Here is a 115343-nt window from a genome sequence, read left to right as displayed (position 1 = left end):
GAGGTGTGGTCGAACGTCATCGACACCATGGGCAAGCCCGGATCCATCTGGCACCTGGGCATGGAGATGATGGTCATCGGGGACAAGATGCCCGCGGCGCGCGACTTCGTGGCGACGGCCCAGCGGGAGGGCGGGCGCGGGGTGATCCCCATGTTCCTGGGCGGCGAGGAGCCGCCCGCGGACGACCCGAGCGTGGACACGCTCGGCAAGCTCTACATGACCCTCATGGCCGGCGTCATCGCACAGCACATGCTCGACCCGGAGACCGCGCCGACCGCCGACGAACTCACCTCGGGCATGCGGCAGTTGATCGAAGCGGCCCGGGCTTCACAGGCGTGACGCCTTCAGCCCCATGTGCAGCAGCAGCCGGTCCTCGCCCTCGTCCAGGTCGAGGCCGGTGAGCTGCTCCACGCGGGACAGGCGGTAGTAGAGGGTCTGGCGGTGGATGCCGAGGGCCGCCGCCGTGCGGCCCGCCTGGCCCGCGCAGTCGAGGAACACCTCGGCGGTGTGCGCCAGCTGGCGGTGGGCGGGGGAGAGCAGCGCGGTCAGCGTCGGGTCGTGCGCGGAGTCGGCGGGCAGCGCCGTCAGCAGGCGGTACGGGCCGATCGCCGACCACTGGGCGTCGGGGCCGAGCCGCGGGTTGGCCAGCGCGGTGCGGGCGGCGGCCCGCGCCTCGTGCCAGGACGTGGCGAGCTCGGCCAGGTCGGTGCGCGGGGCGCCGATGCCGGCCGCGACGGGTCCCGCACCCGCGCGGGCCCGCAGCTTCTCCGCCGCCGTGAGCGCCGGTGTCAGCACCTCCGAGGAGCGCAGCCGCACCAGCAGCGCCAGGCACTGGCCCGTCGCACCCCAGGGGACGGTGCACAGCGCGTCCGCCGCCGGAAGGGTGCGGACCGACGGCGCGTCGTCCGGGTCGGCCGAGGGCCAGGGCGCCACGCACACCACCGCGTGCAGCCCGTCCGCCCGGGTGCCGAGGGCCGTCCGCAGCGCGGCCACCGCCATGTCCCGCTGCCAGCCGCGCTCGGCGGTCAGCACCGAGTGGAACTCGCGGGTCAGGTCGGCGCCCGCCTGCGCCTCGTCCGCCAGCAGGGCGCCGATCCGGCCCGCGACCTCCATCGCCGCGTCCAGCTGCTCCTGGGCGGGCCCCGGCTCGTCGTCCAGGAGCCACACGTAGCCGAGCACGAATCCGCGGTGGCGCACCGGCAGACAGATGCGGCCGCGGTAGACGCCCGCCTCGGGGGTGGCCGGGATGCGCACCGGCTCGGTGGCGCGGGCGATGCCGAACCCCTCGAACCAGGCGCGGACCGCGGAGGTCGAACTGCGCGTGAGGATCGAGCGGGTGCGCACCGGGTCGAGGGCCGCCTCGTCGTACTCGTCGGCGCTCACCTGCTGGCCGAACGCGATCAGCCGGAAATCGCGGTTCTCCAGCGTCGCCGGGGCGCCGAGCAGCGCCGAGATCTCGTCGACCAGTTCCTGGTAGTCACCCTTCACCCCACCATTCTCACCCACCTCAGGCGTCCCTTCATACAGATGTCTGAGGTGGCGGCCACAGATGCGTGACAGCTGTCAATGGCACAGGATCGGAGGGATCCTTAGATTTCACGGTGGTTCCACGTGCCGTTCCCGCAATGCCTGCTATCCGTGCTTTACGCGGGTTCGGCCTATCCGCAACTCATGCTCCATGGAGGTGCCCCGTGCTGGCTCCCCTGATCCTCGCCGCGTCGCGCAGCGACAAGATGCGCGCCTTCGTGTCGGCTGCGCCGGGCACCAAGCAGGTCGTCGACCGCTTCATCGCGGGCGAGACCGTCGACGACGTGATCCCGGTCGTTCAGGATGCCGCCGCGAAGGGCCTGGAGGTCACCCTCGACGTCGTCGGTGAGGACATCACCACCGTCGAGCAGTCGCACGCCGCCCGCGACGCCTATCTGGAGCTGATCGAGCACCTCGAGGACCTCGGCCTCGGCGCCAGGGCCGAGATGTCCGTGAAGCTCTCCATGTTCGGCCAGGCGCTGGAGAACGGCCACGAGCTGGCCCTCGCCAACGTCCGCCCGGTCGTCGAGGCCGCCGCCGCCATCGGCACCACGGTCACGCTCGACGCCGAGGACCACACCACCCTCGACTCGATGTTCGCCATCCACGAGGAGCTGCGGAAGGACTTCCCGCAGACCGGCTGCGTCATCCAGTCCTACCTCTTCCGCACCGAGGACGACGCCCGCCGCCTGGCCGCCGCCGGCAGCCGCGTGCGCATCGTGAAGGGCGCCTACAAGGAGCCCGCCGAGGTCGCGTACCAGGACAAGGCCGAGATCGACAAGGCGTACGTCCGGATCATGCGCATCCTCATGGAGGGCGACGGGTACCCGATGATCGGCTCCCACGACCCGCGCCTGATCTCCATCGCGCAGGAGCTGGGCCGCCAGGCCGGGCGCAAGCTGGACGAGTACGAGTTCCAGATGCTCTACGGCATTCGCAGCGAGGAGCACCTGCGGCTCGCCGCCGAGGGCCACCGGATGCGTGTCTACACCGCGTACGGCACCGACTGGTACGGGTACTTCATGCGCCGCCTCGCGGAGAAGCCGGCCAACCTGCTGTTCTTCGGCCGCTCGATCCTCACCAAGGGCTGAGCCCCACCGCTTCCGTAAGACAGAACCCGACTCCCCCGACCCCCCGAAGGAGATACGGACCCATGACGCTGGACGCCGTGACCCAGGTCCCCGCCCCGGTCAACGAGCCGGTGCACGGCTACGCCCCCGGTTCCCCGGAGCGCGCCCGCCTGGAGGCCAAGCTCAAGGAGCTGGCCGAGAACCCGATCGAGCTGCCCTGCACCATCGGCGGCGAGAAGCGGATGGGTGGCGGCGAGCGCTTCGACGTCGTGCAGCCGCACCACCACAAGGCCGTCATCGGCACGTACGCCAACGCCACCACCCAGGACGCCCAGGACGCGATCGACGCCGCCCTGGCCGCCGCCCCGGCCTGGCGCGCGATGGCCTTCGACGACCGCGCCGCGATCATCCTGCGCGCCGCCGAGCTGCTCTCCACGACGTGGCGCGAGACCCTGGCCGCCTCGACCATGCTCGGCCAGTCGAAGACCGCCCAGCAGGCCGAGATCGACACCCCCTGCGAGCTCGTCGACTTCTGGCGCTTCAACGTCCACTACGCCCGCCAGATCCTCGCCGAGCAGCCCCCGGCGAACTCCACCGGCGTGTGGAACCGCATGGACCACCGCCCGCTGGAGGGCTTCGTCTACGCGATCACGCCGTTCAACTTCACGGCCATCGCGGGCAACCTCCCCACCGCCCCCGCCCTCATGGGCAACGTGGTGGTCTGGAAGCCGTCCCCGACGCAGACGCACGCCGCCGTCCTGCTGCTCCAGCTCCTGGAGGAGGCCGGCCTGCCCAAGGGCGTCATCAACCTTGTGACCGGCGACGGCATCGCCGTCTCCGACGTGGCCCTGAACCACCGCGACCTCGCGGGCATCCACTTCACCGGTTCGACCAAGACCTTCCAGCACCTGTGGAAGACGGTCGGCACCAACATCGAGAAGTACCGCACCTACCCGCGCCTCGTCGGCGAGACCGGCGGCAAGGACTTCGTCGTCGCCCACCCGAGCGCCGACCGCGCCGTCCTCAAGACGGCCCTGACCCGCGGCTCGTTCGAGTACCAGGGCCAGAAGTGCTCCGCGTCCTCGCGCGCCTACATCCCGGCCTCCATCTGGAACGACGGGTTCAAGGAGGAGTTCGCGGCCGAGGTCGACGGCATCACCATGGGTGACGTCACCGACCTGTCGCACTTCATCGGCGCCGTCATCGACGACCGCTCGTTCGCCAAGAACAAGGCCGCGATCGACCGTGCCAAGGCCGACGACTCCTGCACGATCGTCGCCGGTGGCACCTACGACGACTCCGTCGGCTACTTCGTGCGCCCGACCGTCATCGAGTGCACCGACCCGGCCAACGAGGTCTTCACGACCGAGTACTTCGGCCCGATCCTCGCCGTGCACGTCTACGAGGACGACCAGTACGACGCCGTCCTGGAGCAGATGGAGTCGGTCTCCGACTACGCGCTCACCGGTTCGGTCATCGCCAACGACCGTGCCGCGGCCGCGTACACGATGGAGAAGCTGCGCTACGCCGCCGGCAACTTCTACATCAACGACAAGTCGACCGGTGCCGTCGTCGGCCAGCAGCCCTTCGGTGGCGGTCGTGCCTCCGGTACGAACGACAAGGCCGGTGCGCCCCAGAACCTGATGCGCTGGACGCTGACCCGCGCCATCAAGGAGACCCTGGTCCCGCCGACCGACTACACGTACCCGCACATGGGCTGACACCCTCCGCAGGTCCCCGCCCCCTGGCCAGATCCCCCCTCCGGCCGGGGGGCGGTGTTTTTTGCCGTTCGGCCGCAGCCCCCACCGGGCCGCGCTCAGCCGACCCCTTCCACCAGCGTCAGCACGACCTTGCCCTGGGTGCGGCCGGTTTCATTGAGTTCGTGGGCCTCGCCCGCCCCCTCCAGCGGCAACCGGGCCGAGACGTGCGACCGGATCCGGCCGGCGGCCATCAGCGCCGCCACCTTCCCCAGCGTCACCCCCGACGGCCGCACCGACACCGGTACGAACGTGACCCCGCGGGCCTGCGCGTCCTGCGCCGTCACCCCCGGGTCGGACAGCACCACCGAGGCGAGCAGACCGCCGGGCCGCACGGTCGCCAGGGTGCGCGGCCCGTACGCGCCGCCGACGAGATCGAGGGCCACGTCGACGTCGCGGACCGTACGGGCGAAGTCCGTCGTCGTGTAGTCGAGGGGCTCGTCCACCCCGAGCCCGCGCAGGAACTCGTGCTTGTCGGCGCGGGCGGTCCCGATCACGTACGCGCCCTCGGCCTTGGCGATCTGCACGGCGATGTGCCCGACCCCGCCCGCCGCCGCGTGCACCAGCACCCGCCGTCCCGGCGCCATGTGGCCGGTGTCGACCAGGGCCTGCCAGGCGGTGAGCGCGGCGGCCGGAACCGCGGCGGCGTGCACATGGTCGACCGTCGCCGGTTTCGGGGCGAGGTGGTCGGCGCGGGCGACGACACAGTCGGCGTAGGCCCCGCCCGGGACCATGCCGAACACCTCGTCGCCGGGCCGCAGCCCGGTCACGTCCGGGCCGACCTCCTCCACCACCCCGGACAGGTCCCGGCCGAGTGTGAACGGCGGGTCGCCGAAGAGCGGTGCCTCCCCGCTGCGGGCCATCCGGTCCACCGGGTTCACCCCGGCCGCGTGCACCCGGACCCGTACCTCTCCCGTGCCCGGCACGGGCCGTTCCACCTCGACCAACTCCAGTACGTCGGGTCCGCCGAGCCGCCGCTGAGTGATCACACGCATGGTGGGACTCCTCCCCAGGAGTCCGGCCGGGCCACCGCGGCCCGGCCGGTTGTGGGGTCCATCGTGGGGGGCGGCCGCGCGCCGCGCCATGGGCCCGGTTCGGCCGTCGGCCGGTGTGCCGTCCGTCTCAGATAGTAGGAAGTCCGAGTAATTGTGGAGACAGAAGCAGAGACCTGCCCTAGCTTTGTAGGAGCCGAACGACTCGCCCGATCCGGCGAATGGCGGCCGTGAGCCGAGCACGTGGCAGGCAACCCCTGCAGCTCGGGTTCCCCGCCCCTTCCGGCGCCTCGAAATCCCCGTGGGTCAGTGCTTCCCGCGCGACCTCATGCGATCTCAAGGAGTCGATCTCCATGGCCACTGCGACGCCCTCCCGCCGCCGAGTCCGCCACGTCTCTCCCTCCACCGAAGCCGACCGCAGGGCGGCGAAGAGCGCCGCCGCCGCCCTCCAGCGCTCCTTCGACCGCAGGGACAACGGCGGAGAGACCGGTCACTGAGACCGCTCAGGCTCCCCGTTTCACCTCGAAGTGATCGATGCGCCTGCCGTCATGGGCCAGCGCCGACACTTTCAGGCGCGGGTGCGCCCCGGACTCCGCCTCGACCTTGAGCAGCGAGAATCCGCGATAGCGCACCCGTGACCAGTCCACGGTCTCGTTCCTGGCCTGCCCCGACCGCGTAGCCCAGACGAAGCTGTCGACGGGCCGGTGCGCCCGCTCGTGCCCCTCGTAGGTCTCCTTGCTGCCGGGCCGGAAGCCGTACAGATCACGGCCGCCGCCGCCCGCGGTGACGTACACGATGCCGTCGCGCACGGGGTCGGCCGTGCCGCCGATCGGGACGGCCCGGCCGACGGCCCCGCCGCGCAGCGCGTCGGTGCGCTCGTAGACGTGGTTGTGCCCGTTGATCACCAGGTCCACCCGGTGGTCGTCGAACAGCGGCAGCCACTCCTTGCGCACCCCGCCGTCGGAGGCGTGCGCCGAGGTCGAGTAGGCGCAGTGGTGGAAGAAGACCACGACGAAGTCGATGTGGTCCGTGGCCCGCAGCTTCTTCAGCGTGCGCTCCAGCCAGGCCGTCTGGCGTCCGCCGCTGTGCCCCAGATTCGCCGTGATCTCGTAGCTGACGTCGTTGGCGTCCAGCGCCACCACGCCCACGTTGCCGTACGTGAACGTGTACGCGCCCGGCGTCGACTTCGCGTCGAAGCCGCTGTCCGGCAGGGACCAGCGGGCCAGTTGGCCGCCGTAGCCCTCGGGGGAGTACCAGGCCTCCATGTCGTGGTTGCCGGTCGTCACCATCCAGGGGACGGTGCGGGCCACGGGGTCGTTCTGCTTGAGGAACAGGTCCCAGAACCCGGGGTCGTAGCCGTCCGTCTTCTTGCCGTGCCCGGTGCCGTCCGCGTAGCAGAGGTCGCCGGCGTGCAGATGGAAGGCCGGATCCTGCCGCAGCATCAGATGGTCGCTGGACGCCGCCGTCTCGCCGACGCCCTGGTCGCCGAAGGCGGTGAAGGTGAACACCGAGGACGCCGAGGGCGCCGCGGGGGCCGTGCGGAAGTGCGCGATCGTCGAGCGGTGCGCGGCGGCGGCCGGGTCGTGGCCGTCGTGGCCGACGCCGTAGTAGTACGTCGTGCCCGGCGTCAGCCGGTCCAGCGCCGCGTGCACGTAGAACTGGTCGAGGGCGAGCCGGACCCCGCTCACCCCGGGGGTGTGCAGCGCGCGCACCTCGGCCGCGATCTTCCGGCCCAGGTCGTCGGGGCGCAGACCGATCCGCACGTACGGCCCGCGGACCGCGGCCGGCACCTGCCAGGAGATCCGCATCTGGGTGCGCGGGTCCGCGCCGAACGCGAGGTGGCGGCCGAAGGGCGGCAGTGCCGAGCCCCGCGTCGCGGACGCCGAGGGCGAGGCCTTCGTCGTCCCGGCCGCCGGGCCGTCGCCCGCGCAGCCGCCGGTGAGCAGCCCGCTCGCGACCGCGCCCGCCGTCACCAGCGCGCGCCGCCTGCCGAACCGCGTCCGCAGGTACTCGTACTGCTCCGGCATGCTCATCCGCCGCGCGAGCCGCGGCGGGATGCCGACGTCGGGGGTCTCCATGGGGGTCAACTTCCCAGCGGTCCCCAACTCCCGTCACACCAGGGGGTGAACAGTCGGCGACCGCACGACGGCATGTCCGAATGATGGACAGCGAATGTCATCCCATGGGACAGCGAGTACCGTGGCGGCCATGTCGGCAAGCTCTCGCATCCTGAATCTCGCAGTGATCCCCGGTGACGGTATCGGCCAGGAGGTCGTGGCCCAGGGTCTCAAGGTCCTCTCCGCCGTCCTTCCGCAGGATGTGAAGCTGGAGACCGAGGAGTACGACTTCGGCGCCAAGCGCTACCACGCGACCGGTGAGACCCTCACCGACGCCGACCTCGACTCCCTCAAGAAGCACGACGCCATCCTGCTCGGCGCCATCGGCGACCCGTCGGTGCCGTCCGGCGTCCTGGAGCGCGGCTTCCTGCTCAAGCTCCGCTTCGCCTTCGACCACCACGTGAACCTGCGCCCGTCGAAGCTGCTGCCCGGCGTCTCCACCCCGCTCGCCGGCCAGCCCGAGATCGACTTCGTCGTCGTCCGCGAGGGCACCGAGGGCCCCTACACCGGCAACGGCGGAGTGATCCGCAAGGGCACCGAGCACGAGGTCGCCACCGAGGTCTCCGTCAACACCGCGTTCGGTGTGGAGCGTGTGGTGCGGGACGCCTTCGCCCGCGCGCAGGCCCGTCCGCGCAAGAAGCTCACGCTGGTCCACAAGAACAACGTGCTGACCTTCGCCGGTCACCTGTGGACGAACATCTTCAACAAGGTGGCCCAGGAGTTCCCCGAGGTCACCACCGACTACATCCACGTCGATGCCGCGACGATCTACCTGGTCACCGACCCGGCCCGGTTCGACGTGATCGTCACCGACAACCTGTTCGGCGACATCATCACCGACCTCGCCGCGGCCGTCTCCGGCGGCATCGGCGTCGCGGCGTCCGGGAACATCAACCCGGGCCGCGAGTTCCCGTCGATGTTCGAGCCCGTCCACGGCTCGGCCCCGGACATCGCCGGCCAGGGCAAGGCCGACCCGACCGCCACGGTCCTCTCGGTCGCCCTCCTCCTGCGCCACCTCGGCTACGAGCCGCAGGCCGAGCGCATCGAGACCGCCGTCTCCGCCGACCTCGGCGAGCGCGACTCCCTCAATGGGGCAGTCCGCTCGACCGACGAGATCGGTGACGCGCTCGTCGCCCGAGTAGTAGCCGGCTGACCCGGCGCGCATTCAGCAACAGAAGCCGCCGGGTCGCCCACGCGCACCCGGCGGCTTCTCCTGTGCGGTCCCGGGTGCCACCATCGACCCCGGGCCGCATCACCTTCCGCACTCGTCCGGCAGGCACGTTTCGAGCACACCCCTACGCGCGCGATAATCGAACGCGGGGCCGCGATGCACGCGAAAGCTCGGACGTCCTAGTACAAGGAGTGCAGACGTGAGCGCGGTCCGTCACAACCAACGGTGAAGGACACGCAACCATGACGACGCCCACGATCGAGCTCAAGCCCTCTTCGACCCCGCTGTCCGCCGCGGAGCGCGAGGCGATCCTGGAGAGCCCCGGATTCGGCCGCCACTTCACCGACCACATGGTGACGATCCGGTGGACCGAGGGCCGCGGCTGGCACGACGGACAGCTCGTGCCGTACGGGCCGCTCTCCCTCGACCCGGCGACGAACGTCCTGCACTACGCGCAGGAGATCTTCGAGGGCCTCAAGGCCTACCGCCAGCCCGACGGCACCGTCGCCACGTTCCGCCCCGACATGAACGCCAAGCGCTTCCAGCACTCCGCCTGGCGCCTGGGCATGCCCGAGCTGCCCGTCGAGACCTTCGTCGAAGCCTGTGACCTGCTCGTCCAGCAGGACAAGGACTGGGTCCCGGCGCACGGCGGCGAGGAGTCCCTCTACCTGCGCCCGTTCATGATCGCGACCGAGGTCGGTCTCGGGGTGAAGCCGGCGTCCGAGTACCTGTTCATCGTCATCGCCTCGCCGGCCGGCGCGTACTTCTCCGGCGGTGTGAAGCCCGTCTCCATCTGGCTCTCCGAGGACCGCGTGCGCGCCGTCCCCGGCGGCGTCGGCGACGCCAAGACCGGCGGCAACTACGCCGCGTCCCTGCTCGCGCAGGCCGAGGCCGCCGCCAAGGGCTGCGACCAGGTCGCCTACCTCGACGCCGTCGAGCACAAGTGGGTCGAGGAACTGGGCGGCATGAACCTGTACTTCGTGTACGGGGACCGGATCGTCACGCCGACCCTGACCGGCTCGCTGCTCGCGGGCGTCACCCGTGACTCGCTCCTCCAGGTCGCCCGCGACCTCGGCTACTCGGCGCACGAGGACCGCGTCTCCATCGAGCAGTGGCAGGCCGACGCCGCGTCCGGCGAGCTGACCGAGGTCTTCGCCTGCGGCACCGCGGCCGTCATCACACCCGTCGGCACCGTCAAGCGCGCGGGCGCCGAGTGGCAGCAGTCCGGCGGCGAGGCCGGCGAGGTCACGATGAAGCTGCGCGAGGCGCTCCTGGACATCCAGCGCGGCAAGAAGCAGGACGAGCACGGCTGGATGCACCGGCTGGGCTGAGCACACCACGCCGAACGGCCCCCGTACCGCGCACGCGGTACGGGGGCCGTTCGCCGCTCTCAGGCCTGCTCGGGGCCGAATCCCGCGAACAGGTCGAGCAAACGCCGCTGGGCGTCCGGGCCGAACATCATCGTGAGGTTGGCCGCCGACTCGGCCGCCGTCTCCGCGCTGCGCGGGAAGAGCTCCTTCTCGTACGCGGCCAGCGCGGCCTCCGCGTCGCCCGGGTGCTCGACGATCGCGCGGGCCAGCTCGGCGCCGTCGAACATGGCGAGGTTCGCGCCCTCGCCGGCGAACGGCGACATCAGGTGCGCCGCGTCGCCGAGCAGCGTGACGCCGGGCACGCGCTCCCAGGAGAGGCCGACCGGCAGGGCGTGGATCGGGCGCGGCACCAGAGCCCCGTCGGCCTCCGCGACCAGGGCGCGCAGCCGCTCGTCCCAGCCGTCGAACCGGGCGAGCACCGCGGCGCGCGCGGCCTCGGTGTCCGCGAAGTCGATCGAGCCGAGCCAGTCCTCGGGCGCCTTCACCGCGACGTAGGTGTGCACGCGGCCGTCGCTCTCGCGGTGGGTGAGCAGGGCGCGCTCGTCACCGAGGACGAAGGCGCTGCCGCCGCCGTTGAACGCGGCGATCTCCGCGTGCCGAGGATTGCCCGGCAGCACATCGGCCTCCACGAACGAGATGCCGGTGTACGCGGGCCGGGCGTCGGTCAGCAGCGGGCGGATCCGGGACCAGGCTCCGTCGGCGCCGATCAGCAGGTCCGTGGTGAGGCGGCGGCCGTCGGTGAGGGTGACCAGATGGCGGCCCGGGACGCCGGCGGGCCCGGCGCCGGTGACCTTGGCGCCCCACTGGACGGTGCCGTCGGGCAGTGAGTCCAGCAGGAGGCGGCGCAGCTCGGCGCGGTTGACCTCCGGGCGGCCACCGTGGCCGGTGTCCGGTTCGTGCTGGATCAGGGTGCCGTCCGGGGCGATGACCCGGGTCTCCTCGCCGCCGGACAGGACGATCGCGCGGAACGCGTCGAACAGCCCGGCCGCGCGCAGGGCCGCCTGCGCGGTCTCCTCGTGCAGGTCGAGCATGCCGCCCTGGGTGCGGGCGTCGGCCGATGCGTCCAGGTCGAGGACGGTGCAGGCGATGCCGTTCACGTGCAGGACGCGGGCGAGCACGAGGCCGCCGAGTCCCGCGCCGACGACGGCGACCGGGTGGTGCGGGATGGTGGTCGTGGCGTTCATGGTGGCCTCCTCGGGTGCCGCAGCGGGTGGTCCGGTGCTTCCCTTCCACAGTAACGAACATGTTCGTAACGAACAAGTTCGTTGTGGGGCATACGGCAGCCGGAGGGCGGCGGAGCGCCGGTTACAGGGGCGGTTCGGGGGCGGCCTCGATACCGGCGATCAGCGCGGCGATGCCCCAGTCGAGGCGCCCCGGGGCGCCCGCGACGAGCACCCCGGCGAGCCGGACGATCTCCGGGTGCCGGGCGGCGGACGCCTCGTTGATCGCGGTGAACGTGGCGTCCATCGTGTCCGGGCCGTCGTCGCCCGCGTGCTCGGCGGCCGTCGCGGTCGCGTACTGCAGCAGCAGGTCCACGCCCCAGGCGGCGCGGGCGTCCGGCACCCCGCCCTCGCGCAGCAGGACGAGCACGGCCTCGACCAGGTCCAGGTAGTGCTCGCCCGAGGGGTGCACGGTCAGCGCGGAGCGGGCCAGTGACGGGTGGCGGAACAGCATGTCGCGGTACGAGACGAGCAGCCGGGTCAGCCGTGCGCGCCAGTCGCCCGCGGTGTCCCGGGCGGGTCCGAGGTCCACCTCGGCGAGCAGCGCGTCGAGCACGGCCGCGTGCAGCTCGTCGGTGTTGCGGACGTAGACGTACAGCGAGGCGGGCCCGGTGTCGAGTTCGGCGGCGAGGCGCCGCATCGTCACCTTGCCGAGCCCCTCGGCGCGCAGGACGCGCACGGCGGCGGCGACGATGCCGCTCCTGCTCAGGGCGGGCTTGGCGGGCCGCTCGCGGCGGCTGCGCGGAGTGCTGGTCCGGTCGGTGCCGGTCCGGTCGCTGCTGGTCACGGGCCCACGGTAGTCGCCCCGCCGGGAAGCTCCACGATTTAGACCGCCGCTCAATATGCTGAATGCCCTGCCCGCCATATCAGGGTTCCCCTCCGCCGGGACAGCATTTAGAGTGGCATTCAAATCTTGAGGAGGTACGACGGCGTGCGACTCACCCCCACCGAGCGCGACCGGCTGCTGCTGTTCGGTGCCGCGGAGCTGGCCCGCTCCCGCAAGGCCCGCGGGCTGCGGCTCAATGTGCCCGAGGCGACCGCGCTGATCGCGGACACCGTCTGCGAGGCGGCCCGCGACGGCAAGCGGCTCGCCGAGGCGATCGAGGCGGCCCGGTCCGTGCTCGGGCCCGGCGACGTACTGCCGGGCGTCGCCGACGTCGTCACCGAGGTGCACGTCGAGGCCGTCTTCGACGACGGATCGCGGCTCGCGATCGTGAGCGGCCCGATCGCGGGGGACGGGCTCGGCGACGAGGCCCCAGGCGCCCTGCTGCCCGGCCCCGACCACGCCGACCCGGAGCCCGAGGTGACGCTGACCGTCACCAACACGGCGTCCGTCCCGGTCTCGGTGACGTCCCACTTCCACTTCTTCGAGGCGAACCCGCGCCTGGACTTCGCGCGGGCGCGGGCCTACGGCATGCGGCTCGCGGTGCCCGCGGGCTCGTCCGTGCGGTTCGGGCCCGGCGAGTCCGCCGACGTGCCCCTCGTGCCGATCGGCGGCGCGCGCGTCGCCATCGGTTTCGCGGGTCTCGTGGACGGGCCGCTCGACGCGCCCGGCGCCCGCGAGGAGGCGCTGCGCCGCGCGGCCGCCTGCGGATATCTCGGAGTCGACACAGAGGAGGCGGGCCGATGAGCCGCCCCGGAGGCCACCCCGCCGAAGCCCGCCGGCTGACCCCGCACGAGTACGCGGCCACGCACGGCCCGCGCGCCGGTGACCGGATCCGCCTCGGCGACTCCGGGCTGACGATCAAGGTCGAGTCGGACTCGCAGGCGTACGGCGACGAGTTCCTGGCCGGATTCGGCAAGACCGCCCGCGACGGACTGCACTTGAAGGCCGCCGCCGTCCGCGAGACCTGCGACGTCGTCATCTCGAACGTCGTCGTGATCGACGCCGCGCTCGGGATCCGCAAGGTCTCCATCGGCATCCGCGAGGGCCGCATCCACGCCATCGGCCGGGCCGGCAACCCGGACACCCTCGACGGCGTCGACGTCGTCGTCGGCACGGGGACCTCGATCGTGTCGGGGGAGGGGCTGATCGCCACCGCCGGAGCCGTCGACACCCACGTCCACCTGCTCTCCCCGCGCATCATGGAGGCCTCCCTCGCCTCCGGCGTGACCACGATCATCGGGCAGGAGTTCGGCCCGGTCTGGGGCGTCGGCGTCAACTCGCCGTGGGCGCTCAAGCACGCCTTCTCCGCCTTCGACGCCTGGCCCGTCAACATCGGCTTCCTGGGCCGCGGTTCGTCCTCGCACGACGCCCCGCTGGTGGAGGCGCTCGCGGAGGGCGGCGCCTGCGGGTTCAAGGTGCACGAGGACATGGGCGCACACACCCGCGCGCTCGACACCGCGCTGCGCGTCGCCGAGGAGCACGACGTCCAGGTCGCCCTGCACAGCGACGGACTGAACGAGTGCCTGTCGGTCGAGGACACCCTGAAGGTGCTCGAGGGCCGGACCATCCACGCCTTCCACATCGAGGGCTGCGGCGGCGGCCACGTACCGAACGTGCTGAAGATGGCGGGCGTCCCGAACGTCATCGGGTCCTCCACCAACCCGACCCTGCCCTTCGGCCGGGACGCCGTCGCCGAGCACTACGGCATGATCGTCTCCGTCCACGACCTCAAGCCCGACCTGCCCGGCGACGCCGCCATGGCCCGCGACCGGATCCGCGCCGGGACCATGGGCGCCGAGGACGTGCTGCACGACCTGGGCGCCATCGGCATCACCTCGTCCGACGCACAGGGCATGGGCCGGGCGGGCGAGACCGTCCGCCGTACGTTCGCCATGGCGGGCAAGATGAAGGGCGAGCTGGGCGACCCCGGCGTCGGCCACGACAACGACCGCGTCCTGCGCTACATGGCGAAGCTGACCATCAACCCCGCCATCGCCCACGGCCTTTCCCACGAGATCGGGTCCATCGAGCCCGGCAAGATGGCCGACATCGTGCTGTGGCGCCCCGAGTACTTCGGCGCGAAGCCGCAGCTGGTCCTGAAGTCCGGCTTCCCGGCCTTCGGCGTCGTCGGCGACCCGAACGCGGCCACCGACACCTGCGAACCCCTGGTCCTCGGGCCGCAGTTCGGCGCGCACGGCGCGACCGCCGCAGAGCTGTCCGTCGCCTTCGTCGCCCAGGCCGCCGTCGACGACGGGCACGACACCATGCCCACCCGTAGGCGCCGGGTCGCCGTGCGCGGCACCCGTGGCATCGGCCCCGCCGACCTGCGGTTCAACTCCCGCACCGGCGCGGTCGACGTCGACCAGCGCACCGGACTCGTCACTCTCGACGGCGAACCGCTGCGCTCCGAGCCGGCCGACTCCGTCTCCCTCAACCGTCTCTACTTCCTCTGAGGTTCCCGTCATGACCTATGTGATGCCGCCCGAGTGGGCCCCGCACGAGCGCACCTGGATGGCGTGGCCGAGCCCCAACCCGACCTTCGCCGACGACCGGGAGCTGGCCGAGGCGCGGACCGCGTGGGCGTCGGTCGCCAACGCCGTGCGCGCGTACGAGCCGGTGACGATGGTCGTCGGGCCGGGCCAGCACGCGTCCGCCCGCGAACTCCTCGACCCGGCGGTCGAGTTGGTCGAGCGCGACCTGGACGACGCCTGGATGCGCGACATCGGTCCTACGTTCGTGAAGCACGCGGAGTCCGGTGAACTCGCGGCCGTGGACTGGACGTTCAACGGCTGGGGCGCCCAGGACTGGGCCCGCTGGGAGCACGACGCGAAGATCGCCCGGCACGTCGCCGACCTCACCGGCGTCCCCGTCCACTCCTCGGTCCTCGTCAACGAGGGGGGCGGCATCCACGTCGACGGCGAGGGCACCGTGCTCCTCACCGAGACCGTCCAGCTCGACCCGGACCGCAACAACGGCTGGACCAAGGAGCGCGTCGAGGCCGAGATCCACGCCCGGCTCGGCACGACGAAGGCCATCTGGCTGCCGCGCGGACTCACCGGGGACTACGGCCAGTTCGGCACGCGCGGCCACGTCGACATCGTCGCCGCCTTCGCCGCTCCGGGCGTCGTCCTCGTCCACTCCCAGCAGGACCCGGCCCACCCGGACTTCGAGGTGAGCCGCGAGATCATCGGCGTACTGGCCGGGCAGACGGACGCCCAGGGCCGCCCGCTGCGGATCGTCGAGGTCCCCGCCCCCACCGTCCTCACCGACGACGACGGCTGGGTCGACTACTCGTACATCAACCACTACCTCTGCAACGGCGGCGTGGTCCTGTGCGGCTTCGACGACCCGAACGACGAGAAGGCCGCGGCGATCTTCCGCGAGCTGTTCCCGTCCCGCACGGTCACGCTCGTCGACGCCCGGACCGTCTTCGCGGCCGGGGGCGGCATCCACTGCATCACCCAGCAGCAGCCCGCGACATGACCCGTCGTCACCAGCCGGCACCGCCCCGCGAGGACGTGCTCGCCGCGACCATGGTGATGATCGCCGAGAGCGGCCTGGAGAAGCTGACGATGGCCGCGCTCGGCCGTGAGGTCGGCATGAGCAGCGGGCATCTCGCGTACCACTTCGGGTCCAAGGACGAGCTGCTGCTGCGCACGCTGGAGTGGAGCGAGGGGCGGCTCGGCGCGCAGCGGCGGGAGCTGCTGGTGGGTGACGGCAGTGCCCGGGAGCGCGTCGACGGCTACGTCGACCTGTACGTGCCCGGCGGCTACCGCGACCCGCACTGGTCGCTGTGGCTGGAGGTGTGGAACCGCTCGAAGCGGGCCGCCGCCGACACCTCCGCCCGTGCCCGGCAGGCCGCCATCGAGGGTGCCTGGCACCGCGACCTGGTGGCGCTGCTCGCCGAGGGGATCTCGCGGGGCGAGTTCCGGGCCGTGGACCCCGACCGGTTCGCGGCCCGCCTGCGGGCACTGCTCGACGGGTTCTCGATCCAGGTCGTGGTCGGCCTGCGCGGCGCCGACCGCGGCGAAGTCCTCGCCCACGTCCGGGAGTTCGTGGACGACGGGCTCGCGCTCAGCGGCCCGGTGTGAACCGGACCGGGATCCCCGGCGCCGCCTGCGCCGCGGCGGCCAGGGCCTCCGGCGCCACCACGGCGATCACCGGATAGCCGCCGGTCGTCGGATGGTCGTGCAGGAACACCACCGGGCGGCCGTCCGGCGGCACCTGCACCGCGCCCAGGAGCATGCCCTCGCTGGGCAGTTCGCCCTCCGCCACCCGCTCGACGGCCGGGCCCTCGGTGCGCAGGCCGATGCGGTTGCTGCGCGCCGACACGGTGAACGCGGCCGTCAGGAACGTCCGCACGCCCGCCGGGTTGAACCAGTCGGCGCGCGGACCGAGCCGCACCGGCAGCACCAGCTCGGCGGGCGGCGCGGGCCAGGGCGCCGCCGCGGGAAGCGGCGGGGCGGGCTGCGCCCGGCCCACGGGCAGCACCGCGCCCTCGGTGAGCGGGTCGGGGCCCAGGCCCGACAGCAGGTCGGTCGCGCGGCTGCCGAGCACCGGGTCGACGGCGATGCCGCCGGACACGGCGAGGTAGGAGCGCAGGCCGCCGGTGGCCGGGCCCGCGTCGAGGACGGCCCCGGCGGGGACCCGCACCGGGGCGCCCCACGGCGCCGGGCGGCCGTCGACGGTGACCGGACAGGGGGCGCCGCCGACCACGATCGTGACCGGCCGGTCGGGGCGCACGGCGCAGCCGGTCAGGGTCGTCTCCAGGACGGCGGTGCCCTCCGGGTTGCCGGCCAGCCTGTTGGCCAGGCGCATCGCGGGGGCGTCCAGGGCGCCGCTGCGGGGGACTCCCAGGTGGGCATGGCCGGTGCGGCCGGCGTCCTGAATCGTGGTGAGGGCGCCGGGGCGGGTCACTGTCAGCTTGGTGGTCATCGCTTCTCGCCGTCGCTGCTTCTTCCGGACGGGGCGCCTGCCGGTCCGTGCTTTTCAGGCCCCTCCGGCGATTGAGGAGCGGAGTCCCGTGACAGGGGCACATAGTGCACCCGCGTCCCGGGCGACAGCAGCGCCGCCCGCTCCTGCGACGGGTCCCACAGCGGAGTCGGATCCGGCATGGTGCCGATGATCTGCCAGCCTCCCGGAGTCGCCCTCGGATACACCGCCGAGTACGGCCCGGCGAGGGCCACCGCACCGGCCGGCACCCGCGTGCGCGGCGTCGCGCGGCGCGGCACGTGCAACTCCTCGGGCAGACCGGTGAGATAGCCGAAGCCCGGCGCGAAACCGCAGAACGCGACGCGGTACGTGAACGAGGAGTGCAGCGCGCCCACCTCGTCCTCGGCGACACCCCACAGCGCGGCCACGTCGGCCAGGTCCGGCCCGTCGTAGACCACGGGGACCGTGACGACGTCGCCGTCCGCCGGGGGTGCCGACGGCACCTGCCACTCGGCGAGCCGGCGGGCCAGCCCTTCGGGGTCCGGCACACCGTCGAGGAGGACCGTGCGCGCGCCGGGCACGATCTCGGCGACCGGCGGCAGCGAGCCGGCCGCACGGCGGCTCAGCAGTTCGGCGTGCAGGGCGCCGGTGCGCTCGGCGTCCGGCAGCTCGACGAGCAGGGCGTGCCGCCCGGCGGGGCGCACCACCAGGCCGCCGCTCACGCGAACGCACCCACCGTGACCCCGGCCTCCTCCAGAGCCGTCCGCACCCTGGCCGCGATCCGGGCCGCGCCCGGGGTGTCGCCGTGCACGCACAGCGAACGGGCGGCGACCGCGACCCGGCTGCCGTCCGTCGTCTCGACCCCGCCGTCCACGGCGAACCCGACGGAGCGGCGCACCACGGCGTCCGCGTCCTCGACCACGGCGCCGGGCTCGCGGCGCGGGACGAGGGTGGCCTCCGGTGTGTAGGCGCGGTCGGCGAAGGCCTCGCGGACCGGGGCGAGTCCCGCCTCCTCGGCGGCGGCCAGGAGCCGCGACCCGGGCAGGCCGAGGACGGGCAGCCCGCCGCCGGCCAGCAGCACGCCCGCGACGACCGCGCGGGCCTGCTCGGCGTCGCGCACCGTCCGGTTGTACAGCGCGCCGTGCGGCTTCACGTACGCGACCGTGGACCCGGCCGCCTCCGCGAAGACCCGCAACGCACCGATCTGGTACGCCACTTCGGCCGCCAGCTCGTCCGCGGGTACGTCCATCGCGCGGCGCCCGAACCCGGCGAGGTCGCGGTAGGACACCTGGGCGCCGATCCGCACCCCGCGCTCGGCCGCGAGCGCGCAGACCCGCCGCATCACGCTGGGATCGCCCGCATGGAACCCACAGGCGACGTTGGCACTGGTGACGACGGAGAGCAGGGCCTCGTCGTCGGTGAGGGTCCAGCGGCCGAAGCCTTCGCCGAGGTCTGCGTTGAGGTCCATCACGTCCTGGATCACCTGCTCAACGTTAGGGATTGTTGAACGATTCGACAAGAGCGCGACAAGCCGCGCCGGCCGGTCCCGTGAACACAATGAACACAAGTAGGCGGGATCGTTGCCCGGTGCACCCTTGTCAGGGGCCGACAAGATCACCCATGGTGGCCGGTCATGGGACGAGAGCAATGGAAGAAGATCCTGGTCGGATCGGCCGGGAACATGGTCGAGTGGTTCGACTGGTTCGTGTACGCGAGCTTCGCCACCTACTTCGCGGGAGCCTTCTTCCCCGACGGCAACCCGACCGCCCAGCTGATGAACACGGCCGGCATCTTCGCGGTCGGCTTCTTCATGCGCCCGGTGGGCGGCTGGCTGCTCGGCCGGGTCGGCGACCGCAAGGGCCGCAAGGCGGCCCTGACGCTCACGGTCACCCTCATGTCCGCGTCGGCGGTGCTCATCGCGATCGCGCCGACCTACGCCGTCGCCGGATACGGCGGCGCCGTCGTCCTGCTCGTCGCGCGCCTGCTCCAGGGACTCTCGGTCGGCGGTGAGTACGCGGCCAGCGCCACCTATCTCACCGAGGCCTCCGACCCGAAGCGGCGCGGCTTCGCCTCCAGCTTCCAGTACGTGTCGATGACGGCCGGACAGATCGTCGGGCTCGGACTCCTGATCGTCCTCCAGCGCACCCTGAGCGACGACGCGCTGCACGGCTGGGGCTGGCGCATCCCGTTCGTCATCGGCGCGCTCGGTGCGGCGATCATCTTCTACCTGCGGCGCAACATGCTGGAGACCGAGGTCTACGAGGAGTCGGCCGACGCCGACGCCACCGTGGGCGGCGACGACAAGGGCACGATGAAGGCCCTGTGGGCGCACAGGCGCGAGGCGTTCCTCGTCGTCGCGCTCACCATGGGCGGCACCGTGGCGTACTACACGTACACCACCTACCTCACCAAGTACCTGTCCAACTCGGCCGGCCTGAGCAAGGAGACCGCCACCCTCGTCTCCTTCTGCGCGCTCGTCGTCTTCGCCTGCATCCAGCCGCTCGCGGGCGCGCTCTCCGACCGCATCGGGCGCCGCCCCCTCCTGATCACCTTCGCCGTCGGCTCCACCTTCCTGACGGTCCCGATCATGACGCTGCTCCAGCACGCGGGCTCCTTCTGGCCGGCCCTCGGCCTCTCCCTGCTGGCGCTGGTCGTCGTCACCGGCTACACGTCGATCAACGCGTGCGTGAAGGCCGAGCTGTTCCCGACCGGCATCCGCGCCCTCGGCGTCGCCCTCCCGTACGCCCTGGCCAACGCGCTGTTCGGCGGCACCGCCGAATACGTCGCCCTGTGGTTCAAGGACGGCGGCATCGAATCGGGCTTCTACTGGTACGTCGCAGGCTGCGCGGCCGTGTCGCTGATCGTCTACCTGACCATGCGCGAGACCCGCGACATCGACCTGGGCCGGGTCCAGCGGGCCGGGGCCGCACAGGAACAGCCCGCCTGACCGCATCGTGAGACCACAGTCCGGGACGGGCCCGGGCTGTGGCAGACTGCGGCCGTGCTCTCGTTCGCCATGATTATTGGCAGCAGGCGCGCCGGTCCGCAGTGACCGCCTCGTACGACCCGGTACGGGCGGACACCGTCGTCCTCGACCCGCGCGCACACCTCTCGCACCCGCGAGGGGTTTTTCTGTTTCTCGGCCCACCCGAAGCCGGGAGGAGAGCGCGGGGGATCATAGATGGACGGTGGAGCCGGTCATTCCGGTACGACGACCGAGATTCCCAACAGGAGCCAGATCAGCATGAGCAGCAGCCCGAGCGAACACACCGGCAGTACCACCGGCGAACTCGACGATTCCTTTCACGTCTTCGACACCACGCTGCGCGACGGAGCGCAGCGCGAGGGCATCAACCTCACCGTCGCGGACAAGCTGACCATCGCCCGGCACCTGGACGACTTCGGCGTGGGCTTCATCGAGGGCGGCTGGCCCGGTGCCAACCCCCGCGACACCGAGTTCTTCGCCCGCGCGCAGGACGAGATCGAGTTCAAGAACGCCCAGTTGGTCGCCTTCGGCGCCACCCGCAGGGCCGGCGCGAAGGCCAGTGAGGACCCGCAGGTCAAGGCACTGCTCGACTCGGGTGCCCCGGTGATCACGCTGGTCGCCAAGTCCCACGACCGGCACGTCGAGCTGGCACTGCGCACCACCCTCGACGAGAACCTGGAGATGGTCCGCGACACCGTCTCCCACCTGGTCGCCCAGGGCCGCCGCGTCTTCGTCGACTGCGAGCACTTCTTCGACGGCTACCGCGCCAACCCCGCGTACGCCAAGGCCGTCGTCCGCGCCGCGCACGAAGCCGGAGCCTCGGTCGTCGTGCTCTGCGACACCAACGGCGGGATGCTCCCCGCGCAGGTCCAGGCGATCACGCACACCGTCCTGGACGACACCGGCGCCCGGCTCGGCATCCACGCCCAGGACGACACCGGCTGCGCCGTGGCCAACACCCTCGCTGCCGTCGACGCGGGCGCCACCCACGTCCAGTGCACGGCCAACGGCTACGGCGAGCGCGTCGGCAACTCCAACCTGTTCCCGGTCGTCGCCGCCCTGGAGCTGAAGTACGGCAAGAAGGTGCTGCCCGAGGGCGCGCTGCGGGAGATGACCCGCATCTCGCACGCCATCGCCGAGGTCGTGAACCTCACCCCGTCCACGCACCAGCCCTACGTCGGCGTCTCGGCGTTCGCCCACAAGGCGGGCCTGCACGCCTCCGCCATCAAGGTCGACCCGGACCTCTACCAGCACATCGACCCCGAGCTGGTCGGCAACCGCATCCGGATGCTGGTCTCCGACATGGCGGGCCGCGCCTCCATCGAGCTCAAGGGCAAGGAGCTCGGCGTCGACCTCGGCGGCGACCGCGAGCTCGTCGGCCGGGTCGTGGAGCGGGTCAAGGAACGCGAGCTGAAGGGCTACACGTACGAGGCCGCCGACGCCTCCTTCGAGCTGCTGCTCCGGGAGGAGGCCGAGGGCCGGGCCCGGCGCTACTTCCGCGTCGAGTCCTGGCGGGCCATCGTCGAGGACCGCCCCGACGGCACCCACGCCAACGAGGCCACCGTGAAGCTCTGGGCCAAGGGCGAGCGCATCGTCGCGACGGCGGAGGGCAACGGCCCGGTCAACGCCCTGGACCGCGCCCTGCGCGTCGGCCTGGAGCGGATCTACCCGCAGCTCGCCAACCTGGAACTGGTCGACTACAAGGTCCGCATCCTGGAGGGCAAGCACGGTACGTCCTCCACGACCCGGGTCCTGATCTCGACGAGCGACGGCTCGGGCGAGGAGTGGTCGACGGTCGGGGTCGCGGAGAACGTCATCGCGGCGTCGTGGGGCGCCCTGGAGGACGCCTACACGTACGGTCTGCTGCGCGCCGGGGTGGAGCCGGTCGAGTAGGGCAGCCCTTCAATCGCCGGAGAGGGACGACCAAGCCCCTCCGGCGATTGAGGAGCGGGGCCCGGGGCGGAGCCCCGTGACCTGGGCTACGACAGGGCCCACTTCTGATTACCGGCCCCCGTGCACGACCAGATCTGCGTGCCGACTCCGTCCGCCGACGAATTCCCGGTCACATCAAGGCACTTGTCCGCCGCCGCGTTCACCAGGTCGCCGGACGATTCGAGCCGCCACTGCTGCGCACCCGAGCCGTTGCAGTCGTAGAGCTGCACCTTCGCGCCGTTCGCCGTCGAACCCGACGCCACGTCCAGGCACTTGCCGAGCGCGCGTACCGTGCCGTCGGCCTTGAGGGTCCACGTCTGGTTCTGCGAACCGGTGTAGCAGGTCCAGATCTGGGCGGCCGTCCCGTTGGCCGTGGAGCCGTCCTTCACGTCGAGGCACTTGCCGCCGAGGCCGTGCAGCGCGCCGGTGCGGTCGGCGGCGCCGGACTGCGTGCCGCTCCAGGTGAACGTCGCCGACGTCTTGCCCGGCAGCGAGTAAGTGACGTGCTGGCCGCCCCAGTTGATCGTGACGTCCTTCGCGGTGGAGGCGTCGTTGTAGGCGATCAGCGCCTTCGAGCCGTCGGTGTTGCGCCAGGCGACGTTCGGCACCGTGGACGACGCCGTCGAGGCGATCCGTGAGGCTCCCGGGCGGACGAACTTCGTCAGGTGGCCCATCGTGTAGTACTCGATGTTGTAGTCGACCTTGCCGCTGCTCGCGTCGCCGTTGTGGACGGTGATCAGCCCGTCGCAGGTGCCGCAGCCGCCGTTGTGCGGGCCGCGGTTCTGGTCCACGGCCAGCGACCACTTCGTCACCGACTTCGCCCAGTTGCGGGTGTAGTCGATGATGTTCAGCATGTCCTCGCGCTGCTGGTTCGCGATCCAGGTGCCGCCGGAGTGCTCGGTCTGGAAGGCGTCCAGGGACGGGTACTTGTTGTGGATCTCGGTCTGCTTGGCGACGTCACCGCCGTAGCCGTGCCAGGCGATGCCGCCGAAGTTCGGGTGGCTGCGCACCGCCGCGTCGTCGACGGTCGGGGCGGCGTAGGAGTCGTACGTGTCCCAGTTCCAGTCGTGCGCGAGCACCTTGGTCTTCACGCCCGCGCCCGCCAGCTTCGGCAGCAGCTCGCTCTTGGTGAAGTAGGCGAGTCCGGAGCCGTTCCAGCTCATCGACGGATAGCCCGAGCAGCAGGTCGGCTCGTTCTGCACGGTGACGTAGTCGATCGGCACCCCGGCCGCCTGGTAGCCCTGGATGTACTTCACGAAGTACGAGGCGTACGTGCCGTAGTTCTCGGCCTTCAGCCAGCCGCCGTTGAGCTGCCCGCTGTCCTTCATCCAGGCCGGGGCGGTCCACGGCGACGCCATCACGGTCGCGGCCGGATTGAGCTGCTTGGCCTGCTTGGTCAGCGGCAGCACGTCGGCCTGGTCGTGCGCGAGGGAGAACTTCGCCAGCGAGGGGTCCGTCTGCCCGGCGGCGACGTCGTCGTACGTGTAGCCGAAGCGGGCCAGGTCCGAGCCGCCCATGGGGTTGCGGATGAACGAGAGCCCGATGCCGTCGGTCGGCGAGAACAGCTTCTTCATCGTCGCGTCCCGGGTGGCCTGGGGCAGGGCGCCGCTGCTGTTCATCAGCCAGGCCGCGGTGTCGGTGAAGGACGCGCCGCCGCCGGTGAACGTCTGGTAGCGGGTGTTCTCGTCGACGGTGATCGTCGTGCCGGCCGAGCCCGTGCCCGACTGGAACGCCGTCGGGGTCTGCTGCGCCAGGCCGCGCGTGACGTGCCGGCCGCCGCTGTCGTCGGTGGTGGTCAGCCAGACGGCGACCGGTTCGCCTGCGGCCCGGGCCGTACCGGCCGACGCTCCGAGGAGCCCGGCTGCGGTGAGGATCCCGGCCAGTAGTACCCGGGCCGACCGGCCCGCTCGTGCCGATCTGAGTGATCGCGTGGGGGTGTGCACGATGCCTCCTGTGTCCCGTGAAGCTCAACAGTCCACTTTCATGGCTTAGTTCAAGACGTGAGTTAAAGGGCGTTCCATGTGCGCGTCAAGACTTCACGTCACGAATGCTCCGACCCGCCATTCACACCCCGACTGGGTTAGCGTCGGAGTATGAGGCCCACTCTTGCGGCCCTCGCCGCGACCCTCCTCGCGTTCGGCGCCCCGGTGGCCATGGCGCCCGGCGCCGCCGCCGCGACGGACGTCTCCACGGTCGCGGACGCCCTGGAGAAGAACCCCGTCTATGTCGATCCGGCCGCCCGTACCGCGCTGACCTCGGCCGACGTCGACTCCCTGACCAAGACGATCAAGGATGCGGACAAGCCGGTGATGGTCGCGGTCCTGCCCGCGGACTTCCCCAAGAACGACCTCTTCACCGACCTGCGGACCAAGACCGGGATCGTCGGCGTCTACGGCGTCCGGCTCGGCGACGCCTTCGACGCGCGCGCCGACAGCGCCGTGATGTCCACCGCGGCCGTTCACAACCTGACCACGAGCGTGCGCGGCGAACCGGCCGCGCGGCAGCTCGACGACTTCGTCGCCACCGCCGTACGGACCGCCAGGGGCTCGGCGCCGTCCTCCTGGGGCGCGGGCGGCGACTCCGGCGGGGGCCCCGTCGGCGCGCTCGCGGGCCTCGGCGCCGTCGTGGTCGTCGGCGGCGCGGGCGCCTACTACCTCGTCCGGCGCGGCCGGCGCAGGCGCGAGGAGGAGCAGCGGGCCGCCCTCGACCGGCTCCGGGTCGTCGTCGACGAGGACATCACGGCCTTCGGCGAGGAGCTGGACCGGCTCGACTTCCACCCGGCCGAGGCGGGCGCCGACGACGCGATGCGGGCGGACTACGAGCGCGCGCTGGACGCCTACGAGAAGGCCAAGCAGTTCATGGCGGCCGCGCGGCGGCCCGAGGACGTGCGCGGGGTGACCGAGGCGATCGAGGACGGCCGTTTCTCGCTCGCCCTGCTGGCCGCCCGCCGCGAGGGCCGCCCGCTGCCCGAGCGCCGCGCCCCCTGCTTCTTCGACCCGCGGCACGGCCCTTCCGTCGAGGACGCCGAGTGGGCGCCGCCCGGGGGCGCGCCGCGCGAGGTCCCGGTGTGCGCGGCGGACGCGGCACGGCTGCGCGACGGTGCCGAGCCGCTGGTGCGGACGGTCGACACGGGTGCGGGGGAGCGGCGCCCGTACTACGACGCGGGCCCGGCCTACGGGCCCTGGGCCGGAGGCTATTTCGGCGGCGGCATCCTGCCGGGCCTGCTGTTCGGCACGGTCCTCGGCTCGATGATGGCGAGCCCGGCGTACGCGGCGGACTACGGCTCCGGGTACGGCGACTTCGGCGGCGGCTACGAGGGCGGCGACATCTCCGGGGCCGACTTCGACACCTCGGACTTCGGTGACTTCGGCGGGGGCGGTGACTTCGGCGGAGGCGGGGGCGGCGGGGACTTCGGCGGCGGCTTCTGAGGGACACCGGCCGACTCGGTCCGGCGCGGCCCCGTCGACCGTGCGGCGCTACGGTGGCGGCCATGACCGGTGACATGCGCGACGCGTGGGCGCGGCAGGGGGACATCGAGGCCCGGCAGGTCGACGACGCCTGGCAGCGCATCGAGACCTGGCTGCGCCGCAACGCCCCCGCGACCGCGGCCGTGCTCCGCCCCGGCGCCCCGGACGACGAGCTCGCGGCCTTCGAACGGGACCTCGGCGTCCGCATCCCCGCCGGGCTGACGGCGCTGTGGCGGCGGTGCGCGGGGATGACCGCCGGGCCCGGTGAGGGGACCTCCTTCCTGCTCGGGGAGTGGGCGCCGATGACCCTCGACGCGGTGCTCCGCACCTACCGGCTGCAGATGAGCATCCTCGTCACCCTGGACGACTACGTGTCCTGGCGGCCCTCCTGGATCCCGTTCGCCGCCTTCGGCCCGCACGACGCCCTCTCCGGACTGTGCCTGGACGCCGAGACGGGCAGGATCTGGCGCTGGACCGAGTACGCCGAGCGCACCCTCGCCCACGAGTCGCTCACCGTGTACCTGGAGGACATGGCGGACGCCCTCGACGTACCCGAGCTGTCGCCCGGAGCCGCGCCCCGGGTGCGCGAGGGCGCGCTCGTGTGGGGCTGAGCAACAGGCCTTCGGGGAGCGCTAGTTGCGGCTCAGGGTGCGGGTCACACCGGCCACCACCGCCGTGGTCAGCACCCAGCCGACCACCACGAGCGCGTACGCGAGCGACTGGGGCCCGACGTCCGCCCAGTGCCAGGCGTCGCGCTGTCCGAACCCGCCGATCGGGACGAGCAGATCGAGGGTGTAGACGAGGGCGTGGAACGGCGGCCCCTCGCCCGCCTTGTTCGGCACCGGACGGTGGGTGCGGAAGACGACCCAGCCCGCGACCGTGAGCAGCGCCAGCCAGAGCCCGGCGAGCCAGGGCCGGTAGCCGTAGCCGACGGTCGCGTCGAGGAGGTAGCCCCACAGCCGGCCCGCCGGGCCGAGCGTCGCGCGGCGGTGCCGCTGCCGGTGCAGCAGCACCCGGCGCGCCTCGTCGTCGTGGCCCAGCCGGCGGTAGTTGACGCCGAGTTGCTCGTACGGCTGCGGGCAGTAGCCCTCGTCGCGGCGCAGCCACGCCAGCCGGTTCGTCACGTCGTCGCGGCGCCGGGGCGCGGTGGACTCCAGCCAGTCGTACGTCAGCCCGTCCAGGCCGAGCGACGGGGGCCAGGTCCCCGGGGTGTCCTGGATGCGGGCGAAGTGGGCGTTGCGCAGGTTCACCCGGCCGCGCGGGGCGGTCGCGAAGCGCAGGTCGAGCGCCTCGGCCCGGGCGCCGACGCACATCAACGAGCGGTCGGTGCCGATGAGTTCGGCGCCGTTGAAGGTCAGCAGGTCCTCTATCTGGGCGCCGCGCAGCCGTATCCGCCCGTCGGTGCGGAAGCCCTGCGACAGCCGTACCGTCGAGGCCGTCAGACCGTCCCCGTTGAACGCGATGGCGTCCGGCTCGCCGACCGTGATCCGCGCCCCGCGCATCCACAGCCCGCCCGGCAGCTGTGCTCCGGGGAACCCGACGAGCCCTTCGGCCTCGAACCCGCCGTCGCAGAACACCCCGCCCTCCATCACCAGGCCGCCGGCCTCCAGCGCGACGCCGTCCGGGTGGATCAGGCGGGCCCCGTCGAGCCGCAGTCCGCCCCCGATGTGCGCGTGCACGAGATTCAGCGCGCCGTCGACCGTGGTCCCGCGCAGATCGACCCGCCCGCCGAAATGGGCCGTCGGCGCCCGCAGCCCCGGCACCCGGCTGTGGGTGAGGGACAGCGCGAGGGTGGACGCCGCCTCCAGACTGACCGGCCCGTCGAACTCGCACTCCTCGAACCGCACGAGCGCCTTGATCTCGGTGCCGTCGAGGTTCAACGGGCCGGTGATACGGGCCCGTCGGATCCGTACGGTGCCGGTCGCCTCCAGCAGTCTGTCCCGCAGGACATCCGGATCAAGCCGCATGACGGCCGGCGGGGCAGGTGCTTCCGGGTCTGTGGTGGTGCCGTGCCGCGGTGGTCATGCGCCCCATCCTTCCAGCAGCTTCGCCGGCCGTCGGTCCCGCCGGTTCCGGGCGGACGACGAGAACCAGCAGCACCTCGTGTTCGCCGCCGAACACACCCGGGCGGCCAGGCGTGTCCCGCCGGTCAGCGGATGTCGTGGTCGGGGTGCTCGCTGTCGTAGGTCTCACGGGCCCGGGCGATGGGGGCCCGGTGCTGGAGCGACCAGTCGGCGAGCGCCTTGACGAGGTGGGTCAGGCTCGCGCCCGTCTCGGTGAGCCGGTAGTCGACCTGGGCCGGCACGGTCGCGTACACGGTCCGCAGGACCAGACCGTCCCGCTCCAGCCTGCGCACCGTGAGGGTCAGCATGCGTTGGGAGATGCCGTCGACGGCGCGCTGGAGTTCCCGGAAGCGACGTGGCCCGCCCGCGAGTTCGACGATGACGAGGACCGACCACTTGTCCCCGACACGGTCGAGGACGTCCCGGATGCCGCAGTCGGGGTGGTCCTGCCGGCCGCAGGGTTCGAGCTCGGCAGGTCCGGTGGTTACTTCCGTGTGCGTCACTGACACGAAACTGCCTCCTTGTGGGCCGACCTGGACCGATCGAGGATCTCACCGTAGTTACCGAAGAGAACCACGGCAGGAGCCAGAACCGAAATGATCATGGTGACCGGTGCGAACGGACAGCTCGCCTCTCTCACTCTCCGGGAGTTGGCCGATCGCCACGTGCCCGCCACGGGCGGCACGCGATCGCCCTCGTCCGGGCAGCGGCGACTCGACTTCGACGACCCCACGAGCCTCGACCTCACCGGCATCTCGACGCTGGTCCTCGTCTCGGCGGGGTACGCCGAGGACGACCGGGTCGTCGCCCGCCACCAGGCGGTGCTGGAGGCAGCGGTGCGCGACGGCGTGGGCCACGTCGTGTACACCAGCCTGACCGGTGCCGGCGATCACCTCGGCTTCGCGCTCGCCCACCGGGTCACCGAGCAGCTGCTCAAAGGCAGTGGGCTCGGGTGGACGATCCTGCGCAACGGCCTCTACGCCGAACTCTTCGGAGCCCTCATGACCTGGACCGACCACGGCGTCGAATCGGCGTTCGGCGACGGAGCGCTCGCCGCGGTGGCCCGGGCGGACCTGGCCGCGGCCGCGGCCGTCGTGGCCGGCGCCCCCACCGCGCACGCCGACCGGACCTACGACCTGGTCGGCGAACCGGTCAAGGCCGCCGACATCGCCGATTCCCTCGGAGTCGCCCACCGGACCATCGGACTCGGGGAGTACCGCACCCGGCTCCTCGCCGACGAGACGCTGCTGCCGTTCCAGCCGCCGATGCTCACCTCGATCGCGACCTGCGTTCGCCACGGACTGCTCGACGCCACCGCCCCCGACCTCGCCCGGCTGCTCGGCAGGCCGCTCACAGCCCCGCTCGCCGTGGCCGCGGACACCGCGGCCGCCCTGCGTCCCGACGTGCTCCGCCGCTGATACCGCCCGGCGTGGCGACCGTCCCCGGTGGTACGGCCTACTCGCCGGCCCGGGAGCCGACTCCGGGACGCGCGTCTGCGTCGTCCGTGTCGTCCGTGTCGTCCGCACCGAGACTCGCGAGCAGGCGCAACGCGTCCTCGGCGGCGCTGCCGGGAGCCGCTGAGAGCACCAACATCTCGGTGCCCGAGGCATCGGGCAGGGCGAAGTTCTCCTGGTGCAGCTCCAGGCGGCCGACCAGCGGGTGCTGGTAGACCTTGCGCCCGTGCGTGCGGGCGCGTACGTCCGCGCGAGCCCAGAGACGCCGGAAGCGCTCGCTGCCCATCGCCAGCTCTCCGATGAGCGCTGCCAGGCGTGCGTCCTCGGGGTGTTTGCCCGCGGCCAGGCGCAGGTGTCCGACCACGTCCAGGGTGCAGGACTCCCACTCCGCGTAGAGGCCGCGCTCGGCTTCCTCCAGGAAGATGTGCCGGGCGGTGTTCAGGCCCGGCAGCGGCCGGCCGAAGAGGGATCGGGCGAGGCGGTTCCCGGCGAGCACGTTCAGGCGGCAGTCCATGAGCAGGGCGGGCGCGTCGACGACCAGGTCCAGCACACGCAGCAGCTCCGGCCGCGGCCTGCCCGACGGGGCGTTGACGCGGCGGCGGCGCTGGCGCGCGAGCCGCCCCATGTGCTCCCGCTCGGTCTCGTCGAGAGCCAGGACACGGGCGAGAGCGTCGAGGACCTGCTCCGAGGGCTGGGTGGCCCTGCCCTGCTCCAGCCGTACGTAGTAGTCGACGCTGACACCGGACAGGTGGGCGACCTCCTCACGGCGCAGCCCGCTCACCCTCCGGCGGCTGTCGACGGCGATCCCGGAGGCTGCCGGGTCGGCCAGCGCACGCCGGGCCTGCAGGTATCCGGCCAAGTCATCCATGCCGTCAGTATCGCCCGGGCGCGGTGTCATCAGGGTGGCCCTGCGAGTACCAGGAAGTCCGCTCCGACGGACGAGGCGGCCCTGAACACGCGAGGCCGCAGCGGCCAGGATCGGAGGCACCACCGGCCAAGGAGTCCGCATGAAGACGCTGATCGTCTACGCCCACCCCGAACCCACGTCCCTCAACGCCACGTTGAAGGAGCTCGCGGTCACCACACTGGAGGGTGCCGGTCACGAGGTGCGGGTGAGCGACCTGTACGCCATGGGCTGGAAGGCGGTGGTGGAGGCGGCGGACTACGGCCCCCATGCCTCCAGCCCGCTGAAGGTCGCCCGGGACTCCGGACGGGCCTTCGACGCCGGGGCCCTCACTCCTGACGTCCGTGCCGAACAGGAGAAGCTGCTGTGGGCGGACACGATCATCTTCCAGTTCCCGCTGTGGTGGTACTCGATGCCCGCGATCCTCAAGGGCTGGGTGGACCGGGTGTTCACCTTCCACTTCGCCTACGGCGTCGGGGAGCACAGCGACACCAAGTACGGCGAGCGCTTCGGCGAGGGCACCCTCGCCGGCCGCAGGGCCCTGCTCTCGGTGACCGCAGGCGGTCCGCAGTCCCACTACTCGTCCCGTGGCATCAACGGCCCCATCGAGGACCTGCTGTTCCCGATCCACCACGGCATCCTCTACTACCCGGGCATCGAGGTGCTCCCCCCGTTCGTGCTCTACGGGACCGACCGGATGACCGACCAGGACTACCCCGAGGTCGCCAAGGCGTGGGAGCACCGTCTGCTCAGCCTCGCGACGACCGAACCGATCGCCTTCCGGCGGCAGAACTTCGGCGACTACGAGATCCCCTCACTGCGGTTGAAGGAGGGGCTGGAGCCCGCGGGCCGTACCGGGTTCGGTCTGCACGTGCGCGGCTGACCGGCCGGGCGGCGACGGCGAGCTGTCCGGTCACGGCCGCAGCGAAGGGCGCCGCGGTTCCCCCTCCGTCTCCGGTGGCCGGGCTTTCGGCACCTGGGACCCCGCCCCGAACATCCACCGCGACAGCGCCACCCGCAGCCGCCGCGCGGCCGGCACCCGGCGGCGTACCCCGTGCTCGTCGGAGTCGGGGAGGGCCTCCAGCGCGGCGGGCTGCTCGTGCTGTGTCAGGCGGTGCAACTCGCCCTGCGACAGCGGTTCGTGGATCTCGACGTACTCCCCGTGCGGCAGCCGCTTGATCCGGCCCGTCTCACGGCCGTGCAGCACCTTGTCCCGGTCCCGCCGCTGGAGTCCGAGACAGATCCGCCGGGTCACGACGAACGCGAGGACCGGACCGGCGAACAGCGCCACCCGCGCGGTCCAGGTGATGGCGTTCACCGAGAGATGGAAGTGCGTGGCCCACAGGTCGTTGCCGCCGGCCGCCATCGCGACGAGGAAACCGGTCAGCCAGGCCACCCCGAGCGCGGTGCGCACCGGGCGGTTGCGCGGCCGGTCCAGCAGATGGTGCTCGCGCCGGTCGCCCGTGATCCACGCCTCCACGAACGGATACACCCCGATGAGCACCAGCCACAGCGGGAACGCCAGGAACGGCACGAGGACGCCGAGGGCGAGGGTGTGCCCGTCGAGCACGATCTCCCACCCGGGCATCACGCGCACCAGCCCCTCGGCGAACCCCAGGTACCAGTCGGGCTGCGCGCCCGTGGACACCTGGTCGGGGCGGTAGGGCCCGTACACCCAGACCGGGTTGACGGTCGCGACGGCGGCCATGGCCGCCACCACGCCGAAGACGAGGAAGAAGAAGCCGCCCGCCTTGGCCATGTAGACCGGGAAGAAGGGCTGGCCCACCACGTTGTCCTCGGTCTTTCCGGGGCCGGGGAACTGGGTGTGCTTGTGGTGGAAGACCAGGATCAGGTGGGTGACCACGAGCGCCGCCATGATGCCCGGCAGCAGCAGGACGTGGATCGAGTAGAAGCGGGCCACGATGTCGTGGCCCGGGAACTCGCCGCCGAAGAGGAAGAACGACAGGTACGTCCCGACGACCGGGACGGCCAGGGTCATCCCCTCGATGAGCCGCATCCCGGCGCCGGAGAGCAGATCGTCGGGCAGCGAGTAGCCCAGCAGCCCCTCGAACAGGGCGAGGAACAGCAGCAGCCAGCCGAACAGCCAGTTCAGCTCGCGCGGCTTGCGGAACGACCCCGTGAAGAAGTGCCGCATCATGTGCACGAACATCGCCGCCACGAAGATCAGCGCGGCCCAGTGGTGGATCTGGCGGATCAGCAGCCCGCCGCGCACGTCGAAGCTGATGTCGAGCGTCGAGGCGTACGCCTCCGACATCCGCACACCGCTCAGGGGCAGGTAACTGCCGTGGTACTCCACCTCGTTCATCGACGGATGGAAGAACAGCGTCAGATAGACGCCGGTCAGAATGAGAATGACGAAGGTGTAGAGGCAGATCTCGCCCAGCAGGAACGACCAGTGGTCGGGGAAGACCTTGCGCAGATACTTGCGGCCGAGTCCGTGGATCCCGAGCCGGCCGTCGGCCCAGTCCGCGACCCGCTCGCCCGCCGTCGCGTCCGTGCTCCCGCTCATCGTGAACCTCCCATGGGTGCTCACGAGAACGACGGGACGGCCGCCCCGTTCGTGACATCGGGAGGCCCCCTGTGACGTGTCACACAGGAAGCCGCCCGACGGCACGAACGACGCGGCCGCCCCGGCTCAACGCGCTGAGAGAGTGGTTCAGGCGCTCTTGATGGCGGAGATGTCGAAGTTCAGCTTGATCTTGTCGGAGACGAGTACGCCACCGGTCTCCAGCGCTGCGTTCCAGGTCAGGCCCCACTCCGAGCGCAGGATCTCGGCCTTGCCCTCGAAGCCGACGCGCTCGTTGCCGAACGGGTCCTTCGCCGAGCCGTTGAACTCCAGGTCGATGGAGAGCGGCTTCGTGGTGCCGAGGATCGTCAGGTCACCGGTGATGCGGTAGTCGTCGCCGCCCAGCGACTCGGCGGACGTCGAGCGGAACGTCATCGTCGGGAACTCGTCGATCTTGAAGAAGTCGGCGCTCTTCAGGTGGCCGTCACGGTCGGCGTTGCCGGTGTCGATGCTGGCCATTTGGACGTCGAAGTTCGCGGTGGACTTGGCCGGGTCCGAGCCGTCGAGGTGCAGTTCGCCGGTGAAGTCGGTGAAGCTGCCCTTCACGTTGGTCACCATCGCGTGCCGGGCGACGAAGCCGAGCGTGGTGTGCGCGGGGTCGACGGTGTAGTCGCCCGTGACGGCGCTCAGGTCCGGGCCGGCGGGCGCGGCGGCGGTGGTGGTCTCGGTGGTCTCGTTCTTGCGGCCGAAGATGCCCATGACGTGCTCCTTGGGGACGGGCGGCACGGGGTGCCGACGTGATGTTGAAGGTTGAACTTTCAACTGAGGACGACTCTAGCGCGGTGATGTTCAACTTTCAACATCAAACGCTGTGTGTCGCTCCGGTGACGTACGGGTGGGTGACCGATAGGAAAGTCCCGTTGACTCCATGTAGACATAAACGTCTCTATTGTGCGAGAAAGGCCGGTTTGGCGCGTGCTGCGGACGGGCGAGGTGGTGGAGCTCCGGGGCGGGCCGGAGGGCAGGCCGGTCTCCGCGGGGAGGTGGCGCGGCGGCAGGCCGCCGGGCGTGCTGCGCGCCCTCGCCGTCTTCGCGGCGGTCCGCGCCGTCGGCGTCGTCCTGGTGGCCCTCACCGACCTGCACGGCGGGCACCCGGCCACCCGGACGCTCACCCACGCCTGGGACGCCGTCTGGTACCTGCACATCGCCGAGCACGGCTACGGCGCCCGCGAGTACCTCTCCTCGTTCGGGACCGTGCAGACCGACTACGCGTTCTTCCCGCTCTTCCCCCTGCTGGCCCGAGGGGCCGACGCCGTCCTGCCGGGCGGCGCGGGACCGGCCGCGCTGCTCGTCGCGTGGGCCGCCGCCCTGGCCGCGGCCTGGGGCGTCTACGCCGTCGGCCACCGCCTGTACGGCACGGCGACGGCCACCTTCCTCGTCGTCCTGTGGGCGCTGCTGCCCCAGGCGGTCGTCCTCACCCTCGCCTACAGCGAGTCGCTGTTCGCCGCGCTCGCCGCCTGGGCGCTGTACGCGCTGCTCCGCAGGAACTGGCTGCTCGCCGGCGCCCTGGCCGCCCTCGCGGGCCTGACCCGGCCCACCGGCCTCGCCGTCGCCGCCGCGGTCGTCGTCACCGCCGGACGGGAACTCGTCCGGCGCCGTGGACGCGGCGCCGGGCCCTGGTGCGCGGTGCTGCTCGCCCCCGCGGGCTGGCTCGGCTACGTGCTGTGGGTCGGGGCGCGCACCGGGGACCTCCTGCACGGCTACTTCACCGTGCAGGACGCCTGGAAGTCGGGGCTCGACTTCGGCGCGAGTTCGCTGCGCTTCCTGCGGGTGCTGTTCCTGTACGGAGGCAAGGTCGTCTATCCGGTGTCCGTGCTGCTCGTCGCCGCCGCCGTGGTGCTGTTCTGCCTGCTCTGCCTGGAGCGCTCGCCCCGGACGGCCCTGCCGCTGCTGGTCTTCAGCGGGGTGCTGGTCCTGATGGTGCTGCTGCTCGGCGGCCCCTTCGCCTCCAAGCCGCGCTTCGTCCTGCCCGCCTTCCCGCTGCTCGTCCCGGTGGCCCGCACCATGGCGCGCGGCTGGCTGCGGAGCCGGGCCCGGGTGCTGGTGGTGACGGGGGCGCTGGCCTGTCTGGCGCTGCCGTACGGGGTGTGGGTGGCAGCGGTGGTGAAGACACCGCTGTGAGCGCGGCTCCGGTGGGGGCTGGTCGCGCAGTTCCCCGCGCCCCTGAGATGCGCACTGCGTGCGCCATCTCATCAAGAGAGGCGCGGCGAAGCCGCAGCCTCAAGGGGAAGGCTGCGCGCAGCGCATGCCTTCAGGGGCGCGGGGAACTGCGCGAGAAGCGGCCACCGGCCCGCACCCGAAGAACGACCCAACAGGGGGCGCGGGGAACTGCGCGACCGACCACGACGCGAGCCGCACTCGGCAGCAGGTCAGCGCCCGGCGAGACGCTCCATCAGCGCGGCCCCCCGAGACAACAACTCCCGCTCATCGGAGCTGAGTTCGACCTCGATCGCCTGCGCGAGCCAACCCGCCCGACGCCCCCGCTCCGCGTCCAGCGCGGCACGCCCGGCCTCGGTCAGCTCCACCAGCGACTTGCGTCCGTCGGTGGGATGCGCGCGGCGGGTGACGAGGCCCTGCTCCGTGAGCAGGCCGACGGCGCGGGCCATCGACTGCGGCCTGACCCGCTGATCGGCGGCGAGATCGCTGGTGGTCATGGCGCCGTCGCGGTCCAGCACGCCGAGCACGGCGACCTGGCCGTGCGGAATCAGGTCCTCGTGCTTCACGCGCCGGGTGAGCCGGCCCATCGCGGTACGCAGATCGGCGGCGACGGCAGCGGATTCCGGGGCAGACATGAGCGCACTTTACCCGGCGGTATCCAGTGAAACTGCGCACCTGACCTGCGCAGCACCACTGTTCAGCCAAGCTGTTCAGTAAAACTGCTCAGCTGAACTGTTCAGTCACGCTGTATAGTTTCGCCCTGTCGCGGCACGCGCCACCGTCGTCGCAGTAGGGCCGCGGCACGCAGCAACGGGAAGGACCTCCCATGCCCGAGATCGTCTCCGTCACCGCCCTCGCCGTCCTCGACAGCCGCGGCAACCCCACCGTCGAGGCCGACGTCACCCTGGCCGACGGATCGCAGGGCCGCGCGACCGTCCCCTCCGGCGCCTCCACCGGCGCCCGCGAAGCCGTCGAACTGCGCGACGGCGACCCCCGCCGCTGGCACGGCAAGGGCGTCGACCGAGCCGTGTCCCACGTCGAGGGCGAGATCGCCCGGGCCGTCATCGGCCGCGACGCCGACGACCAGGCGGGCCTGGACGCCGCCCTGATCGCCCTCGACGGCACCCCCGCCAAGTCCCGGCTCGGTGCCAACGCCCTGCTCGGCGTCTCCCTGGCCACCGCCAAGGCGGCCGCCGCCGCGCACGGGCTGCCGCTCTACCGTCACCTCGGCGGCCCCGACGCCCGCCTCCTCCCGATGCCGATGATGAACATCGTCAACGGCGGTGCCCACGCCGACAATCCGCTGGACTTCCAGGAGTTCATGATCGCGCCGATCGGCGCCCCGACCTTCGCCGAGGCCGTCCGGATGGGCTCCGAGGTCTTCCACACCCTGCGCCGCGACCTGCTCGCCGCCGGGCACTCCACGGGCGTCGGCGACGAAGGCGGCTTCGCGCCCGCGCTGCGCACCGCCGAGGAGGCGCTCGACTTCGTCATGGCGGCGATCGAGCGCGCCGGGTACCGGCCCGGCACGGACCTCGGCCTGATCATGGACCCCGCGTCGTCCGAGTTCCACCGCGACGGCGTCTACGCCTACCGGGGCGAGGGCGTCGAGCGCACCACGGCCCAGCAGGTCGACTACCTGGCCAAGCTGATCGACGCCTACCCGATCCTGTCCGTCGAGGACCCGATGGCGGAGGACGACCTCGACGGCTGGCGCGAGCTGACCGCCCGGGTGGGCGACCGCTGCCAGCTCACCGGCGACGACGTGTTCTGCACGGCCCCGGAACTGCTGCGCGAGGGCATCCGCACGGGCGTCGGCAACGCGGTACTGGTCAAGGTCAACCAGATCGGTACGTTGACGGAGGCGCTGGAGACGGTGGACATCGCCCACCGCGCGGGCTGGAAGGCCGTGATGTCGCACCGCTCGGGCGAGACCGAGGACACGACCATCGCCGATCTGGCGGTGGCGACCGGCTGCGGCCAGATCAAGACCGGCTCCCTCTCCCGCTCCGACCGCACCGCCAAGTACAACCGCCTGATCCGCATCGAACGCGAACTGGGCAGCGCCGCCGAGTACTGCGCCCCGTAAGGGGCGCGGGGAACTGCGCGAGAAGCCCCACCGAGCCGCAGACGCGTCTGTTCACCAACAGGGCGGACGCGTCCGCGGCTTGGACTAACCGGAACGGACAGTTGGACTCTCAACTCCATTACCGAGGCCACCCGTTGACCCGGAGGGCACCCCGCGGATACCCAGAACGACATGCCCCCAAGATCCCGAGCCCCCTACGTCCTGGCCCTCGCGGCCGTACTCGGAGCCACCCTCACCCCAGCGGCGAGCGCCAACGCGGCGGAGCCGGAAGGCACGGTCCTCACCAGCGCCCGGCTCAAGGTGACGGTCGCCGACGACTTCCCCCGCGTCCTGTCCTACGAGAACCGGGCCGACGGCGCCCGCCTCCTCGGCAGCACCCGGCCCGTCACCGAGGTCACCCTCAACGGCAAGCCGTACGCCACCGAGGTCGAGGCCGCACCGAAGGTCACCGGGTCCACGGCCGCGTACACGCTCACCTTCCCCGACCTGCCCGGCGTGGAGATCGACGCCACCCTCGGGGTCGCCGGCCGGACCACGACCTTCAGGATCACGGCGGTCCGCGACACGGGCGCCTTCCGTGTCGGGACCATCGACATCCCCGGGCAGGACCTCGTCTCGGTCGGCAGCGCGGACGGCGGCGCCGAGACGGCGTTCACCAAGCTCGACCCGGACTCCACCCGCACGGCCGACGTCTTCGGCAAGGTCACCGCCGGCACCCCGGCCGAGACGTCGGCGACCGGCGCCTCGTACGCGATCGTCAACACCGGGAAGCTGGCCGCGGCCGTCGAGTCCAACTCCACGTACGACAAGCCGAGCGGCGCGACCGGCGGCGACGACGCCCGGTTCTGGCACCAGGCCCGCAAGGACGCCGACGGCTCCACCCGCGTCGGCGTGTGGTCGGGACAGTGGACCTACCGCGGCGCCGGATCCCCGGCCCACGCCACCGGCACGGACCTCCCGTGGGCCAAGGTCGTCGTCACCCCCGACGCCAACGGCGACGACACCGTCGACTGGCAGGACGGCGCCGTCGCCTTCCGCACCATCGGCATCGAGCCGCAGGGCGGCGAGGACACCGCGGACCGGGTCGTCACCCACATCCCGTTCAACTTCGCCAGCCAGGCCCAGCACCCGTTCCTGCGCACCCTCGACGACGTCAAGCGGATCTCGCTGGCCACCGACGACCTGGGCCAGTTCGCGCTGCTCAAGGGATACGCGTCCGAGGGCCACGACTCCGCCCATCCCGACTACGGCGGCAACTACAACGAGCGGGCCGGCGGCCTGAAGGACCTCAACAAGCTGCTGAGGACCGGCAAGAAGTACGGCGCCGAGTTCGGCGTCCACGTCAACGCCACCGAGGCGTACCCGGTCGCCAAGCACTTCAACGACGACCTGATCGACCCGAAGTCCCCGGGCTGGAACTGGCTCGACCAGAGCTACTACATCGACCAGCGCCGCGACATCGACAGCGGCGACCTCGCCGCCCGCTTCAAGCAGCTGCGCGACGAGACCGACAAGAACCTCACCACGGTCTACGTCGACGTGTACTACACCCACGGCTGGATCGCCGAGCAGACCGCCAGGGCCATCAACGGCCAGGGCTTCCACCTGGCCACCGAGTGGGCCGACAAGTTCGAGCGGCAGTCCCTGTGGTCGCACTGGGCCAACGACCTCGACTACGGCGGCGCCACCAACAAGGGCCTCAACTCCAAGATCATCCGGTTCATCCGCAACAGCGAGAAGGACGTCTGGAACAACGATCCCGTCCTCGGCCAGAGCGCCCTCGTCGACTTCGAGGGCTGGACCGGCGAGAACGACTGGAACGACTTCTACGCCAACGTCTGGCAGCGCGACCTGCCCGCCAAGTACCTCCAGCACCAGAAGATCACCCGCTGGGACGGCGACGACATCACCTTCACCGGCGGCCTGCGCGGCACCGTCGAGGACGGCCGGCGCACCTTCTACGACCACGGCCGCAAGGTCCTGGACGGCGACCGCTACCTGCTCCCGTGGTCCGCGAAGGACGGCGACCAGAAGCTGTACCACTACAACAAGCAGGGCGGCACCAGCAGTTGGGCCGTGGCTCCCGGTGCGTACAGCGTCTACAAGCTCACCGACAACGGCCGGGTGAAGACCGGCACCGTCCGCACCGGCGCCGACGGCAGGATCACGCTGAAGGCCGCCGCCGGACAGCCCTACGTCCTCTACCCGGCCGGTGACACCCCCCGCGCCGCCGACCCCGCCTGGGGCGAGGGCACCGGCGTCAAGGACCCCGGCTTCAACGACGCCCGCCTCGGGGGCTGGGACAGGACCGGCTCCGTCGCCCGTGACACCGACGGCAACGGCCGCAACAGCGCCGCCCTCACCGGCAAGGGCGCCGCCTCGGTGGCCCAGCGCGTCACCGGGCTCGCGCCCGGCAAGCGCTACACCGCCTCCGCCTGGGTCGAGGTCGAGCCGGGAGCCTCCCGGCACACGACCCTGAGCGCGGGCGGCGCGTCCGCCGCGATCGACCGGTCCACCCTCCCCGACACCATGGCGGCCAGCGACTGGCACGGCACGAACATGCAGCGGATGAAGGTCAACTTCACGGCGGACCGGAAGGGTTCGGCGACCCTGCGCGTCGCGACGGCCGCCGACGACGGCGCCGCCACGGTCCGCGTCGACGACGTACGGATCGTACGCAACGCCCCGGCCACCGAGCCCGGCACCGTCGTGCACGAGGACTTCGAGGACGTCGACCAGGGCTGGGGCCCCTTCGACAAGGGCGACGCGGGCGGCGTCACCGACCCGCGCACCCACATCGCGCAGAAGAACGCCCCGTACACCCAGGCCGGCTGGAACGGGAAGCTGGTCGACGACGTCATCGGCGGCGGCGAGTCCCTGAAGTCGCACGAGGAGAACGACGGCGTCGTCTACCGCACCTCGCCCGCGTCCGTGCCCATGAAGGACGGCCACGCCTACCGGGTCGACTTCGCCTACCAGTCCAGCCACGCCGGTGCCTACCAGTGGATCAGCGGCTACGACCGGGGCGACGACGCCGTGGGGACCGCCGCCGAACCGATCGGACAGCAGCGCACCACCGGCCGCTTCACCACCACCGTCACCGCAGGCTGCGGCGACACCTGGACCGGCCTGCGCAAGCTGCCCGGCGCCCCGGACGGCGCGGACTTCGTGCTCGACGACTTCACCGTGACCGACCTCGGCCCGGCGAAGGAACCGGCCGCCTGCGGCACGCTCGCCCTCAAGGCGGGGGAGACCCTCGAACCGGGCAGGCCCAACAAGGTCGAGGCCACCTTCACCAACTACGAGAAGGACCGGGCCGAGGACGTGTCCGTCACCCTCGACCTGCCGCAGGGGTGGAAGGCCGAGCCCAGCGGCCCGGCCGGCCTCGACCCGGTCGCCCCCGGCGCCCGCGCCACCGCGACCTGGCAGGTCACCCCGCCGGTCGATGCCGCATACGAGTCCTACGACCTGACGGCGAAGGCGGCGTACACGGTCGCGGGCACCGCGCGCACCCTCACCGCGCGCACCACCGCCCGCACCCTCCCGCCGCCGCCCACCACGGACACGTACGCGAGCGACCTGGACTGGACCTCGGCGGAGAACGGCTGGGGCCCGGTCGAGAAGGACCAGTCCGTCGGTGAACAGGGCCAGGGCGACGGCACCCCGCTGAAGATCGGCGGCACCCCGTACGCCAAGGGCCTCGGCACCCACGCCCCCGCCGAGGTGCGCTACTACCTCGGCGGGCGGTGCACCTCCTTCACGGCAGAGGTCGGCGTCGACGACGTCCAGACCAGCCGCGGAAGTGTGCGATTCTCGGTGGCGGCCGACGGCACGGAGAAGACGGCCTCACCCGTCCTCAAGGCCGCCGACCCGGCCTGGTCGCTCTCGGCCGACGTCACCGGCGCCCAGTACGTCGACCTGATCGTCGGGGACGGCGGCGACGGCAACGGCAACGACCACGCCGACTGGGGAGCGGCCCGCTTCCATTGCGGCGGGTGAAAAGCTGAGTGAACAGTTGGATGACGTGACGGGCGTCTCACCGCGCCCCTTTGTATGACCCCCACAACCCGATGGGGCCCTGAGCAGTGACTTTGGCTGCATGTCGGAACCGTTCTGTTCGGGGCTACCAGGAAAACGGGCCGGAGACTGTACAGAGTCGACGGCCCGTTTTCCTTGGTCGGCTTCGTAAGGTCGCTACATGACCGTTTTGGACGACACCGCCTCGAACCCCGGGGACGAGCCCACCGACGCCCGCGGGCGCACGGCCGAGCTGCACGCGATCCGCGCACAGGCCCTGGCCGGTCCCAGCGACAAGGCGACCGAGGCCCAGCACGCCAAGGGCAAGCTCACCGCGCGCGAGCGCATCGAGCTGCTCCTCGACGAGGGGTCGTTCAACGAGGTCGAGCAGCTGCGCCGGCACCGCGCCGTCGGCTTCGGCCTGGAGGCCAAGAAGCCCTACACCGACGGTGTCATCACCGGCTGGGGCACGGTCGAGGGCCGCACGGTCTTCGTCTACGCGCACGACTTCCGGATCTTCGGCGGCGCGCTGGGCGAGGCCCACGCCGCGAAGATCCACAAGATCATGGACATGGCCATCGCGGCCGGTGCCCCGCTGGTGTCGCTGAACGACGGCGCGGGCGCCCGCATCCAGGAGGGCGTCTCGGCGCTCGCCGGGTACGGCGGCATCTTCCAGCGCAACACCAAGGCCTCGGGCGTCATCCCGCAGATCAGCGTGATGCTCGGCCCGTGCGCCGGCGGCGCCGCGTACTCGCCCGCCCTCACGGACTTCGTCTTCATGGTCCGCGAGACCTCGCAGATGTTCATCACCGGCCCGGACGTCGTCAAGGCGGTCACCGGCGAGAACATCACGCAGAACGGGCTGGGCGGCGCCGACGTCCACGCCGAGACCAGCGGTGTCTGCCACTTCGCCTACGACGACGAAGAGACCTGCATCGCCGAGGTCCGCTACCTGATCTCGCTGCTCCCGCAGAACAACCGGGAGAACCCGCCGACGGTGGAGTCCGACGACCCGGCGGACCGCCGCTCGGACGTCCTGCTCGACCTGGTCCCGGCCGACGGCAACCGCCCGTACGACATGACCAAGGTCATCGAGGAGCTCGTCGACGACGGCGACTACCTGGAGGTCCACGAGCGCTGGGCGCGCAACATCATCTGCGCCCTGGCCCGGCTCGACGGCCAGGTCGTGGGCATCGTCGCCAACCAGCCGCAGTCCCTCGCGGGCGTCCTGGACATCGAGGCATCCGAAAAAGCTGCCCGATTCGTGCAGATGTGCGACGCTTTTAATATCCCGATCGTGACCCTCCTCGACGTCCCGGGGTTCCTCCCCGGCGTCGACCAGGAGCACGGCGGGATCATCCGCCACGGCGCGAAGCTGCTGTACGCGTACTGCAACGCCACCGTCCCGCGGATCTCCCTGATTCTCCGCAAGGCGTACGGAGGTGCCTACATCGTCATGGACTCGCAGTCCATCGGCGCCGACCTCACCTACGCCTGGCCCACCAACGAGATCGCGGTGATGGGCGCCGAGGGCGCGGCCAACGTGATCTTCCGCCGGCAGATCGCCGACGCCGAGGACCCCGACGCCATGCGCCAGAAGATGGTCAAGGAGTACAAGGCCGAACTGATGCACCCGTACTACGCGGCCGAGCGCGGCCTGGTCGACGACGTCATCGACCCCGCCGAGACCCGCGAGGTGCTCATCAAGTCCCTGGCCATGCTGCGCACCAAGCACGCCGACCTGCCGTCCCGCAAGCACGGCAACCCGCCGCAGTAGCGGCCCCCAGTCCTAGGAGACCTGCCCCATGTCCATGCCCGACATCCGCGTAGAGAAGGGCAACGCCGAGCCCGAAGAGGTCGCGGCCATCACCGCCCTCCTGGTCGCTCGCGCCGCCGCCCAGCCGTCCGCGCCCGCGGCCGCCCGCCAGTCCCGCGCCGGCTGGCGCCGCCTGGAGCGCCAGCACGGGTTCCGCGCCCCGCACTCCTGGCAGGGCTAGCCCGCCCGGCCCGCACGGCCACCACGACACGACGTGAGCCCCGTCCTTCAGGACGGGGCTCACGTCGTGTCCGTCTTTCAGGGGGTCAGTCGAACTCGCCCTCCAGCGCCCCGAGTTTGAACGCCTCCCACTCGTGTGCGGTGAAGCGCAGGACGGGGGCGTGGGGCGCGGCCGGGTTGCGCATGGCCACCGCTCCGTCGCCGAGCGAGGCGACCTCCACCGGGCTGCCGGAGGCGTCTCCCGGGGCTCTCAGCCATTCGGCACCGGAGAGATCGAGAGCGTAGAGCCGTTCTTTCTCGATGTCCGGATCCATACGTGTACTCATAGCGGAAGAACTCCTGAGTTGACGCTTGAAATGAATGCGTCCCAAGAGGGTGAATCGAAGACGATCGCGCCGAACTCGCGATGTTTCGTGTCCCGGACCGCGCAGCGGTTCCCGGTGAGTTTCGCGTGTTCCACGCAGCCGTTGGACGCGCCACTGAACGTGCTTTTGTGCCAGGCTGCCGACCCGATCTCGCGGAGCGAGGCGGTGGGTGCGGAAGTGGGGGACATCATGATTCGCTCTCTTGCTTGATTCGGTCACTGAGGTACCGGCGTGACTCTGCCGGAGAGAGCGCGGCCGCCGTCAGGTCGTCCCACGCCTTGGTGTAAGTCTCCACGTCAGGTCGCTGCTCAAGGAGCGTGCCGCCGGTCATGTGCTCCAGCCATGCCACTTGTACGGGCGGTTCGCCGCGCATGGTGAAGAGCGTATAGGGAGCGTACTGGGAGAGTGGAAGAGCGATGTCCAATGGCAGGATCTGAATGGTGACATTGGGCAACTCGCCGGTCTCCATGAGGTGCTCGAACTGCTCACGGATCAGGGTCCGCGGACCGGGGATACGGTGCAGTGCGGGCGTGTCGATGACCACTCTCAAACGGAATTCGTTCGTTCCGCCGAGCAGATCCTTGCGTCTCATCCGGGTCTTCACAAGAGGTTCCACGTAATCCGTGTCGGCTCCTGCGGTGAATATCTCGCGCATATATGCCTCGGTCTGCAGAAGACCAGGAAGAACCGAGGGTTCGAAGGAGCGGACGAGCGAGGAATCAGCCTCCAGGGTGAGGTAGTCGCGCAGGTCGTCACTCAATAGGGGGCCCTGGCCGGACCACCAGTCCACCTTGTGGACGTCCCGGGCCAGTCGCTTGAGGTTGGCCCGCTGGCGCTCGTCCGTGACGCCGTAGAGGTTGAGCAGGGTCGTCAGGTCGAGCTGGCGGATGCCGCGTTTGCCGGTCTCGATCTGACTGATCTTCGGCTGCCCGCACTCCAGTGCCAGGGCTGCGTCGTTGACCTTCAGGCCGGCTTCATTGCGCAGCCGCCGCAGTTCTGCTCCGAGCCGGCGGCTGCGCATCGTGGGCATCTCGCTCTGGGACATGGCCACATGATGTCCCGCCCCCTCGGGCCACACAACTGTCATATGCAATCCCTTCGCACCGGCAAGGTACTCGCACGTAATACTTGCCTAGGGCATAGTTTCGGCGCCATGCTGGTGAGGCAACGCCTGTTGTCCGCAAGCGAGTTGACCGCCGATGAACCCCCGGAGGGGTAATGCCGGACCAGCCGACGGATGAGATCGAGCTGTTGGACATGCTCGATCGGCCGTGCGCGATCCGTATGGAGTACAGCCCGCACCGTCTGGAGCAGATCCGCAGAATCGTGGGCGCCTGCCTGCGCTCCTGGGGACTTCACAAGCTCGTGCACGACACGTCGTTCGTGGCCACGGAGCTGTGCAGCAATGTGCGGCACTGCGACGACAGCACCTTCGACTTCGTCATCAGCCGGACCGCCGAGGGCGTGCGCCTCGAGGTGGCGGACACGTCCCCCGAGATGGTCCCCGTGCCCACGGAGCCCCCGGACTTCTTCCAGACCGGCGGACGGGGCCTGTTCCTGGTCGCCGCCCACGCCTCGGCCTTCGGCATGACACCGACCCCCACCGGAAAGGTGGTCTGGGCCGAGCTGGGCCTCGGGGACGCGGAGGCGGACGGCTGCGACTGATGGCGTAGCGGCCGGCTCACCGGCCCCCCGCAGGAGACCGGGTGTCGCCCTGGTCGCCGTCCTCACGGACGGCGGCCAGGGCGACACCCTTCTGCTTCTGTGCGTGGTCATTCGTATCCTCTGTGTGGTCGAGCGCGGACGTGCGTGGGTGCCGCCTCCGGCGCGGACCGCACGGGCGGCCGGGACGGGCAGGCGGGCACGGACGGGCGGGGCCCGTCGAACGGGACCGGAACGGGGCGTGTGCGGCCCGCAGGGCGGGCGGCGCGGGGCCACGAGGCTGTCCCGTACGGGTGGCGGCCGTCGAACGGGCTCCGCTCCGCGGTGAGTTCGCGGCGGCGGGGAGGCCGGCGGCTGCCGTGCTGCGCCGGGGACCTGGGCGCCGGGTCCGCGCGAGGCGGACGTCGCTGAAGGGGCTCGGCGCGCCGGGTGGGCGGCCAGAAGGCCCGAAGGACGGTCAGGGGCGCGTCGCCGGGGCAGGGGCGGCGCGGGACCGGTCGATGCGCGGGCGGGGATCGGGGCCCGGCCGCGCGGGTGGTGCTAGGTGTGCGCGGTCTCCGTCACGAGACCGGAGAGCTTGCGGATGCCGCGGTGGGCGGCGGTGCGGACGGCGCCGACCCGCTTGCCGAGGATCTCGGCCGCGCGCTTGGCGTCGAGTCCGACGACGGCCAGCAGGATGACGGCCTCGGCCTGCTGTCGCGGCAGCTGGGCCACGAGGGCGAGGGCGCGCTCGGTGCCCAGGGTGTCCAGGGCCTGCGTCGGGGTGTCGTCGGGCGCGGGCCGCTCCTGGACCGTGCTCAGGTCGCCCAGGGCCTCGGGCCGGCGCTTGTGCCAGCGGACGTGGTCCAGCGCCCGGTTGCGCACGATCCTGCTGCACCAGCCGTGGAAGCCGGCTCCGTCACCCCGGAACTTGTGGAGATCCCGGGCGATCTGCAGCCAGCTGTCCGACAGGACGTCCTCGGCCTCCGTCGCGCCCACCAGGGCCCGTCCGTAGGCGAGGAGCCGTGGATGCAGCGTCTGGTAGACGGTGCGAAAGGCCCGTTCGTCCCCCTTCTGTGCCTGCTGGACCGCGTCGTGCAGGAGGCAGCACTCCGCCTCGCGGATGGTCGTCTTCGCCGCTCCCTGCCGGGTACTAGGAGGCCGTTCGGATCGCGCGACCACGGCACCGACTCTGGTGACCGTGGCGCCCGAGTAGGACAAGCTCATCGGATGGCTCCGCTTCCTGCTCAGTTCGCCCTGAGGCGGGCGGGCGCGATACATCGTCCCGCCCCCATGAGGTGAGCGCGAGAGCGCGCGAAAACATCACAGCGGCAGGTATGTGTATTCGGTCAGTTCTGCCCGGCGGACATCTCGCCTGAACTCCACCTATAACCAAAGGTGTTACTGCGCGTACTCACTGCTACCAGCGGCGCGACACTTGTGGCAACCGTGCGCAGGGAGGCTGTGAACGCTCGTGCAGCATGGCCGAGAAGCAGAGGAAGGGCCTCCGGAAACCGTCGGGACGCGGGAACGACGACGCCCCGCCGGCAGGAACCGGCGGGGCGAAGGCGGTGGCGGGAGCGGCGTACGGCTAGCGCAGCCGCGCCATGAGCGCGTGCTCGACGAGCGTGATCAGCGTCGACTTGGCGTCCGCGCGGTGCCGGGCGTCCGTCGTGATGATCGGGGTGTCCGGGCCGATCTGCAGCGCCTCGCGCACCTCGTCCGGGTTGTACGGCTGGCTGCCGTCGAAGCCGTTGAGGGCGATGACGAAGGGCAGGCCGGAGTTCTCGAAGTAGTCGACGGCGGGGAAGCAGTCGGCGAGGCGGCGGGTGTCGACGAGGACGACGGCGCCGATGGCGCCGCGGACCAGGTCGTCCCACATGAACCAGAAGCGGTCCTGGCCCGGGGTGCCGAACAGGTACAGGATCAGGTCCTGGTCGAGCGTGATGCGGCCGAAGTCCATGGCGACCGTGGTGGTCGTCTTGTCCCCGGTGTGCGTCAGGTCGTCGATCCCCGCACTGGCCGAGGTCATCACGGCTTCGGTGCGCAGCGGGTTGATCTCCGACACGGCGCCGACGAAGGTCGTCTTGCCGACGCCGAAACCGCCCGCCACCACGATCTTCGCGGACGTGGTGGAACGACTTGGAGTTGCCGGCCCTCCGCTAGAGCTTGCGAAGTCCACTGAGCACCCTTTCGAGCAATGTCACGTCTGGCTGACCGCCGGCGCTCTCGTCGCCGCCGGGCTGATGGATGGCGACCAGGCCCGCCTCCGCGAGGTCCGCGACGAGAATCCTGGCCACGCCGAGAGGGATCGTGAGGAGGGCCGAGATTTCGGCCACCGACTTGATCTCCCGGCACAGGTTGCAGATCCGCTGGTGCTCGGGCAGTTGGCCCTGCAACTGGTGCGGCTGCGCGGTGGTGTGCACCAGCGCCTCGATGGCGAGCTGGTATCGCGGCCTGGTGCGGCCGCCCGTCATGGCATACGGGCGCACCAGGGGATTGTTCTTCGCAGGGGGTGCGGGATTCGCGTCGGGGCGCGGCTGCGGCTGCACGGGCTGGATGCGCGGCGCCGACGGCTGGTCGTAGGGACCGGGCTGCCGGGTCGGCCGGGCGTGGCTCGGCGTGGAGGGGAAGTTGTACCGGTTCTGCGACCCGTCGTCGTGACCGTGACCGCGCGTGCCGGCCTGACCCTGGGCAGGGCCGTAGGGCGGCCAATTGGCCGACGAACCGCTCGGCGGTGTTGCTGAACCAGACACGTACTTCCTCCTCCGACTGCGCTGGGCACCATCACTGTGGAGCCGCGTCCCGAAACCTTACGGCCACGAGGCGCGAAAACGCACCGCCTGTCTGTTAGTTGAGAAGGCTCCCCTGGAGCTCCGCACGCAGGTCGGGCGTGAGAACCGTGCCCGCGCGGTCGACAAGAAGGGCCATTTCGTACCCGACGAGGCCGATGTCCGCCTCCGGGTGTGCGAGGACGGCGAGCGAAGAACCATCGGAAATGGACATGATGAAGAGGAATCCTCGCTCCATCTCCACAACTGTCTGGTTCACCGAGCCACCCTCGAAGATGCGGGACGCGCCCGCGGTCAACGAGGTCAGACCCGACGCGACCGCCGCCAGCTGGTCGGCACGGTCGCGGGGGAACCCTTCGGACATCGCCAGAAGGAGTCCGTCGGCGGAGACCACCACCGTGTGGGACACCCCGGGGGTGTTGTCCACGAAGTTGGTGATCAACCAGTTCAGGTTCTGTGCCGCCTGGCTCATCGGGCTCACACTAACGCTCCTGGTTGTAGGTGCTGTCAGGCCCATCGGGATACCCGCTGACCTGGCCGTTCGTATCACTGTTGCCTTCACTGCGGCCCCGCTGCACACCACGGCGCAGGTTGCTCAGCCTGCCCCGTACGTCCTCGGGGGCGCGGGAGATCTGGGGACCGCCCTGGGGTGTCGCCTCCGCGGTGCCCTCGACCAGGTTGGCCTTGGGCACCCGGCGCGGAAGGCCGGAGGAGGTGACTCCGCCCGCCTTCGGACGCTTCAGCGCCTCCGCGCGCTCCCACCGCTCGTCGTTGGACGAGCGCCAGGTGTCACTGTCGCCGTCACCGGTGGCCGGTGCCGGGGTTTCCTCGCGCTGGGGGGCGCTGGATCCGCGGCGCGGCAGACCGGCGTCGGTCATGTCGTGCGCGACGGAGGGGGAGGGACCGGCCGGGGTCGCGGGAGTGTGCGGGTCGAAGCCTACGCTGTCCCGCTCCGCCGCGGCAGTGTCCTGCGCGGATTCCGCTTCCGGGGCGTAGGAGGAGTGGAAGTCGCCCTGGTAGCCCTCCTGGGCCTGCCAGTCGGACTGCCGCTGCGGCTCCTGGAAGGCGCTGAAGCTGCTCGGCTGCGCCTCCGCATAGCCGCCCTGCGGGGCGTAGTCCGCCTCGTAACCGCCCTGCCGGCCGGGGAAGCCGTCCTGCTGGGCCGGTGCGGAGTAGTCGTAGCCGGACTGCTGCACATCGTCGTAGCCGCCCTGCGGCCGGCTGTCGTAGCCCGACTGCTGCTGTTCGTCGTACGCGACCTGCTGCTGGCTGTCGTACCCGTACTGCTGACCGTCGTACGAGTCGTGTTCGGGATAGCCGGGCTGCCGCTGGTCCTGCTGCGGCTGGACCTCGTCACGGAAGAGCGGCCGGTCGCCCTCTTCGCCGTACTCCGCCCCCTGGGTCTGGGCCTCCAGGGCCGCACGGCGCTCCTCGCGCATCAGCGAGCGGCCGACCGGGTCGAGCTCGCGGGCGTCGTCCGGCACGTCGTAGCGGCTGTCGTCGAAGCCCAGCTCGGCGGCGGTGCGCAGCGGCGCCTTCTCGAAGGACGGCTGCTGCGGGATCATCGTGGAGACGGTGAACTCGCCGCCCGCGCTGTGCTGGTGGTCGCCGCCACCGCCGTGCGTGATCACGTCCGGGAGCATCACCAGCGAGGTGGTGCCCGCCTGCTCGCCCGAGGGGCGCAGCTGGACGCGGATGCTGTGCCGGTCGGACAGCCGGCCGACCACGAACAGGCCCATGCGCTGGGAGATCGCGGCGTCCACGGTCGGCGGGTTGGCCAGCTTGTGGTTGATGTCCGCGAAGTCCTCGGCGGTGAGGCCGATGCCCTTGTCGTGGATCTCGATCATGATGCGGCCGTCGGGCAGCCGGGTCGCGGTGACGCGGACCTTGGTCTGCGGCGACGAGAACGAGGTCGCGTTCTCCAGCAGCTCGGCGAGCAGGTGCACGAGGTCGGTGACCGCGCGGCCGTGGATGTCGGCCTCCGGCACGCCCTGCAGCTCGATGCGCTCGTACTGCTCCACCTCGGAGGTGGCGGCGCGCAGCACGTCCACCAGCGGGACCGGCTGGTCCCAGCGGCGGCCGGGCTCCTCGCCGGCGAGGACCAGCAGGTTCTCGCCGTTGCGGCGCATACGGGTCGCGAGGTGGTCCAGGCGGAAGAGGCTCTCCAGCTGGTCCGGGTCGGCCTCGTTGTTCTCCAGGTCGGTGATGAGGGTCAGCTGGCCCTCGATCAGCGACTGGTTGCGGCGCGACAGGTTGGTGAAGATCGCGTTGATGTTGCCGCGCAGCAGGGCCTGCTCGGCGGCGAGCCGGACGGCCTCGCGGTGCACCTGGTCGAAGGCGCGGGCGACCTCGCCGATCTCGTCGGTGGTGGTGATCGGGATCGGCTGGACGCGGGTGTCGACCCGGCCCGGCTCGGTGCGCGAGAGCTGGTCGACGAGGGACGGCAGCCGCTGCTCGGCCACGTCGAAGGCGGCGGAGCGCAGCCGGCGCATCGAGCGGGACATCTGGCGGGCCATGAGCCCGGCGATGAGGAACGCGGCGAGGACGGCGAGCACGGTGGCGCCCGCGGTGATGTACGCGTCGCGCTGGGCGTTGTCCGCGATGCCGGAGGCGTCGGTCACGGCCCGGTCGATCAGCTCGTTCTCGACCTCGGTGTAGCCGTCGAACTTGCTCGTCGTGGCGTACTGCCAGGTCTCGGGCGTCACGCCCTTCGCGGCGAGCGCCGGCGGGGTCTGGCCCTGGGCGACCGCGGCGACCATGCCGTCGTAGACGCTGCCGTCCTTGCTGGGCAGCTTCGTGGGCAGCTTGTTGCCCTTGGCCGCCTCGCTCTGGACGAGGGCCGGGTACTCCTTGACGCCCTCGGCGGCCTTCTGCTTGAAGACCTTCTTGAGGTTGGCGACGTCCGCGGGCTCGGCGCCGGAGACGAACTCCTGCGTCGCGATGCCCTCGAGGTAGGTGTACGAGTTGAAGGAGACGACCTGGCGCTGGAACGTCGCCTTGTCGGTGCTGGGCCGCACCAGCAGGTGCATGCCGATGGAGCGGTTGAGCGACTCGGCGGCCTTGGCCAGCTGGATCGCGTAGACGGTGCGGCCGTACGCGGTCACGTTGCTGTTGCCGAGGTTCAGCTCGTTGGCGACTTCCATGAGGTAGTGCTGGACGGAGACATAGCCCTCCTCCGTCTTCACCGGGTCCATGTCGCGCCCGTACGCCTTCTTGCGCAGGACGGCGAGCTGCGGCTCGGCCTTCTCGATGAGTCCGAGGCGGCGCTGCAGTCCGGCGTTGTCGGGGGCGCCCTTGACCTCCTCGGCGAACGCGGCCTTGGCGTCGTCCGTGGCCGCGTAGAGCTTCTTCACCGCCGCGGAGTCGCGCTCACCCGACAGGATGGGCTGGGCCGACAGGTCGCGCTCGTTGAGCAGCGCCTGCCCGTAGGCGGCGGCGGCCTTGACGATCCGGGCCGTCTTCTCCGCGTCCTGCGCCTCGTTCAGGGTGTCGATCGAGCCCTTCACCTGGAAGCCGCCCATCACGAGCGCGACCAGGACCGGTATGAGCAGGATCGCGTTCAGCTTGGTGGGCACCCGCCAGTTGCGCGGCGACATCCGGCCGCCGGACGGGGCCGGCGCCACGGTCTCGGCCACGGGGGCGGCCGGCGCCGCTGTGCGCGGCGGCGGGGTGAAGTTGCCCCGTGCCCCCGACGCGGGCTCGGGGCTGTTCTTGCTTCGCCTCACTCGACCAACAACCTCTCGGCGTCGGCACCTACGTTGTGCCGCGGTATGTCTCCAGGCCCGTTCTTACTGGGCAGTTCAGCGCATTCCAGCACGTCAGGAGGCGCACTTCCAAACAGTCGGAAGTGGAACCCCCAGGTGATCCATGCCCTAGATAAAACGGTCATAAAGAGCGAGCCCCGCCAAAAGGCGGGGCTCTTGTGAGCGCAGTGGAACCGGGTGTGCGCGACCCGTGGTGGGACCCCTGGAATTCTCTGTCGAAACGTTATGAACACAGGGGCCCCGCGTGTCAAAGGCCACAGGGGCCTCTGAAGGGCCTACGACAACTGCCGTACGGATCCAGCCACTTGGTGGCTGGATTTCAGCCGTCTCCGGCTACTTCAGCCGGGCCATCAGCGCGTGCTCGACCAGCGTGATCAGCGCACTCTTTGCATCCGCACGGTGTCGCGCGTCGGTGGTGATGATCGGCGAGTCGGGCCCGATCTGCAGCGCCTCACGGACCTCGTCGGGCGTGTAGGGCTGGTGTCCGTCGAAGCCGTTGAGGGCGATGACGAAGGGCAGGCCGGAGTTCTCGAAGTAGTCGACGGCGGGGAAGCAGTCGGCGAGGCGGCGGGTGTCGACGAGGACGACGGCGCCGATGGCGCCGCGGACCAGGTCGTCCCACATGAACCAGAAGCGGTCCTGGCCCGGGGTGCCGAACAGGTACAGGATCAGGTCCTGGTCGAGCGTGATGCGGCCGAAGTCCATGGCGACCGTGGTGGTCGTCTTGTCCCCGGTGTGCGTCAGGTCGTCGATCCCGGCGCTGGCCGAGGTCATCACGGCCTCGGTGCGCAGCGGATTGATCTCGGAGACCGCACCCACGAACGTGGTCTTGCCGACGCCGAAGCCGCCCGCCACCACGATCTTCGCCGATGTGGTGGGACGGGGGTCCGCGCCGAGCGCGCCGTCAGAGCTTGCGAAGTCCACTGAGCACCCTTTCGAGCAGAGTCACGTCCGGCGCGCCGCCGTTTGCCTCGTCGCCACCCGGCTGGTGGATGGCGACGAGCCCGGCCTCCGCGAGGTCCGCGACGAGGATCCGGGCCACACCGAGCGGCATCGACAGCAGCGCCGACACCTCGGCCACCGACTTGACCTCGCGGCACAGGTGGCAGATGCGCTGGTGCTCGGGGAGCAGGGTCACCAGCTGCGCCGGGTCGGCGCTGGTGGAGACGAGCGCCTCGATGGCGAGCTGGTAGCGCGGCCTGGTCCGGCCGCCGGTCATCGCGTAGGGGCGGACCAGCGGCTGGTCGCCCTCATGACCGTAACCGGCATGTGCGGCACTGCCGTACGGATCGTGAGGAGCGGTGGGCGGGGTCATGGATCCTCCGGGCGGGACGGCGGGGTCGGGGCCTGCCGTCTGAGGGTGGGCCGGTGGGGGAGTTGTGACGGCCGGACGGGGGTTACGTAAGTGCTGTGGCATTCGGGGCTGTTGGTGCGTAAGACTTGGTGCGTGACCGGGGTTACCGGCCGTCACACGGGCCCTTGGTCCGTCAGTGCAGCAGGGTGCCCTGCAGCTCGGCGCGGAGATCCGGGGTGAGGACGGCGCCCGCGCGGTCGACGAGGAGCGCCATCTCGTACCCGACGAGGCCGATGTCGCACTCGGGATGCGCGAGCACGGCCAGCGACGAGCCGTCCGAGACGGACATGATGAAGAGGAAGCCGCGCTCCATCTCCACGACCGTCTGATTCACAGGACCGCCCTCGAAGATTCTCGAGGCCCCTGCCGTCAGCGAGGTCAACCCCGAGGCGACGGCCGCCAGTTGGTCCGCGCGGTCGCGCGGGAACCCTTCCGACATCGCGAGCAGCAGACCGTCCGCGGACACCACCACCGTGTGTGAGACACCCGGGGTGTTGTCCACGAAGTTGGTGATCAACCAGTTCAGGTTCTGTGCCGCCTGGCTCATCTGGCTCAACTAACGCTCCTGCTGGTGAGTGGGGCGAGGGTGGCTGCCGGTCTGGCCGCTGTTTCCGGCCTGCCGGCCCTGCTGGATGCCCCGACGGAGATTGGTCAGCCGTCCGCGCACGTCGTCGGGCGCGCGAGAGACCTGGGGTCCGGCCTGGTGCTGCTGTTGTTCCTGGGCCGTGCCCGCCACGAGGTTCGCCCGGGGGACACGGCGCGGCAGACCCGAGACGGTGACGCCGCCCGCGGCGGGCTTGCGCACCCGCTCGGCCTGACGCATCAGCTCGTCGTTCGGGGACTGACGCCAGTTCGCCTGGTCCTGCCCGGCGTCGGGCAGGACCGGCGCGGCCTCCGGGGCCCGCGCCCGCAGGCGCTGCGGCTCGGCGGGGGCCTGCGGCTGGGTGGGCGCGGCGGACTGCTGCGGAGCACCGCGCTGCGGGAGCTGCTGCGACTGCCGCGGCTGCTGGTCCTGCGGCCGGCTCTGCTGCTGGGCCGGCTGGGCCGGCTGGGCCTGCTGAGCCTGTTGGGCCTGCTGCTGGCCGTGGAACCAGTTGGTCTCCAGGTTGTCGTACAGCGGCGTGCGACCGTCGCCCGGCTGGTCCGCCGGCGGCAGGTAACCCTGCTGCTGAGCGGGCTGCGCCGGGATGCCCTGGTTGCCCTGGTTGCCGTAGTCCTGGTTTCCGTAGTCGTCGCGCTGGCGCGGGGCGGCCGGGCGCTCGTACTGGCCGGTGCTCGCGGGGTCCTGCGGACGCTCGTACTGGCCGGTGTCGTACTGGCCCGTCTCGTACTGACCGGTCTGGAACTGGCCCGTCTGGTACTGACCCGTCTGGTACTGGCCCGTCGGCGCGGGCTGGTCCTGACGGCCCTGCCGGCCGTTCTCGCGGAAGGCACCGAAGTCCTGGCCGTTGTCGTACGAACCGCCGTTGGACTGCGGGGCGCCGCCGTTCGGGGCGCCGCCGAACACGTCCGAGCGGACGAACTGACCGGTGCCCTGACCCTGACCCTGTCCCTGACCGGGACGCTGGCCCTGCGGCTCGTCCTGGATCCGCGGGAACTGCGCGGTGGAACCGAGGGAGTCCAGGGAGTCGGTCTCCTCGTGGCCACGCGGTACGTCGAGGTTCGGCTGTGCGTTCTCGTCGCTCCAGCTCGGCACGCGCGGCGCCGGGTTGCCACCCGGCAGCTCGGCGCGCGGGCCGCCGCGCGGGGGCAGCACGGGACGTCCGCCCCGGCCCTGACCCTGGCCCTGACCGCGGCCCTGGTCGCCCGGGGCGCTGTGGGTGCGCTGCTGCGGCGGGACGGGAGCCTGCGCGTTGAAGGCTCCGGTGTTCTGCTGGTCGTTCTGCTGGGCGCGCGCGGGCTGCGGGGCCTGGGGCGCCTGCGGGGCCGGGGCACCGCCGTCGCGCGCGGGCAGCGCCGCACGCGGACCGTTCTGGCCCGCGCCGACCTGCGGCCGCGAGGCACCGGGACCGGCACCGAGCCGGCCCGCGGCGCCACCGCCGGGACCACCCGCGCCGGGACCACCGGGACCGGGGCCGCCGGGACCACCCGCACCGGGGCCGCCCGGACCGACACCGCGGCGCGCGGCGGCGGCACCGGCCGCGGCCTGCGCGGCGGCGGGACCGCCGGAGCCGCCCGGGCCACCGGGCTTGCCGGGAAGCTTCTTGCCGCCCTGGGCGACATCGACGGGCAGCATGACCAGCGCGGTCGTACCGCCGGAGTCCGACGGACGGAGCTGGATGCGGATGCCGTGACGCTGCGACAGACGACCGACCACGAACAGACCCATGCGGCGCGAGACCGAGACGTCCACGGTGGGCGGCGACGCGAGCCGCTCGTTGATCGCGGCGAGGTCCTCGGGGGAGAGGCCGATGCCGGTGTCGTGGATCTCGATCAGGACGCGGCCGTCGGGCAGCGCGTGACCGGTGACCTTGACCTTGGTCTGCGGCGACGAGAACGACGTCGCGTTCTCCAGCAGCTCGGCGAGCAGGTGCACGAGGTCGTTGACGACGCGTCCGGCGACGTCCGTGGCGGGCACGGAGGCCAGCTCGATGCGCTCGTACTGCTCCACCTCGGACGCGGCGGCACGCAGCACGTCGACGAGCGGCACGGGCCGCGTCCAGCGGCGGCCGGGCTCCTCACCGGCGAGAACGAGCAGGTTCTCACCGTTACGGCGCATGCGGGTCGCGAGGTGGTCGAGCTTGAACAGCGAGGAGAGCTGGTCGGGGTCGGCCTCGCGGGACTCCAGCTCGGAGATGAGCGAGAGCTGACGCTGGATGAGGCCCTGCGAGCGGCGCGAGAGGTTGGTGAACATCGCGTTGACGTTGCCCCGCAGGAGGGCCTGCTCGGCGGCGAGACGCACGGCCTCGCGGTGCACGTCGTCGAAGGCCGCGGCGACCTGGCCGATCTCGTCCCGGGAGTGCACACCGACCGACTCGACGGAGGTGTCGACGTCCTGCGGGTCCGACTCGGACAGCTGGGCGACCAGCTCGGGCAGCCGCTCCTGGGCCACCTTGGTCGCGGTGTCCTGGAGCCGGCGCAGCGAGCGGATCATGGACCGGGCCACGACGAACGCGCCGACGAGCGAGACGCCGAGCACGAGCAGGATCAGCGCACCGTTGATGATCGCCTGGCGCTCGGAGTCGCTGCGCAGCTCGCGGGCCTGCTGCTCCATCTCGTTGAGCAGCGTCGTCTCGATGGTCGACATCTGCGTGATGCGCGAGGTGTCGGCGTCGTACCAGTCCCGGTACGAGCGCTTGTCCTGCGTCTTGATGCCGTCGGTACGGGTGAAGACCCGGTCCGCGTAGTTGTCGGCCGCCTTGATGGTGGCGTTGTTGTCCGTGACCGGCCTGAGCAGCTCCTCGGCGGCGACTTCGCCGTACACCGAGCGGAACGAGGTGATCGCGTTCGCCTGGTCGCTCATGGCGGCCTGGCCGTAGAGGCGGTCGGTGTCGGACAGCTTGCCGAACGTCTTGCCGTTCTCCGGCAGGGCGGCCGCGATGATGGCGCGCTGCTCGGAGGCGTACTCCTTGGCGTTGGAGAACGCGGCCAGCGAACGCGTGCGGTCGATCATCTCCGGGCTGCTGGTCGCCTGCGCCATGTCGGTGGAGAGCGAGAGCAGGTTGTCGATGATGCGGCTGTACGCCTCGACGGTCTGCGAGGTCGGGTGGCCCTTGGCGTAGGCGTCGGCGCGGATCTGCTTCAGCTCGTTGAGCTGCTTGGCGATCTGCACGGCGTGGTCGCGGACGCCCTTGAGGCTCGACTCGTCGTCGCCGTCGACGGCGTACGTCCCGTCGAGGAAGGCGGTCCTCGACTTGTCGGTCTCCTGACGCGCCTGCTTCACGTCGTAGTTGGTGGCCGCGGCCTTCGGGTCGTTGGCCAGCGGGCCCGCCGACTGGTCGCGCTCGGTCTGCAGCGCCGAGGCCAGGTCGGTGGCCTGCTTCGTCATCTCGGTCAACAACTTCATGTTGTCGAGCTGATCGATGTCGTTCAGGGACTCGGCGATGCGCAGCGCGCCGAGCGAGGTGGCCGCGACGACGGGCAGGGCCAGCAGCGACACCAGGCGGGTCGAGATGCGCCAGTTGCGCAGCGCTATTCGGGAGCCGGGTCCGGTGGGCGTCTTGGGCTTGGGGGCCTGGGGCTCCGCGGGCGCGGCCGGGCCGCCCGTCGTGGCGGAGCGCGTGTCGCGCTCACCGACGTCGACGGACGCCGTGCGTCCCGGGTTCTGGGCGTGCGGGGGCTGGGAACCGCCGGCTATCGGGCCGGTCCCGCCGCGCGGCTCCGGCTCCGCCGCAGCGCTGCCATCCCTGTTCTTACGTCCCTGCACTAGCGTCGCAACCTCTGGACCAGGCGCCTCGCCCGTGAGGACGGACAAGACGGTGTCGGCGTAGTTCGAGGGGCGACCTGAACGCCCCCCAGTTGGTCGTGAGTGACCGGCGCTGGCTCCCCCTCCCCGCCGCAGTCCGGCGCTCTCTCGCGCCCGGTGCGCCGGTTCGATGCCGCGACGGTCCCGGGAATTCCAGCACAGTGCCGGATCTCCAACAAGGCCCGAGGGGCGCGGCACACCCGCCGTGACGGCATGTGCAGGGAGAGTCACAAGACGTAGAAGATGATCTAGTAGATACCGGGCATCACTGGGCGTTTCGCTTACGGCAGGGGGGTGTCCCAGTCGCCATGATCGGCAGCGGAATGGTGCCTTCAGGTACGCAATGTCCGTTTCCCTGGGGAGGATTGACCGGGGGAAGTGTCCCTTTTGCCTGCCTACTCGTGAGCAAACTCACACGGGCCGGATCGCAACTTCCCGGCTTTCGACGGGAATCAGATGTTTAGCCTGACGCTTTACAGGGATGGCCCGCCCGACAACCGAGAAGGTTCCTGAGCACTGTCATGAAGACGACGATGATCTCCCTCAACCTTGCCAACCCGCGCCGTACGACGCTGGCGCACCTCAAGGACGCCGACGAGATCCAGGCCGCGCCGGCCGTCCCGGAGCACTCGGCCACGCTCCCCACGAACACGGCGAACCCCCGGCGCACGATCCTGATGGTCGCCCCGGAGATCACCCCGGCTGCCTGACGCGCCCGGCGGGGCCCCACCGCGTTAGCCTGGAGCGGTCACATCCCACCCGGGCCCAACGCAAGCAAAAGGGGCGCAGCCACCCGTGCGCATCGCCAGATTCTCCATCGACGGGAACGTCGCCTTCGGCGCGGTCGAAGGCGACAGTCCACCCGGGACGACCGAGGGGCTCGTCCTCGACATCATCAAGGGCATCCCGTTCGCGGACTTCGAACTCTCCGGTACGAAGGTCCCGCTCAACAAGGTCCGGCTGCTGCCCCCGGTGCTCCCGAACAAGGTGATCGCCTTCGGCCGCAACTACGCGGAGCACGCGAAGGAGCTGGGCAACGAGGTCCCGGACGCCCCCTTCGCCTTCTTCAAGCCGTCGACCTCGGTCATCGGCCCGGGCGACGAGATCCAGTACCCGGGCTTCTCCGAGGAACTGCACCACGAGGCCGAGCTGGCCGTGGTCATCGGCCGCATGTGCCGCGAGGTGCCCCGCGAGCGCGTCAAGGACGTCATCTTCGGCTACACGGCCGCCAACGACGTGACCGCCCGCGACGTCCAGAAGCGCGAGAAGCAGTGGGCCCGCGCCAAGGGATTCGACACCTCCTGCCCGCTGGGCCCCTGGGTCGAGACGGACCTCACGCTCGCCCAGGCCTCGGACCTCACGATCCAGTGCACGGTCAACGGCACGCAGCGCCAGCTCGGACGGACGTCGGACATGATCACGTCCATCGAGGACCTGATCGTCAACATCTCCGAGGCCATGACGCTCCTGCCGGGCGACGTCATCCTCACGGGCACCCCGGAAGGGGTCGGCCCCCTGAACGTCGGCGACGAGGTCGCCGTCACCATCGAAGGCATCGGCACTCTCACCAACAAGGTTGTCAAGCGTGGCTAGCGCAGCAGCGTCTCCCGTTCGTGTCCGTTTCTGTCCCTCGCCCACCGGTAACCCCCACGTGGGCCTGGTGCGCACCGCCCTGTTCAACTGGGCCTTCGCGCGCCACAACCAGGGCACCCTGGTCTTCCGCATCGAGGACACCGACGCGGCCCGCGACAGCGAGGAGTCGTACGACCAGCTCCTCGACGCGATGCGCTGGCTCGGCTTCGACTGGGACGAGGGCCCCGAGGTGGGCGGCCCGCACGCCCCGTACCGGCAGTCGCAGCGCATGGACATCTACAAGGATGTCGCGGACAAGCTGCTCGCCGCCGGCAAGGCCTACCCCTGCTACTGCTCCACGGAGGAGCTGGACGCCCGCCGCGACGCCGCCCGCGCCGCCGGCAAGCCGTCCGGCTACGACGGCCACTGCCGCGACCTGTCCGCCGAGCAGAAGCAGGCGTACGAGGCCGAGGGCCGCAAGCCGATCGTCCGCTTCCGGATGCCCGACAAGACGATCACGTTTACGGACCTGGTCCGCGGCGACATCTCGTACGAGCCGGAGAACGTCCCGGACTACGGCATCGTCCGCGCGAACGGCGCCCCGCTGTACACGCTCGTCAACCCGGTCGACGACGCCCTGATGGAGATCACCCACGTCCTGCGCGGCGAGGACCTGCTCTCCTCCACCCCGCGCCAGATCGCCCTCTACGAGGCACTGACCGAGCTGGGCCTGGCGAAGTCCACGCCCCTCTTCGGCCACCTCCCGTACGTCATGGGCGAGGGCAACAAGAAGCTGTCGAAGCGCGACCCGCAGAGCAGCCTCAACCTCTACCGCGAGCGCGGCTTCCTCCCCGAGGGCCTGCTCAACTACCTCTCGCTGCTCGGCTGGTCCCTCTCGGCGGACCGCGACATCTTCTCGATCGACGAGATGGTCGCGGCCTTCGACGTGACGGACGTCCAGCCGAACCCGGCCCGCTTCGACCTCAAGAAGTGCGAGTCGATCAACGGCGACCACATCCGCCTGCTCGACCCGAAGGACTTCGCGTCCCGCTGTGAGCCGTGGCTGAGGGCCCCCTTCGCACCCTGGGCCCCGGAGGACTTCGACGAGGCGAAGTGGGCGGCGATCGCCCCCCACGCCCAGACCCGCCTCAAGGTCCTCTCCGAGATCACGGACAACGTCGACTTCCTCTTCCTGCCCGCGCCCGTCTTCGACGAGCCGAGCTGGACGAAGGCCATGAAGGAAGGCAGCGACGCCCTCCTCACCACGGCCCGCGAAAAGCTGGAAGCGGCCGACTGGACGTCCCCGGAGTCCCTCAAGGAAGCGGTCCTGGCCGCCGGCGAGGCCCACGGCCTCAAGCTCGGCAAGGCCCAGGCCCCGGTCCGTGTCGCCGTCACCGGCCGCACGATCGGCCTCCCGCTCTTCGAGTCCCTGGAGATCCTGGGCAAGGACGAGACGCTGACCCGCATCGACGCGGCCCTGGCGAAGCTCGCCGCGTAAGCGGTTCCCGTACGCCCGAGGGGCGGCTCCCGGTCGATCCGGGGCCGCCCCTCGGGCGTTGTCCGCGCCGGGCACTACGGTGCAGTCGTCACCCGCCACCTCCCGCCCCGCCACTTCCGGAGAGCCACCGCCATGCCCATGCCCGCCCGTGACTACGCGCGCTACTTCACCCCCGGCCACACCTTCACCTTCGAGACGGGCACGATCGGCGTCATCACGGTCCGCCCCGCCGGGGACCTGTGGCTGCCCTCGGGGCGCGTCGTCGCCTCCGACCCGTTCCTCACCCTGGGCGGCGGCGAGTGCGAGCCGTTCACGGTCGGCGTCGAGCCCGGCCGCTACCGCGTCGACGCCGCCGTCGCGACCCTGACCAACCCTGCCGAGCCGCCGTCCGACACCCCGCACGAGCGCGTCGCGGCCGCCCGGCTGGTCATACGCGACGAACCCGTCACGAGCTGGGAACAGGCCCTCCAGGCCGGACAGGACGCGAGCGAGCTCGGCGACGACGAGTACTTCGGCTACGGCGTGGACGCCGGCACCGGCTGCTTCTACGACGCCGAGTCCGACGAATCCTTCCCCGAGTGCGAGGGCGACGAGGGCCCGCTCTGGGACGCCTTCGAGGAGCACGACCACGCGCCCGGCCCCTATCTGGTCACGTCCCCGTCCACCGGCCACACGGTGGCGGCGTTCGGCTCCGGCTGGGGCGACGGCGCCTACCCGACCTGGATCGGCCGTACCGCCACCGGCGAGGTCGCCTGTTTCGTCACGGACTTCTTCGTGATCCAGGACCCCGAAGGCGACTGATCGACGTACGTTCGTGTCATGCCCATCCGCGCCGTCGTCTGGGACATCGACGACACGATCTTCGACTACGCGACCGCCGACACCGCCGGCATGGCCGCCCACCTGGCCACCGAGGGCCTGCTCGACACCTACGGCGGCGCCGAGCCCGCACTCGCCCGCTGGAAGGCCCTGACGCGCGAGCACTGGGCGCGCTTCGAGGCGGGCGAGACGGACTGGGAGAGCCAGCGCAGGGACCGGGTGCGCGCCTTCGTGGGGAGCGAGCTGACGGACCCGGAGGCGGACGCCTGGTTCACCCGTTATCTGGGCCACTACGAGGCGGCCTGGGCGCTCTTTCCGGACACCGTGCCGGCCCTCGACGCCCTCGCCGGCACCCATCGCCACGCGGTGCTCTCCAACTCCTCGCTGCACAACCAGGACCGCAAGCTCCGCGTCCTCGGCGTGCGCGACCGTTTCGAGACGGTGGTCTGCGCGGCCGAACTGGGCGTCGCCAAACCGGAGGCCGCCGCCTTCCACGCCGTCTGCGCCGAACTGTCCCTGGCTCCGCACGAGGTCGCGTACGTCGGCGACCAGCCGGACACCGACGCCAGGGGAGCGGTCGAGGCGGGCCTGACCGGCATCTGGCTCGACCGCGGCGGGCAGGGCGGGCGGCCTGAACTCACCCGCATCACCGGCCTTGACCAGCTGCCTCCGCTGCTGGCCGGGTAACCCGTTTTGGAGCGCCGGACACCTTCGGGTAATGTTCTTCCTGCGCCGAGGGGAGCGGGCCGAAAGCCCCGGACCCGGAAGCGCAAGCCGAGCAAAGTCCCCCAGGGGATGGCGTCACGGTGGCCTATGGTGTAATTGGCAGCACGACGGTTTCTGGTTCCGTTAGTCTAGGTTCGAGTCCTGGTAGGCCAGCTCGCAGAGCTCATCTGCAACCGTGGATTCCAGATCCACAAAGCCCCCGTTGTGTAGCGGCCTAGCACGCTGCCCTCTCAAGGCAGTAGCGCCGGTTCGAATCCGGTCGGGGGTACAGATCCTTCCCGCGAGGACGGTACGGGTAGCTCCCGCCGACTTTGATGCAGGATCGCTAGGGCCCCCGTTGTGTAGCGGCCTAGCACGCCGCCCTCTCAAGGCGGTAGCGCCGGTTCGAATCCGGTCGGGGGTACTGGTCTAAACCAATATGGTCTAAACCACCATGGCCTATGGTGTAATTGGCAACACTACGGTTTCTGGTACCGTCATTCTAGGTTCGAGTCCTGGTAGGCCAGCTCGCAGAGCTCATCTGCAACCGCGGATCTGATCCGCAAGGCCCCCGTTGTGTAGCGGCCTAGCACGCCGCCCTCTCAAGGCGGTAGCGCCGGTTCGAATCCGGTCGGGGGTACCACATGAAGAGGCCCTTCCCGAATGCGGGAAGGGCCTCTTTCGTATGGCTGTGGGGTCATGGGCCCGGTCGGGGAGTGCGGATACAACTCCGGCCGGTCGCTGCGGCGTTGAAGCGACCGGCCGGGAACTGGCAGGGACGTGGAGGAAGTTGTGGATCAGCCCGTGCGGCGCAGCGCCTCGGAGAGGCGGCCCGCGGCGTCGATGACGGCCTGGGCGTGCATCCGGCCCGGGTGGCGCGTCAGGCGCTCGATCGGACCGGAGACCGACACGGCGGCCACCACCCGGTTCGACGGGCCGCGCACCGGCGCCGAGACGGACGCGACGCCCGGCTCGCGCTCGCCGATCGACTGGGCCCAGCCGCGGCGTCGTACGCCCGACAGGGCCGTCGCCGTGAAGCGGGCGCCCTGAAGCCCGCGGTGCAGGCGCTCCGGCTCCTCCCAGGCCATCAGGATCTGCGCGGACGAGCCGGCCTTCATCGTGAGCGTCGAGCCGACCGGCACCGTGTCCCGCAGTCCGGACAGCCGCTCCGCCGCGGCGACGCAGATGCGCATGTCGCCCTGACGGCGATAGAGCTGGGCGCTCTCGCCCGTCACGTCCCGCAGGTGCGTGAGCACCGGGCCCGCGGTCGCGAGCAGGCGGTCCTCGCCGGCCGCCGCCGCGAGCTCCGCGAGGCGCGGCCCGAGAATGAAGCGGCCCTGCATGTCGCGGGCCACCATGCGGTGGTGCTCCAGGGCCACCGCCAGGCGATGAGCTGTGGGTCTTGCCAATCCGGTGGCCGCGACAAGGCCAGCTAGGGTCGCGGGTCCGGACTCCAGGGCGCCCAGGACAAGGGCTGCCTTGTCCAGAACGCCGACGCCGCTACTGTTGTCCATGCGTCGATACTCCCGTCTCACTCTGTGAAACGCAAGTTCAATTTCCCGTGGAACTTGCCACTCTGGATGTCACACCGGCCCGCTGACCGAACGGGCCCGGCCGCTGACGTCCGGCACGGGGGATACGGACGTCGGCGATCCCGAAATCTCTAGTTGGGCCGGCTCACAACTCGCCGGCCGGAGGGAAAGCGATGGGTAGGACACTCGCGGAGAAGGTCTGGGACGACCACGTCGTCCGGCGCGCCGAGGGCGAGCCCGACCTCCTCTTCATCGATCTGCACCTGCTGCACGAGGTGACCAGCCCGCAGGCCTTCGACGGTCTGCGCAAGACCGGTCGCCAGGTGCGGCGGCTCGACCTCACCATCGCCACCGAGGACCACAACACCCCGACCCTCGACATCGACAAGCCGATCGCCGACCCGGTCTCGCGGGTGCAGCTCGAGACGCTGCGCAAGAACGCCGCCGAGTTCGGGGTGCGCCTGCACTCCCTGGGCGACGTCGAGCAGGGCGTCGTGCACGTCGTGGGCCCGCAGCTGGGCCTGACGCAGCCGGGTATGACGGTCGTCTGCGGCGACTCGCACACGTCCACGCACGGCGCCTTCGGCGGTCTGGCGTTCGGCATCGGCACCTCGCAGGTCGAGCACGTGCTCGCCACGCAGACGCTGCCGATGACCCGCCCGAAGACCATGGCCATCACGGTTGACGGCGAACTGCCCGAGGGCGTCACCGCCAAGGACCTGATCCTCGCCATCATCGCGAAGATCGGCACGGGCGGCGGCCAGGGCTACGTCCTGGAGTACCGCGGCTCCGCCATCGAGAAGCTGTCGATGGAAGCCCGCATGACCATCTGCAACATGTCGATCGAGGCCGGCGCCCGCGCGGGCATGATCGCCCCGGACGCGACCACGTTCGCCTATCTGGAGGGCCGCGACCACGCCCCCAAGGGCGAGGACTGGGACGCCGCCGTCGCGTACTGGAAGACGCTGCGCACGGACGACGACGCGGTCTTCGACGCCGAGGTCTTCATCAAGGCCGACGAGCTGTCGCCGTTCGTCACCTGGGGCACCAACCCCGGTCAGGGCGCGCCCCTTTCCGCGAACGTCCCCGCCCCGGCTTCGTACGAAGACGCTTCGGAGCGCCTCGCCGCCGAAAAGGCGCTGGAGTACATGGGGTTGGAGGCCGGTCAGGCGCTGCGCGACGTCAAGGTCGACACCGTCTTCGTAGGCTCGTGCACCAATGGCCGTATCGAGGACCTGCGGGCCGTCGCCGACATCGTCAAGGGCCGCAAAGTCGCCGACGGCGTACGGATGCTGGTCGTGCCGGGTTCGGCACGGGTCGGTCTCGAGGCCGCCGCCGAGGGCCTGGACCAGGTCTTCAAGGACGCCGGCGCCGAATGGCGGTACGCGGGCTGTTCGATGTGCCTGGGCATGAACCCGGACCAACTCGCTCCCGGTGAGCGCTCCGCGTCCACCTCCAACCGCAACTTCGAGGGCCGGCAGGGCAAGGGCGGCCGCACCCACCTGGTCTCGCCCCAGGTCGCCGCCGCCACCGCCGTGCTGGGCCACCTGGCCTCCCCGGCGGACCTCTCGGATGCGCCCGCCGACCGTACGCCCGCTGGAGTCTGATCAGTCATGGAAGCATTCACCAAGCACACCGGCCGGGCCGTCCCGCTGCGCCGTTCGAACGTGGACACCGACCAGATCATCCCTGCTCACTGGCTCAAGAAGGTGACGCGGGACGGGTTCGAGGACGGGCTGTTCGAGGCCTGGCGCAAGGACCCGGAGTTCGTGCTCAACAAACCCGAGCGCGAGGGTGCCACGGTGCTGGTCGCCGGTCCCGACTTCGGTACGGGTTCGTCGCGCGAGCACGCCGTGTGGGCGCTGCAGAACTACGGCTTCAAGACCGTGATCTCCGCCCGGTTCGCGGACATCTTCCGCGGCAACTCCCTCAAGAACGGTCTGCTGACCGTCGTTCTGGACCAGAAGGTCGTGGACGCGCTGTGGGAGCTCGTGGAGAGCGACCCGCAGGCCGAGATCACGGTCGACCTGGAGGCGCGGGAAGTTCGGGCCGAGGGCATCACCGCCTCCTTCGAGCTCGATGAGAATTCCCGCTGGCGTCTGCTGAACGGGCTCGACGACATCAGCATCACCCTGCAGAACGAGTCGGACATCGCCACTTACGAGGCGAAGCGTCCCTCTTTCAAGCCGCAGACCATCCAGGTCTGACCCGTCCCTGGGCAAGTCTTATTCAGGCCACTTCAACAGGCCTCGTACCCCCAATCGTGCACCGGTTGGGGGTACTTCTGTATGCGGCCCCAGGAGGCCCCGCCGGGCCTGAACGAGTGATCTCCGGGCCACCCCAACTCCCGCGAATGCCAAGGCTGTTCCCGGGGTAAGCGGGTCTCGGCACCGCTTCCGGCGGGCGCGTCGCCGAAGGGCTCAGGAGGCCCTCGTGGGGCGGGAGTTACACCCTGCGGAGGCGACAACTCGCCCCAGATGGCACAATCTGTGCATGGAACACGACGGCCAACTCCAGCTGTACGCGGCGGTCGCGAACCAACTCAAGGAAGCGCACGCCCGAGTGCGCGCACTGCAAGTCCCGGAGGGCGTACGGATGGCGCTGACCCGGAAGCTGCTGGCCATTACGGCCGCGGCCAAACACGATCTCGCTGCCGCGGCAAGGCGTCTGGAGCGATTCAAGGCGGACCTCGACGACTTCGACGAGGGCTCCGGCTCTGAAGAGGAACTCTGAGACAGCCCAGTTCGTTGCGGCACAAGGGTGATTAGCCCGTTTCGCGTTTGATTTGCGGTATATATCTGCCTAACGTGCGAAAAAGCCGGGTCGAAAGAGATTCGTTCCGGCAATGTCTCCGAAGGGGAAGACGTGAACAAGGCGCAGCTCGTAGAAGCGATTGCCGACAAGGTCGGCGGCCGTCAGCAGGCCGCGGAGGCCGTTGACGCGGTCCTCGACGCCATCGTCCGTGCCGTGGTCAGTGGCGACCGCGTCTCGGTCACCGGCTTCGGTTCGTTCGAGAAGGTCGACCGTCCGGCCCGTTACGCCCGTAACCCGCAGACGGGTGAGCGCGTGCGGGTCAAGAAGACCTCGGTGCCGCGATTCCGTGCGGGCCAGGGCTTCAAGGACCTCGTCGCGGGTTCGAAGAAGCTCCCGAAGAACGATGTCGCGGTCAAGAAGGCGCCCAAGGGCAGCCTGACCGGTGGCGCCTCGGCGACCGTCAAGAAGGCCGCGGCCAAGAAGACGACGGCCAAGAAGGCCGCCGCCAAGAAGGCCACCCCGGCGAAGAAGACCACCGCCACGAAGAAGACCACGGCGGCCGCCGCGAAGAAGGCCACCGCGAAGAAGGCCACCGCCACCGCCAAGAAGACCTCGGCCGCGGCGAAGAAGACCACGGCCACGGCGAAGAAGGCGGCTCCGGCCAAGAAGGCGGCCACCGCCAAGAAGGCCACCGCGAAGAAGACGGCGCCCGCCAAGAAGGCCACGGCCAAGAAGGCGCCCGCCAAGAAGTCGACTGCGCGCAAGACCACCGCCAAGAAGGCCACCGCTCGCAAGAAGTAGGACCTCCTCTTCGAGGTCGCCTTCTTGGGCGTACGCCACAAGGCTGCTCACGCGCCGGGCCGGGCTCCCCTCGGGGAGCCCGGCCCGCGGTGTGTCAGAACGTCTGCAGGGTGATGAGCGTGATGGCCGGTGCGTCCGCCGCGGCTCCGGTGCCGGGGGAGCCCTGCACCTCGATGCGGACCCGCTGGCCGGGGCGGAGTAGGCGCAGCCCGCCCGCGTCGAAGGCCTCGGCGCCGAAGGGGACCGGGGTGCCGTCGTCCAGAAGGACGCTGCCGGAGCGGGTCTCGGGGTCGTACGTGTACGCGGTGGCCTGCATGCAGGCAGCGTACTCAGTCGGCGTACTCACCCGGCGTACTCAGTCGACGAGGACGAGTCCCGCCGTGGCCTTCATCGTGTGCGGGCCGACCCCCAGAGCCAGTGCCGTCCGCAGGTCGTCGCCGGTGTCCACGTCCTGGCGGACCGAAGTGACACCGTCGAGAGGAAGTTCCACGGCCCCTGTCGCCCGGTGCCGGGCACGGGACGCCGCGCCGAAAGCGGGGAGCAATTCCGTGCCGGGAGCGGCGGACAGCAGGGTGGTGCCGATTCCCGCCGCATCGGGCAGAAAGGCCCGGGGAAATGCGGCGGCCGCGGTGAGAACGCGGGCCAATTCCGCGGGGCGCAGGGACGGCAGATCGGCGTTCAGGGCCGCCAGGGGCGCCCGGGGACGCGTGGCCCGTACAACCGTCTCTCCGTGCGCGAGAGCGGCATTGAGGCCCGCCTGTGGCGTGTCGGGCACGACCAGGGCGCCGAGGTCCGCCAGTTCGCGCCCCGCGCGGGCGTCGTCCGTGACGACCACCACATCGCGCACCGCCGTACAGGCCGTTGCGGCGGCCACGGTGTCCTGGGCGAATGCCAGGGCGAGACCGGGCCGCAGGGCGTCGCCGGCCGCGGGCGCGAGCCTGCTTTTGGCCCGCACCAACGGTTTCAGCGGTATCACCAGGGTCCACTGCACGCGCCTATTGTGACCTGTGCATGAGGTGCGCCCGTTCGGGCGGGCGTACGGTGTTCTCGACAGACCAGTGGCCCGGGGCGACACTTGTGCGGCTCCGCCAGGCCCTGCCTGCATGGTCCTAGAGGAAGGTGTCCGAGTGTCCCGCCGCAGAATCGGCTTCTGGTACCGCTTCGCTGCGGTCCTCTGCAAACCGCCGCTGGTGGTTCTGTTCAAGCGGGACTGGCGCGGAATGGAGAACATTCCTGCCGACGGCGGATTTATCACCGCGGTGAACCACAATTCACATCTGGACCCGTTCCTCTACGCGCACTTTCAGTACAACACGGGACGAGTCCCGCGTTTCCTCGCCAAGCACGGCCTCTTCAAGAAGGGGTTCGTGGGCGCCGCGATGCGGGGCACCGGACAGATTCCCGTCTATCGCGAGTCCACGAACGCGCTCAGCGCGTTCCGTGCCGCGATCGACGCGGTGGAGCGCGGGGAGTGCGTCGCCTTCTATCCCGAGGGAACGCTCACCCGCGATCCCGAACTGTGGCCGATGACCGGTAAGACCGGTGTCGCCCGGGTGGCCCTGCAGACGAAATGCCCGGTGATTCCCGTCGGCCAGTGGGGGGCCACCGACGCACTGGCGCCCTATGCGAAGAAGCCGCACTTCTTCCCCCGTAAGACGCACCATGTCCTCGCGGGCGAGCCCGTCGATCTGGCGGCTTTCTACGACAAGGAGATCACGCCGGATCTGCTCAAGGAGGCGACCGAGGTCATCATGACCGCGATCACCGCCGAGGTGGAGCAGCTGCGCGGCGAGAAGGCTCCGGCGAAGCGGTACGACCCGCGTGAGGCGCGCATCGCGCAGCGTCGCAAGCTGCAGGGCAGCGACCGGTCGCAGGGCGGCGACGCCGTGCAGGAGCGCGACAAGTCGCAGGCGGGCAGCGGGAGTTCGGCATCAGGCGGTACGACGGAGGAGAGCAGCAAGTGACCCGACCCGTGAAGGCCGCCGTCTTCGGGACCGGTTCCTGGGGCACGGCGTTCGGCATGGTGCTGGCGGACGCGGGGTGCGATGTCACGCTGTGGGGCCGCCGCGCCGAGCTCGCCGAGGCCATCAACTCCACCCGCACGAACCCGGATTACCTGCCCGGCGTGGAGCTCCCGGAGAACATCCGGGCGACGGCGGACGCCGCCGAGGCCGCCGCCGGCGCCGACTTCACGGTGCTCGCGGTGCCCTCGCAGACCCTGCGCGAGAACCTCGCGGACTGGGCGCCGCTGCTCGCCCCCGACACCGTGCTCGTCTCGCTGATGAAGGGCGTCGAGCTGGGTTCGGCGATGCGCATGAGCGAGGTCATCGCCGACGTCGCGAAGGTGCCGCAGGAGCGGATCGCGATCGTGACCGGGCCGAACCTCGCCCGTGAGATCGCCGCCCGGCAGCCCGCCGCCGCCGTGGTCGCGTGTCGGGACGAGGCCGTCGCCCAGCGCCTCCAAGTCGCCTGCCACACCCCGTACTTCAGGCCCTACACCAACACCGACGTGGTCGGCTGCGAACTCGGCGGCGCGGTCAAGAACGTGATCGGGCTCGCCGTCGGCATCGCGGACGGCATGGGTCTCGGGGACAACACCAAGGGGTCGCTCATCACGCGCGGGCTCGCCGAGACGACCCGGCTCGGCCTGGCCATGGGCGCCGACCCGCTCACCTTCTCCGGTCTCGCCGGACTCGGCGACCTGGTGGCCACCTGCTCCTCCCCACTGTCGCGCAACCACACCTTCGGCACCAACCTCGGCAAGGGCATGACGCTGGAGGAGACCATCGCGGTCACCAAGCAGACCGCCGAGGGCGTCAAGTCCTGCGAGTCCGTGCTGGAACTCGCGCGCCGTCACGGTGTCGACATGCCGATCACGGAGACCGTCGTCGCGATCGTCCACGAGGGCAAGCCGCCGGTGGTCGCCGTGAAGGAGCTGATGTCGCGCTCCGCCAAGCCCGAACGACGCTGAGCGACGGCCCGCGGGCCGCGGCGCGACGTGGCTTCCGGGGGCGCTGACTCTCGTACTACCAGCAGGTACCCTCAACGCGATATGAGCAGCGAGAACCTTCCCCAGAGCCCTGCGTCCGCCGCGTCCTCGGGCGCCTCGTCGGACGCTTCGTCGACCGGGCAGAAGCCGCGGGTGGCCGTGGTCTTCGGCGGCCGCAGCTCCGAGCACGGGGTCTCCGTCGTCACGGCGGGCGCCGTGCTCCGTGCGATCGACCGCTCCAAGTACGACGTCCTGCCGATCGGCATCACGCGCGAGGGCCGTTGGGCCCTGACCGCGGACGCCCCCGAGCGGATGGCGATCAGCGACCGCCGGGTCCCGGACGTCGCGGACCTCGCCGAGTCGCCCGAGGGCGGCGTGGTGCTCCCGGTCGACCCGTCGTCGCGCGAGGTCGTCTACACCGAGCCCGGCTCCGTGCCCAAGGCGCTCGGTGACGTGGACGTGGTCTTCCCGGTGCTGCACGGCCCGTACGGCGAGGACGGCACGATCCAGGGACTCCTGGACCTGTCCGGGACGCCCTACGTCGGCTGCGGTGTGCTCTCCTCGGCCGTCGGCCAGGACAAGGAGTACATGAAGCGGATCTTCACCTCCTTCGGGCTGAAGGTCGGTCCGTACCTGGTGATCCGGCCGCGCGAGTGGGAGCGCGAGCAGGAGGGCGCCCGCCGCCGCGTCGCCGACTTCGTGGGCGAGCACGGGTGGCCGCTGTTCGTGAAGCCCGCGCGGGCCGGCTCGTCGTTCGGCATCACCAAGGTCGAGTCCTTCGACGGTCTCGACGAGGCGATGGAGACGGCGCGCGCCCACGACCCGAAGGTCATCATCGAGGCGGGCATCGTCGGGCGCGAGATCGAGTGCGGTGTCCTGGAGTTCGAGGACGGGCCGCGCGCCTCGGTGCCGGCCGAGATCCCGCCGGTGCAGGCGCACGACTTCTACGACTTCGAGGCCAAGTACATCGACTCCGCGGCCGGGATCGTGCCCGCCCCGCTGACCGACGAGGAGACCGCCGAAGTGCGGCGGCTGGCCGTCGAGGCGTTCGAGGCGGTGTCCTGCGAGGGCATCGTGCGCGCGGACTTCTTCCTCACGGAGGACGGGGAGTTCGTGATCAACGAGATCAACACCCTGCCCGGCTTCACCCCGATCTCCATGTACCCGCGCATGTGGCAGGAGACCGGCGTCAGCTACCCGGAACTGGTGGACCGCCTCCTCCAGGCCGCGCTGCGCCGCTCGACGGGCCTGCGGTAACCGGATCCGCCCGGACCGGCTCTAGTCGGCGATCCCCTTGGGGATCGCCTTCTTGATGGGCCCGGCCAGGTCGACCAGTGGGCCCGCTCCGACGGCGGCCACCTGGTCCTCGGGGATCGTCACCTCTACATAGGCGAGGCGGCTGCCCGTCGTCATCCGCTGGGCGCCGCTGTCGAGTTTCTGGACGATCCACTCCACGCCGTTGACGGTCGCGGGGTTGCTGTCGGCGTCGGCCGCCGCGTCGGGCCAGGGGACACCGCAGCGCAGTATGATCGCGGGGCTTCCCCACGCGGCGGTGAGCTCGGAACTCGGGTCGGGATCGTTGCGTTCGGATCCGTCGAGCTTCTGCGGCAGCACCTTGTCCAGGTTCCGGCACAGCTTCGCGACCGACGTCTCCGGCGTGGGAACCGCGGCCTTCGGAGCGGCGTCCGTCGCGGAGCAGCCCGCGACGGAGGCGACCAGCAACGACAGTGCGGGCGCCCCGACAAGAACGCGGTGGACGCGGCCAATACGGCGCCGGTGACGGAAAGAGTTCACCGGCACAGGGTAGACGGGGGCTACAGGTGGACGACCGGGCAGGTCAGGGTGCGAGTGATGCCGTCCACCTGCTGGACCTTGGCTACCACCATGCGACCCAGTTCGTCGACGGTGTCCGCTTGCGCGCGCACGATCACGTCGTAGGGGCCGGTGACGTCCTCGGCCTGGATGACTCCTGGAATCTTGCCGATCAGCTCGGCGACGGTCGACGCCTTGCCGACTTCGGTCTGGATCAGGATGTACGCCTGTACCACGGAACCTCCAGGGCGGCCACGAGGATCATGTGGGGAGAAGGGACGCCACGGTATCGCGTCACCGCTCGTCACGGGGAGACCCGGGGCGGCTGTGGCGCACTCGCCGGTCTCGGGCCGGGAGAACGCGGGGTCGCAGCCGGGCTCCGGGGCGGCTCCTCGGGAAGAACGAAGGATGCGTACGGCATGGCCGTACCGGCCTCTGCGGGCGTGACCGTGGGTGCCGCGGCGGACGCCGCCCCGGTCGGCGGGGCCGCGGATACGCCCGCGGGCGTGCCCCTGCTGTCCACGGTACCCAGGGCGCGGACGCCCCGCGACCGCGCGCCGGGGACGGGTACGGCGGTGACGAGGGCCGGGCGCGGCGTACGAATGGTCGTCCCCGGGATGGTTCGGGATCGTGAGTGGGTCGGGGCGGAGCCGGCAGCGGGTCGGGAACCGGTCGGAACAGAAAGGGCAGCACGCACATGAAGGGCACCGTCGGCGAGCTGGGGGAGTTCGGCCTCATCAGAGAGCTGACCTCACGGCTCACCACCACTCCGGCCGTACGGATCGGCCCCGGCGACGACGCCGCCGTGGTCGCGGCACCGGACCGCCGAGTCGTCGCCAGCACCGACGTCCTGCTGGAGAACCGGCACTTCAGGCGCGACTGGTCCACGGCGTACGACGTCGGCCGCAAGGCCGCCGCCCAGAACCTCGCCGACATCGCCGCCATGGGCGCCGTGCCCACGGCGCTGCTCCTCGGCCTGGTGGTCCCCGCCGAACTGCCGGCGTCCTGGCCGTCGGAGCTGATGGACGGACTGCGCGACGAGTGCCAGGTGGCCGGCGCCGCCGTCGTCGGCGGTGACGTGGTGCGCGGCGACACCATCACCATCGCCATCACCGCCCTCGGCGATCTGCGCAACCACGACCCGGTGACCCGGGCCGGGGCCCAGCCCGGCGACGTCGTCGCCGTCACCGGCTGGCTCGGCTGGTCCGCGGCCGGATACGCCGTGCTCTCCCGGGGCTTCCGCTCCCCACGCGCCTTCGTCGAGGCGCACCGCAGGCCCGAACCTCCGTACGACGCCGGACCCGCCGCGGCCGGGCTCGGCGCCACCGCCATGTGCGACGTGAGCGACGGGCTCATCGCCGACCTGGGCCACATCGCCGAGGCCAGCAAGTGCCGCATCGACATCAGGTCCGGCAGCGTGGACGTGCCGTCCCAGATGAAGGACATCGGCCAGGCCGTCGGCGTGGACCCGCTGCAGTGGGTGCTCACCGGGGGAGAGGACCACGCGATCGTGGCCACCTTCCCGCAGGACGTGAAGCTGCCGGCCCGCTGGAAGGTGATCGGTGAGGTCCTCAACCCCTCGGCGCTGCCCCAGGTGACCGTCGACGGTGCGCCCTGGACCAGCACGGGTGGCTGGGACCACTTCGGGGACGGTCTCTCCGGCGGCTTCGGCGGGGAGATCGAGTCATGAGCGCCGATGTCACGGGGCCCGTGCGGGTGTTGACCGTCGCCGGGTCCGACTCCGGGGGCGGCGCCGGGATCCAGGCCGACCTCAAGACCATGCTGGCGCTCGGCACCCACGGCATGAGCGTCATCGCCGCCGTCACCGCACAGAACTCCCTCGGTGTGCAAGGAGCCTGGGAGCTCCCGGTGGAAGCGGTGCGTGCCCAGTACCGCAGTGTCGTCGACGACATCGGTGTGCAGGCCGTCAAGACCGGGATGCTCGCCTCTCCCGAACTCGTCGAGTGCGTCGCCGAGCTGCTGGCCGGCACCGATGCCCCGGTCGTGATCGACCCGGTGGGCGTGTCCAAGCACGGGGACGCGCTGCTCGCCGCCTCGGCGCTCGACGCCGTCCGCACCGAGCTGCTGCCGACCGCCACCGTGGCGACGCCCAATCTCGACGAGGTCGCCCAGCTCACGGGTGTCCAGGTGGAGTCGGAGGCGGACATGCGCACAGCCGCCGCGGCGGTGCTCTCCTTCGGGCCGCGATGGGTGGTCATCAAGGGAGGTCACCTGGGCTCCGGTGGGCCGGGGGGCGGCTCCGCGGAAGCGGTGGACCTGCTGACGGACGGGGCCGAGGAGCACTGGCTGCGCGCTCCGCGCCACGACAACCGCCACACGCACGGCACGGGCTGCACCCTCGCCTCCGCGATCGCGGCCCAGCTGGCCAAGGGGCAGTCGGTGCCCGAGGCCGTGCGCGCGGCCAAGGAGTTCGTGACCGGGGCGATCGCCGCCGGGTTCGCGCTGGGCGGCGGCATCGGGCCCGTGGATCACGGCTGGCGGTTCAAGCCGGCGGAGGCCGATTATCCGGCGAGGCCGTAGTCCTTCAGGGCCAGAGCGCCGGCGGCCTTCTCCGTCAGACGCTTGAAGAAGCCCGCCAGGAAGCGTGAGCTGAGCATGCGGTACGCCCGGTCACGGTTGCGGTTCTTCTTCTCGGTCGGCGGCGCGAAGAACGGGCCCGCGTTGCCGGATATCTTCTGGCAGCCCTTCGCGTACTTCGTGATCTCCGCCTCGAAAGCGGCGAACGCGGTGCGGTGATCGGTCCAGGAGCAGCAGGGTCAGCAGGGCACGAGGCCGTGGCCCGCCGGGGTCCAGGGGGCTGCCGTCAGTGGCCCGTACGTCGAGAGGGGCCGAGGACGCCGAACCGCATGCGCCGAGTCTCGCAGCCGCCACTGACAGTCGTGGCGCGATCACGGATCCCCCGGCGGCGTGCGGGGAAAACGAAGAAGCCGGTCCCCGAGGGGACCGGCTTCTTCAAGCAACCAGCGAGGTGGCCGCGCTACGCGTAACGTCAGCGCGAGACCTTGCCGGCCTTGATGCACGAGGTGCAGACGTTGAGCCGCTTCGGCGTCCGCCCGACCACTGCACGCACACGCTGGATGTTCGGGTTCCAGCGGCGAGACGTACGGCGGTGCGAGTGCGAAATGTTGTTGCCGAAGCCCGGCCCCTTGCCGCAGACGTCGCAGTTGGCAGCCACGGGTCACTCCAAAGACTTCAGATGCACTTACGGTTAATCCCGGCATGCCGGGATCGAGATCGAAAAGGATCTGAGTGGCGGTGCCAGGGGGATGGCCCGATGGTTATCGGGCAACCGGAGCAGCATACAACGGCTGCTTCGATACAACGAAACTACCATGGTTGCCCGGGCCGCTGTCCCCGGGCCCCGGATCAGGCCCTCTTCCCGGGCGGCTCCGCGCCGGGGTCTACTCTGCGTGCCAGTCCCGCCGCTCGAAGGAGGCGTAGGTGCCGCAGGTGCCGCATGTGCGACACGTACTCGACGCAGCCGCGGTACGCGCCTGGTGCTCACTCGCTCTCGAGGCGCTCGGCAGAGAGCGCGCGGAGATCGACGCCATCAATGTGTACCCCGTCGCGGACGGGGACACCGGCACCAACCTGTATCTGACCGTGGAGTCCGCCCATCAGGCGGTCGAGGCGGTCTTCACCGGGCTCGAACCCGCCGCTCCCGCACTGCCCGACGTGATGCGCGCCATGGCCCACGGCGCCCTCATCGGCGCCCGCGGCAACTCGGGGACGATCCTCGCCCAGCTGCTGCGCGGCATGTCCCAGGTGCTCGCCGACGGGCACCTGCGTGAGGGAGATCACGGCGCTCCGGCCGACGGGACGGCGCTGCGGCTGGCCCTGTTGCGGGCCGCGGAGTCCGCGCGGGAGGCGGTCGCCCACCCCGTGGAAGGCACGGTCCTCACCGTCGCGACGGCGGCCGCGGACGCGGCGACCGGCACGGACGGCGACTGCGGTGCCGTGGCGCGGGCCGCCTACGCAGGCGCGTGCGCGGCGCTCGACGCGACGCCGGGGCAGCTCGCGGTCCTCGGCAGCGCCGGGGTCGTGGACGCCGGGGGGAGAGGACTCGTCGCCGTACTGGGAGCACTGAGCCAGGCCGTCACCGGCAACGCGGTGCCGATGTGGCGGCAGCGGCACAGGGACGGGCACGCGCGCGTGGACGCCGTTTCCGTCGACGCCGAACTGGAGTGCCCCGACGAGCACGACGTCACCGGGCCCGCCTTCGAGGTCATCTACCTCCTGGAGGCCGACGACCGGGCCGTGGCCCGGCTGCGGGCCCGGCTCGACACCCTCGGCGACTCCCTGGTCGTCGTCGGCGGCGAAGGGCTGTGGAACGTGCACGTGCACGTCGACGACGCGGGCGCGGCCGTGGAGGCGGGCGTCGAGGCCGGGCGGCCGTACCGCATCCGCATCACGCACTTCGGCCTCGGTGACGCGCACGCCGGCCGCGCCGCCGCTCCGCCCCGCGAGCGTGCGCAGCGGGCCGTCGTCGCCGTCGTGCCGGGGGACGGGCTGGCGGGGCTGTACGCGGAGGCCGGCGCGACCACGGTGCCCGACCGGCCCGGCGAGCCGCCCGCCAGCGGTGAGCTGGTCGACGCGATCCGGCGCGCCCACGCGCGCGAGGTGGTGCTGCTGCCCAACGACGCCGAACTGCGGCACACCGCCGCCGCGGCCGCCGAGCAGGCCCGCTCCGAAGGCGTACGGGTCGCCCTGATCCCCACCCGCTCCGCGGTCCAGGGCATCGCCGCGCTGGCCGTGCACGAGCCCGACCGGCGCTTCGACGAGGACGTCGTCGCCATGACCTCGGCCGCGGGCGCCACCCGCTACGCCGAACTGGCCGTCGCCGAGCGGCAGTCCTGGACCATGGCCGGCATCTGCCAGGCCGGGGACGTCCTGGGACTCATCGACGGCGACGTGGCCGTCATCGGCCACGAGGTCCCGGCGACCGCCCGCACCGTGCTCGACCGGATGCTCGCCGCGGGCGGCGAACTCGTCACGCTCGTCCTGGGCGACGACGTGCCCGACGAGGTCGCGGACGCGCTGGAACGGCACGTCCGCGAGGCTCACCTGGCCGTCGACACCGTGGTCTACCGGGGCGGGCGGCAGTCGGCGCTGCTGCTGATCGGGGTCGAGTAGGCCCCGCTCAGCGCGCCCGCAGCGCGACCAGGGCCTCCTCCGCCTCGGCCCGGCGCTCCTCGTCACCGGCGTCGCCGAACGCCACGGAGGCGGACTCCAGGTGCGCCGCGGTGTCCGCGCTCTCGCCGCGCCGCTCGAGCAGTTCCGCGAACTGCCGGTGCGTGTGGCCCAGGTCGGAGAGCACGGAGAGCCGGACGTCCCCGTCGGACGACGGCAGCGCGTCCTCACCGGCACGGATCGCCGCGCCCATCAGCTCCCGCTCGTCGTCCGCGGACGCGGAGTCCAGCCAGGCACGCGCGCGCAGGCACCGCACCACGGCGGACACCTGCCCCAAGGAGGCCCACAGGTCGCCCGCGCGCACATAGGCCCGGTCCGCCTCCTCCGGACGGCCCGCCCGGTCCAGGGCGTCCGCCGCCAGGTTCGCGAGCATCGCGTGGTCCCGCTGCTCGGGCCAGTGCTGGGCGATCTCCGCGGCTCTCAGCCAGGCCTGCGCGGCCTGCACGTGCTCGCCGAGCGCGCGGGCACAGTCGCCGAGCCACCAGTGGGCCTGCACGATCGTTCCGTCGCCGTGGTCGTCGGCGGACAGGTCGAGCAGCGCCGACTCCAGGACCTCCGCGGCCTCGGCCGTGCGCTCCGCCCGCAGCAGATGACCACCCAGCTGGAACCGGGCCCAGGCGCCGAGCCCCGCGCTCCCACCGGCCTCGTCGGCCCAGTGCGTGGCCTCCAGGGCGTGGTCGGACGCGGACGCGAACTGCCCGGTCGCCGCGAGGACATCGGCCAGCTGGAGGTGGAGCTGGGCCGCCCCCACCGGTTCCAGGTACCCGGCCCCGTGCTCCAGAGCGGCCCGCAGCGCCCGCTCGGCCGCCGGGGCGTCCTCCCGGTCCCGGGCGAGCCCCGCGAGGCGCACCTCGCCGTCGACGGCCAGCCAGGGCCGTCCCGTCGCCACGTGTTCGGCGGTCGCCCGCTCGTACAGCTCCGTGGCGGCTTCCGTGTCACCCCGGTGCAGTGCGATGTCCCCGAGCATCGACCGGGCCGCCGCGGCCTGCGAGGCGAGCCGCGGCACGTCCGTGAACGGCTCGACGAGCGCCAGCAGCTGATGGACGCATGCCTCCGCCGCACCGATCTCGGCGTCCTCAGCGTCCTTGGCGTTCTCAGCGTCCTTGGCGTCCTCAGCGTCCTTGGCGTTCTCTGCGTTCTCGGAGTGTGCCTGGAGCAGGATGCGCGCCCGGCACGCGAGGACGGCCGCCGCCGGGCGGGCCGTCGTGGCGTCCAGACCGGGGAGGGCCGCGAGCACCTGCTCGTACGGTTCCCGGACCGCGGTCAGCGCCTCGTCCGTACGGCCCGCGCGGGACAGCGCGTACGCACCCCGCGCGCGGGCCGCCCTCGCCTCCTCCGGATCACCGCTCGCCTCGTACAGCTCGGCCGCGCGGGCGAACTCCTCGACACCGCCGTCGGACGAGCCCATCGCGCCGTAGTCGGCCACCTCGGCCCGGTCGTGGACGGTGAGTTCCAGTCCCTCCGTCTCTGCGGCACGCGCCGCCCGCTCCCAGGCGAGACCGGCGTCCGGGCCGCCCTGCTCGGCGGAGAGCCGGCGGGCCTCGGCGACCAGCGCCGAGGCGTCGGCGGGCTGCTCGGCGGGCGCGGCCACCGCCGGCACAGGGCGCGCCTGCCGTACGACCCGTACGCCCAGCGGGAGTCGGTCGAGCAGCGGCCGCTGGTCCATGCGCTCGCGCACCCGGCGGCCCACCCGGTCGGTGCCGTTGCGCTCGTCGAACCGGGACGCGAGTGCCTGTGCCTCCCCGCGCGCGTGCACCGCCAGTTCGGCCGCGGTCCAGGCCCGCCCCGAGGGCCCGGGAACGCTCTGCTCGCCCAGGCCCAGTTCGACCAGCCGGTCCATCACCAGAGCCGTCACGGCCAGGAAGTCCATCAGGCCGTCCGGGTTGCCGCTGTCGGTGAAGTACGCGGGGCGTTCGGTGAGCAGTTCGATGGCACGGGCCTCGTTGCCGGTCAGGGCACAGAACTCCACGTGCGAGGCGAACGCGCCCCGCATGGACTCCATCTGCCGGACCAGGCGGTAGCCGCGCAGATGGTGGGCGCGGGCCTCCTCGGGGCGGCCCAGACGCAGCAGGGGCAGCAGCGAGGCCGCCAGCGTGGCGTGCGGCTCGTGGGCGCACGTGTGCTCGCCCTCCAGGACGGGCCGCCACAGCTCCAGGGCCCGCTCGTCGTCGCGCAGGTCCGACTGGCGGGCGCCCTGGCCGTTCAGCTCACAGGCGTGGCAGTCCGCCATCTCGTCGCGGTCGGCGGCCAGCCATGCCTCGTACGCGCGCGTGGCCCGCTCCTCGTCGCCCACGTGGTCGGCGACGTAGAACTCGCTCATCCGCACGGCCCGCTCGGAGTGCCCGGCCACCCGGTAGCGGTGCTCCATCTCGCCGAGCCACTTCTCCATGGAGGCCAGCGGGATGTGCGGCTGGTTGAGCATGCCGCCCGACATCCACTTGAAGACCCAGTGCAGCGAGTGCGTCTCGTAGGCGTCGAACTCCTCGGGGTGCTCGTCCCACATGCGCAGCAGGCGCGCGAAGGGGACGAACATCTTGTCCTTCTCGGAGCTGTAGTTGTACATCTGCAGCTGATGGCCGAGCGCCTCGATGACCGCGAGGGGCTCGGCGAGCTTCTCCGCCCCGGTGAGCAGCAGCTCCGCGCGGGCGCCGCGGGCCGGGCCCTCGGGCTGCGCGGCGTTCTCCGCCATCGCGCGCCGCAGGGAGTCCAGGTCGATGATCTCGTCGGTCCCGTTCATCGGGTGTCGTCCTTTCCGGTGCCGGGGTGCGTGGCCCACTCCAGGAGGCCGATGAACGAGCGGTTGAGGAGCGCCGAGTCGGCGGGGCGCAGCGGGCGCTGAGCCATCAGCAGGGCCTGCCCGTAGAGGGCTTCGGCGGCCGTTCCGATCAGCTCCGCGTCGGCCAGGGAACTCACCCTGCGGATCAGTGGGTTGAGGTGGTTGAGCACGAGACGCGCGCGTGGGGCGCTGCCGCGCAGCGAGCCCAGGATGCCCGCCCACAGATCGTCGGCCTGCGCCTCGGCGTCCGCCCGTGCCTGCTCGTGGCGGGCCGCCCGGTCGTCCAGGTGCAGGGCGGGCACCGTCAGCGGATGGAAGGCCCGCAGGACGACGTCGCAGCCCAGCGGGTCGAGCCGGGTCCGGGCCGCCGCGAGGAACGCCGCGAGGGCCAGCTCCTCGGCCGGGTCGATCGAGTCCAGGTGCGCGGTCACGGTGTCCGCGTCCAGCTCCGCCACCGGCGTGCCCGGGCGGACCGAGGGCAGCGCCTCGACGAGATCGGCGTCGTACGTGTAGCCGCCGTTGACGACACCGATGCCCTGCGCCGACGCGATCGGCGCGACCTGCCGGAACTCCTCGACGGTCCGCGTGAAGTGCACGACGGGATGGCGCTGCGCGAACTCCTCCAGGGAGAGCCGCCCGTCCGTCGTCTCGAACGGCAGCCAGGGAAGCATCGTGCGCAGCATCTCCTTGTCGTGCCGCGCAAGGGACTTCACGCCGAGGTGGTGCACCGACAAGAACGCGGCGAGCCGTTCCGGATCGCCCGCCGCGAGTGTCGTCAGCCACTCCCGGATGCGCTCGCCCAGGGCCTCCCGGACGGCGGCCAGGGTCTCGTCCTCGTACAGGGACTCGCGCGAGGCGGTGGGCCGCAGGCTGTCGGTGTCGATCACACAGCGTACGAAGAACGCCCAGTCGGGCAGCAGCTGCTCGGCCCGCTCCGTCAGCAGCATGCCCTTCAGGTGCACCCGGTGGCCCGCGCGCTGGGCCGGGCTTACCGCCTGCGGCAGGACGTGCGCGACACCCCGGACGCCCGCGAGCGGCACGTCCAGGTCGATGGAGTCCAGCGGCGTGAAGCCGAACAGGTCGTGGCAGTGGCGGGCCAGCGCCACCCGACGGCCGGCGGGCGTCGGATACGCGCGGTTCCAGACGGCCGGAAGATCCGTCACCGGCTCCTCGCCCACCCGCACGTCGTACGGCAGCAGCGAACCGAAGTCCCGCGCGAGCGACAGCACCCGCTCCTCGGACAGCCAGTCGCCCGCACCCGCGCGAGCCTCCAGGAGCACGGTCGTACCCGGCTCTGCGCGGGCCGCGTCCGGGAGCGTACGGACCGTGTACGAGCCGTCGTCGCGGGCCGTCCACTCGACGGGCGGCGCGTCCGGCGTACGCGCACTGCGGCTGACCACCCTGATCCGCTCGGCGACCACGAAGCACGCGAGCAGCCCGATGCCGAACTGGCCCAGGAAGTCGGCGCGGGCCGACTCCAGGCCGTCGCCGCGCTTGGAGCTGCGGCCGATCGTCGCGAGCAGGCTGTGCACGTCCGACTCGGTCAGACCGATGCCGGAGTCCTCGACCCGCAGCGCGCCGCCCTCGGCGAACAGCCGCACGGTGGCCGGGGCGTCGGGCTGTTCGGCGCGGCGGGCGGTGATGGCGTCCACCGCGTTCTGCAGCAGCTCGCGCAGGTAGACCTTCGGACTGGAGTACAGGTGGTGGGAGAGCAGATCGACGAGACCGCGCAGGTCGACCTGGAACGTGTGCGGCGCCTGGGCGCGCTGGGCATCGTGAGAAGTCTGGGAATCCATCGTCGCTGCGCCGGTGGGGGGACAGGCGACGGCGCGGGTCGGGCGGCCCTGCGTGAGGTGACCGCGAAAGGGGCGGAAGGCGGTCATCCTAGGGCCGGGAGGCCCCTTCCGACCAGCGGTTTTCAGGGATCCCGGGTCGCGGGTCCCGGGGACCTGCCGAGGATTGTCAGTGACGTGGTGTGCAATGGATCTCGTGCCTGTGCTCGAAGAACCGCTGAAGAAGGTGCTCGGCCCCGCCACCGCGAAGGTGATGGCCGAGCACCTGGACCTGCACACCGTCGGTGATCTGCTCCATCACTACCCGCGCAGATACGCCGAGCGCGGCGAGCTGACGCGTCTCGCGGAGCTGCCGCTGGACGAGCACGTCACCGTCGTCGCCCAGGTCGCGACCGCCCGCGTCCTGCGGTTCAACGGCGGCAGCGGACAGCGCCTCGAGGTCACCATCACCGACGGCAGCGGCCAGATCCAGCTCGTCTTCTTCGGCAAGGGCATCCACAAGCCGCACAAGGAACTGCTGCCGGGCACGCGCGCGATGTTCGCCGGCAAGGTCTCGGTGTTCAACCGCAAGATGCAACTGGCGCACCCCGCGTACCAGTTGCTGCGCGCCGACACCGCTGACGGAACAGCGGATTCCGCCGAGGTCGCCGAGGCCGTCGGCTCCTGGGCCGGCGCTCTGCTCCCGATCTACCCGGCCACCGCCAAGCTGGAGTCCTGGAAGATCGCCAAGGCCGTCGACCTGGTGCTGCCCCGCGCGCCGGAGGCGATCGACCCGCTCCCGGAGTCGCTGCGCGAGGGCCGCGGCCTGGTGCCGCTCCCCGAGGCGCTGCTCAAGATCCACCGGCCGCACACGAAGGCGGACATCGCCGACGCCCGCGCCCGCCTCAAGTGGGACGAGGCGTTCGTCCTCCAGGTCGCCCTCGCCAGACGCCGGTTCGCGGACACCCAGCTGACCGCCGTCGCCCGCGAGCCGAAGCCGGACGGACTGCTGACGGCCTTCGACGCCAAGCTGCCGTTCACGCTCACCGACGGCCAGCAGAAGGTCTCCAAGGAGATCTTCGACGACCTGGCCACCGAGCACCCGATGCACCGGCTGCTCCAGGGCGAGGTCGGCTCCGGCAAGACGATGGTCGCCCTGCGCGCCATGCTCGCCGTCGTCGACGCGGGTGGCCAGGCCGCCATGCTGGCGCCCACCGAGGTCCTCGCCCAGCAGCACCACCGCTCGATCACCGAGATGATGGGCGAGCTGGCCGAGGGCGGCATGCTCGGCGGGTCCGAGCACTCCACCAAGGTGGTGCTGCTCACCGGCTCCATGGGCACCGCCGCACGCAAGCAGGCGCTGCTCGACCTCGTCACGGGCGAGGCAGGCATCGTCATCGGCACGCACGCGCTGATCGAGGACAAGGTGCAGTTCCTCGACCTGGGCCTGGTCGTGGTGGACGAGCAGCACCGGTTCGGCGTCGAGCAGCGCGACGCCCTGCGCTCCAAGGGCAAGCAGCCCCCGCACCTGCTCGTCATGACGGCGACACCGATCCCGCGCACGGTCGCCATGACCGTCTTCGGCGACCTGGAGACCTCGGTCCTCGACCAGCTGCCCGCCGGACGCTCGCCCATCGCCAGCCATGTCGTCCCCGCCGCCGACAAGCCGCACTTCCTGGCCCGCGCGTGGGAGCGCGTGCGAGAGGAAGTGGGCAACGGGCATCAGGCGTACGTCGTCTGCCCGCGCATCGGCGACGACGAGGACGACAAGCCCAAGAAGGGCAAGAAGAAGTCCGCCGAGGACGAGGCGGAGAAGCGGCCGCCGCTCGCGGTGCTCGACATCGCCGAGGAGCTGGCGCACGGCCCGCTCCAGGGCCTCAAGGTCGAGGTGCTGCACGGAAGGATGCACCCCGACGACAAGGACGCGGTGATGCGCCGGTTCGCCGCGGGGGAGACCGACGTCCTGGTCGCCACGACCGTCATCGAGGTCGGGGTGAACGTGCCGAACGCCACAGCGATGGTGATCATGGACGCCGATCGCTTCGGCGTCTCCCAGCTCCACCAGCTGCGCGGCCGCGTCGGGCGTGGCTCGGCGGCCGGGCTGTGCCTGCTGGTCACCGAGATGCCCGAGGCGAGCCCCGCGCGCACCCGGCTCGGCGCCGTCGCCTCCACGCTGGACGGGTTCGAGCTGTCCCGGATCGACCTGGAGCAGCGGCGGGAGGGCGATGTGCTCGGACAGGCCCAGTCCGGAGTGCGGTCGTCGCTGCGCATGCTCACCGTCATCGAGGACGAGGAGGTCATCGCCGAGGCGCGGGAGGAGGCGACGAAGGTGGTCGCCGCCGATCCGGAGCTGGAGGGGCTGCCGGGGCTGCGCACGGCGCTGGACGCGCTGCTGGACGCCGAGCGGGAGCGGTACCTGGACAAGGGGTGAAGCGCGACCCCGCGTCGGGCGGGCAAGCCCGCGGCGCCCGCCCGGGAAGCGGCGCCCGGCCCTGCCCTGACACACTGGACCCGCACTGACCAGCAGGACGAACGACAACGAACGACGACGAACCACGACGACGGACAAGGACCGGGAACCGAGATGACCCGCGTGATTGCCGGGCGCGCAGGCGGACGCCGGCTGGCCGTGCCGCCGGGGAACGGCACCCGCCCCACCTCCGACCGGGCGCGCGAGGGCCTCTTCTCCACCTGGCAGGCCCTGCTGGGCACCCTCGACGGCACCCGCATCGCCGACCTCTACGCGGGCTCCGGGGCCGTCGGCCTGGAGGCGCTCTCCCGCGGCGCAGCGCACGCGCTGCTCGTCGAGGCCGACGCCAGGGCCGCCCGCACCGTCCGCGAGAACATCAGGGCGCTCGGCCTGCCGGGAGCCGAGGCACGTACCGGAAAAGCGGAACAAGTCGTCGCGGGTCCGCCGCCGGCCACACCCTACGACCTGGTCTTTCTCGACCCGCCGTACGCCGTCTCCGACGACGATCTTGGGGAGATCCTGCTCACACTCCGGACTCAGGGGTGGCTCGCGGACGAAGCGCTCGTCACCGTTGAACGCAGCACCAGAGGCGGCGAATTCCGGTGGCCGGACGGGTTCGAGGGGCTGAGGTCCCGTCGATACGGCGAGGGCACGTTTTGGTACGGTCGCGCCGCCTTGAACACCACCCTCACGTGCGACGACGCACGATGACCGGACCGGAGAGCGAGGGACTTCCCGTGCGCCGCGCAGTCTGTCCCGGGTCGTTCGACCCCATCACCAACGGCCACCTCGACATCATCGCCCGCGCCTCGAAGCTGTACGACGTGGTGCATGTCGCGGTGATGATCAACAAGTCCAAGCAGGGACTTTTCACCGTCGACGAGCGCATCGAGCTGATCCGCGAGGTCACCGGCGAGTTCGGCAACGTCGAGGTGGAGGCGTTCCACGGCCTCCTCGTCGACTTCTGCAAGCAGCGCGACATCCCCGCCATCGTGAAGGGGCTGCGGGCCGTCAGCGACTTCGACTACGAGCTGCAGATGGCCCAGATGAACATCGGCCTCTCCGGCGTGGAGACGCTCTTCGTCCCCACCAACCCCACCTACAGCTTCCTGTCCTCCTCGCTCGTCAAGGAGGTCGCGGCCTGGGGCGGCGACGTGTCGCACCTGGTCCCGCCGGTGGTGCACGCGTCACTGACCGAGCGCCTCCCCAAGAAGTGACACGCACACACCAGTTGGGCATACAGTCGTCCCGTCCGTCTCCAACACCCCTCACATTCCTGTGAGCAGACGAGAGAGTGGCGAGCACACGGTGGACGTGCAGAAGAAGCTCGACGAGATCGTCGCCGCGGTCGGGAACGCCCGCTCCATGCCCATGTCGGCCTCCTGCGTGGTCAACCGCGCCGACCTTCTCTCGATGCTCGAAGAAGTGCGCCAGGCGCTGCCCGGCTCCCTGGCGCAGGCCCAGGAGCTCATCGGCGGCCGCGAGCAGATGGTCGAGCAGGCCCGCGCCGAGGCCGACCGGATCATCGAGACCGCGCACGCCGAGCGCGGCACCCTGATCTCGGACACCGAGATCGCCCGCCGCTCGCAGAACGAGGCGGACCGGATCCTCGGCGAGGCCCGGCAGGAGGCCGAGGAGGTGCGCGCGGAGGCCGACGACTACGTCGACTCCAAGCTGGCCAACTTCGAGGTCGTCCTCACCAAGACCCTCGGCTCGGTCGGCCGCGGCCGAGAGAAGCTGCTCGGCACCGGCCCGGGGGCCGACGAGCAGGGCTACGTGGACCCCGAACTGGACGACGCTCCCGAGCGCAGCCACGACCCCGAGACGCTGCGCCGCGACGCCGACGCCTACGTGGACGTGAAGCTCGGCGCCTTCGAGGCGGTGCTCGCCAAGACCCTGGAGGCCGTCGGCAAGGGCCGCCAGAAGCTGCACGGCCGGATCGCCAGCGACGACCTGGGCGCGCTGCACACGGACGGCGAGGGCGGTGCGCAGGCACACACCAGCGACGCCGACTACCTCGCGGGCCTCGCGGAGATCGGCGGCCAGGACCTCCAGCCCGCCGCGCAGGAACCCCCGGCACCGCAGACTCCGCAGATCCCGGCACAGCAGCCCGCGTACGCACAGGACGTGCAGCAGGATCCGTACGGATACCAGCAGCAGGACCCGTACGCGGCGCAGGCCCAGCAGGACCCCTACGCCGTGTACCAGCAGCAGGATCCGTATGGGTACCAGCAGCAGGACCCGTACGCGGCGCAGGCCCAGCAGGACCAGTACCAGTACGGCTACCACCAGGAAGCCCAGCAGCCCCAGGCCGCCGCCCTCGACGAGACCAGCCTCTTCGACACCAGCATGATCAGCATGGATCAGGTGCGGGAGTACGAGCGGCAGTACGACCAGGGCCGCTGAAGCCGGTCGGATCCCGGTCGTGCCAAGGTGGCCGGGACCGGATTGGGCCGTGAGCGAATGGTCCAGTATCCTGGCTGTTCGGTCGCGCGTACACGTGCGTTCCGAGCTGCCCGGATTGATTCTCCGGAGCTTCTTCACGAACCTCGAAGATCGAAAGCAGGACCAGCCCTGAATACCCACCTCGACCACCGCAACCCTCTCGTGTTCGACACACACGAGCTGGGCCGGCGTCCTGGTGCCATGCAGCGGCTGTCCCGCACGGTCGACGCTCCCAAGGACCTCGGTATCCAGGGAGTCATCGCGGTGCCGGAAGGCGCCCCGGTGGAGATCGAGCTCCGCCTGGAGTCGGTCATGGACGGTGTGCTTGTCACAGGTACCGCCCGTGCATCGGCCGAGGGGGAGTGCGTAAGGTGTCTGGAGCCGCTCGGCCTCGAGGTCGACGCGGACTTCCAGGAGATGTTCTCGTACCCTGACGCCGACGACCGGGGCCGCGTAAAGGCGGAACCGGGCGACGACGCCGAGGACGACGAGGACAGGCTCTTTCTCGAGGACGGCCTGTTCGACCTCGAGCCTGTGCTGCGTGATGCGGTGGTGCTCGCACTGCCGATGCAGCCGGTGTGCCAGGAAGACTGCGAGGGTCTGTGCTCCGAGTGCGGAGTGCGGCTTTCGGACGAGCCGGGCCACCACCACGACGCCGTCGACATCCGTTGGGCGGCATTGCAGGGACTCGCTGGCACCATCCAGGACGGCGAGAAGGACGAGATGAGCGGCGCCGAAGCACAAGCGGGCGTCGACGAGAAGCAGGAGAAGTAGCCGTGGCTGTTCCGAAGCGGAAGATGTCGCGCAGCAACACGCGCCACCGCCGGTCGCAGTGGAAGGCTGCGGTCCCCACCCTGGTTTCGTGTGAGCGTTGCCAGGAGCCCAAGCTGCAGCACATCGCGTGCCCCGCTTGCGGCACCTACAACAAGCGCCAGGTCCTCGAGGTCTGAGCGGCTGGTGAGAGGCACAGTGGCTAGCCATAAATCGGCGGATGACGCCAAGAAAAAGGCGGACACCACAGCCTCGTCCCACACGCTTCTGGAAGGGCGGCTCGGGTACAAACTCGAGTCCGCCCTTCTGGTGCGTGCCCTGACACATCGCTCGTACGCGTACGAGAACGGTGGCCTGCCGACCAATGAGCGGCTGGAGTTCCTCGGGGACTCCGTGCTCGGCCTGGTCGTCACGGACACCCTGTACCGAACCCACCCCGACCTGCCCGAGGGCCAGCTGGCCAAGCTGCGGGCCGCGGTGGTCAATTCGCGTGCGCTTGCGGAGGTCAGCCGTGGGCTCGACCTGGGTTCCTTCATCCGGCTCGGCCGGGGCGAAGAGGGCACGGGCGGCCGGGACAAGGCGTCCATCCTTGCCGACACCCTTGAAGCGGTGATCGGCGCCGTCTATCTGGACCAGGGTCTGGACGCGGCGGGTGAGCTGGTGCACCGGCTCTTCGACCCGCTGATCGAGAAGTCCTCGAATCTGGGTGCCGGCCTGGACTGGAAGACCAGTCTCCAGGAACTCACGGCGACCGAGGGGCTCGGCGTTCCCGAGTACCTCGTCTCCGAGACCGGACCGGATCACGAGAAGACCTTCACTGCTGCCGCCCGCGTCGGAGGCGTCTCGTACGGCACCGGCACCGGCCGCAGCAAGAAGGAAGCGGAGCAGCAGGCAGCGGAGTCCGCCTGGCGGGCCATCCGGGCCGCCGCGGACGAGCGGGCCAAGGCCGCCGCGTCCGAGGGGGCGGGTGCCGACAGCGCCCCCGGGGCGTAGCTCTTCGTTTCCTGGAGCGCCCGTTCCCACCGGTTTCCGCCGGTGGGGGCGGGCGTTTTTTCTATCGTTGTCGTCTGCGGGCCGGTGGGGGCTGGTCGCGCAGTTCCCCGCGCCCCTTCGGGGCGCAGTACGCCATGGAGGATTTGTGCCGGAACTTCCCGAAGTCGAAGTGGTGCGGCGGGGGCTCGCGCGGTGGGTGGCGCGGCGGACCGTGGCCGACGCCGAGGTGCTGCACCCGCGTGCCGTGCGGCGGCACATCGCGGGCGGTGACGACTTCGCGCACCGCCTCAAGGGGCAGCGGATCGGCGAGCCGAGCCGGCGCGGCAAGTACCTCTGGCTGCCGCTGGAGACGACCCGCACGTCCGTGCTCGCACACCTCGGCATGAGCGGGCAACTGCTGGTGCAGCCGCACGACGCCCCGGACGAGAAGCACCTGCGGATCCGGGTCCGGTTCGACGACGACCTCGGCACCGAACTGCGCTTCGTCGACCAGCGCACCTTCGGCGGCCTGTCCCTGCACGACACCACCCCCGACGGGCTGCCCGACGTCATCGCGCACATCGCCCGCGACCCGCTCGACCCGCTCTTCGACGACGCCGCGTTCCACGACTCCCTGCGCCGCAAGCGCACCACCATCAAGCGCGCGCTGCTCGACCAGTCGCTCATCAGCGGAGTCGGCAACATCTACGCGGACGAGGCACTCTGGCGCGCGAAGCTGCACTACGAGCGCCCCACCGCCACCTTCACGCGCCCCCGCACGACCGAACTCCTCGGCCACATCCGGGACGTGATGAACGCGGCGCTCTCGGTCGGCGGGACCAGCTTCGACTCCCTCTACGTCAACGTGAACGGGGAGTCGGGCTACTTCGACCGGTCCCTCGACGCGTACGGCCGGGAGGGACTGCCCTGCCGGCGGTGTGCCACGCCGATGCGGCGCCGCCCGTGGATGAACCGGTCCAGCTACTTCTGCCCGCGCTGTCAGCGGCCGCCGCGCGACGCGTCGTAGCGCTCGCGCGCCACCAGCACGTCGTCCATGCGGCCCTCGACGAACTCGATGAGGGCCAGCAGCCTGCCGGCCACCTCGTGGCCCAGCGGGGTGAGTTCGTAGTCGACGCGCGGCGGGTTCGTCGGCTGGGCCTCGCGGTGCACCAGACCGTCGCGCTCCAGCGCCTGCAGCGTCTGGGACAGCATCTTCTCGCTCACGCCATCGACCCGGCGGCGCAGCTCGTTGAACCGGAACGAGCCCTCGTGCAGCGCCCCGAGCGTGAGGGCGCCCCAGCGGCCGGTGACGTGCTCCAGCGTGCCGCGCGACGGGCAGGCCCTGGCGAACACGTCGTAGGCACTCTCCGGGACGCTGACGGTGGCGCTGTCGGTCGAGGTCATACGCGCAGCATACTCCCGGTTAGCGCCTTCCCGGGGGGTGCGCTAACCGGGAGTAAGTGGGGTGGGCCCCATGCCCTAAGGGCTGTCCTAGTACCCGAAGTCCTGCGTCCACCACGGGCCGCCGGAGCCGAAGTGCACTCCGACGCCGAGGGTCTTGAAGTCGCAGTTGAGGATGTTGGCCTTGTGGCCCTCGCTGTTCATCCAGGCATCCATCACGGACTGGGCGTTGGCCTGTCCGCGGGCGATGTTCTCGCCGCCCAGATTGGTGATGCCGGCCTTCTTGGCACGGTCCCACGGCGTCGCGCCGTCCGGGTCCGTGTGGTCGAAGAAGTTCCGCGCGGCCATGTCCTCGCTGAAGTCGCTCGCCAGCGCGGCGAGGCTGCTGTCCGCGGTCACCGGGGAGCAGCCGACCTTGGCGCGCTCCTGGTTGACGAGCGTGAGCACTTGGGCCGCGGCCGCCGCCTCGTCGGAGGTGGTCGTGGCCGCCCTCGCGACGGGGGCCGAGGTCTTCGCCGGGGCCGGCGCCGACGGGCTCGCGCTCCGCGGCTTCGTGGCGGTGTCGGAGGTCTTGGTCTCGGCCGGGGCCTTCGACGGCTTCGCGGACGGCTCGGCCGACTCGGCGGACTTCGAGGGAGCGGCGGACGGGGAGGCCGAGCGCTGGTCGTCCCGGCTCGCGGCGGACTCCGAGGCGCGGTCCTCGACCGTGCCGTCGGTGCCGCCCTGCGCCTCGACGCCGGGAGAGCCCGCGGACTGCACCTTGGTGCCGCCGTGGTCGCCGCCGAGCTTGAAGGTGTCGGCGCCCGGGATCAGCCCCGAGGCCACCGCGACCGCACCCATCGCCACGCACGCCGAGGCGCCGAGCAGGCCGGTGCGCAGCGGGACGCCGTCGCGCTTCTTGCGGCGGCGGTGGGCGTGCCCGCGCGGCGGGTCGTCGGACCCGCCGGCCGCGGACACGGTGCCGTACGCGGCCGTGACGGTCTCGTCCTGCGGCGCGTAGGGCGACGTGGCGTACGAGGACGGCGCCGAGGCGTACGCGGAGTGCCCGGGATGTGAGGGGTACGAGAAGGTCTGCTCCTCGTGCGCCCCAGCGTGATCAACGCCGTACGTCCCGCCGTATGCTTCGGTGTACCAGCCCTCGGAGTGCTGCTCCTCCGGAGTGCCCGCGGCGCGGCCCGTGGCGGCGCGGCCGGCGTCGGAGCGTCGGTGGCGTCCCATGATTGTGGCCTTCCTCGATCCTCGCGGTCGTCGATGTAGCTCACCCGTACGGGTGAGACTCATCGGTCCGCGACGGTACCCCAGAACGCAAGGGGAGGAAGTGCTCAGAGAGCAATTGCCCGGTTAGCGTGCAGCCATGAATGAAGATGTGCGCCTGGTCGCGTGGGTGCGAGGACGCGTCCAACGTGTGGGTTTCCGCTGGTTCACGCGGGCGCGGGCTCTGGAGATCGGCGGTCTGAGTGGTTTTGCTCTCAATTTGGACGACGGTCGTGTGCAAGTGGTCGCCGAAGGACCGCGCACGGAATGTCAGCAACTGCTCGACTGGCTCGACGGCGACGACACACCCGGCCGCGTCGACGGTGTCACCGAGATCTGGGACACACCCCGCGGCGGCTACGACGGATTTGCCATTCGCTGAACCGTCCCCGCAGGCAGCCGGAAGACGGGCGCCGCGGAGGTGCCGTGGGCAACTGCTCCGGGCAGAAACGCCCTGGTGGTTGCCAACGCGGGGGAGTCGTGGCAGGCTCCGGAAGAACGGATGATCTCCACGCCCCCAGGGCCCCGACGGTCCGGCCGCGCCGCACGATCCACGGCGCAGAGCCCCCGGGATGCCCGCCAATACGGGGTGTGATCGTGTTGACCGTCAAACTTTTTGGTGAGACTCTGGAATCCCCGCGCACCTTAGCTGTTTGGCATGTGAGAACAGCCAGCAAGACAAGAAGTGCCAAGCACCGCGGGTGCGTTTTCCCTCTCGACCCTCACGACCCACCATCGCTACGGTCGGTCACTCAGTGTGGAGGACCACTCATCATGGCAAAGGCGCTTCTCGGTTACGTCGGCGGCAGCGACCCGCGACTTCTCGCCGAGATGCGACGGCTCCAGCAGCGTGTCCAGGACCTGGAATCCGAGCTCGGTCGGATCCAGGCGGAGAACGACGCGCTCGCGGCTGCCGCTTCTCACGACGCTCTCATCGAGGTCGACGTACCCCAGGCGGAGCCCGCGCTCACCTGACCGCATTCAACGGCGCACGCGGTCCGGCTGCTCGTAACCACCGCTTGACAGAGCAACGCAACAGATATGCAAGGGACGCTTCGGCGTCCCTTCTTTCTTCCTCCCGGGCCTGCTCCGGTCTGTGAACCCCCGCGCACCGAAGCGCTTTCTTAACGTCTGATGTGCCCTGCACTTTCATCCGTGAAACCGTGGGTTCATGGAGTGAGACAGGGGTGCCCGGTAAAGTCCGACGGCGTGCACCTCAAGGCTCTGACCCTGCGCGGGTTCAAATCGTTCGCCTCGGCCACCACGCTGCGGTTCGAGCCGGGCATCACCTGTGTCGTGGGGCCCAACGGCTCGGGCAAGTCCAATGTCGTGGACGCCCTGAGCTGGGTCATGGGCGAGCAGGGTGCCAAGTCACTGCGCGGCGGCAAGATGGAGGACGTCATCTTCGCCGGCACCACCGGCAGGCCGCCGCTCGGCCGCGCCGAGGTGTCGCTGACCATCGACAACTCCGACGGGGCACTGCCCATCGAGTACGCCGAGGTCACCATCACGCGGATCATGTTCCGCAACGGCGGCAGCGAGTACCAGATCAACGGTGACACCTGCCGCCTCCTCGACATCCAGGACCTGCTGTCCGACTCCGGCATCGGCCGCGAGATGCACGTCATCGTCGGGCAGGGACAGCTCGACTCCGTGCTGCACGCCGACCCCATGGGCCGCCGCGCCTTCATCGAGGAGGCCGCCGGCGTCCTCAAGCACCGCAAGCGCAAGGAGAAGGCGCTGCGGAAGCTGGACGCGATGCAGGCCAACCTCTCCCGCGTCCAGGACCTCACCGACGAACTGCGGCGGCAGCTCAAACCGCTCGGCCGGCAGGCGGCCGTCGCCCGGCGGGCCGCTGTCATCCAGGCCGATCTGCGCGACGCGCGGCTGCGGCTGCTCGCCGACGATCTCGTACGGCTGCGGGAGGCGCTCAGCGCCGAGGTAGCCGACGAGGCCGAGCTGATGCGGCGCAAGGGGGCCGCGGAGGACGAGCTGAAGAAGGCCCTGCTGCGCGAGGGGCACCTGGAGGACGAGGTCCGGCAGCTGACCCCGCGGCTGCAGCGCGCGCAGGAGACCTGGGTGGAGCTGTCGCAGCTGGCCGAGCGGGTGCGCGGAACCGTCTCGCTGGCCGACGCGCGGGTGAAGAGCGCGCGGTCCGCACCCGCCGAGGAGCGGCGCGGCCGCGACCCCGAGGACCTGGAGCGCGAGGCCGCCCGGGTGCGGGAGCAGGAGGCCGAGCTGGAAGCCGCGCTGGAAGCGGCGCAGACCGCCCTCGACGAGACGGTCTCCCACCGGGCCGACCTGGAGCGCGACCTGGCGGTCGAGGAGCGCCGGCTCAAGGACGTCGCCCGCGCCATCGCCGACCGCCGCGAGGGCCTGGCCCGCTTGCAGGGGCAGGTCAACGCGGCGCGCTCACGGGCCGCCTCCGCCCAGGCCGAGATCGACCGGCTCGCCGCCGCGCGCGACGAGGCCGAGCAGCGGTCCGTCGCGGCGCAGGAGGAGTACGAGCAGCTCAAGGCCGAGGTCGACGGGCTCGACGCGGGCGACGAAGAGCTGGGGGCGCGTCTGGAGGAGGCGAAGACCGGGCTCGCCGACGCCGAGTCCGCGCTGTCCGCGGCCCGGGAGGCCGCCACCTCCGCCGAGCGCAAGCGGGCCGCCGTCGCCGCCCGCCGCGAGGCACTGGCGCTCGGGCTGCGCAGGAAGGACGGGACGGGGGCGCTGCTCGGGGCGAAGGAACGGCTGAGCGGGCTGCTCGGACCCGCCGCCGAACTGCTCTCCGTGACACCCGGCTTCGAGGTACCCGTGGCGGCGGCCTTCGGGGCCGCGGCCGACGCCGTCGCCGTGACCTCGCCGACCGCCGCTGCCGAAGCGATTCGCCTCCTGCGCAAGCAGGACGCGGGACGCGCCGCCCTGCTGCTCGCGGGGGACGCCTCCTCCGGTGAGCAGGAGGACGGGAGGGCCCCCGGGCAGGAGGGCGGGCCGGACGGCCCGCCGTCCGCCGCCGAACTCGTCCGTGGCCCTGCCGAGTTGCTGCCCGCGGTGCGCCGGCTGCTGCGTGGCATCGTCGTCGTCGGGACCCTGGAGGACGCCGAGGACCTGGTCTACGCCCGGCCCGAGCTGACCGCGGTGACCGCCGAGGGCGATCTGCTCGGCGCGCACTTCGCGCACGGCGGGTCCGCCGGAGCGCCCAGCCTCCTTGAGGTCCAGGCGTCCGTCGACGAGGCCGCCGCCGAGCTGGAGCAGCTGGCCGCCCGGTGCGAGGAACTGGCCGAGGTCCAGCACGCGGCGGGGGAGCGGCGCAGGGGGTGCGCCGCGCTCGTCGAGGAGCTGGGGCAGCGGCAGCGGGCCACGGAGCGGGAGCGCTCCGGCCGGGCGCAGCAGCTCGGGCGGCTCGCCGGACAAGCGCGGGGTGCCGCGGGCGAGGCCGAGCGCAGTGCGGCCGCGGCGGCCAAGGCGCAGGACGCGCTGGAGAAGGCCGCCATGGACGCGGAGGAGCTGGCCGAGCGGCTCGCCGTGGCCGAGGAGCAGTCCGCCTACGGCGACGGGGACGAGGAGCCGGACACGTCCGTCCGCGACCGGCTCTCCGCCGACGGGGCCAATGCCCGGCAGACGGAGATGGAGGCCCGCCTCCAGGTGCGGACGCACGAGGAGCGGGTCAAGGGGCTCGCCGGGCGCGCCGACTCCCTCGACCGGGCCGCCCGCGCCGAACGTGAGGCACGCGCGCGTTCCGAGCGGCAGCGGGCCCGGCTGCGGCACGAGGCCGTGGTCGCCGAGGCCGTCGCCTCCGGCGCCCGGCAGCTGCTGGCGCACGTCGAGGTCTCCATCGCCCGGGCCGACGCGGAGCGCACGCTCGCCGAGCGGGCCAAGGCCGTACGGGAGCAGGAGCTCGTCGCCGAGCGGGGGCGCGGCCGGGATCTCAAGGCGGAACTCGACAAACTCACGGATTCAGTTCACCGCGGCGAGGTACTAGGAGCGGAGAAGCGGCTGCGGATCGAGCAGCTGGAGACCAAGGCGCTGGAGGAACTGGGTGTCGAACCGGCCGGACTCGTCGCGGACTACGGTCCCGACAAGCTCGTGCCGCCCTCGCTCCCCGCCGAGGGCGAGGAACTGCCGGAGGACCCGGAGCATCCGCGCAACAAGCCGCGGCCGTTCGTCCGTTCGGAGCAGGAGAAACGGCTCAAGTCCGCCGAGCGCGCCTATCAGCAGCTGGGCAAGGTCAACCCCCTTGCGCTGGAGGAGTTCGCGGCGCTCGAAGAGCGTCACAAGTTCCTCAGTGAGCAGCTGGAGGACCTGAAGAAGACCCGTACCGACCTCCTTCAAGTGGTGAAGGAGGTGGACGAGCGCGTCGAGCAGGTCTTCACCGAGGCGTACCGGGACACGGCCCGGGAGTTCGAGGGCGTCTTCAGCCGGCTGTTCCCGGGCGGTGAGGGACGGCTGATCCTGACCGACCCCGACAACATGCTCACCACGGGCGTGGACGTCGAGGCCCGCCCGCCGGGCAAGAAGGTCAAGCGGCTGAGCCTGCTCTCCGGCGGTGAGCGTTCGCTGACCGCCGTGGCGATGCTGGTCTCCATCTTCAAGGCGCGGCCCAGCCCGTTCTACGTGATGGACGAGGTCGAGGCCGCTCTCGACGACACCAATCTGCAGCGTCTGATCCGCATCATGCAGGAGTTGCAGGAGGCTTCGCAGCTCATCGTGATCACGCACCAGAAGCGCACGATGGAGGTCGCCGACGCGCTGTACGGCGTCTCCATGCAGGGCGACGGGGTGTCGAAGGTGATCAGCCAGCGGCTGCGGTAGACCCCCGGCCGGCGGTGGCTCTCAGAGTCTTCACGGACGTTCAAGACTTGAACGCAATCGGTCCTCAGCGTGCGCAGAAATTCACAGGACCCCAGGTATTGACTTCGAAACTTGAACACATAGTCTCTGCAACGTTGCTTTTACCTTCAGGTGGTGGGCCGCGTCATGGTGTGCGCCACTGGAAGGGCTCGCCCCCACCCCCGGCAGTGAGGCCGGTGGCCCGAGGAGTACACGTGACCGACACAGCGGCACCCACGTCCGGGGCCCGGGACGCTCAACCCGAGCATCTGGGCCATGTCATCTTCATCGCGGCAGCGGCCGCGATGGGCGGTTTCCTGTTCGGCTACGACAGTTCCGTGATCAACGGCGCCGTCGAGGCCATCCGCGACCGGTACGACATCGGCTCGGCCGGGCTCGCACAGGTGATCGCCATCGCCCTGATCGGCTGTGCCATCGGCGCCGCCACCGCGGGCCGGATCGCCGACCGGATCGGGCGCATCCGCTGCATGCAGATCGCGGCGGTCCTGTTCACCATCAGCGCCGTCGGTTCGGCGCTGCCGTTCGCGCTGTGGGACCTGGCGTTCTGGCGGATCATCGGCGGCTTCGCCATCGGCATGGCGTCGGTCATCGGCCCGGCCTACATCGCCGAGGTCGCGCCGCCCGCCTACCGCGGTCGGCTGGGCTCGTTCCAGCAGGCGGCGATCGTCATCGGCATCGCGATCTCGCAGCTCGTCAACTGGGGTCTGCTGAACGCGGCGGGCGGTGACCAACGCGGCAAGCTCATGGGCCTGGAGGCCTGGCAGGTCATGCTCGGCGTCATGGTGATCCCGGCCGTGCTCTACGGGCTGCTGTCGTTCGCGATCCCCGAGTCGCCGCGCTTCCTGATCTCGGTGGGCAAGACCGACCGGGCCAAGAAGGTCCTGGAAGAGGTCGAGGGTGACAAGATCGACCTGGACGCGCGCGTGAGCGAGATCGAGAACGCCATGCGCAGCGAGCACAAGTCGAGCTTCAAGGACCTGCTCGGCGGCAGCTTCTTCTTCAAGCCGATCGTCTGGATCGGTATCGGCCTCTCCGTCTTCCAGCAGTTCGTCGGCATCAACGTCGCGTTCTACTACTCCTCGACGCTGTGGCAGTCGGTCGGCATCGACCCGTCGGACTCGTTCTTCTACTCCTTCACGACGTCGATCATCAACATCGTCGGTACGGTCATCGCGATGATCTTCGTGGACCGGATCGGCCGCAAACCGCTGGCCCTGATCGGTTCGGTCGGCATGGTCATCGGTCTCGGCCTCGAGGCGTGGGCGTTCTCCTACGACCTGGTGGACGGCAAGCTGCCCGCCACGCAGGGCTGGGTGGCCCTGGTCGCCGCCCACGTGTTCGTCCTCTTCTTCGCCCTGTCGTGGGGTGTGGTCGTCTGGGTCTTCCTCGGCGAGATGTTCCCGAACCGGATCCGCGCCGCCGCGCTCGGTGTGGCCGCCTCCGCGCAGTGGATCGCCAACTGGGCGATCACCGCAAGCTTCCCGTCGCTGGCCGACTGGAACCTCTCCGCGACGTACATCATCTACACGGTGTTCGCCGCGCTCTCCATCCCCTTCGTCCTCAAGTTCGTCAAGGAGACCAAGGGCAAGGCTCTGGAGGAGATGGGCTGACCGCCCGCTCCCCGTGCGACCCGGGGAGACGGCTCTCATCCCCCGCCGCCGTCTCCTCGCCGACTCCGCCGCCTCCGGTCTCCCGGAGGCGGCGCCGTCGTTCCGGGGGCCGGCGCCGTGCGGCAGCTTTCCTCGATGATGTGCTGCCGCTCTTCCGCCGGGCAGGACTCCGCGGAGGCCCGGGCGGGACTCGCAGCCTCCGGACCGGTACGCATCCCGCCGTCCGGATCACGGACGAAGACCGCCACGGGCAGGCTCGTACCCGCAGCGCACCGCCTGCGTCGGCCGCTCAGCCACCGGATATCTCCGGCAGCACCTCCTCCGCGAACAGCCGCAGGCTGCGCCAGCCCTCGTCGAGCGGCATGCCGCCCGACAGGGGGTGCAGTACGTAGTTGTCGAGGCCCTGCGCCACACACTCGGCGGGCGTGAGGATCCGGTAGACGCCCTCGGCCCGCAGCTCCTCGACGGTCGAGGCCGCCGACTTCACCGCCGACTTGATGTCGCCCGACTGCCAGGACGCGTACGTGCGCGCCTCGTGCAGGAAGTGCGCGCCGTACTCGGCCCAGCTGCGGTCCGGGTCCTCCGAGAGGTGCAGCAGCGGGGTGGTCTCCGTGGGCATCATGGTCCAGCCCTCGGTCCCGTACTCGACGAGCTTCTCCTTGTAGTACGTCTCCAGCTCCGGCAGATGCGCGCTCGGGAAGAGCGGCAGCCCGAGCCGGGCCGCCCTGCGCGCGGCCGCCTGCGAGGAACCGCCGACCAGGAGCAGCGGATGCGGCTGGGTGAACGGCCGGGGCGTGACCCGGACCCGGCGCCCGCGGAAGATGAACTCCTCGCCGGACCAGGCCTTCAGCAGCGTCTCCAGGAGTTCGTCCTGGAGCTTGCCGCGCCGCTTCCACTCGACGTCGAACTGCGCGTACTCCTCGGGCCGGTAGCCGATCCCGGCGACCGTCACCAGGCGGCCGCCGCTGAGCAGGTCCAGGACGGCGATGTCCTCCGCGAGGCGCAGCGGATCGTGCAGCGGGCCGATGATCGCGGAGACCGTGACCGCGATCCGGCGGGTGGCGCCGAGGACCGCGCCGGCGAAGGTGAACGGCGAGGACAGCCAGTTGTTGGCGACGCCGTGGTGCTCCTCGGTCTGCACGGTGTCGATGCCCCGCTCGTCGGCGTACACCGCCATCTCCACGGCCGCCTGATAGCGGGCGCTGAGCGACTCCGGCGTGCCGTCGGGGTCGACCAGGTTGAACCGTACGACGGAGACGGGCATGGAAAAGTCCCCCTTCAGCGGGCTCGGGGCTCGGGTGAAGGGGGACGGTAGCTGACAGTACGTCAGATAGCCATGGTCTCGGGCTCCCGAGGTGCCTCGTCGGCGGTGTCGGGGGCCGTGGTGGTGTCCACCGGCTTCGGCAGCGCCAGGTAGAGCAGGCCCGAGACGACGATCGTGACGATCCAGCCCAGCCCGTACTCGCCGATGAAGTTGTTGCCGGCCAGCGGGCCGGAGAACCAGTCCGACGAGGTGAACAGCAGCCCTGCCGCAAGGCCCGCCGCCCAGGAGGCGACGGCGGCGGGGGAGAAGCCGCCCTTGTACCAGTAGGCGCTGGTGCGGGTGGTGTCGAGCATGGCCGCCGCGTCGTAGTGCCTGCGCGTGAACATGTCCGCGCCGAAGACGCCCACCCAGGCGGAGAACGCGACCGCGAGCAGCGACAGGAAGGCGATGAACGAGCCCATGAAGCTCGTGGCGACCAGCATCAGGACGGCGCCGAAGACCAGCGAGATGACCGCGTTCACCGAGACGGCCCAGTGGCGCGGGATCTTGAAGCCGAGGGTCTGCGCGGTGAAGCCGGCCGAGTACATCGACATGGCGTTGATCAGCAGCATGCCGACCAGGGAGATCAGCAGGTACGGCACCGCGATCCAGGTCGGCAGCAGCTCGCCGAGGAAGGAGACCGGGTCGGAGGCCGAGGCGAGGTCGGGCGTGGAGACCGCCATGACGGCGCCCATCAGGACCATGGGCAGTACGACGATGCCCGCGCCGCCGATGGAGGTGCCGACGATTCCCCGGGAGGAGGCGGTGCGCGGCAGGTACCGGGTGAAGTCGGGGGAGGACGGGATCCAGCTGACGCCACCCGCGGCGATCATGCCGATGCCCGCGACCATCAGGGAGGTCTGCCCGGCGGGCCGGCCGAAGACCGCGGACCAGTCGGTGTCGACGATCAGATAGACCAGCACCAGGACCGAGAAGAGGCCGAAGAGGTACGTCGCGTACTTGTTGCACTTCTGTACGGCGTTGATCCCGAGTCCGGAGATCACGAACGTGGCGACCACGAAGGCGAGCAGGGTCACGATCACCAGGACGTTGTTCTTCTTGATGTCGAACAGGATGCTCAGGATCGTCAGGACGGCGTAGGCGCCCGTCACCGCGTTGATCGTCTCCCAGCCCCAGCGCGCGATCCAGATCAGTGAACCGGGCAGCAGATTGCCGCGCTGGCCGAAGACCGCGCGGGACAGCGCCATGCCGGGAGCGCCGCCGCGCTTGCCCGCGATGCCGATCAGGCCGACCAGGCCGTACGAGACGATCGGCGCCGCGATCGCGACGACGAGGGCCTGCCAGAAGTTGAGCCTGTACGCCACGACGAGGCTCGCGCCCATCGTGAGCAGCAGCACGCTGATGTTGGCGCCGACCCAGGTCGGGAAGAGGTCGCGGGTCTTGGCGGTGCGCTCGGAATCGGGGACGGGCTCGAGGCCGCGCGTTTCCAGGGCGCCTTCGGATGCGGCGGTCTTGCTCATGGCGGTGGGGTTCCGTGCCTCTCGCTCGGCTCCGACGTGGGGGACAGGAGAGCCGGTGGGGGTGGGGGCGAATCGATCCCGATGGACTCTACGCGCGTTGACGCGACCTCTTCCATCGTACTTTAGTCCGAGTCATACCCTCCAGAGCACTTTGTCCTTTGGAGGAAGCAACGAGAACAGCTCCGGCCGGGGCCCATGACTGATACTGGACGAGTTATGGAAATCGTCATCCTTGCTGTAGTCATCGCCGTGGTCGTGATCGGCGCCGTCAGCGGGCTGGTGGTCAGCGGTCGCAAGAAGAAGCAGCTGCCGCCTCCTCCCCCGTCGGCCCCCGACATCACCGCCGCCCCGCCCGCCGAGCCGCACGTAGGCGACGAGGCAGAGACGCCGCGCGACGAAGCGCGGCGCACGATCGAGGAGGTGGACCTTCCGGTCACCGAGGAGCCTGCCGCTCCTGTGGTGGTCGAGGAGCCCGCCGCTCCCGAGGTCGAGGTACCGGAGCCGACCGCGGGCCGCCTGGTGCGGCTGCGCGCCCGGCTGTCGCGCTCGCAGAACGCGCTCGGCAAGGGGCTGCTCACGCTCCTGTCGCGCGAGCACCTCGACGAGGACACCTGGGAGGAGATCGAGGACACCCTGCTCACCGCCGACGTCGGTGTGCAGCCCACCCAGGAGCTGGTCGAGAACCTGCGCGAGCGCGTGAAGGTCCTCGGCACCCGTACCCCCGAGGAGCTGCGCGGCCTGCTGCGCGAAGAGCTCCTCAAGCTGCTCGTCCCTGAGTTCGATCGCGCCGTGAAGACGGACTCGAACCTGGACACGCCGGGCATCGTGATGGTCGTCGGGGTCAACGGCACCGGCAAGACCACCACCACCGGCAAGCTCGCGCGCGTGCTCGTCGCCGACGGCAAGAACGTCGTGCTCGGCGCCGCAGATACGTTCCGCGCCGCCGCCGCCGATCAGCTGCAGACCTGGGGCGAGCGCGTCGGTGCCCGCACCGTGCGCGGCCCCGAGGGCGGCGACCCGGCGTCCATCGCCTTCGACGCCGTGAAGGAGGGCATCGAGGCGGGCGCGGACGTCGTCCTCATCGACACCGCGGGCCGGCTGCACACCAAGACCGGTCTGATGGACGAGCTCGGCAAGGTCAAGCGCGTCGTGGAGAAGCACGCGCCGCTCGACGAGGTGCTGCTCGTGCTCGACGCGACGACGGGGCAGAACGGGCTGGTCCAGGCCCGCGTCTTCGCCGAGGTCGTCGACATCAGCGGCATCGTGCTGACCAAGCTGGACGGCACCGCCAAGGGCGGCATCGTGATCGCGGTCCAGCGCGAACTGGGCGTGCCGGTCAAGCTGATCGGTCTCGGCGAGGGGCCGGACGATCTGGCGCCGTTCGAGGCCGAGGCGTTCGTGGACGCGCTGATCGGGGAGTAATCGATTCGGCGCCACTGAACGAAAGAATCCTCGGCCCGCACTCTTCGGTGCGGGCCGAGGATTCTTTGTGTACGGACGCGGCCCAGGACTTCCGACACACGCCCTAGGCGCAGGGCGACCGGTGTGCCACGTACGCCAGGGCGCCCAGCAGCAGGCGGGCGTGCGGCGGCTGTGTCGCCGTGTCCAGGGACGGGGCCCGCAGCCACGTCGCGGGTCCCAGGTCCGCGCGGTCCGACGGCGGGGCCGTGATGTACTCACCGGCGCCGAGCGCGTGCAGGTCGAGGGAGGCGCCGTCCCAGCCCATCCGGTAGAGGAGCGTCGGCAGTTCGGCCGCGGCGCCGGGGGCGACGAAGAAGTGGGCGCGGCCCTCCGGGGTGGCGACGACCGGGCCGAGGGGCACGCCCATGCGCTCCAGCCGGATCAGCGCGCGACGGCCGGCCGCCTCGGGCACGTCCAGGATGTCGAAGGCGCGCCCCACGGGGAGCAGCACCGCGGCGCCGGGGAACTGCCCCCAGGCGGCGGTCACCTCGTCGAGGGTGGCGCCGGCCGGGACCAGGGCGGCCGGGTCGAGGGGGTGGGCGCCGGGGGCCGGGCAGTCCGCCTTGCCGCACGAGCAGGCGCCGCCCGCGGCCCGCGCGCCGGGCACGACGTCCCAGCCCCAGAGTCCGGTGTACTCCGCCACGGTGGTGCAGTCCGAAGCGCGGCCGGACGCGCGGCCCCGGCGTCGTGTGCCGGAACGCATCTCGCGAATGCCGCCGATCGTGAAGCCCATGCCCCCTCCAACAGGTCCCGTGCGTCAGTGGTTACGCGGCGGATACGGATCGTGACCCAACGCACTCGCCGATCGGTCAGGACGGCGGTGAGCCGCATCCGGGGTGGTGTGCCGTGGGGTCACGCGCCCCGGCGCACTACGCTCCGCCCATCTCCGGCTGTCCTATGTCAAGTGAATCGTGTGTGAGCGCAAGTGAGTTCATTCGAAGGGGTGGCGAATGGTGGCGTTTCCGGGTTCGCCCTCGCGGGAGGGGTGATCGTAGGATTACTTTCAGTGCACGAACCCTCGGGGTACATGCACCCGTGGGTATGCCGGAGGCAAGCCGGATTCCTGTTCGAGGAGTGACAACTGGCGGACGGGAAGCCGTAGTTGACGGCATCCTGGTAGGGCTTGCAGAGAACTTGCTGACAATGAGTGGCCGACAGGGCTTTGGCGTTGGGCGCCTCGGACGGCACGGATCGCTCGACGACAGAGATCGCGTAGATGGCTTCAGGGAATGGGGGCGTTCCAGTGGGCGGCAGCGGCGGCAGCGTGGCGAACGCGGAGAAGCGCCCGAACGAACTGCTCAGCTCGTGGTTCCTCCGCAGTGGCTGGTCGAAGGGTGAGCTGGCCCGCCAAGTGAACCGTCGGGCGCGCCAGTTGGGCGCGAACCACATCTCGACCGACACCTCGCGGGTGCGGCGCTGGCTCGACGGGGAGAACCCGCGCGAGCCGATCCCCAGGATCCTCAGCGAGCTGTTCTCCGAGCGTTTCGGCTGCGTCGTCGCCGTCGAGGACCTCGGTCTGCGCGCCGCGCACCAGGCTCCCTCCGTCTCCGGTGTCGACCTGCCGTGGACCGGACCGCAGACCGTCGCGCTCATCGGCGAGTTCTCGCGCAGCGACCTGATGCTCGCGCGCCGGGGCTTCCTCGGCAGTTCGCTCGCGCTCGCCGCCGGCCCCGCCCTCATCGAGCCGATGCAGCGCTGGCTGGTGCCCACCCCCGGCGCCGGGGCGAGCCGTTCGGACCAGGAGGCCGGCGCGCACCGCCGGGCGAACCGGCTCTCGAAGCCGGAGCTGGACCTCCTGGAGTCCACCACCGTCATGTTCCGCCAGTGGGACGCCCAGTGCGGCGGCGGGCTGCGCCGCAAGGCAGTCGTCGGCCAATTGCACGAGGTGACCGACCTCCTCCAGGAGCCGCAGCCCGAGACCACCACCAGGCGCCTGTTCAAGGTCGCCGCCGAACTGGCGGAACTGGCCGGCTGGATGAGCTACGACGTCGGGCTCCAGCCCACCGCGCAGAAGTACTTCGTGCTCGCTCTGCACGCCGCAAAAGAAGCGGGCGACAAGCCCCTGGGCTCCTACATTCTCAGCAGCATGAGCCGTCAGATGATCCATCTCGGCCGCCCCGACGACGCGTTGGAACTCATCCACCTCGCCCAGTACGGCAGCCGTGACTGCGCCAGTCCGCGCACCCAGGCCATGCTGTATGCGATGGAGGCCCGCGCCTACGCGAACATGGGACAGCCCGGCAAGTGCAAGCGGGCCGTCCGCATGGCCGAGGACACCTTCACCGACGCCGACGACTGGGACGAGCCGGACCCCGACTGGATCCGCTTCTTCTCCGCCGCCGAGCTGCACGGGGAGAACAGCCACTCGTTCCGCGACCTCGCCTACGTCGCCGGACGCAGCCCCGCCTACGCGTCGATGTCCGAGCCGCTGATGCAGCGGGCCGTCGACCTGTTCGGCCAGGATGCCGAGCACCAGCGTTCGTACGCGCTGAATCTGATCGGGATGGCCACCGTGCACCTGCTCCAGAAGGAGCCGGAGCAGGCGACCGTGATGGCCAAGCAGGCGCTCGGCATCGCCCGCAAGGTCCGCTCGGAGCGGGTCAACACCCGTATCCGCAAGACCGTGGACACCGCGGTCCGCGACTTCGGCGACCTCGCCGAGGTCATCGACCTCACCGACCTGCTCGCCGCACAACTGCCCGAGACCGCCGAAGCGGCGGTCTGAGCACCTCCAGAACCCCGGCCGCGACCGGCCCGTCCCGAAACAGCTCGACTCGGCTCCCCCGCGCCAGGTCATCGAGGACGGCGGCCGCGGCCGGTCCATGTCCGTGCCGCGAGCATCGCCCGGCTGCGCCGTGACAACGACCGGCAAACCCGTCATCCGACAGTTCATGGACGCGTAACACCCACGACCTCTTCGTCACTGCGGCGAAACATCGAGGGGCACCCACGGAAACCGGCCTGCGCCAATCTCATGGCTCATAACCGGCCCACCCCTCATGTGACCGCTCAGGCTTCGCCCGCACGGGGCCGTACCAACGACGAGGAGACGCCGATGGCACCAGCCGCCATCACGCTCGCCGCAGAGGCGCCCAAGCTCTCTGCCGCGAACACAGGCTTCATGCTGATCTGTTCCGCCCTGGTGATGCTCATGACCCCGGGCCTGGCCTTCTTCTACGGAGGCATGGTCCGCGTCAAGAGCACCCTCAACATGCTGATGATGAGCTTCATCAGCCTCGGGATCATCACGATCCTCTGGGTGCTGTACGGCTTCTCCGTCGCGTTCGGCACGGACAAGGGGTCGCTCTTCGGCTGGGACGGCGACTACGTCGGGCTCAGCGGGATCGGGCTGACCCAGCTCTGGGACGGCTACACCATTCCGATCTACGTCTTCGCCGTCTTCCAGCTGATGTTCGCCATCATCACGCCCGCCCTGATAAGCGGCGCCCTGGCCGACCGCGTCAAGTTCACCGCCTGGTCGCTGTTCATCGCGCTGTGGGCCACGATCGTCTACTTCCCGGTCGCGCACTGGGTGTGGGGGACCGGCGGCTGGGCCTTCGATCTCGGTGTCATCGACTTCGCCGGCGGTACGGCCGTGCACATCAACGCCGGTGCCGCCGCGCTCGGCGTGATCCTGGTCATCGGCAAGCGGGTCGGCTTCAAGAAGGACCCGATGCGGCCGCACTCGCTGCCGTGGACGATGCTCGGCGCCGGTCTGCTGTGGTTCGGCTGGTTCGGATTCAATGCCGGCTCGTGGCTCGGCAACGACGACGGCGTCGGCGCGCTGATGTTCGTCAACACGCAGGTCGCCACCGCCGCCGCGATGCTCGCCTGGCTGATCTACGAGAAGCTGCGGCACGGCGCGTTCACCTCGCTCGGCGCCGCCTCCGGTGCCGTCGCCGGCCTCGTCGCGATCACCCCGTCCGGTGGTGCGGTCTCGCCGCTCGGCGCGATCGCCGTCGGCGCGGTCGCCGGTGTGCTGTGCGCCATGGCCGTGGGCCTCAAGTACAAGTTCGGCTACGACGACTCGCTCGACGTCGTCGGTGTCCACCTGGTCGGCGGCATCGTCGGCTCGCTCCTGATCGGCTTCTTCGCCACCGGCGGCGGCCAGTCCGACGCGCAGGGCCTGTTCTACGGCGGCGGCCTCACCCAGTTCTGGAAGCAGTGCGCCGGTGTCGGCGGTGTCCTCGCCTACTCGCTGATCGCCTCCGCCATCCTCGCCTTCCTCATCGACAAGACCATCGGTATGCGGGTCAGTGAGGACGACGAGGTCACGGGCATCGACCAGACCGAGCACGCCGAGACCGCGTACGACTTCAGCGGAGCGGGCGGCGGCGCCGCGGCCCGTACGGCCGTGCCGTCCCCGGTGGCCCAGGAATCGAAGAAGGTGGACGCATGAAGCTCATCACCGCGGTCGTCAAGCCGCACCGGCTCGACGAGATCAAGGAAGCCCTCCAGGCCTTCGGCGTCCAGGGGCTGACCGTGACCGAGGCCAGCGGCTACGGCCGTCAGCGCGGACACACCGAGGTCTACCGTGGGGCCGAGTACACCGTCGACCTGGTGCCCAAGATCAGGGTCGAGGTCCTCGTCGAGGACGACGACGCCGACCAGCTGATCGACGTCGTGGTGAAGGCGGCGCGGACCGGCAAGATCGGTGACGGCAAGGTCTGGGCGGTCCCCGTCGAGACGGCCGTGAGGGTCAGGACCGGCGAGCGCGGACCGGACGCGCTGTAAGAGCCGAACGGCGTGCAGAGGACGGGAGTCGCTGGGTGACGAGTGTGAACGACGTACGGACCGAAAGCTCGGACGACCGACCCAGCGGCTATGCGGCGGCCCGGCTGCGTCTCCTCCAAGGAGGAGCGCAGTCCGGGCCGCCGCGCCGTTCGGCCCTCGCCGAGCTGACCGACGACTGGCTGACCGAACTGTTCGGCCAGGGCGCCCAGGGAGTCGCCCTGGTGGCCGTCGGCGGCTACGGACGGGGTGAGCTGTCCCCGCGCAGCGACCTCGACCTGCTCCTGCTGCACGACGGAACCGCCGACCCCGGCGAGATCGCGGCCCTCGCCGACCGCGTCTGGTACCCGGTGTGGGACCTGGGCCTCGCCCTCGACCACTCGGTGCGCACCCCCGCCGAGGCCCGCAAGACCGCGGGCGACGACCTCAAGGTGCAGCTGGGCCTGCTCGACGCCCGGCACATCGCGGGAGACCTGGGGCTGACGGCCGGCCTGCGCACGGCGATCCTCGCCGACTGGCGCAACCAGGCGCCCAAGCGGCTCCCGGAGCTGCGCGAGATGTGCGAGGAGCGCGCCGAACGTCAGGGCGAACTGCAGTACCTGCTCGAACCCGACCTGAAGGAGGCGCGCGGCGGTCTGCGCGACGCGACGGCGCTGCGGGCCGTCGCCGCGTCCTGGCTGGCGGACGCGCCGCGCGAGGGGCTCGACGACGCACGGCGCCGGCTGCTCGACGTACGGGACGCGCTGCACCTGACCACCGGCCGCGCGACCGACCGGCTCGCTCTCCAGGAGCAGGACCAGGTCGCCGCCGAACTGGGCCTCCTGGACGCCGACACCCTGCTCAGACAGGTGTACGAGGCCGCGCGCACCATCTCGTACGCCAGTGACGTCACCTGGCGCGAGGTCGGCCGGGTCCTCCAGTCGCGTGCCGTACGACCCCGGCTGCGCGCCATGCTCGGCGGCGGGAAGCAGGCGCCGGTGGAGCGTTCGCCGCTCGCCGAGGGCGTCGTCGAGATGGACGGCGAGGCCGTGCTCGCGCGGGCCGCGAAACCCGATCGCGACCCGGTCCTGCCGCTGCGCGCCGCCGCGGCCGCGGCCCAGGCGGGGCTGCCGCTGTCGCTGCACGCGGTGCGCCGGATGGCGGCCGCCGCCCGGCCGCTGCCCACCCCCTGGCCCGCCGAGGCCCGCGAACAACTCGTGACGCTGCTCGGCGCCGGGCGCTCGACCGTCGACGTCTGGGAGGCGCTGGAGGCCGAAGGGCTGATCACCCGGCTGCTCCCGGACTGGGAGCGGGTGCGGTGCCGGCCGCAGCGCAACGCCGTGCACACCTGGACCGTCGACCGGCACCTGGTCGAGACGGCCGTCCGCGCGAGCGAGCTGACCCGCCGGGTCGGCCGCCCCGACCTGCTCCTCGTGGCGGCCCTGCTGCACGACATCGGCAAGGGATGGCCGGGCGACCACTCGGTCGCGGGCGAGATCATCACCCGGGACGTGGCCGCGCGGATCGGCTTCGACCGTGCCGACGTGGCCGTACTGGCCTCGCTCGTCCGGCACCACCTGCTGCTCATCGAGACCGCGACGCGCAGGGACCTGGAGGACCCGGCTACCGTGCGGGCCGTCGCCGACGCGGTCGGCTCGGTCGGCACCCTCGAACTGCTGCACGCACTCACCGAGGCGGACGCCCTCGCGACGGGTCCGGCCGCCTGGTCGTCCTGGCGCGGATCCCTCGTCGCCGACCTGGTCAAGCGGGTCTCCGCGGTGCTGGCCGGGGACGAGCCCCTCGACCCGGACGCGGCCGATCCCACGGCCGAGCAGGAACGGCTGGCGGTGGAGGCGTTCCGCACCGGCGGGCCCGTGCTCTCCCTGCGCGCGCAGACCGAGGCGGCCGGTGACCCGTCCGACGGACCCGAGCCGCTCGGCGTCGAACTGCTGATCGCCGTACCGGACCAGCCGGGCGTGCTGCCCGCCGTGGCCGGGGTGCTCGCCGTGCACCGGCTGACCGTGCGGACGGCCGAGCTGCGGTCCCTGACGCTGCCGGCAGGCGTCGAGGGGGCCGTGCTGCTGCTGAACTGGCGGGTCGCCGCCGAGTACGGCTCCCTGCCGCAGGCCGCCCGGCTCCGCGCCGATCTCGTACGTGCCCTCGACGGGTCCCTCGACGTCGCGTCCCGGCTCGCCGAGCGGGACGCCGCCTATCCGCGGCGCCGGGGCGTGGTGGCGCCGCCGGCCCGGGTCGCCGTGGCATCGGCCGGATCCCGGCTCGCGACCGTGATCGAGGTGCGGGCCCAGGACGCGCCGGGGCTGCTGTACCGGATCGGGCGGGCGCTGGAGGCAGCCGGGGTCCAGGTGCGCTCCGCCCACGTGTCGACCCTGGGCGCCAACGCGGTGGACGCCTTCTATGTCACCGGGGGCGATGGGGCGCCGTTGCCGTCGGAGGAGGCTGCGTCGGTGGCGAAGGGGCTGGAGGGGGCGCTCCGGGTTTAGGGGCGCCGTCCGGGGACGAGGCCGCGGAGTTCGGCGTGTGCGGCTTGTGGTGGGTTGCTCGCGCAGTTCCCCGCGCCCCTGGCGGGGCGCTCGGATCAAGCCCCTGCGGCGATTGAGGAGCAGGGCCCGGGGCGGCGCCCCGGACCCCGCGCCGCACTCGCGTGACCGGGCCGCAGACCAAGCTCCCTCGGCCCGATACCCTGGAGGGCGACCTGTCCGTACAGCCCACCGACCCGAGGATTCGCGACCGCCGTGTTCGACACTCTTTCCGATCGCCTCGCAGCGACATTCAAGAACCTCCGCGGCAAAGGCCGGCTGAGCGAAGCGGACATCGACGCCACGGCCCGCGAGATCCGCATCGCGCTGCTCGAGGCCGACGTCGCCCTGCCCGTCGTCCGCGCCTTCATCAAGCAGGTCAAGGAGCGCGCGGCCGGCGCCGAGGTCTCCCAGGCGCTCAACCCCGCCCAGCAGGTCATCAAGATCGTCAACGAGGAGCTCATCGGCATCCTCGGCGGCGAGACCCGCCGGCTGCGCTTCGCCAAGACCGGCCCGACCGTGATCATGCTCGCGGGTCTGCAGGGTGCCGGTAAGACGACCCTCGCGGGCAAGCTGGGCCTCTGGCTGAAGTCCCAGGGCCACTCGCCGCTGCTCGTCGCCTGCGACCTCCAGCGCCCGAACGCCGTGAACCAGCTGAGCGTCGTCGCCGAGCGGGCCGGGGTGGGCATCTACGCCCCGCAGCCGGGCAACGGCGTGGGCGACCCCGTCCAGGTCGCCAAGGACTCCGTCGAGTACGCCAAGTCCAAGGTGTACGACGTGGTCGTCGTCGACACCGCCGGCCGCCTCGGCATCGACCAGGAGCTGATGCAGCAGGCCGCGGACATCCGCGACGCCGTCAGCCCCGACGAGGTCCTGTTCGTCGTCGACGCCATGATCGGTCAGGACGCGGTCAACACGGCCGAGGCGTTCCGCGACGGCGTCGGCTTCGACGGCGTGGTGCTCTCCAAGCTCGACGGTGACGCCCGTGGTGGTGCGGCGCTCTCGATCGCCCACGTCACCGGCAAGCAGATCATGTTCGCCTCGAACGGCGAGAAGCTGGACGAGTTCGACGCGTTCCACCCGGACCGCATGGCGTCCCGCATCCTCGGCATGGGCGACATGCTCACGCTGATCGAGAAGGCCGAGCAGACCTTCTCGCAGCAAGAGGCCGAGAAGATGGCCTCCAAGCTGGCCTCCAAGAAGGGCCAGGACTTCACGCTTGACGACTTCCTGGCGCAGATGGAGCAGGTCAGGAAGATGGGCTCCATCTCCAAGCTGCTCGGCATGCTGCCCGGCATGGCGCAGGTGAAGGACCAGATCAACAACCTCGACGAGCGCGACGTCGACCGCACGGCGGCCATCATCAAGTCGATGACCCCGGCCGAGCGTGCCGACGCCACGATCATCAACGGCTCGCGGCGGGCCCGTATCGCCCGCGGTTCCGGCGTCGAGGTCAGCGCGGTGAAGAACCTGGTCGAGCGGTTCTTCGAGGCCCGCAAGATGATGTCGCGCATGGCCCAGGGCGGCGGCATGCCGGGCATGCCCGGCATGCCGGGCATGGGCGGCGGCGCCGGCCGGACGAAGAAGCAGCCGAAGAAGGCCAAGGGCAAGCAGCGTTCCGGCAACCCGATGAAGCGCAAGCAGCAGGAGCAGGAGGAGGCCGCCCGCCGCGCGGCCGCCGCCGAGTCCGGCGGCGCGCTCGGTCTGCCCGGCGCCGGCCAGCAGGGCGGCAAGGACTTCGAGCTCCCCGACGAGTTCAAGAAGTTCATGGGCTGACCTGCCCCCACACGCGCGACGAGGGCCCGGAACCGGATCGGTTCCGGGCCCTTCGCGCTGCTTCTCCCCGGTGGCGGCCGGTCCTGATCTGTGCGCTGATGGGCCCAAGAAACAAGGGTCAAGGACCAGGGCAGCCGGCAGGAGGGACCAGGCGTGGCGAACCCCGTACCCCCGCGCGATCGCACCGATCAGCCCTGGCGTTCGGAGGGCGCGCCGCCACCGCCCCCGCAGCCGCCTCCCAAGCGCAAGATGCCCGGCGGCTGGGGCGGCCTCATCCTGACGGCCCTGATCGTCTACCTCATCGCCAACCTGGTCCTGTCCTTCTTCAACCAGGGCGACGAGCCGACCATCTCGTACACCGAGTTCAGCAAACAGGTCGCCAACGACAACGTCACCAAGATCTACGCCAAGGGCGACGCGATCCAGGGGCAGCTCAAGAAGGAGCAGCCCACCCCGGACGACAGCGACAGCCGGGCCAAGAACTACACGAAGTTCACGACGCAGCGGCCCTCCTTCGCCGACGACGACCTCTGGGCCAACCTGGAGAAGCACGACGTCACGGTGACCGCCGAACCGGTCGTCCAGGAACGCAGCTTCCTGTCCAACCTGCTGATCTCCCTCGCCCCGATGCTGCTCCTCGTCGTCCTGTGGATCTTCATCGCGCGGCGGATGAGCCAGGGCATGGGCGGCGGCGCGGGCGGCATGCTCGGCCGCAAACAGCCGCCGAAACCGGTCGAGCTGGAGCCCGGCAAGAAGCGCACCACCTTCGACGACGTCGCCGGGATCGACGAGGTCGAGGGCGAGCTCAACGACGTCGTCGACTTCCTCAAGAACCCTGACGCGTACCGCGCCATGGGCGCCAAGATGCCGCGCGGCGTGCTCCTCGCGGGCCCGCCGGGAACCGGCAAGACGCTGCTCGCGCGAGCGGTCGCGGGGGAGGCGGGCGTCCCGTTCTTCTCGGCCTCGGCCTCCGAGTTCATCGAGATGATCGTCGGCGTCGGCGCCTCCCGGGTCCGGGAACTGTTCGCCGAGGCCCGCAAGGTCGCGCCCTCGATCATCTTCATCGACGAGATCGACACCATCGGCCGCGCGCGCGGCGGCGGCAGCGGCATGGGCGGCCACGACGAGCGCGAGCAGACCCTGAACCAGATCCTCACCGAGATGGACGGCTTCTCCGGCTCCGAGGGCGTCATCGTCATCGCCGCCACCAACCGCTCCGACGTCCTGGACCCGGCCCTGACCCGGCCGGGCCGCTTCGACCGCATCGTCACCGTCTCGCCGCCCGACCGCGATGGCCGCGAGTCCATCCTCAAGATCCACACGCGGCAGATCCCGCTCGCCGAGGACGTGGACCTCGCCCAGGTGGCCCGTACGACACCGGGCATGACCGGCGCCGAACTGTCCAACCTGGCCAACGAGGCGGCTCTCCTCGCGGTCAAGCGCAAGCAGAAGCAGGTCACCCGGACCGACCTCTCGGAGGCCCTGGAGAAGGTCCAGCTGGGCGCCGAGCGGCCGCTGGTGATGCCCGAAGAGGAGCGCCGCCGCACCGCGTACCACGAGAGCGGCCATGCCCTGCTCGGCATGCTGCAGCCCGGCGCCGACCCCGTCCGCAAGATCACGATCGTGCCGCGCGGCCGCGCCCTGGGCGTCACCCTGTCCACGCCCGACTCCGACAAATACGCGTACACGGAGGAGTACCTCCGGGGCCGCATCATCGGCGCGCTCGGCGGTATGGCTGCCGAGCAGGTCGTCTACGGGGTCGTCACGACCGGTGCGGAGAACGACCTGGAGCAGGTCACCAACATCGCCCGCGGCATGGTCGCCCGCTGGGGCATGAGCGAGAAGGTCGGCCGCCTCTCCGCGCTGCCGAACGACGCCCAGCAGGCGTACGGACTCGCCGCGGCACCCGACACCCTGGACACGATCGACGGCGAGATGCGCCGCATCGTGGACGAGTGCTACGAGGAGGCGTGCCGCAAACTGCGCGACCACCGCGACCAGCTGGACGCCCTGGCGGCGGCGCTCCTGGAGAACGAGACCCTGGAGGAGGCCGACGCCTACCGGGTCGCCGGCGTCACCCGGCTCACCAAGGACTGACCCGCCCGCGCGCCTCAGACGGTACGGGCGATCAGGTACCGGAAGACATTGGGCATCCACACCGTGCCGTCCCTGCGCACGTACGGCTGGAGCGCCTCGGTCACCTCCTTGTCGACCTGGGTCGGATCCGTCGCTCCCACGGCGGCGTCGAACAGACCGGTGGACAGCAGCCCCTTGAGCGCGCTCTCCGTGTCCGCGTAGCCGAAGGGGCACGCGACCCGGCCGGATCCGTCGGGCCGCAGTCCGGCCCGCTGGGCGACCTCCTCCAGGTCGTCCCGGAGGGCGGGGCGCCAGCTGACCGTGGTGCGCAGCGGGTCGGCCAGTTTCGTCGCCACCCGGAGCACGGACGACGCGGTGCAGCGCTCCGGAGGGCCCCAGCCGACCAGTACGACGGCGGAACCCCTCGCCGCCAGCGGCGCCGCGCTCTCCAGGAGCGCCGAGAGTCCTTCCGAGTCGTCGGCCGTGCAGCCGATCGGTTCGAAGGCGGTGATGATGTCGTACGGCTTGTCGTCGGGCGCCGCAACGACGCTGTCGTCGCTGCCGTCCGTGAGCCGGGTCCTCGGTCCGCGGCGTCCCGCCCAGGCCTCGGGCAGCAGCCGCTCGCGGGCGAGCGCGAGCCGCTCCGGTTCGCCCGACTCCACGCCGGTCACGGCCGCGCCGCGGGACGCGGCCATGAGGAGGGCGAGACCGGAACCGCAGCCGAGCCCGAGAAGGCGGGTGCCGGAGCCGACCTCAAGCCGCTCGTACACCGCTTCGTAGAGCGGGACCAGCATTCGTTCCTGGATCTCCGCCCAGTCACGCGCGCGTGCGCACAGGTCCGCGCGCGGCACGGACGCCGCGTGGGGCAGGTGCCGCTGCACGAGCGTAGGTGTCATGGAAAGTTCCCCAATTCGCCGAGAGATGCCGAGAGTTGTCGCCGATGCGTATCGATGTAGCGCCCTGCTCGGGCTCCCCCCGTATGCCAGAAAACTCCGCATCGTCCGCCACGTCTAGGGGGTGTCGCGCAGGCGTATGGACAATGCGCGCGTGCTCCGTCGTGCGCCCCCCGAAGGTCATATGACGGGTGCACGCCGGGGCATACGGGCGAAAAGGATTCCCGTGCTCCGCAGTCTCCCCGTAGCATGCGCGCCATGCCCAAAGCACCCGTTCTCACGCCCCAGGCGGAAGACTTTCCGCGCTGGTACCAGGACATCGTCGCCAAGGCCGAACTGGCCGACAACGGACCGGTGCGCGGCACGATGGTCATCCGACCGTACGGCTACGGCCTGTGGGAGCGGATGCAGCAGGACATGGACGCGCGCATCAAGGAGACCGGCACGCAGAACGCGTACTTCCCGCTCCTGATCCCGCAGTCCTACCTCACCAAGGAGGCCGACCACGTCGAGGGCTTCGCGCCCGAACTGGCGGTGGTCACCCATGGCGGCGGCAAGGAGCTGGAAGAGCCCGCCGTCGTCCGCCCCACGTCCGAGATGATCGTCAACGACTACTTCGCCAAGTGGATCCAGAGCTACCGCGACCTGCCCCTGCTCATCAACCAGTGGGCCAACGTGGTCCGCTGGGAGCTGCGGCCCCGGCTCTTCCTGCGGACCACGGAATTCCTCTGGCAGGAGGGCCACACGGCGCACGCCACCTATGAGGAGGCGCGCGACTTCGCGGCACGCATCCACCGGCACGTGTACGCCGACTTCATGGAGAACGTGCTCGCCATGGACGTCGTCCTGGGCCGCAAGACCCCGAAGGAACGCTTCGCGGGCGCCGTCAACACCCTGACCCTCGAAGGGATGATGGGCGACGGCAAGGCCCTCCAGATGGGCACCAGTCACGAACTCGGTCAGAACTTCGCCAAGGCGTTCCACACGCAGTACCTCTCCAAGGAGGGCAGGCAGGAACTCGTCTGGCAGACCTCCTGGGGCTCGACGACCCGCATGATCGGCGCCCTGGTGATGATGCACGGCGACGACCACGGCCTGCGCGTCCCGCCGCGCCTCGCACCCACCCAGGTCGTCGTCCTCGCTGTCAAGGACGACGCGGCGGTGCTCGCCAAGGTGCACGAGATCGGTACGTCGCTCAGGGCGGCCGGCATCCGTGTCCACGTCGACGACCGCACGGACACCCCCTTCGGGCGCCGCGCCGTCGACTGGGAGCTGAAGGGCGTGCCGGTCCGCGTCGAGGTCGGCCCGCGCGACCTGGAGAACGGGACCGCGATGCTGGCCCGTCGCATCCCCGGCGGCAAGGAACCGGTCGCGATCGACGGGCTCGCCGCCCTCCTGCCCGACGTGCTCGAAGCCGACCAGGCACTCCTGCTGAGGCAGTCGCGCGAGCGCCGCGAGTCCCGGACCAGCGACGTCACCACGGTCGGCGAGGCCGTCGAGGCGGTGACGTCCGGCGGCTGGGCCCGCATCCCGTGGGCCACCCTCGGCGAGGAGGGCGAGGCGAAGCTCGCCGAACACGCGATCTCCGTACGGTGTCTGCTCGCCGCGGACGGGGCGGTGCCGGACGCGGACGACGCACCCGGTAACGTCGCGGTCGTGGCGCGCGCCTACTGAGGGCGACCGCACTCTGTTGAGGCCGAAACCGCCTCTTGCGCATCCGGCGCCCGGCGCGTAGATCCGACTACGCGCCGGGGCGTACGTGACACTACGCACCACCTTGGTGCGGGCTGTGCTTCTTCTCCGCAGATCAGCGCACCCGCCCTCGTCAGGACGCATCAGCGGCAACTGACTGGTACGTGCAAATTATTTGGGATGCCCCGGAATAGGAACACGGAGGCACCCCGGCTCGTTGTCACGACGTGAGCACGACACCACCTGTTCTCGCCGCAGAGCTGGCAGGGGCGTGGGCCGACATTCAGCGGCACCACCCCGAACTGCCGGATCTTGCCGCGCCCGAATCCCTGATCGGGGAGTCGTCGTCCGCCTGCGGACACGAGCTCTCCTTCGAGCGACTGCTTCACGAGGCAG

Annotated in this window: 98 protein-coding genes, 5 tRNA genes and 2 pseudogenes (2 of these 105 running past the window's edge); 63 read left to right on the top strand and 42 right to left on the bottom strand. The window is 71.0% G+C overall.

What is annotated here, in order from left to right; translation table 11 throughout:
* Positions 1–339, top strand: the 3' portion of a protein-coding gene (locus ABT127_RS18010; RefSeq protein ID WP_351450515.1) for a TetR/AcrR family transcriptional regulator. It extends 246 nt beyond the left edge of the window; 339 of the gene's 585 nt are visible here — the last part of the coding sequence; the start codon falls outside the window, past its left edge; the stop codon is at positions 337–339.
* On the opposite strand, the gene ABT127_RS18005 is transcribed toward ABT127_RS18010, so the two are convergent.
* Positions 328–1488 carry a PucR family transcriptional regulator gene (locus ABT127_RS18005; RefSeq protein ID WP_351450513.1) on the bottom strand — a complete coding sequence of 387 codons (1161 nt, stop codon included), beginning with the start codon at positions 1486–1488 and terminating at the stop codon, positions 328–330. The genes ABT127_RS18010 and ABT127_RS18005 overlap by 12 nt on opposite strands.
* Before the next feature lie 203 nt (positions 1489–1691).
* Here ABT127_RS18005 and ABT127_RS18000 point away from each other — a divergent pair, with 203 nt between their 5' ends.
* A complete protein-coding gene (locus tag ABT127_RS18000; RefSeq protein ID WP_351450511.1) occupies positions 1692–2618 on the top strand; it encodes a proline dehydrogenase family protein in 927 nt (308 codons plus the stop codon).
* Between the two features lie 68 nt (positions 2619–2686).
* Positions 2687–4318 carry an L-glutamate gamma-semialdehyde dehydrogenase gene (pruA, locus tag ABT127_RS17995; RefSeq protein ID WP_351450591.1) on the top strand — a complete coding sequence of 544 codons (1632 nt, stop codon included), beginning with the start codon at positions 2687–2689 and terminating at the stop codon, positions 4316–4318.
* A 95-nt stretch (positions 4319–4413) separates the two neighbouring features.
* On the opposite strand, the gene ABT127_RS17990 is transcribed toward pruA, so the two are convergent.
* Positions 4414–5349 carry an NADP-dependent oxidoreductase gene (locus ABT127_RS17990; protein WP_351450508.1) on the bottom strand — a complete coding sequence of 312 codons (936 nt, stop codon included), beginning with the start codon at positions 5347–5349 and terminating at the stop codon, positions 4414–4416.
* A 350-nt stretch (positions 5350–5699) separates the two neighbouring features.
* Between ABT127_RS17990 and ABT127_RS17985 the strand changes: the two genes are divergently transcribed.
* The gene (locus ABT127_RS17985) at positions 5700–5843 is read left to right on the top strand and encodes a hypothetical protein (protein WP_351450505.1); all 144 of its coding nucleotides are present in this window, start codon (positions 5700–5702) and stop codon (positions 5841–5843) included.
* Between the two features lie 6 nt (positions 5844–5849).
* On the opposite strand, the gene ABT127_RS17980 is transcribed toward ABT127_RS17985, so the two are convergent.
* On the bottom strand, positions 5850–7424 hold the full coding sequence (locus ABT127_RS17980; RefSeq protein ID WP_351450503.1) for a purple acid phosphatase family protein: 1575 nt from the start codon (positions 7422–7424) through the stop codon (positions 5850–5852).
* Positions 7425–7554: 130 nt separating this feature from the next.
* Between ABT127_RS17980 and ABT127_RS17975 the strand changes: the two genes are divergently transcribed.
* Both ABT127_RS17975 and ABT127_RS17970 read left to right on the top strand, forming a co-directional pair.
* Positions 7555–8616, top strand: a complete 1062-nt coding sequence (locus ABT127_RS17975; protein WP_351450500.1) for a 3-isopropylmalate dehydrogenase — start codon at positions 7555–7557, stop codon at positions 8614–8616.
* A gap of 260 nt (positions 8617–8876) precedes the next feature.
* Positions 8877–9965 (top strand): branched-chain amino acid aminotransferase, encoded by a 1089-nt coding sequence (locus tag ABT127_RS17970; protein ID WP_351450497.1) that lies wholly within the window; start codon positions 8877–8879, stop codon positions 9963–9965.
* Between the two features lie 59 nt (positions 9966–10024).
* On the opposite strand, the gene ABT127_RS17965 is transcribed toward ABT127_RS17970, so the two are convergent.
* Positions 10025–11188 (bottom strand): FAD-dependent oxidoreductase, encoded by a 1164-nt coding sequence (locus ABT127_RS17965; protein WP_351450495.1) that lies wholly within the window; start codon positions 11186–11188, stop codon positions 10025–10027.
* Positions 11189–11309: 121 nt separating this feature from the next.
* Positions 11310–12011 carry a TetR/AcrR family transcriptional regulator gene (locus ABT127_RS17960; protein WP_351450493.1) on the bottom strand — a complete coding sequence of 234 codons (702 nt, stop codon included), beginning with the start codon at positions 12009–12011 and terminating at the stop codon, positions 11310–11312.
* Between the two features lie 144 nt (positions 12012–12155).
* On the opposite strand from ABT127_RS17960, the gene ureA reads away from it, so the two are divergent.
* From ureA to ABT127_RS17940, 4 genes are read left to right on the top strand one after another with little or no spacing between them, the layout of a single operon-like run.
* Positions 12156–12854 (top strand): urease subunit gamma, encoded by a 699-nt coding sequence (gene ureA / locus ABT127_RS17955; protein WP_351450490.1) that lies wholly within the window; start codon positions 12156–12158, stop codon positions 12852–12854.
* Positions 12851–14563, top strand: coding sequence for an urease subunit alpha (locus tag ABT127_RS17950; RefSeq protein ID WP_351450489.1), 1713 nt, complete (start codon positions 12851–12853; stop codon positions 14561–14563). The genes ureA and ABT127_RS17950 overlap by 4 nt, the downstream gene beginning before the upstream one ends.
* A 10-nt stretch (positions 14564–14573) precedes the next feature.
* Complete coding sequence (locus ABT127_RS17945; protein WP_351450486.1) at positions 14574–15593, top strand: agmatine deiminase family protein; 1020 nt, start codon at positions 14574–14576, stop codon at positions 15591–15593.
* A complete protein-coding gene (locus ABT127_RS17940; protein ID WP_351450484.1) occupies positions 15590–16201 on the top strand; it encodes a TetR/AcrR family transcriptional regulator in 612 nt (203 codons plus the stop codon). The genes ABT127_RS17945 and ABT127_RS17940 overlap by 4 nt, the downstream gene beginning before the upstream one ends.
* Here the strand turns inward: ABT127_RS17940 and ABT127_RS17935 are convergent.
* From ABT127_RS17935 to ABT127_RS17925, 3 genes are read right to left on the bottom strand one after another with little or no spacing between them, the layout of a single operon-like run.
* The gene (locus ABT127_RS17935) at positions 16185–17045 is read right to left on the bottom strand and encodes a 5-oxoprolinase subunit C family protein (RefSeq protein WP_351450481.1); all 861 of its coding nucleotides are present in this window, start codon (positions 17043–17045) and stop codon (positions 16185–16187) included. The two genes, ABT127_RS17940 and ABT127_RS17935, sit on opposite strands and share 17 nt — an antisense overlap.
* Positions 17042–17764, bottom strand: a complete 723-nt coding sequence (locus tag ABT127_RS17930) for a 5-oxoprolinase subunit B family protein (RefSeq protein WP_351450478.1) — start codon at positions 17762–17764, stop codon at positions 17042–17044. The genes ABT127_RS17935 and ABT127_RS17930 overlap by 4 nt, the downstream gene beginning before the upstream one ends.
* Positions 17761–18513: a LamB/YcsF family protein gene (locus tag ABT127_RS17925; RefSeq protein ID WP_351450588.1), complete on the bottom strand. Its 753-nt coding sequence runs from the start codon at positions 18511–18513 to the stop codon at positions 17761–17763. Before ABT127_RS17925 ends, ABT127_RS17930 begins: the two co-directional genes overlap by 4 nt.
* A 162-nt stretch (positions 18514–18675) precedes the next feature.
* Here ABT127_RS17925 and ABT127_RS17920 point away from each other — a divergent pair, with 162 nt between their 5' ends.
* Together ABT127_RS17920 and cimA are read left to right on the top strand one after the other, a co-directional pair.
* Entirely contained in the window at positions 18676–19989 is a 1314-nt protein-coding gene (locus ABT127_RS17920) for an MFS transporter (RefSeq protein WP_351450475.1), read from the top strand.
* 297 nt (positions 19990–20286) lie between these two features.
* The gene (gene cimA / locus ABT127_RS17915; protein WP_351450472.1) at positions 20287–21921 is read left to right on the top strand and encodes a citramalate synthase; all 1635 of its coding nucleotides are present in this window, start codon (positions 20287–20289) and stop codon (positions 21919–21921) included.
* Positions 21922–22007: 86 nt separating this feature from the next.
* On the opposite strand, the gene ABT127_RS17910 is transcribed toward cimA, so the two are convergent.
* On the bottom strand, positions 22008–23903 hold the full coding sequence (locus ABT127_RS17910) for a ricin-type beta-trefoil lectin domain protein (protein ID WP_351450469.1): 1896 nt from the start codon (positions 23901–23903) through the stop codon (positions 22008–22010).
* 150 nt (positions 23904–24053) lie between these two features.
* On the opposite strand from ABT127_RS17910, the gene ABT127_RS17905 reads away from it, so the two are divergent.
* The gene (locus tag ABT127_RS17905; RefSeq protein ID WP_351450466.1) at positions 24054–25388 is read left to right on the top strand and encodes a hypothetical protein; all 1335 of its coding nucleotides are present in this window, start codon (positions 24054–24056) and stop codon (positions 25386–25388) included.
* A 62-nt stretch (positions 25389–25450) separates the two neighbouring features.
* Positions 25451–26038, top strand: coding sequence for an SMI1/KNR4 family protein (locus tag ABT127_RS17900; protein ID WP_351450463.1), 588 nt, complete (start codon positions 25451–25453; stop codon positions 26036–26038).
* Between the two features lie 21 nt (positions 26039–26059).
* Here the strand turns inward: ABT127_RS17900 and ABT127_RS17895 are convergent, their stop codons facing one another.
* Positions 26060–27394, bottom strand: coding sequence for an oxidoreductase (locus ABT127_RS17895; protein ID WP_351450460.1), 1335 nt, complete (start codon positions 27392–27394; stop codon positions 26060–26062).
* A gap of 182 nt (positions 27395–27576) precedes the next feature.
* Positions 27577–27999 (bottom strand): winged helix-turn-helix transcriptional regulator, encoded by a 423-nt coding sequence (locus tag ABT127_RS17890; RefSeq protein WP_351450457.1) that lies wholly within the window; start codon positions 27997–27999, stop codon positions 27577–27579.
* 87 nt (positions 28000–28086) lie between these two features.
* Here ABT127_RS17890 and ABT127_RS17885 point away from each other — a divergent pair, with 87 nt between their 5' ends.
* Positions 28087–28908: an NAD(P)H-binding protein gene (locus ABT127_RS17885; RefSeq protein ID WP_351450454.1), complete on the top strand. Its 822-nt coding sequence runs from the start codon at positions 28087–28089 to the stop codon at positions 28906–28908.
* A gap of 37 nt (positions 28909–28945) precedes the next feature.
* Here the strand turns inward: ABT127_RS17885 and ABT127_RS17880 are convergent, their stop codons facing one another.
* Positions 28946–29812 carry a helix-turn-helix transcriptional regulator gene (locus ABT127_RS17880; RefSeq protein WP_351450451.1) on the bottom strand — a complete coding sequence of 289 codons (867 nt, stop codon included), beginning with the start codon at positions 29810–29812 and terminating at the stop codon, positions 28946–28948.
* Positions 29813–29951: 139 nt separating this feature from the next.
* Here ABT127_RS17880 and ABT127_RS17875 point away from each other — a divergent pair, with 139 nt between their 5' ends.
* Entirely contained in the window at positions 29952–30731 is a 780-nt protein-coding gene (locus ABT127_RS17875) for an NAD(P)H-dependent oxidoreductase (protein WP_351450448.1), read from the top strand.
* Positions 30732–30761: 30 nt separating this feature from the next.
* Here ABT127_RS17875 and qcrB read toward each other — a convergent pair whose 3' ends face one another.
* Positions 30762–32378, bottom strand: a complete 1617-nt coding sequence (gene qcrB / locus ABT127_RS17870) for a cytochrome bc1 complex cytochrome b subunit (RefSeq protein WP_351450445.1) — start codon at positions 32376–32378, stop codon at positions 30762–30764.
* A 147-nt stretch (positions 32379–32525) separates the two neighbouring features.
* Positions 32526–33134, bottom strand: coding sequence for a YceI family protein (locus ABT127_RS17865; protein ID WP_351450442.1), 609 nt, complete (start codon positions 33132–33134; stop codon positions 32526–32528).
* A gap of 234 nt (positions 33135–33368) precedes the next feature.
* On the opposite strand from ABT127_RS17865, the gene ABT127_RS17860 reads away from it, so the two are divergent.
* Positions 33369–34556 carry a hypothetical protein gene (locus ABT127_RS17860; protein WP_351450439.1) on the top strand — a complete coding sequence of 396 codons (1188 nt, stop codon included), beginning with the start codon at positions 33369–33371 and terminating at the stop codon, positions 34554–34556.
* A gap of 248 nt (positions 34557–34804) precedes the next feature.
* On the opposite strand, the gene ABT127_RS17855 is transcribed toward ABT127_RS17860, so the two are convergent.
* A complete protein-coding gene (locus ABT127_RS17855; protein WP_351450436.1) occupies positions 34805–35227 on the bottom strand; it encodes a MarR family winged helix-turn-helix transcriptional regulator in 423 nt (140 codons plus the stop codon).
* Between the two features lie 191 nt (positions 35228–35418).
* On the opposite strand from ABT127_RS17855, the gene eno reads away from it, so the two are divergent.
* From eno to ABT127_RS17835, 4 genes are all read left to right on the top strand, one after another.
* Complete coding sequence (gene eno / locus ABT127_RS17850) at positions 35419–36681, top strand: phosphopyruvate hydratase (protein WP_351450433.1); 1263 nt, start codon at positions 35419–35421, stop codon at positions 36679–36681.
* 171 nt (positions 36682–36852) lie between these two features.
* Positions 36853–40680 (top strand): endo-alpha-N-acetylgalactosaminidase family protein, encoded by a 3828-nt coding sequence (locus ABT127_RS17845; RefSeq protein WP_351450430.1) that lies wholly within the window; start codon positions 36853–36855, stop codon positions 40678–40680.
* A gap of 199 nt (positions 40681–40879) precedes the next feature.
* Entirely contained in the window at positions 40880–42475 is a 1596-nt protein-coding gene (locus ABT127_RS17840; RefSeq protein ID WP_351450427.1) for an acyl-CoA carboxylase subunit beta, read from the top strand.
* Between the two features lie 28 nt (positions 42476–42503).
* A complete protein-coding gene (locus ABT127_RS17835) occupies positions 42504–42695 on the top strand; it encodes an acyl-CoA carboxylase subunit epsilon (RefSeq protein WP_351450424.1) in 192 nt (63 codons plus the stop codon).
* Positions 42696–42780: 85 nt separating this feature from the next.
* Here the strand turns inward: ABT127_RS17835 and ABT127_RS17830 are convergent, their stop codons facing one another.
* From ABT127_RS17830 to ABT127_RS17820, 3 genes are read right to left on the bottom strand one after another with little or no spacing between them, the layout of a single operon-like run.
* The gene (locus ABT127_RS17830) at positions 42781–43020 is read right to left on the bottom strand and encodes a DUF397 domain-containing protein (protein WP_351450422.1); all 240 of its coding nucleotides are present in this window, start codon (positions 43018–43020) and stop codon (positions 42781–42783) included.
* Positions 43017–43247, bottom strand: coding sequence for a DUF397 domain-containing protein (locus tag ABT127_RS17825; protein ID WP_351450586.1), 231 nt, complete (start codon positions 43245–43247; stop codon positions 43017–43019). Before ABT127_RS17825 ends, ABT127_RS17830 begins: the two co-directional genes overlap by 4 nt.
* A complete protein-coding gene (locus ABT127_RS17820; protein ID WP_351450419.1) occupies positions 43247–44104 on the bottom strand; it encodes a helix-turn-helix domain-containing protein in 858 nt (285 codons plus the stop codon). The genes ABT127_RS17825 and ABT127_RS17820 overlap by 1 nt, the downstream gene beginning before the upstream one ends.
* 173 nt (positions 44105–44277) lie before the next feature.
* Between ABT127_RS17820 and ABT127_RS17815 the strand changes: the two genes are divergently transcribed.
* Positions 44278–44724: an ATP-binding protein gene (locus ABT127_RS17815; protein WP_351450416.1), complete on the top strand. Its 447-nt coding sequence runs from the start codon at positions 44278–44280 to the stop codon at positions 44722–44724.
* A 537-nt stretch (positions 44725–45261) separates the two neighbouring features.
* Here the strand turns inward: ABT127_RS17815 and ABT127_RS17810 are convergent.
* From ABT127_RS17810 to ABT127_RS17770, 9 genes are all read right to left on the bottom strand, one after another.
* Positions 45262–45927 (bottom strand): RNA polymerase sigma factor, encoded by a 666-nt coding sequence (locus tag ABT127_RS17810; protein ID WP_351450413.1) that lies wholly within the window; start codon positions 45925–45927, stop codon positions 45262–45264.
* Positions 45928–46291: 364 nt separating this feature from the next.
* Positions 46292–46882, bottom strand: coding sequence for a GTP-binding protein (locus ABT127_RS17805; RefSeq protein ID WP_111668156.1), 591 nt, complete (start codon positions 46880–46882; stop codon positions 46292–46294).
* Positions 46863–47456: a DUF742 domain-containing protein gene (locus ABT127_RS17800; RefSeq protein ID WP_351450409.1), complete on the bottom strand. Its 594-nt coding sequence runs from the start codon at positions 47454–47456 to the stop codon at positions 46863–46865. Before ABT127_RS17800 ends, ABT127_RS17805 begins: the two co-directional genes overlap by 20 nt.
* A gap of 94 nt (positions 47457–47550) precedes the next feature.
* The gene (locus ABT127_RS17795; protein ID WP_033321188.1) at positions 47551–47964 is read right to left on the bottom strand and encodes a roadblock/LC7 domain-containing protein; all 414 of its coding nucleotides are present in this window, start codon (positions 47962–47964) and stop codon (positions 47551–47553) included.
* A gap of 10 nt (positions 47965–47974) precedes the next feature.
* Positions 47975–51217, bottom strand: a complete 3243-nt coding sequence (locus ABT127_RS17790) for a sensor histidine kinase (RefSeq protein WP_502971725.1) — start codon at positions 51215–51217, stop codon at positions 47975–47977.
* A 372-nt stretch (positions 51218–51589) separates the two neighbouring features.
* Positions 51590–52180 carry a GTP-binding protein gene (locus ABT127_RS17785; RefSeq protein ID WP_351450407.1) on the bottom strand — a complete coding sequence of 197 codons (591 nt, stop codon included), beginning with the start codon at positions 52178–52180 and terminating at the stop codon, positions 51590–51592.
* Positions 52161–52571 (bottom strand): DUF742 domain-containing protein, encoded by a 411-nt coding sequence (locus tag ABT127_RS17780; RefSeq protein WP_351450404.1) that lies wholly within the window; start codon positions 52569–52571, stop codon positions 52161–52163. The genes ABT127_RS17785 and ABT127_RS17780 overlap by 20 nt, the downstream gene beginning before the upstream one ends.
* Positions 52572–52743: 172 nt before the next feature.
* Positions 52744–53157, bottom strand: coding sequence for a roadblock/LC7 domain-containing protein (locus ABT127_RS17775; protein ID WP_111668161.1), 414 nt, complete (start codon positions 53155–53157; stop codon positions 52744–52746).
* A gap of 9 nt (positions 53158–53166) precedes the next feature.
* Positions 53167–56976, bottom strand: coding sequence for a sensor histidine kinase (locus ABT127_RS17770; protein ID WP_351450401.1), 3810 nt, complete (start codon positions 56974–56976; stop codon positions 53167–53169).
* 560 nt (positions 56977–57536) lie between these two features.
* Here ABT127_RS17770 and ABT127_RS17765 point away from each other — a divergent pair.
* The 10 genes and pseudogenes from ABT127_RS17765 to ABT127_RS17720 all read left to right on the top strand — a co-directional run bounded on the left by ABT127_RS17765 (position 57537) and on the right by ABT127_RS17720 (position 62252).
* Complete coding sequence (locus ABT127_RS17765; protein WP_351450398.1) at positions 57537–57725, top strand: hypothetical protein; 189 nt, start codon at positions 57537–57539, stop codon at positions 57723–57725.
* An 85-nt stretch (positions 57726–57810) separates the two neighbouring features.
* The gene (locus ABT127_RS17760) at positions 57811–58608 is read left to right on the top strand and encodes a fumarylacetoacetate hydrolase family protein (RefSeq protein WP_351450395.1); all 798 of its coding nucleotides are present in this window, start codon (positions 57811–57813) and stop codon (positions 58606–58608) included.
* Positions 58601–60085, top strand: coding sequence for a glutamate--tRNA ligase (gene gltX, locus ABT127_RS17755; protein ID WP_351450392.1), 1485 nt, complete (start codon positions 58601–58603; stop codon positions 60083–60085). Before ABT127_RS17760 ends, gltX begins: the two co-directional genes overlap by 8 nt.
* Before the next feature lie 132 nt (positions 60086–60217).
* Positions 60218–60886 carry a DUF4241 domain-containing protein gene (locus ABT127_RS17750; protein ID WP_351450389.1) on the top strand — a complete coding sequence of 223 codons (669 nt, stop codon included), beginning with the start codon at positions 60218–60220 and terminating at the stop codon, positions 60884–60886.
* Positions 60887–60904: 18 nt separating this feature from the next.
* Positions 60905–61623: pseudogene (locus ABT127_RS17745) on the top strand (HAD family hydrolase).
* An 88-nt stretch (positions 61624–61711) separates the two neighbouring features.
* Positions 61712–61783: transfer RNA gene (locus ABT127_RS17740), tRNA-Gln, on the top strand.
* Between the two features lie 42 nt (positions 61784–61825).
* Positions 61826–61898, top strand: a tRNA-Glu gene (locus tag ABT127_RS17735).
* A 62-nt stretch (positions 61899–61960) separates the two neighbouring features.
* Positions 61961–62033, top strand: a tRNA-Glu gene (locus tag ABT127_RS17730).
* Positions 62034–62064: 31 nt separating this feature from the next.
* Positions 62065–62136, top strand: a tRNA-Gln gene (locus ABT127_RS17725).
* Between the two features lie 40 nt (positions 62137–62176).
* A tRNA-Glu gene (locus tag ABT127_RS17720) sits at positions 62177–62252 on the top strand.
* A gap of 154 nt (positions 62253–62406) precedes the next feature.
* Here the strand turns inward: ABT127_RS17720 and ndgR are convergent.
* Positions 62407–63123: an IclR family transcriptional regulator NdgR gene (gene ndgR / locus ABT127_RS17715; protein ID WP_055552755.1), complete on the bottom strand. Its 717-nt coding sequence runs from the start codon at positions 63121–63123 to the stop codon at positions 62407–62409.
* Positions 63124–63314: 191 nt separating this feature from the next.
* On the opposite strand from ndgR, the gene leuC reads away from it, so the two are divergent.
* The 4 genes from leuC to ABT127_RS17695 all read left to right on the top strand — a co-directional run bounded on the left by leuC (position 63315) and on the right by ABT127_RS17695 (position 66696).
* A complete protein-coding gene (leuC, locus tag ABT127_RS17710; RefSeq protein WP_351450385.1) occupies positions 63315–64748 on the top strand; it encodes a 3-isopropylmalate dehydratase large subunit in 1434 nt (477 codons plus the stop codon).
* A gap of 6 nt (positions 64749–64754) precedes the next feature.
* Complete coding sequence (gene leuD, locus ABT127_RS17705) at positions 64755–65348, top strand: 3-isopropylmalate dehydratase small subunit (protein ID WP_351450382.1); 594 nt, start codon at positions 64755–64757, stop codon at positions 65346–65348.
* Between the two features lie 286 nt (positions 65349–65634).
* Positions 65635–65874 (top strand): SCO5555 family protein, encoded by a 240-nt coding sequence (locus ABT127_RS17700; RefSeq protein WP_351450379.1) that lies wholly within the window; start codon positions 65635–65637, stop codon positions 65872–65874.
* A 132-nt stretch (positions 65875–66006) separates the two neighbouring features.
* The gene (locus ABT127_RS17695; protein WP_351450377.1) at positions 66007–66696 is read left to right on the top strand and encodes an HU family DNA-binding protein; all 690 of its coding nucleotides are present in this window, start codon (positions 66007–66009) and stop codon (positions 66694–66696) included.
* A 94-nt stretch (positions 66697–66790) separates the two neighbouring features.
* Here the strand turns inward: ABT127_RS17695 and ABT127_RS17690 are convergent, their stop codons facing one another.
* Together ABT127_RS17690 and cofC are read right to left on the bottom strand one after the other, a co-directional pair.
* Complete coding sequence (locus ABT127_RS17690) at positions 66791–67012, bottom strand: hypothetical protein (protein ID WP_351450374.1); 222 nt, start codon at positions 67010–67012, stop codon at positions 66791–66793.
* Positions 67013–67051: 39 nt separating this feature from the next.
* A complete protein-coding gene (gene cofC, locus ABT127_RS17685) occupies positions 67052–67687 on the bottom strand; it encodes a 2-phospho-L-lactate guanylyltransferase (RefSeq protein ID WP_351450371.1) in 636 nt (211 codons plus the stop codon).
* A gap of 136 nt (positions 67688–67823) precedes the next feature.
* On the opposite strand from cofC, the gene ABT127_RS17680 reads away from it, so the two are divergent.
* The 3 genes from ABT127_RS17680 (at position 67824) to ABT127_RS17670 (ending at position 70942) form a co-directional block, all read left to right on the top strand.
* Positions 67824–68660 carry a lysophospholipid acyltransferase family protein gene (locus ABT127_RS17680; protein ID WP_351450368.1) on the top strand — a complete coding sequence of 279 codons (837 nt, stop codon included), beginning with the start codon at positions 67824–67826 and terminating at the stop codon, positions 68658–68660.
* Positions 68657–69667 (top strand): NAD(P)H-dependent glycerol-3-phosphate dehydrogenase, encoded by a 1011-nt coding sequence (locus ABT127_RS17675; protein WP_351450365.1) that lies wholly within the window; start codon positions 68657–68659, stop codon positions 69665–69667. The genes ABT127_RS17680 and ABT127_RS17675 overlap by 4 nt, the downstream gene beginning before the upstream one ends.
* A gap of 81 nt (positions 69668–69748) precedes the next feature.
* Positions 69749–70942, top strand: coding sequence for a D-alanine--D-alanine ligase family protein (locus ABT127_RS17670; RefSeq protein WP_351450362.1), 1194 nt, complete (start codon positions 69749–69751; stop codon positions 70940–70942).
* 21 nt (positions 70943–70963) lie between these two features.
* On the opposite strand, the gene ABT127_RS17665 is transcribed toward ABT127_RS17670, so the two are convergent.
* Positions 70964–71479, bottom strand: coding sequence for a DUF3515 domain-containing protein (locus ABT127_RS17665; RefSeq protein ID WP_351450359.1), 516 nt, complete (start codon positions 71477–71479; stop codon positions 70964–70966).
* 20 nt (positions 71480–71499) lie between these two features.
* Complete coding sequence (locus tag ABT127_RS17660) at positions 71500–71733, bottom strand: Lrp/AsnC family transcriptional regulator (RefSeq protein ID WP_016642988.1); 234 nt, start codon at positions 71731–71733, stop codon at positions 71500–71502.
* 461 nt (positions 71734–72194) lie between these two features.
* Here ABT127_RS17660 and ABT127_RS17655 point away from each other — a divergent pair, with 461 nt between their 5' ends.
* Together ABT127_RS17655 and thiD are read left to right on the top strand one after the other, a co-directional pair.
* Positions 72195–73187 (top strand): thiamine-phosphate kinase, encoded by a 993-nt coding sequence (locus ABT127_RS17655; protein ID WP_351450356.1) that lies wholly within the window; start codon positions 72195–72197, stop codon positions 73185–73187.
* The gene (gene thiD / locus ABT127_RS17650) at positions 73184–74038 is read left to right on the top strand and encodes a bifunctional hydroxymethylpyrimidine kinase/phosphomethylpyrimidine kinase (RefSeq protein ID WP_351450353.1); all 855 of its coding nucleotides are present in this window, start codon (positions 73184–73186) and stop codon (positions 74036–74038) included. Before ABT127_RS17655 ends, thiD begins: the two co-directional genes overlap by 4 nt.
* Here the strand turns inward: thiD and ABT127_RS17645 are convergent.
* Positions 74020–74256, bottom strand: a pseudogene (locus ABT127_RS17645) (FAD-dependent oxidoreductase); the annotation flags it as partial. The gene thiD and the pseudogene ABT127_RS17645 overlap by 19 nt on opposite strands.
* Positions 74257–74507: 251 nt before the next feature.
* Complete coding sequence (rpmB, locus tag ABT127_RS17640; protein WP_003957616.1) at positions 74508–74693, bottom strand: 50S ribosomal protein L28; 186 nt, start codon at positions 74691–74693, stop codon at positions 74508–74510.
* 266 nt (positions 74694–74959) lie between these two features.
* Between rpmB and ABT127_RS17635 the strand changes: the two genes are divergently transcribed.
* Positions 74960–76651: a DAK2 domain-containing protein gene (locus ABT127_RS17635; protein WP_351450350.1), complete on the top strand. Its 1692-nt coding sequence runs from the start codon at positions 74960–74962 to the stop codon at positions 76649–76651.
* A gap of 7 nt (positions 76652–76658) precedes the next feature.
* Here the strand turns inward: ABT127_RS17635 and ABT127_RS17630 are convergent, their stop codons facing one another.
* Together ABT127_RS17630 and ABT127_RS17625 are read right to left on the bottom strand one after the other, a co-directional pair.
* Positions 76659–79445, bottom strand: a complete 2787-nt coding sequence (locus ABT127_RS17630; protein ID WP_351450347.1) for a tetratricopeptide repeat protein — start codon at positions 79443–79445, stop codon at positions 76659–76661.
* Positions 79442–81280, bottom strand: coding sequence for an HSP90 family protein (locus ABT127_RS17625; RefSeq protein ID WP_351450344.1), 1839 nt, complete (start codon positions 81278–81280; stop codon positions 79442–79444). The genes ABT127_RS17630 and ABT127_RS17625 overlap by 4 nt, the downstream gene beginning before the upstream one ends.
* 184 nt (positions 81281–81464) lie before the next feature.
* Here ABT127_RS17625 and recG point away from each other — a divergent pair, with 184 nt between their 5' ends.
* The 8 genes from recG (at position 81465) to mutM (ending at position 88941) form a co-directional block, all read left to right on the top strand.
* The gene (gene recG / locus ABT127_RS17620; RefSeq protein WP_351450341.1) at positions 81465–83687 is read left to right on the top strand and encodes an ATP-dependent DNA helicase RecG; all 2223 of its coding nucleotides are present in this window, start codon (positions 81465–81467) and stop codon (positions 83685–83687) included.
* 153 nt (positions 83688–83840) lie between these two features.
* Positions 83841–84437, top strand: coding sequence for a 16S rRNA (guanine(966)-N(2))-methyltransferase RsmD (rsmD, locus tag ABT127_RS17615; RefSeq protein ID WP_351450338.1), 597 nt, complete (start codon positions 83841–83843; stop codon positions 84435–84437).
* 26 nt (positions 84438–84463) lie between these two features.
* Positions 84464–84943, top strand: a complete 480-nt coding sequence (gene coaD, locus ABT127_RS17610) for a pantetheine-phosphate adenylyltransferase (protein WP_181512748.1) — start codon at positions 84464–84466, stop codon at positions 84941–84943.
* Positions 84944–85034: 91 nt separating this feature from the next.
* Complete coding sequence (locus ABT127_RS17605) at positions 85035–86132, top strand: F0F1 ATP synthase subunit B (RefSeq protein ID WP_351450580.1); 1098 nt, start codon at positions 85035–85037, stop codon at positions 86130–86132.
* Positions 86133–86246: 114 nt separating this feature from the next.
* Complete coding sequence (locus ABT127_RS17600; RefSeq protein ID WP_502971726.1) at positions 86247–86945, top strand: YceD family protein; 699 nt, start codon at positions 86247–86249, stop codon at positions 86943–86945.
* A gap of 2 nt (positions 86946–86947) precedes the next feature.
* Complete coding sequence (gene rpmF / locus ABT127_RS17595; RefSeq protein ID WP_030361955.1) at positions 86948–87121, top strand: 50S ribosomal protein L32; 174 nt, start codon at positions 86948–86950, stop codon at positions 87119–87121.
* 7 nt (positions 87122–87128) lie between these two features.
* Positions 87129–87935: a ribonuclease III gene (rnc, locus tag ABT127_RS17590; RefSeq protein ID WP_351450333.1), complete on the top strand. Its 807-nt coding sequence runs from the start codon at positions 87129–87131 to the stop codon at positions 87933–87935.
* A gap of 145 nt (positions 87936–88080) precedes the next feature.
* Complete coding sequence (mutM, locus tag ABT127_RS17585) at positions 88081–88941, top strand: bifunctional DNA-formamidopyrimidine glycosylase/DNA-(apurinic or apyrimidinic site) lyase (RefSeq protein ID WP_351450330.1); 861 nt, start codon at positions 88081–88083, stop codon at positions 88939–88941.
* On the opposite strand, the gene ABT127_RS17580 is transcribed toward mutM, so the two are convergent.
* Positions 88914–89318 carry a winged helix-turn-helix transcriptional regulator gene (locus tag ABT127_RS17580; protein WP_351450327.1) on the bottom strand — a complete coding sequence of 135 codons (405 nt, stop codon included), beginning with the start codon at positions 89316–89318 and terminating at the stop codon, positions 88914–88916. The genes mutM and ABT127_RS17580 overlap by 28 nt on opposite strands.
* Before the next feature lie 87 nt (positions 89319–89405).
* Positions 89406–90533, bottom strand: a complete 1128-nt coding sequence (locus tag ABT127_RS17575) for a CAP domain-containing protein (RefSeq protein ID WP_351450325.1) — start codon at positions 90531–90533, stop codon at positions 89406–89408.
* A 136-nt stretch (positions 90534–90669) separates the two neighbouring features.
* Between ABT127_RS17575 and ABT127_RS17570 the strand changes: the two genes are divergently transcribed.
* From ABT127_RS17570 to ABT127_RS17555, 4 genes are all read left to right on the top strand, one after another.
* Positions 90670–90951, top strand: coding sequence for an acylphosphatase (locus tag ABT127_RS17570; protein WP_351450323.1), 282 nt, complete (start codon positions 90670–90672; stop codon positions 90949–90951).
* A gap of 392 nt (positions 90952–91343) precedes the next feature.
* A complete protein-coding gene (locus ABT127_RS17565) occupies positions 91344–91544 on the top strand; it encodes a hypothetical protein (RefSeq protein WP_111668230.1) in 201 nt (66 codons plus the stop codon).
* 234 nt (positions 91545–91778) lie between these two features.
* Complete coding sequence (gene smc / locus ABT127_RS17560) at positions 91779–95369, top strand: chromosome segregation protein SMC (RefSeq protein ID WP_351450320.1); 3591 nt, start codon at positions 91779–91781, stop codon at positions 95367–95369.
* Positions 95370–95602: 233 nt separating this feature from the next.
* Positions 95603–97018 (top strand): sugar porter family MFS transporter, encoded by a 1416-nt coding sequence (locus ABT127_RS17555; protein WP_351450317.1) that lies wholly within the window; start codon positions 95603–95605, stop codon positions 97016–97018.
* Positions 97019–97307: 289 nt separating this feature from the next.
* Here the strand turns inward: ABT127_RS17555 and ABT127_RS17550 are convergent, their stop codons facing one another.
* Entirely contained in the window at positions 97308–98282 is a 975-nt protein-coding gene (locus tag ABT127_RS17550; protein ID WP_351450315.1) for an LLM class flavin-dependent oxidoreductase, read from the bottom strand.
* A 62-nt stretch (positions 98283–98344) separates the two neighbouring features.
* A complete protein-coding gene (locus tag ABT127_RS17545) occupies positions 98345–99802 on the bottom strand; it encodes a cytosine permease (protein ID WP_351450312.1) in 1458 nt (485 codons plus the stop codon).
* 216 nt (positions 99803–100018) lie between these two features.
* On the opposite strand from ABT127_RS17545, the gene ftsY reads away from it, so the two are divergent.
* Complete coding sequence (gene ftsY / locus ABT127_RS17540) at positions 100019–101224, top strand: signal recognition particle-docking protein FtsY (RefSeq protein WP_111668194.1); 1206 nt, start codon at positions 100019–100021, stop codon at positions 101222–101224.
* Positions 101225–101327: 103 nt separating this feature from the next.
* Here the strand turns inward: ftsY and ABT127_RS17535 are convergent, their stop codons facing one another.
* Complete coding sequence (locus ABT127_RS17535; RefSeq protein ID WP_351450309.1) at positions 101328–101996, bottom strand: bifunctional DNA primase/polymerase; 669 nt, start codon at positions 101994–101996, stop codon at positions 101328–101330.
* 483 nt (positions 101997–102479) lie between these two features.
* On the opposite strand from ABT127_RS17535, the gene nsdA reads away from it, so the two are divergent.
* The 6 genes from nsdA to ftsH all read left to right on the top strand — a co-directional run bounded on the left by nsdA (position 102480) and on the right by ftsH (position 112383).
* On the top strand, positions 102480–103988 hold the full coding sequence (gene nsdA / locus ABT127_RS17530) for a transcriptional repressor NsdA (protein ID WP_351450307.1): 1509 nt from the start codon (positions 102480–102482) through the stop codon (positions 103986–103988).
* A gap of 330 nt (positions 103989–104318) precedes the next feature.
* Complete coding sequence (locus ABT127_RS17525) at positions 104319–105662, top strand: ammonium transporter (RefSeq protein ID WP_351450304.1); 1344 nt, start codon at positions 104319–104321, stop codon at positions 105660–105662.
* Positions 105659–105997 (top strand): P-II family nitrogen regulator, encoded by a 339-nt coding sequence (locus ABT127_RS17520; protein ID WP_351450302.1) that lies wholly within the window; start codon positions 105659–105661, stop codon positions 105995–105997. The genes ABT127_RS17525 and ABT127_RS17520 overlap by 4 nt, the downstream gene beginning before the upstream one ends.
* A 35-nt stretch (positions 105998–106032) precedes the next feature.
* The gene (locus ABT127_RS17515; protein WP_351450299.1) at positions 106033–108474 is read left to right on the top strand and encodes a [protein-PII] uridylyltransferase; all 2442 of its coding nucleotides are present in this window, start codon (positions 106033–106035) and stop codon (positions 108472–108474) included.
* 252 nt (positions 108475–108726) lie between these two features.
* Positions 108727–110286 (top strand): signal recognition particle protein, encoded by a 1560-nt coding sequence (gene ffh, locus ABT127_RS17510; RefSeq protein WP_351450296.1) that lies wholly within the window; start codon positions 108727–108729, stop codon positions 110284–110286.
* A gap of 153 nt (positions 110287–110439) precedes the next feature.
* On the top strand, positions 110440–112383 hold the full coding sequence (gene ftsH / locus ABT127_RS17505; RefSeq protein WP_351450294.1) for an ATP-dependent zinc metalloprotease FtsH: 1944 nt from the start codon (positions 110440–110442) through the stop codon (positions 112381–112383).
* 14 nt (positions 112384–112397) lie between these two features.
* Here the strand turns inward: ftsH and ABT127_RS17500 are convergent, their stop codons facing one another.
* Positions 112398–113258 carry an SAM-dependent methyltransferase gene (locus ABT127_RS17500; RefSeq protein ID WP_351450291.1) on the bottom strand — a complete coding sequence of 287 codons (861 nt, stop codon included), beginning with the start codon at positions 113256–113258 and terminating at the stop codon, positions 112398–112400.
* A gap of 255 nt (positions 113259–113513) precedes the next feature.
* Here ABT127_RS17500 and proS point away from each other — a divergent pair, with 255 nt between their 5' ends.
* The gene (proS, locus tag ABT127_RS17495) at positions 113514–114929 is read left to right on the top strand and encodes a proline--tRNA ligase (protein ID WP_351450288.1); all 1416 of its coding nucleotides are present in this window, start codon (positions 113514–113516) and stop codon (positions 114927–114929) included.
* A gap of 245 nt (positions 114930–115174) precedes the next feature.
* Positions 115175–115343, top strand: the start of a protein-coding gene (locus ABT127_RS17490; protein ID WP_351450286.1) for a hypothetical protein. The gene runs 428 nt beyond the window's last position; 169 of the gene's 597 nt are visible here — the first part of the coding sequence; it begins with the start codon at positions 115175–115177; the stop codon falls past the right edge of the window.

It is taken from the genome of Streptomyces sp. NPDC001904, assembly GCF_040297005.1.
Taxonomy (GTDB): Bacteria; Actinomycetota; Actinomycetes; order Streptomycetales; family Streptomycetaceae; genus Streptomyces.
The sequence above is the reverse complement of the archived record's forward strand: the minus strand, read 5'-3'. Positions and strand labels throughout refer to the sequence as shown.

Coding starts and splice junctions, on each gene's coding strand:
- ABT127_RS17990 (WP_351450508.1), bottom strand. CDS start 5,349: ATGCGTGTGATCACTCAGCGGCGGCTCGGCGGACCCGACGTACTGGAG.
- ABT127_RS17985 (WP_351450505.1), top strand. CDS start 5,700: ATGGCCACTGCGACGCCCTCCCGCCGCCGAGTCCGCCACGTCTCTCCC.
- ABT127_RS17980 (WP_351450503.1), bottom strand. CDS start 7,424: ATGGAGACCCCCGACGTCGGCATCCCGCCGCGGCTCGCGCGGCGGATG.
- ABT127_RS17975 (WP_351450500.1), top strand. CDS start 7,555: ATGTCGGCAAGCTCTCGCATCCTGAATCTCGCAGTGATCCCCGGTGAC.
- ABT127_RS17970 (WP_351450497.1), top strand. CDS start 8,877: ATGACGACGCCCACGATCGAGCTCAAGCCCTCTTCGACCCCGCTGTCC.
- ABT127_RS17965 (WP_351450495.1), bottom strand. CDS start 11,188: ATGAACGCCACGACCACCATCCCGCACCACCCGGTCGCCGTCGTCGGC.
- ABT127_RS17950 (WP_351450489.1), top strand. CDS start 12,851: ATGAGCCGCCCCGGAGGCCACCCCGCCGAAGCCCGCCGGCTGACCCCG.
- ABT127_RS17945 (WP_351450486.1), top strand. CDS start 14,574: ATGACCTATGTGATGCCGCCCGAGTGGGCCCCGCACGAGCGCACCTGG.
- ABT127_RS17940 (WP_351450484.1), top strand. CDS start 15,590: ATGACCCGTCGTCACCAGCCGGCACCGCCCCGCGAGGACGTGCTCGCC.
- ABT127_RS17935 (WP_351450481.1), bottom strand. CDS start 17,045: ATGACCACCAAGCTGACAGTGACCCGCCCCGGCGCCCTCACCACGATT.
- ABT127_RS17920 (WP_351450475.1), top strand. CDS start 18,676: ATGGGACGAGAGCAATGGAAGAAGATCCTGGTCGGATCGGCCGGGAAC.
- cimA (WP_351450472.1), top strand. CDS start 20,287: ATGAGCAGCAGCCCGAGCGAACACACCGGCAGTACCACCGGCGAACTC.
- ABT127_RS17905 (WP_351450466.1), top strand. CDS start 24,054: ATGAGGCCCACTCTTGCGGCCCTCGCCGCGACCCTCCTCGCGTTCGGC.
- ABT127_RS17900 (WP_351450463.1), top strand. CDS start 25,451: ATGACCGGTGACATGCGCGACGCGTGGGCGCGGCAGGGGGACATCGAG.
- ABT127_RS17895 (WP_351450460.1), bottom strand. CDS start 27,394: ATGCGGCTTGATCCGGATGTCCTGCGGGACAGACTGCTGGAGGCGACC.
- ABT127_RS17885 (WP_351450454.1), top strand. CDS start 28,087: ATGATCATGGTGACCGGTGCGAACGGACAGCTCGCCTCTCTCACTCTC.
- ABT127_RS17880 (WP_351450451.1), bottom strand. CDS start 29,812: ATGGATGACTTGGCCGGATACCTGCAGGCCCGGCGTGCGCTGGCCGAC.
- ABT127_RS17875 (WP_351450448.1), top strand. CDS start 29,952: ATGAAGACGCTGATCGTCTACGCCCACCCCGAACCCACGTCCCTCAAC.
- qcrB (WP_351450445.1), bottom strand. CDS start 32,378: ATGAGCGGGAGCACGGACGCGACGGCGGGCGAGCGGGTCGCGGACTGG.
- ABT127_RS17865 (WP_351450442.1), bottom strand. CDS start 33,134: ATGGGCATCTTCGGCCGCAAGAACGAGACCACCGAGACCACCACCGCC.
- ABT127_RS17855 (WP_351450436.1), bottom strand. CDS start 35,227: ATGTCTGCCCCGGAATCCGCTGCCGTCGCCGCCGATCTGCGTACCGCG.
- eno (WP_351450433.1), top strand. CDS start 35,419: ATGCCCGAGATCGTCTCCGTCACCGCCCTCGCCGTCCTCGACAGCCGC.
- ABT127_RS17845 (WP_351450430.1), top strand. CDS start 36,853: ATGCCCCCAAGATCCCGAGCCCCCTACGTCCTGGCCCTCGCGGCCGTA.
- ABT127_RS17840 (WP_351450427.1), top strand. CDS start 40,880: ATGACCGTTTTGGACGACACCGCCTCGAACCCCGGGGACGAGCCCACC.
- ABT127_RS17835 (WP_351450424.1), top strand. CDS start 42,504: ATGTCCATGCCCGACATCCGCGTAGAGAAGGGCAACGCCGAGCCCGAA.
- ABT127_RS17830 (WP_351450422.1), bottom strand. CDS start 43,020: ATGAGTACACGTATGGATCCGGACATCGAGAAAGAACGGCTCTACGCT.
- ABT127_RS17825 (WP_351450586.1), bottom strand. CDS start 43,247: ATGTCCCCCACTTCCGCACCCACCGCCTCGCTCCGCGAGATCGGGTCG.
- ABT127_RS17820 (WP_351450419.1), bottom strand. CDS start 44,104: ATGTCCCAGAGCGAGATGCCCACGATGCGCAGCCGCCGGCTCGGAGCA.
- ABT127_RS17815 (WP_351450416.1), top strand. CDS start 44,278: ATGCCGGACCAGCCGACGGATGAGATCGAGCTGTTGGACATGCTCGAT.
- ABT127_RS17810 (WP_351450413.1), bottom strand. CDS start 45,927: ATGAGCTTGTCCTACTCGGGCGCCACGGTCACCAGAGTCGGTGCCGTG.
- ABT127_RS17795 (WP_033321188.1), bottom strand. CDS start 47,964: ATGAGCCAGGCGGCACAGAACCTGAACTGGTTGATCACCAACTTCGTG.
- ABT127_RS17780 (WP_351450404.1), bottom strand. CDS start 52,571: ATGACCCCGCCCACCGCTCCTCACGATCCGTACGGCAGTGCCGCACAT.
- ABT127_RS17775 (WP_111668161.1), bottom strand. CDS start 53,157: ATGAGCCAGGCGGCACAGAACCTGAACTGGTTGATCACCAACTTCGTG.
- ABT127_RS17765 (WP_351450398.1), top strand. CDS start 57,537: ATGAAGACGACGATGATCTCCCTCAACCTTGCCAACCCGCGCCGTACG.
- ABT127_RS17750 (WP_351450389.1), top strand. CDS start 60,218: ATGCCCATGCCCGCCCGTGACTACGCGCGCTACTTCACCCCCGGCCAC.
- ndgR (WP_055552755.1), bottom strand. CDS start 63,123: ATGGACAACAGTAGCGGCGTCGGCGTTCTGGACAAGGCAGCCCTTGTC.
- leuC (WP_351450385.1), top strand. CDS start 63,315: ATGGGTAGGACACTCGCGGAGAAGGTCTGGGACGACCACGTCGTCCGG.
- leuD (WP_351450382.1), top strand. CDS start 64,755: ATGGAAGCATTCACCAAGCACACCGGCCGGGCCGTCCCGCTGCGCCGT.
- ABT127_RS17700 (WP_351450379.1), top strand. CDS start 65,635: ATGGAACACGACGGCCAACTCCAGCTGTACGCGGCGGTCGCGAACCAA.
- ABT127_RS17690 (WP_351450374.1), bottom strand. CDS start 67,012: ATGCAGGCCACCGCGTACACGTACGACCCCGAGACCCGCTCCGGCAGC.
- ABT127_RS17670 (WP_351450362.1), top strand. CDS start 69,749: ATGAGCAGCGAGAACCTTCCCCAGAGCCCTGCGTCCGCCGCGTCCTCG.
- ABT127_RS17655 (WP_351450356.1), top strand. CDS start 72,195: ATGAAGGGCACCGTCGGCGAGCTGGGGGAGTTCGGCCTCATCAGAGAG.
- thiD (WP_351450353.1), top strand. CDS start 73,184: ATGAGCGCCGATGTCACGGGGCCCGTGCGGGTGTTGACCGTCGCCGGG.
- ABT127_RS17630 (WP_351450347.1), bottom strand. CDS start 79,445: ATGAACGGGACCGACGAGATCATCGACCTGGACTCCCTGCGGCGCGCG.
- ABT127_RS17625 (WP_351450344.1), bottom strand. CDS start 81,280: ATGGATTCCCAGACTTCTCACGATGCCCAGCGCGCCCAGGCGCCGCAC.
- recG (WP_351450341.1), top strand. CDS start 81,465: ATGGATCTCGTGCCTGTGCTCGAAGAACCGCTGAAGAAGGTGCTCGGC.
- rsmD (WP_351450338.1), top strand. CDS start 83,841: ATGACCCGCGTGATTGCCGGGCGCGCAGGCGGACGCCGGCTGGCCGTG.
- ABT127_RS17580 (WP_351450327.1), bottom strand. CDS start 89,318: ATGACCTCGACCGACAGCGCCACCGTCAGCGTCCCGGAGAGTGCCTAC.
- ABT127_RS17575 (WP_351450325.1), bottom strand. CDS start 90,533: ATGGGACGCCACCGACGCTCCGACGCCGGCCGCGCCGCCACGGGCCGC.
- ABT127_RS17570 (WP_351450323.1), top strand. CDS start 90,670: ATGAATGAAGATGTGCGCCTGGTCGCGTGGGTGCGAGGACGCGTCCAA.
- ABT127_RS17565 (WP_111668230.1), top strand. CDS start 91,344: ATGGCAAAGGCGCTTCTCGGTTACGTCGGCGGCAGCGACCCGCGACTT.
- ABT127_RS17550 (WP_351450315.1), bottom strand. CDS start 98,282: ATGCCCGTCTCCGTCGTACGGTTCAACCTGGTCGACCCCGACGGCACG.
- ABT127_RS17545 (WP_351450312.1), bottom strand. CDS start 99,802: ATGAGCAAGACCGCCGCATCCGAAGGCGCCCTGGAAACGCGCGGCCTC.
- ftsY (WP_111668194.1), top strand. CDS start 100,019: ATGGAAATCGTCATCCTTGCTGTAGTCATCGCCGTGGTCGTGATCGGC.
- ABT127_RS17535 (WP_351450309.1), bottom strand. CDS start 101,996: ATGGGCTTCACGATCGGCGGCATTCGCGAGATGCGTTCCGGCACACGA.
- nsdA (WP_351450307.1), top strand. CDS start 102,480: ATGGCTTCAGGGAATGGGGGCGTTCCAGTGGGCGGCAGCGGCGGCAGC.
- ABT127_RS17525 (WP_351450304.1), top strand. CDS start 104,319: ATGGCACCAGCCGCCATCACGCTCGCCGCAGAGGCGCCCAAGCTCTCT.
- ABT127_RS17520 (WP_351450302.1), top strand. CDS start 105,659: ATGAAGCTCATCACCGCGGTCGTCAAGCCGCACCGGCTCGACGAGATC.
- ABT127_RS17500 (WP_351450291.1), bottom strand. CDS start 113,258: ATGACACCTACGCTCGTGCAGCGGCACCTGCCCCACGCGGCGTCCGTG.
- proS (WP_351450288.1), top strand. CDS start 113,514: ATGCCCAAAGCACCCGTTCTCACGCCCCAGGCGGAAGACTTTCCGCGC.